Source organism: Nonomuraea sp. NPDC048826 (assembly GCF_043198225.1).
Classification (GTDB): Bacteria; Actinomycetota; Actinomycetes; order Streptosporangiales; family Streptosporangiaceae; genus Nonomuraea.
The window spans coordinates 1-112,834 of sequence record NZ_JBICUQ010000003.1 but is presented as its reverse complement, the minus strand read 5'-3'; the positions used below and the strand labels follow the sequence as shown (position 1 = coordinate 112,834).

General features: G+C 70.5%; 102 protein-coding genes, 2 rRNA genes and 1 pseudogene (1 of these 105 cut by a window edge). 45 read left to right on the top strand and 60 right to left on the bottom strand.

All coding sequences use genetic code 11. The features are described from left to right. The 5 genes in view from ACGFI7_RS11095 to ACGFI7_RS11075 are tightly spaced (at most 48 nt apart) and all read left to right on the top strand, a layout consistent with a single transcriptional unit that may run on beyond the window. A protein-coding gene (locus ACGFI7_RS11095) for a flavin reductase family protein (RefSeq protein ID WP_393403888.1) crosses the window boundary here: on the top strand, positions 1-81 show its 3' end. Its footprint begins 435 nt before the window's first position; the window shows 81 of its 516 coding nt (coding positions 436-516); the start codon falls outside the window, past its left edge; its stop codon occupies positions 79-81. Positions 82-102: 21 nt separating this feature from the next. Beyond that, complete coding sequence (locus tag ACGFI7_RS11090) at positions 103-537, top strand: PadR family transcriptional regulator (protein ID WP_393402172.1); 435 nt, start codon at positions 103-105, stop codon at positions 535-537. Continuing rightward, positions 534-1,487 (top strand): hypothetical protein, encoded by a 954-nt coding sequence (locus tag ACGFI7_RS11085; protein WP_393402170.1) that lies wholly within the window; start codon positions 534-536, stop codon positions 1,485-1,487. Before ACGFI7_RS11090 ends, ACGFI7_RS11085 begins: the two co-directional genes overlap by 4 nt. 33 nt (positions 1,488-1,520) lie before the next feature. Next, a complete protein-coding gene (locus ACGFI7_RS11080; RefSeq protein ID WP_393402168.1) occupies positions 1,521-2,816 on the top strand; it encodes a DUF2252 domain-containing protein in 1,296 nt (431 codons plus the stop codon). A 48-nt stretch (positions 2,817-2,864) separates the two neighbouring features. Next, positions 2,865-3,611 (top strand): SDR family oxidoreductase, encoded by a 747-nt coding sequence (locus ACGFI7_RS11075; protein ID WP_393402165.1) that lies wholly within the window; start codon positions 2,865-2,867, stop codon positions 3,609-3,611. On the opposite strand, the gene ACGFI7_RS11070 is transcribed toward ACGFI7_RS11075, so the two are convergent. From ACGFI7_RS11070 to ACGFI7_RS11060, 3 genes are read right to left on the bottom strand one after another with little or no spacing between them, the layout of a single operon-like run. After that, positions 3,608-4,423 (bottom strand): RimK family alpha-L-glutamate ligase, encoded by an 816-nt coding sequence (locus ACGFI7_RS11070; RefSeq protein ID WP_393402163.1) that lies wholly within the window; start codon positions 4,421-4,423, stop codon positions 3,608-3,610. The two genes, ACGFI7_RS11075 and ACGFI7_RS11070, sit on opposite strands and share 4 nt — an antisense overlap. A 50-nt stretch (positions 4,424-4,473) precedes the next feature. Continuing rightward, a complete protein-coding gene (locus ACGFI7_RS11065) occupies positions 4,474-4,725 on the bottom strand; it encodes a hypothetical protein (RefSeq protein WP_393402161.1) in 252 nt (83 codons plus the stop codon). A gap of 21 nt (positions 4,726-4,746) precedes the next feature. Next, on the bottom strand, positions 4,747-5,004 hold the full coding sequence (locus ACGFI7_RS11060; RefSeq protein ID WP_393402159.1) for a hypothetical protein: 258 nt from the start codon (positions 5,002-5,004) through the stop codon (positions 4,747-4,749). A 184-nt stretch (positions 5,005-5,188) separates the two neighbouring features. Here ACGFI7_RS11060 and ACGFI7_RS11055 point away from each other — a divergent pair, with 184 nt between their 5' ends. After that, positions 5,189-5,869 (top strand): NIPSNAP family protein, encoded by a 681-nt coding sequence (locus ACGFI7_RS11055; RefSeq protein WP_393402156.1) that lies wholly within the window; start codon positions 5,189-5,191, stop codon positions 5,867-5,869. A gap of 132 nt (positions 5,870-6,001) precedes the next feature. Here the strand turns inward: ACGFI7_RS11055 and ACGFI7_RS11050 are convergent, their stop codons facing one another. Continuing rightward, complete coding sequence (locus ACGFI7_RS11050; protein WP_393402153.1) at positions 6,002-7,711, bottom strand: glycoside hydrolase family 3 protein; 1,710 nt, start codon at positions 7,709-7,711, stop codon at positions 6,002-6,004. 26 nt (positions 7,712-7,737) lie between these two features. Beyond that, positions 7,738-9,102: an alkaline phosphatase D family protein gene (locus tag ACGFI7_RS11045; RefSeq protein ID WP_393402150.1), complete on the bottom strand. Its 1,365-nt coding sequence runs from the start codon at positions 9,100-9,102 to the stop codon at positions 7,738-7,740. Positions 9,103-9,186: 84 nt separating this feature from the next. Here ACGFI7_RS11045 and ACGFI7_RS11040 point away from each other — a divergent pair, with 84 nt between their 5' ends. Continuing rightward, positions 9,187-9,864, top strand: coding sequence for a TetR/AcrR family transcriptional regulator (locus ACGFI7_RS11040; protein WP_393402145.1), 678 nt, complete (start codon positions 9,187-9,189; stop codon positions 9,862-9,864). Then, the gene (locus tag ACGFI7_RS11035) at positions 9,861-10,535 is read left to right on the top strand and encodes a DNA alkylation repair protein (protein WP_393402143.1); all 675 of its coding nucleotides are present in this window, start codon (positions 9,861-9,863) and stop codon (positions 10,533-10,535) included. The genes ACGFI7_RS11040 and ACGFI7_RS11035 overlap by 4 nt, the downstream gene beginning before the upstream one ends. Positions 10,536-10,545: 10 nt before the next feature. On the opposite strand, the gene ACGFI7_RS11030 is transcribed toward ACGFI7_RS11035, so the two are convergent. Further along, a complete protein-coding gene (locus ACGFI7_RS11030; protein ID WP_393403886.1) occupies positions 10,546-11,388 on the bottom strand; it encodes a LysR family transcriptional regulator in 843 nt (280 codons plus the stop codon). An 81-nt stretch (positions 11,389-11,469) separates the two neighbouring features. Between ACGFI7_RS11030 and metE the strand changes: the two genes are divergently transcribed. Beyond that, a complete protein-coding gene (gene metE / locus ACGFI7_RS11025; RefSeq protein WP_393402140.1) occupies positions 11,470-13,647 on the top strand; it encodes a 5-methyltetrahydropteroyltriglutamate--homocysteine S-methyltransferase in 2,178 nt (725 codons plus the stop codon). Here metE and ACGFI7_RS11020 read toward each other — a convergent pair. The 6 genes from ACGFI7_RS11020 to ACGFI7_RS10995 are packed head-to-tail and all read right to left on the bottom strand — an operon-like array spanning position 13,637 to position 19,396. Continuing rightward, the gene (locus ACGFI7_RS11020; protein ID WP_393402137.1) at positions 13,637-14,482 is read right to left on the bottom strand and encodes a phosphotransferase family protein; all 846 of its coding nucleotides are present in this window, start codon (positions 14,480-14,482) and stop codon (positions 13,637-13,639) included. The genes metE and ACGFI7_RS11020 overlap by 11 nt on opposite strands. Positions 14,483-14,537: 55 nt before the next feature. Further along, on the bottom strand, positions 14,538-15,449 hold the full coding sequence (locus ACGFI7_RS11015; RefSeq protein WP_393402134.1) for a carbohydrate ABC transporter permease: 912 nt from the start codon (positions 15,447-15,449) through the stop codon (positions 14,538-14,540). 3 nt (positions 15,450-15,452) lie between these two features. Next, complete coding sequence (locus ACGFI7_RS11010) at positions 15,453-16,364, bottom strand: carbohydrate ABC transporter permease (RefSeq protein ID WP_393402131.1); 912 nt, start codon at positions 16,362-16,364, stop codon at positions 15,453-15,455. After that, positions 16,364-17,773: an N-acetylglucosamine/diacetylchitobiose ABC transporter substrate-binding protein gene (ngcE, locus tag ACGFI7_RS11005; RefSeq protein WP_393402129.1), complete on the bottom strand. Its 1,410-nt coding sequence runs from the start codon at positions 17,771-17,773 to the stop codon at positions 16,364-16,366. The genes ACGFI7_RS11010 and ngcE overlap by 1 nt, the downstream gene beginning before the upstream one ends. Positions 17,774-17,797: 24 nt before the next feature. Beyond that, on the bottom strand, positions 17,798-18,526 hold the full coding sequence (locus tag ACGFI7_RS11000) for a sugar isomerase domain-containing protein (RefSeq protein WP_393402126.1): 729 nt from the start codon (positions 18,524-18,526) through the stop codon (positions 17,798-17,800). Beyond that, the gene (locus tag ACGFI7_RS10995) at positions 18,527-19,396 is read right to left on the bottom strand and encodes a MurR/RpiR family transcriptional regulator (RefSeq protein ID WP_393402124.1); all 870 of its coding nucleotides are present in this window, start codon (positions 19,394-19,396) and stop codon (positions 18,527-18,529) included. It lies immediately after the preceding gene. Between the two features lie 79 nt (positions 19,397-19,475). Here ACGFI7_RS10995 and ACGFI7_RS10990 point away from each other — a divergent pair, with 79 nt between their 5' ends. Further along, entirely contained in the window at positions 19,476-20,429 is a 954-nt protein-coding gene (locus ACGFI7_RS10990; RefSeq protein WP_393402121.1) for an N-acetylglucosamine kinase, read from the top strand. Between the two features lie 20 nt (positions 20,430-20,449). Here ACGFI7_RS10990 and ACGFI7_RS10985 read toward each other — a convergent pair whose 3' ends face one another. After that, positions 20,450-20,890: a MarR family winged helix-turn-helix transcriptional regulator gene (locus ACGFI7_RS10985; RefSeq protein WP_393402119.1), complete on the bottom strand. Its 441-nt coding sequence runs from the start codon at positions 20,888-20,890 to the stop codon at positions 20,450-20,452. 100 nt (positions 20,891-20,990) lie between these two features. Here ACGFI7_RS10985 and ACGFI7_RS10980 point away from each other — a divergent pair, with 100 nt between their 5' ends. Continuing rightward, on the top strand, positions 20,991-21,626 hold the full coding sequence (locus ACGFI7_RS10980; protein WP_393402116.1) for an NAD(P)-dependent oxidoreductase: 636 nt from the start codon (positions 20,991-20,993) through the stop codon (positions 21,624-21,626). A 95-nt stretch (positions 21,627-21,721) separates the two neighbouring features. On the opposite strand, the gene ACGFI7_RS10975 is transcribed toward ACGFI7_RS10980, so the two are convergent. Continuing rightward, the gene (locus ACGFI7_RS10975; protein WP_393402114.1) at positions 21,722-22,573 is read right to left on the bottom strand and encodes a MurR/RpiR family transcriptional regulator; all 852 of its coding nucleotides are present in this window, start codon (positions 22,571-22,573) and stop codon (positions 21,722-21,724) included. Between the two features lie 135 nt (positions 22,574-22,708). Here ACGFI7_RS10975 and ACGFI7_RS10970 point away from each other — a divergent pair, with 135 nt between their 5' ends. Both ACGFI7_RS10970 and ACGFI7_RS10965 read left to right on the top strand, forming a co-directional pair. Next, entirely contained in the window at positions 22,709-22,852 is a 144-nt protein-coding gene (locus ACGFI7_RS10970; RefSeq protein ID WP_393402111.1) for a hypothetical protein, read from the top strand. Then, the gene (locus ACGFI7_RS10965; RefSeq protein WP_393402109.1) at positions 22,849-24,021 is read left to right on the top strand and encodes a methyltransferase domain-containing protein; all 1,173 of its coding nucleotides are present in this window, start codon (positions 22,849-22,851) and stop codon (positions 24,019-24,021) included. The genes ACGFI7_RS10970 and ACGFI7_RS10965 overlap by 4 nt, the downstream gene beginning before the upstream one ends. A gap of 82 nt (positions 24,022-24,103) precedes the next feature. Here the strand turns inward: ACGFI7_RS10965 and ACGFI7_RS10960 are convergent, their stop codons facing one another. The 5 genes and pseudogenes from ACGFI7_RS10960 to ACGFI7_RS10940 all read right to left on the bottom strand — a co-directional run bounded on the left by ACGFI7_RS10960 (position 24,104) and on the right by ACGFI7_RS10940 (position 29,190). Then, a complete protein-coding gene (locus ACGFI7_RS10960) occupies positions 24,104-25,012 on the bottom strand; it encodes a hypothetical protein (protein WP_393402107.1) in 909 nt (302 codons plus the stop codon). An 80-nt stretch (positions 25,013-25,092) separates the two neighbouring features. Then, positions 25,093-25,671 (bottom strand): hypothetical protein, encoded by a 579-nt coding sequence (locus ACGFI7_RS10955; protein ID WP_393402105.1) that lies wholly within the window; start codon positions 25,669-25,671, stop codon positions 25,093-25,095. A 287-nt stretch (positions 25,672-25,958) separates the two neighbouring features. Beyond that, on the bottom strand, positions 25,959-26,831 hold the full coding sequence (locus tag ACGFI7_RS10950) for a hypothetical protein (protein WP_393402103.1): 873 nt from the start codon (positions 26,829-26,831) through the stop codon (positions 25,959-25,961). 960 nt (positions 26,832-27,791) lie between these two features. After that, a pseudogene (locus tag ACGFI7_RS10945) lies at positions 27,792-27,953 on the bottom strand (IS701 family transposase); the annotation flags it as partial. 412 nt (positions 27,954-28,365) lie between these two features. Continuing rightward, on the bottom strand, positions 28,366-29,190 hold the full coding sequence (locus ACGFI7_RS10940; RefSeq protein WP_393402100.1) for a hypothetical protein: 825 nt from the start codon (positions 29,188-29,190) through the stop codon (positions 28,366-28,368). Positions 29,191-29,213: 23 nt separating this feature from the next. Here ACGFI7_RS10940 and ACGFI7_RS10935 point away from each other — a divergent pair, with 23 nt between their 5' ends. Continuing rightward, positions 29,214-29,888, top strand: a complete 675-nt coding sequence (locus tag ACGFI7_RS10935; protein WP_393402098.1) for a transposase — start codon at positions 29,214-29,216, stop codon at positions 29,886-29,888. 30 nt (positions 29,889-29,918) lie between these two features. On the opposite strand, the gene ACGFI7_RS10930 is transcribed toward ACGFI7_RS10935, so the two are convergent. The 5 genes from ACGFI7_RS10930 to ACGFI7_RS10910 all read right to left on the bottom strand — a co-directional run bounded on the left by ACGFI7_RS10930 (position 29,919) and on the right by ACGFI7_RS10910 (position 38,704). After that, positions 29,919-30,779: a hypothetical protein gene (locus tag ACGFI7_RS10930; RefSeq protein ID WP_393402095.1), complete on the bottom strand. Its 861-nt coding sequence runs from the start codon at positions 30,777-30,779 to the stop codon at positions 29,919-29,921. An 85-nt stretch (positions 30,780-30,864) separates the two neighbouring features. Beyond that, complete coding sequence (locus tag ACGFI7_RS10925) at positions 30,865-32,127, bottom strand: hypothetical protein (RefSeq protein ID WP_393402092.1); 1,263 nt, start codon at positions 32,125-32,127, stop codon at positions 30,865-30,867. After that, a complete protein-coding gene (locus ACGFI7_RS10920) occupies positions 32,124-35,540 on the bottom strand; it encodes a LamG-like jellyroll fold domain-containing protein (RefSeq protein WP_393402090.1) in 3,417 nt (1,138 codons plus the stop codon). Before ACGFI7_RS10920 ends, ACGFI7_RS10925 begins: the two co-directional genes overlap by 4 nt. A gap of 874 nt (positions 35,541-36,414) precedes the next feature. Continuing rightward, positions 36,415-38,013, bottom strand: a complete 1,599-nt coding sequence (locus ACGFI7_RS10915) for an AAA family ATPase (RefSeq protein WP_393402088.1) — start codon at positions 38,011-38,013, stop codon at positions 36,415-36,417. 214 nt (positions 38,014-38,227) lie between these two features. Then, positions 38,228-38,704 (bottom strand): MarR family winged helix-turn-helix transcriptional regulator, encoded by a 477-nt coding sequence (locus ACGFI7_RS10910; RefSeq protein ID WP_393402085.1) that lies wholly within the window; start codon positions 38,702-38,704, stop codon positions 38,228-38,230. Positions 38,705-38,795: 91 nt separating this feature from the next. Here ACGFI7_RS10910 and ACGFI7_RS10905 point away from each other — a divergent pair, with 91 nt between their 5' ends. After that, entirely contained in the window at positions 38,796-39,710 is a 915-nt protein-coding gene (locus ACGFI7_RS10905; protein WP_393402083.1) for an NAD-dependent epimerase/dehydratase family protein, read from the top strand. A 101-nt stretch (positions 39,711-39,811) separates the two neighbouring features. Here ACGFI7_RS10905 and ACGFI7_RS10900 read toward each other — a convergent pair whose 3' ends face one another. Next, entirely contained in the window at positions 39,812-40,153 is a 342-nt protein-coding gene (locus ACGFI7_RS10900; protein ID WP_393402080.1) for a hypothetical protein, read from the bottom strand. A gap of 142 nt (positions 40,154-40,295) precedes the next feature. On the opposite strand from ACGFI7_RS10900, the gene ACGFI7_RS10895 reads away from it, so the two are divergent. Continuing rightward, positions 40,296-41,144 (top strand): LysR family transcriptional regulator, encoded by an 849-nt coding sequence (locus ACGFI7_RS10895; RefSeq protein WP_393402077.1) that lies wholly within the window; start codon positions 40,296-40,298, stop codon positions 41,142-41,144. Between the two features lie 16 nt (positions 41,145-41,160). Then, a complete protein-coding gene (locus ACGFI7_RS10890) occupies positions 41,161-41,802 on the top strand; it encodes a MerR family transcriptional regulator (RefSeq protein WP_393402074.1) in 642 nt (213 codons plus the stop codon). On the opposite strand, the gene ACGFI7_RS10885 is transcribed toward ACGFI7_RS10890, so the two are convergent. Then, positions 41,790-42,572 (bottom strand): SDR family NAD(P)-dependent oxidoreductase, encoded by a 783-nt coding sequence (locus ACGFI7_RS10885; protein ID WP_393402071.1) that lies wholly within the window; start codon positions 42,570-42,572, stop codon positions 41,790-41,792. The genes ACGFI7_RS10890 and ACGFI7_RS10885 overlap by 13 nt on opposite strands. 101 nt (positions 42,573-42,673) lie before the next feature. On the opposite strand from ACGFI7_RS10885, the gene ACGFI7_RS10880 reads away from it, so the two are divergent. Further along, positions 42,674-43,153, top strand: coding sequence for a MarR family winged helix-turn-helix transcriptional regulator (locus tag ACGFI7_RS10880; RefSeq protein WP_393402068.1), 480 nt, complete (start codon positions 42,674-42,676; stop codon positions 43,151-43,153). A 36-nt stretch (positions 43,154-43,189) separates the two neighbouring features. Next, positions 43,190-44,062, top strand: coding sequence for an alpha/beta fold hydrolase (locus ACGFI7_RS10875; protein ID WP_393402065.1), 873 nt, complete (start codon positions 43,190-43,192; stop codon positions 44,060-44,062). On the opposite strand, the gene ACGFI7_RS10870 is transcribed toward ACGFI7_RS10875, so the two are convergent. Together ACGFI7_RS10870 and ACGFI7_RS10865 are read right to left on the bottom strand one after the other, a co-directional pair. Further along, positions 44,048-44,542, bottom strand: a complete 495-nt coding sequence (locus tag ACGFI7_RS10870) for an NUDIX hydrolase (protein ID WP_393402063.1) — start codon at positions 44,540-44,542, stop codon at positions 44,048-44,050. The two genes, ACGFI7_RS10875 and ACGFI7_RS10870, sit on opposite strands and share 15 nt — an antisense overlap. A 32-nt stretch (positions 44,543-44,574) precedes the next feature. Next, positions 44,575-45,249: a ThuA domain-containing protein gene (locus ACGFI7_RS10865; protein WP_393402060.1), complete on the bottom strand. Its 675-nt coding sequence runs from the start codon at positions 45,247-45,249 to the stop codon at positions 44,575-44,577. A 356-nt stretch (positions 45,250-45,605) separates the two neighbouring features. On the opposite strand from ACGFI7_RS10865, the gene sigJ reads away from it, so the two are divergent. The 4 genes from sigJ to ACGFI7_RS10845 are packed head-to-tail and all read left to right on the top strand — an operon-like array spanning position 45,606 to position 50,429. After that, positions 45,606-46,487 (top strand): RNA polymerase sigma factor SigJ, encoded by an 882-nt coding sequence (gene sigJ / locus ACGFI7_RS10860; protein ID WP_393402058.1) that lies wholly within the window; start codon positions 45,606-45,608, stop codon positions 46,485-46,487. A 27-nt stretch (positions 46,488-46,514) separates the two neighbouring features. Then, on the top strand, positions 46,515-47,276 hold the full coding sequence (locus tag ACGFI7_RS10855; RefSeq protein ID WP_393402055.1) for an SDR family NAD(P)-dependent oxidoreductase: 762 nt from the start codon (positions 46,515-46,517) through the stop codon (positions 47,274-47,276). 58 nt (positions 47,277-47,334) lie between these two features. Then, the gene (locus ACGFI7_RS10850; protein WP_393402052.1) at positions 47,335-48,984 is read left to right on the top strand and encodes an FAD-dependent oxidoreductase; all 1,650 of its coding nucleotides are present in this window, start codon (positions 47,335-47,337) and stop codon (positions 48,982-48,984) included. Then, a complete protein-coding gene (locus ACGFI7_RS10845) occupies positions 48,981-50,429 on the top strand; it encodes an ATP-binding protein (protein ID WP_393402049.1) in 1,449 nt (482 codons plus the stop codon). The genes ACGFI7_RS10850 and ACGFI7_RS10845 overlap by 4 nt, the downstream gene beginning before the upstream one ends. Here ACGFI7_RS10845 and ACGFI7_RS10840 read toward each other — a convergent pair. Further along, positions 50,401-51,627: an alpha/beta fold hydrolase gene (locus ACGFI7_RS10840; protein WP_393402047.1), complete on the bottom strand. Its 1,227-nt coding sequence runs from the start codon at positions 51,625-51,627 to the stop codon at positions 50,401-50,403. The two genes, ACGFI7_RS10845 and ACGFI7_RS10840, sit on opposite strands and share 29 nt — an antisense overlap. Before the next feature lie 57 nt (positions 51,628-51,684). Between ACGFI7_RS10840 and ACGFI7_RS10835 the strand changes: the two genes are divergently transcribed. Continuing rightward, positions 51,685-52,818 (top strand): M20 family metallopeptidase, encoded by a 1,134-nt coding sequence (locus ACGFI7_RS10835; RefSeq protein WP_393402045.1) that lies wholly within the window; start codon positions 51,685-51,687, stop codon positions 52,816-52,818. 40 nt (positions 52,819-52,858) lie between these two features. On the opposite strand, the gene ACGFI7_RS10830 is transcribed toward ACGFI7_RS10835, so the two are convergent. From ACGFI7_RS10830 to ACGFI7_RS10820, 3 genes are read right to left on the bottom strand one after another with little or no spacing between them, the layout of a single operon-like run. Next, positions 52,859-54,085 carry a cytochrome P450 gene (locus tag ACGFI7_RS10830; protein WP_393402043.1) on the bottom strand — a complete coding sequence of 409 codons (1,227 nt, stop codon included), beginning with the start codon at positions 54,083-54,085 and terminating at the stop codon, positions 52,859-52,861. A 3-nt stretch (positions 54,086-54,088) separates the two neighbouring features. Then, positions 54,089-55,168 carry an NAD(P)/FAD-dependent oxidoreductase gene (locus tag ACGFI7_RS10825; protein WP_393402041.1) on the bottom strand — a complete coding sequence of 360 codons (1,080 nt, stop codon included), beginning with the start codon at positions 55,166-55,168 and terminating at the stop codon, positions 54,089-54,091. Then, complete coding sequence (locus ACGFI7_RS10820) at positions 55,165-56,103, bottom strand: hypothetical protein (protein ID WP_393402039.1); 939 nt, start codon at positions 56,101-56,103, stop codon at positions 55,165-55,167. Before ACGFI7_RS10820 ends, ACGFI7_RS10825 begins: the two co-directional genes overlap by 4 nt. A gap of 22 nt (positions 56,104-56,125) precedes the next feature. Between ACGFI7_RS10820 and ACGFI7_RS10815 the strand changes: the two genes are divergently transcribed. Continuing rightward, positions 56,126-57,877 (top strand): protein kinase, encoded by a 1,752-nt coding sequence (locus ACGFI7_RS10815; protein ID WP_393402037.1) that lies wholly within the window; start codon positions 56,126-56,128, stop codon positions 57,875-57,877. Here ACGFI7_RS10815 and ACGFI7_RS10810 read toward each other — a convergent pair. Then, entirely contained in the window at positions 57,846-58,445 is a 600-nt protein-coding gene (locus ACGFI7_RS10810) for a PaaI family thioesterase (protein ID WP_393402034.1), read from the bottom strand. The genes ACGFI7_RS10815 and ACGFI7_RS10810 overlap by 32 nt on opposite strands. Positions 58,446-58,806: 361 nt before the next feature. Between ACGFI7_RS10810 and ACGFI7_RS10805 the strand changes: the two genes are divergently transcribed. Next, positions 58,807-60,633 carry a CHAP domain-containing protein gene (locus ACGFI7_RS10805; protein WP_393402032.1) on the top strand — a complete coding sequence of 609 codons (1,827 nt, stop codon included), beginning with the start codon at positions 58,807-58,809 and terminating at the stop codon, positions 60,631-60,633. Between the two features lie 9 nt (positions 60,634-60,642). On the opposite strand, the gene ACGFI7_RS10800 is transcribed toward ACGFI7_RS10805, so the two are convergent. Further along, positions 60,643-61,473 (bottom strand): aminoglycoside phosphotransferase family protein, encoded by an 831-nt coding sequence (locus ACGFI7_RS10800; protein WP_393402030.1) that lies wholly within the window; start codon positions 61,471-61,473, stop codon positions 60,643-60,645. 70 nt (positions 61,474-61,543) lie between these two features. Here ACGFI7_RS10800 and ACGFI7_RS10795 point away from each other — a divergent pair, with 70 nt between their 5' ends. From ACGFI7_RS10795 to ACGFI7_RS10785, 3 genes are all read left to right on the top strand, one after another. Further along, positions 61,544-62,041 carry a cupin domain-containing protein gene (locus ACGFI7_RS10795; protein WP_393402028.1) on the top strand — a complete coding sequence of 166 codons (498 nt, stop codon included), beginning with the start codon at positions 61,544-61,546 and terminating at the stop codon, positions 62,039-62,041. Then, a complete protein-coding gene (locus ACGFI7_RS10790; RefSeq protein ID WP_393402026.1) occupies positions 62,041-62,685 on the top strand; it encodes an ArsR/SmtB family transcription factor in 645 nt (214 codons plus the stop codon). Before ACGFI7_RS10795 ends, ACGFI7_RS10790 begins: the two co-directional genes overlap by 1 nt. 84 nt (positions 62,686-62,769) lie before the next feature. Continuing rightward, positions 62,770-63,207 (top strand): hypothetical protein, encoded by a 438-nt coding sequence (locus ACGFI7_RS10785; protein WP_393402024.1) that lies wholly within the window; start codon positions 62,770-62,772, stop codon positions 63,205-63,207. 4 nt (positions 63,208-63,211) lie between these two features. On the opposite strand, the gene gdhA is transcribed toward ACGFI7_RS10785, so the two are convergent. Together gdhA and ACGFI7_RS10775 are read right to left on the bottom strand one after the other, a co-directional pair. Then, positions 63,212-64,555, bottom strand: coding sequence for an NADP-specific glutamate dehydrogenase (gene gdhA, locus ACGFI7_RS10780; protein ID WP_393402022.1), 1,344 nt, complete (start codon positions 64,553-64,555; stop codon positions 63,212-63,214). Between the two features lie 116 nt (positions 64,556-64,671). Then, positions 64,672-66,879, bottom strand: a complete 2,208-nt coding sequence (locus ACGFI7_RS10775; RefSeq protein ID WP_393402019.1) for an MMPL family transporter — start codon at positions 66,877-66,879, stop codon at positions 64,672-64,674. Positions 66,880-66,979: 100 nt separating this feature from the next. Between ACGFI7_RS10775 and ACGFI7_RS10770 the strand changes: the two genes are divergently transcribed. Further along, on the top strand, positions 66,980-67,513 hold the full coding sequence (locus ACGFI7_RS10770) for a TetR/AcrR family transcriptional regulator (RefSeq protein ID WP_393402016.1): 534 nt from the start codon (positions 66,980-66,982) through the stop codon (positions 67,511-67,513). Positions 67,514-68,079: 566 nt separating this feature from the next. On the opposite strand, the gene ACGFI7_RS10765 is transcribed toward ACGFI7_RS10770, so the two are convergent. The 4 genes from ACGFI7_RS10765 to ACGFI7_RS10750 all read right to left on the bottom strand — a co-directional run bounded on the left by ACGFI7_RS10765 (position 68,080) and on the right by ACGFI7_RS10750 (position 73,939). Beyond that, a complete protein-coding gene (locus ACGFI7_RS10765) occupies positions 68,080-69,003 on the bottom strand; it encodes a hypothetical protein (protein ID WP_393402013.1) in 924 nt (307 codons plus the stop codon). Between the two features lie 42 nt (positions 69,004-69,045). Further along, entirely contained in the window at positions 69,046-71,691 is a 2,646-nt protein-coding gene (locus ACGFI7_RS10760; protein ID WP_393402011.1) for a serine/threonine protein kinase, read from the bottom strand. A gap of 106 nt (positions 71,692-71,797) precedes the next feature. Further along, entirely contained in the window at positions 71,798-73,354 is a 1,557-nt protein-coding gene (locus ACGFI7_RS10755) for a protein kinase (RefSeq protein ID WP_393402009.1), read from the bottom strand. A gap of 21 nt (positions 73,355-73,375) precedes the next feature. Beyond that, on the bottom strand, positions 73,376-73,939 hold the full coding sequence (locus tag ACGFI7_RS10750; RefSeq protein ID WP_393402007.1) for a TetR/AcrR family transcriptional regulator: 564 nt from the start codon (positions 73,937-73,939) through the stop codon (positions 73,376-73,378). A gap of 61 nt (positions 73,940-74,000) precedes the next feature. Between ACGFI7_RS10750 and ACGFI7_RS10745 the strand changes: the two genes are divergently transcribed. After that, entirely contained in the window at positions 74,001-74,528 is a 528-nt protein-coding gene (locus ACGFI7_RS10745) for a hypothetical protein (RefSeq protein ID WP_393402005.1), read from the top strand. On the opposite strand, the gene ACGFI7_RS10740 is transcribed toward ACGFI7_RS10745, so the two are convergent. Continuing rightward, on the bottom strand, positions 74,494-74,952 hold the full coding sequence (locus ACGFI7_RS10740; RefSeq protein WP_393402003.1) for a MarR family winged helix-turn-helix transcriptional regulator: 459 nt from the start codon (positions 74,950-74,952) through the stop codon (positions 74,494-74,496). The genes ACGFI7_RS10745 and ACGFI7_RS10740 overlap by 35 nt on opposite strands. A gap of 78 nt (positions 74,953-75,030) precedes the next feature. Between ACGFI7_RS10740 and ACGFI7_RS10735 the strand changes: the two genes are divergently transcribed. Together ACGFI7_RS10735 and ACGFI7_RS10730 are read left to right on the top strand one after the other, a co-directional pair. After that, positions 75,031-75,840, top strand: a complete 810-nt coding sequence (locus ACGFI7_RS10735; RefSeq protein ID WP_393402001.1) for a HipA family kinase — start codon at positions 75,031-75,033, stop codon at positions 75,838-75,840. Then, positions 75,837-76,214 carry a DUF3037 domain-containing protein gene (locus tag ACGFI7_RS10730; RefSeq protein ID WP_393401999.1) on the top strand — a complete coding sequence of 126 codons (378 nt, stop codon included), beginning with the start codon at positions 75,837-75,839 and terminating at the stop codon, positions 76,212-76,214. The genes ACGFI7_RS10735 and ACGFI7_RS10730 overlap by 4 nt, the downstream gene beginning before the upstream one ends. Before the next feature lie 7 nt (positions 76,215-76,221). Here the strand turns inward: ACGFI7_RS10730 and ACGFI7_RS10725 are convergent, their stop codons facing one another. From ACGFI7_RS10725 to ACGFI7_RS10715, 3 genes are all read right to left on the bottom strand, one after another. Then, positions 76,222-77,064: a GNAT family N-acetyltransferase gene (locus ACGFI7_RS10725; RefSeq protein WP_393403883.1), complete on the bottom strand. Its 843-nt coding sequence runs from the start codon at positions 77,062-77,064 to the stop codon at positions 76,222-76,224. 36 nt (positions 77,065-77,100) lie between these two features. Next, complete coding sequence (locus tag ACGFI7_RS10720; RefSeq protein ID WP_393401997.1) at positions 77,101-78,690, bottom strand: alpha/beta hydrolase; 1,590 nt, start codon at positions 78,688-78,690, stop codon at positions 77,101-77,103. Between the two features lie 108 nt (positions 78,691-78,798). Further along, entirely contained in the window at positions 78,799-79,416 is a 618-nt protein-coding gene (locus ACGFI7_RS10715) for a hemerythrin domain-containing protein (protein WP_393401995.1), read from the bottom strand. 105 nt (positions 79,417-79,521) lie between these two features. Here ACGFI7_RS10715 and ACGFI7_RS10710 point away from each other — a divergent pair, with 105 nt between their 5' ends. After that, complete coding sequence (locus tag ACGFI7_RS10710; protein WP_393401993.1) at positions 79,522-80,355, top strand: MarR family transcriptional regulator; 834 nt, start codon at positions 79,522-79,524, stop codon at positions 80,353-80,355. Positions 80,356-80,418: 63 nt separating this feature from the next. Here ACGFI7_RS10710 and ispG read toward each other — a convergent pair whose 3' ends face one another. Both ispG and dxr read right to left on the bottom strand, forming a co-directional pair. Then, positions 80,419-81,585 carry a flavodoxin-dependent (E)-4-hydroxy-3-methylbut-2-enyl-diphosphate synthase gene (gene ispG, locus ACGFI7_RS10705; protein ID WP_393401991.1) on the bottom strand — a complete coding sequence of 389 codons (1,167 nt, stop codon included), beginning with the start codon at positions 81,583-81,585 and terminating at the stop codon, positions 80,419-80,421. Positions 81,586-81,625: 40 nt separating this feature from the next. Further along, positions 81,626-82,816, bottom strand: coding sequence for a 1-deoxy-D-xylulose-5-phosphate reductoisomerase (dxr, locus tag ACGFI7_RS10700; protein ID WP_393401989.1), 1,191 nt, complete (start codon positions 82,814-82,816; stop codon positions 81,626-81,628). A 115-nt stretch (positions 82,817-82,931) separates the two neighbouring features. On the opposite strand from dxr, the gene ACGFI7_RS10695 reads away from it, so the two are divergent. Further along, positions 82,932-84,035, top strand: a complete 1,104-nt coding sequence (locus ACGFI7_RS10695; RefSeq protein WP_393401987.1) for a trypsin-like serine peptidase — start codon at positions 82,932-82,934, stop codon at positions 84,033-84,035. On the opposite strand, the gene ACGFI7_RS10690 is transcribed toward ACGFI7_RS10695, so the two are convergent. Both ACGFI7_RS10690 and ACGFI7_RS10685 read right to left on the bottom strand, forming a co-directional pair. Continuing rightward, positions 84,032-86,611 (bottom strand): NACHT domain-containing protein, encoded by a 2,580-nt coding sequence (locus ACGFI7_RS10690; protein WP_393401985.1) that lies wholly within the window; start codon positions 86,609-86,611, stop codon positions 84,032-84,034. The two genes, ACGFI7_RS10695 and ACGFI7_RS10690, sit on opposite strands and share 4 nt — an antisense overlap. 34 nt (positions 86,612-86,645) lie before the next feature. Further along, positions 86,646-88,073: an aldehyde dehydrogenase family protein gene (locus ACGFI7_RS10685; protein WP_393401982.1), complete on the bottom strand. Its 1,428-nt coding sequence runs from the start codon at positions 88,071-88,073 to the stop codon at positions 86,646-86,648. Between the two features lie 229 nt (positions 88,074-88,302). Here ACGFI7_RS10685 and ACGFI7_RS10680 point away from each other — a divergent pair, with 229 nt between their 5' ends. Continuing rightward, positions 88,303-88,929: a TetR/AcrR family transcriptional regulator gene (locus ACGFI7_RS10680; RefSeq protein ID WP_393401980.1), complete on the top strand. Its 627-nt coding sequence runs from the start codon at positions 88,303-88,305 to the stop codon at positions 88,927-88,929. On the opposite strand, the gene ACGFI7_RS10675 is transcribed toward ACGFI7_RS10680, so the two are convergent. Further along, complete coding sequence (locus ACGFI7_RS10675) at positions 88,905-90,401, bottom strand: PucR family transcriptional regulator (protein WP_393401978.1); 1,497 nt, start codon at positions 90,399-90,401, stop codon at positions 88,905-88,907. The two genes, ACGFI7_RS10680 and ACGFI7_RS10675, sit on opposite strands and share 25 nt — an antisense overlap. A gap of 92 nt (positions 90,402-90,493) precedes the next feature. On the opposite strand from ACGFI7_RS10675, the gene gabT reads away from it, so the two are divergent. After that, entirely contained in the window at positions 90,494-91,822 is a 1,329-nt protein-coding gene (gene gabT, locus ACGFI7_RS10670) for a 4-aminobutyrate--2-oxoglutarate transaminase (protein ID WP_393401975.1), read from the top strand. A 206-nt stretch (positions 91,823-92,028) separates the two neighbouring features. Next, positions 92,029-92,229, top strand: a complete 201-nt coding sequence (locus tag ACGFI7_RS10665) for a hypothetical protein (RefSeq protein WP_393401972.1) — start codon at positions 92,029-92,031, stop codon at positions 92,227-92,229. Positions 92,230-92,381: 152 nt separating this feature from the next. On the opposite strand, the gene ACGFI7_RS10660 is transcribed toward ACGFI7_RS10665, so the two are convergent. Genes ACGFI7_RS10660 through ACGFI7_RS10650 form a run of 3 tightly spaced genes read right to left on the bottom strand, consistent with a single transcriptional unit; the run spans position 92,382 to position 96,376 of the window. Continuing rightward, positions 92,382-93,536: an extracellular solute-binding protein gene (locus ACGFI7_RS10660; RefSeq protein WP_393401970.1), complete on the bottom strand. Its 1,155-nt coding sequence runs from the start codon at positions 93,534-93,536 to the stop codon at positions 92,382-92,384. 57 nt (positions 93,537-93,593) lie between these two features. Further along, positions 93,594-95,099: a CoA-acylating methylmalonate-semialdehyde dehydrogenase gene (locus ACGFI7_RS10655; protein WP_393401967.1), complete on the bottom strand. Its 1,506-nt coding sequence runs from the start codon at positions 95,097-95,099 to the stop codon at positions 93,594-93,596. Next, a complete protein-coding gene (locus ACGFI7_RS10650) occupies positions 95,096-96,376 on the bottom strand; it encodes an aspartate aminotransferase family protein (protein WP_393401965.1) in 1,281 nt (426 codons plus the stop codon). Before ACGFI7_RS10650 ends, ACGFI7_RS10655 begins: the two co-directional genes overlap by 4 nt. A 241-nt stretch (positions 96,377-96,617) precedes the next feature. Here ACGFI7_RS10650 and ACGFI7_RS10645 point away from each other — a divergent pair, with 241 nt between their 5' ends. Then, a complete protein-coding gene (locus tag ACGFI7_RS10645; protein ID WP_393401962.1) occupies positions 96,618-96,887 on the top strand; it encodes a WGxxGxxG family protein in 270 nt (89 codons plus the stop codon). Positions 96,888-97,100: 213 nt separating this feature from the next. Then, the gene (locus ACGFI7_RS10640) at positions 97,101-97,799 is read left to right on the top strand and encodes an alternative oxidase (protein ID WP_393401959.1); all 699 of its coding nucleotides are present in this window, start codon (positions 97,101-97,103) and stop codon (positions 97,797-97,799) included. Here the strand turns inward: ACGFI7_RS10640 and ACGFI7_RS10635 are convergent. Then, positions 97,796-99,247: an MFS transporter gene (locus ACGFI7_RS10635; protein ID WP_393401956.1), complete on the bottom strand. Its 1,452-nt coding sequence runs from the start codon at positions 99,245-99,247 to the stop codon at positions 97,796-97,798. The genes ACGFI7_RS10640 and ACGFI7_RS10635 overlap by 4 nt on opposite strands. Before the next feature lie 55 nt (positions 99,248-99,302). Here ACGFI7_RS10635 and ACGFI7_RS10630 point away from each other — a divergent pair, with 55 nt between their 5' ends. From ACGFI7_RS10630 to ACGFI7_RS10620, 3 genes are all read left to right on the top strand, one after another. Next, positions 99,303-100,007 (top strand): TetR/AcrR family transcriptional regulator, encoded by a 705-nt coding sequence (locus tag ACGFI7_RS10630; RefSeq protein ID WP_393401954.1) that lies wholly within the window; start codon positions 99,303-99,305, stop codon positions 100,005-100,007. Between the two features lie 13 nt (positions 100,008-100,020). After that, on the top strand, positions 100,021-101,640 hold the full coding sequence (locus ACGFI7_RS10625; RefSeq protein WP_393401952.1) for an AMP-binding protein: 1,620 nt from the start codon (positions 100,021-100,023) through the stop codon (positions 101,638-101,640). A gap of 65 nt (positions 101,641-101,705) precedes the next feature. After that, positions 101,706-103,325, top strand: a complete 1,620-nt coding sequence (locus ACGFI7_RS10620) for a PucR family transcriptional regulator (protein WP_393401950.1) — start codon at positions 101,706-101,708, stop codon at positions 103,323-103,325. A 126-nt stretch (positions 103,326-103,451) separates the two neighbouring features. Here ACGFI7_RS10620 and trpS read toward each other — a convergent pair whose 3' ends face one another. Further along, on the bottom strand, positions 103,452-104,414 hold the full coding sequence (gene trpS / locus ACGFI7_RS10615) for a tryptophan--tRNA ligase (RefSeq protein ID WP_393401947.1): 963 nt from the start codon (positions 104,412-104,414) through the stop codon (positions 103,452-103,454). Positions 104,415-104,690: 276 nt separating this feature from the next. Between trpS and ACGFI7_RS10610 the strand changes: the two genes are divergently transcribed. Then, positions 104,691-106,166, top strand: coding sequence for a phosphodiester glycosidase family protein (locus ACGFI7_RS10610; RefSeq protein ID WP_393401945.1), 1,476 nt, complete (start codon positions 104,691-104,693; stop codon positions 106,164-106,166). Here the strand turns inward: ACGFI7_RS10610 and ACGFI7_RS10605 are convergent. From ACGFI7_RS10605 to ACGFI7_RS10590, 4 genes are read right to left on the bottom strand one after another with little or no spacing between them, the layout of a single operon-like run. Continuing rightward, positions 106,163-107,644: an MFS transporter gene (locus ACGFI7_RS10605; protein ID WP_393403880.1), complete on the bottom strand. Its 1,482-nt coding sequence runs from the start codon at positions 107,642-107,644 to the stop codon at positions 106,163-106,165. The genes ACGFI7_RS10610 and ACGFI7_RS10605 overlap by 4 nt on opposite strands. Before the next feature lie 20 nt (positions 107,645-107,664). Beyond that, positions 107,665-108,813 carry a thiolase gene (locus ACGFI7_RS10600; protein ID WP_393403877.1) on the bottom strand — a complete coding sequence of 383 codons (1,149 nt, stop codon included), beginning with the start codon at positions 108,811-108,813 and terminating at the stop codon, positions 107,665-107,667. Positions 108,814-108,818: 5 nt separating this feature from the next. Beyond that, positions 108,819-109,229: a Zn-ribbon domain-containing OB-fold protein gene (locus ACGFI7_RS10595; RefSeq protein WP_393401942.1), complete on the bottom strand. Its 411-nt coding sequence runs from the start codon at positions 109,227-109,229 to the stop codon at positions 108,819-108,821. After that, entirely contained in the window at positions 109,226-110,077 is an 852-nt protein-coding gene (locus tag ACGFI7_RS10590) for a MaoC/PaaZ C-terminal domain-containing protein (protein ID WP_393401939.1), read from the bottom strand. Before ACGFI7_RS10590 ends, ACGFI7_RS10595 begins: the two co-directional genes overlap by 4 nt. Before the next feature lie 110 nt (positions 110,078-110,187). On the opposite strand from ACGFI7_RS10590, the gene ACGFI7_RS10585 reads away from it, so the two are divergent. Then, the gene (locus ACGFI7_RS10585) at positions 110,188-110,847 is read left to right on the top strand and encodes a TetR/AcrR family transcriptional regulator (RefSeq protein WP_393401936.1); all 660 of its coding nucleotides are present in this window, start codon (positions 110,188-110,190) and stop codon (positions 110,845-110,847) included. Positions 110,848-111,113: 266 nt separating this feature from the next. Here ACGFI7_RS10585 and rrf read toward each other — a convergent pair. Both rrf and ACGFI7_RS10575 read right to left on the bottom strand, forming a co-directional pair. Next, positions 111,114-111,230 (bottom strand): 5S ribosomal RNA (gene rrf / locus ACGFI7_RS10580). Between the two features lie 86 nt (positions 111,231-111,316). Further along, a 23S ribosomal RNA gene (locus ACGFI7_RS10575) occupies positions 111,317-112,834 on the bottom strand; the annotation flags it as partial.

Genomic DNA, 112,834 nt, shown 5'->3' with positions numbered 1-112,834 from the left:
CTGCAGCTCGACACCCACGCCGACGGCGGCCCGCTGGTGTTCTACAACCGCTCCTATGGTGGGTTCGACCCGATATCTTGACTCGCAAGATATAGTAGGAGCATGGCTATCACAGAGCCGATGTTCCTCGCGCTGACGGCGCTCGCGGGCGAGCCGCAGCACGGCTACGGCATCGTCCAGGAGGTCGAGCGCATCTCCGGCGGCCGCGTCCAGCTCAAGATCGGCAGTCTGTACGGGGTGCTCGACCGGCTGGCCGCGCAGGGCCTGGTCGCGCTCGACCGCGAAGAGGTCCGGCAGGGCCGGCTGCGGCGCTACTACCGGCTGACCGACGAGGGCGCCGCCGCCCTCCAGGAGGAGGCCGCCCGGCTGACCGCCAACGCCGAAGCGGCCACCGTACGACTGCGCGCCCGCCAGGCCGGCGCCCAACCCGGCCTGAGCGCCCGGTTCGGCGCGAGCGCCCGGCCGGAAGCCCAGGCGACCGGTGGCAGGCGCCTGGGCTTCCTCTTCCCTCGCGTTCGCACGGAAGGTGCAGGATGAAGGACGTGCTGCTGGAGCAGCGCTACCGCGCGGTGCTGCGGCTGCTGCCGGAGAGCTACCGGCGCGAGCGTGAGGACGAGATGGTCGCGGCGTTCCTGGAGGCCGCGGGCGACGCGCCCGACGCCGGCAACCCGCGCCCCGGCTGGGGAGAGGTGGGCAGCGTGCTCGCGCTGGCGGTGCGGCTGCGGCTCGGCGGCCAGGACGCGCCCGCGCGGGCGTTCGCCCGGGGCGCGGCGGTGCGGCTGATGGCCCTGCTCGGCCTGGCGTTCCTCGCCGCGGTCTCGGTGCTCACCCTGGTCTACCAGGCAGGCGTGCAGGACGCGCTGCTCACCGGGGCGCCGCGCTCGACCGGCCGGCTGTTCCTCCTGCTGGACGCGGCCGAGTCGGGCTGCTGGATCGTGGCGTTCACGGCGCTGGCCCGCGGGCACTCCCGGGCGGCCGGGCGGGCCGCGGTCCTCGCCCTGGTCCCGGTCGCCGGGGCCACCGCCGTCCGCCTCGTCGAGATCCCCGCGCCCTGGCCGCAGACGTTCATGTGGCTCACCCTGACGACGGTCCTGGTGGTCGCGCTGCTGCTGGGCCACCACCGCGACGCCCGCCCGGCGACGCTGTCGTGGCGCCGGACGGCGGCCCCGCTCGTGGCGGGCGGCGTCGTGGGGGCCGTCCTGCCCGCCGTCTCGTGGACGTGGCTGCTGATGTGGGCGGACCCGATCGGGCTGGGCGTGGCGGCGCTGACGGCGGGCGCGGTGATCTGCGTGGTCCGCGGGTCGTCCGCGCCGTGGCGGCTCGCCCTGGCCATGCTGGCGGCGCTGCTCCTGGCGGCGCGGCTCATGGACCTGGTCGACGCGTACGGACCGTTCCTGACCACGGGTCTGGCCCAGGCGGCTCTCCTGGCGGTCCTGGCGGTCGGGCTCGGCGTCACGGGAAGGCGGGCGCTCCCGGCGGCGGTCTAGCCGGAGGCCCTCGCAAGATCTACCGTCCGCAGTATGGGCACACGCTCCACCTTCCTGCTCGATGTCCTGATGACGGAGTTCGGCGAATCGATCCAGCGCGACCCGTCCGCGTTCCGGCGCAAGTTCCGGAAGATGGCGGCCTCACCGTTCGCGTTCTACCGGGGCAGCGCCTGCCTGTTCTACGCGGACCTCACCTCCGGGTACGCCGACGAGGCGTACCTCGACCGGGCGACCAGCCGCGTGTGGATCCACGGCGACCTGCACGCGGAGAACTTCGGCACCTACATGAACGCCTCCGGGGTCCTGGTGTTCAACGTCAACGACTTCGACGAGGCGTACGTCGGCCCGTACCTCTGGGACCTCAAGCGGTTCGCGGCCAGCGTGGCGCTCCTCGGGTACGCCAAGGCGCTGTCGGACGAGGCCATCAGCGCGCTGGTCGGCGACTTCGGCGGCGCGTACCTCACCGAGCTGACCGCGATCGCGCGGGGCGGCGACGACGCCATCGGCTCGCTGACCCTGGACACCACCTCGGGGGTGCTGCACCGGGTGCTGCAGACGGCCCGGCTGCGGACCCGGGTGGCGATGCTCGACGTGGAGACCGTGGTCGACGACTACGAGCGGCGGTTCGCGTTCATGGAAGGCCGCGAGCCGGTCGCCGACGGGACGCGGCAGGCGCTGCTGGCCGCGTTCGAGGACTACCTGTCCACGCTGCCCACGCCCTCGAACCCGGTGGAGCACGTGATCAAGGATGCGGCGCTGCGCAAGGGCGTGGGCATCGGCTCGGCCGGGCTGCCGTCGTACAACCTCCTGCTGGAAGGCCGTTCGCAGGCGCTGGAGAACGACGTCATCCTCTACATGAAGCAGGCCCAGGTGCCGGCGGTGGCCCGCCACATCACCGACGAGAAGGTGACCCGCTACTTCCGGCATCAGGGGCATCGGACGGCGGAGTCGCAGCGGGCGCTGCAGGCGTACGCCGACCCGTGGCTCGGCTACACCACCCTGGACGGCGTGGGCCAGCTCGTCGCCGAGGTGTCGCCGTACTCGGCCGATCTCGACTGGGACGACGTGAACGAGCCCGCGGACCTGCACGCGATCATGCTGGATCTGGGGCGGGCGGTGGCGCGCATGCACGCGGTGGCCGACGACGAGTCCAGCCATGATCTGGTCACCTTCTCCACGGAGGAGGCGATCGTGGGCGTGGTCGGGGGCGACCATCCGGGGTTCATCGGGGCCTTGGTGGACTTCGCGCATCGGTACGGGGCCCAGGCCCGAGGGGATCACCAGCGGTTCGTGGACCTGTTCCGCAACGGCCGGCTGCCGGGTGTCTGAGCGCGCCGGGGATGGCGACCAACCGGTCGGTATGGCATGCTCCGGTCCATGACTCTGTTCTCGGTGGAAGGCAAGACGGCCGTCGTCACCGGCGGCTCCCGGGGTATCGGACGCATGATCGCGGCCGGGTTCGTGACGGCGGGCGCGAAGGTGATCATCTCCGCCCGCAAGGCGGCCGAGGTGGAGAAGACCGCGGCCGAGCTGGGCTGCACCGCCGTCGTCGCCGACCTGTCCACGCCCGAGGGGGTGGACGCGCTGGTGTCGGCCGTCGACGGGCCGCTGCACGTGCTGGTCAACAACGCGGGCGCCACCTGGGGCGCGCCGCTGGAGGAATATCCCGAGTCCGCCTTCGACAAGCTCTGGAGCATCAACGTCAAGGGCGCCTTCACACTCGTCCAGCGCCTGCTGCCCCGGCTGCGCGAGGCGGCGGGCGAGGACGACCCGGCACGGGTGATCAACGTCGGCTCGGTCGACGGGATCAGGGTGCCGGTGATGGAGACGTACGCCTACTCCTCGACCAAGGCGGCCGTGCACATGCTGACCCGGCACCTGGCCAGGCAGCTCGCCCCCGAGCACATCACGGTGAACGCCATCGCGCCCGGCCCGTTCGACTCCAAGATGATGGCCTTCGCCCTGAACGATCCCTCGACCCGGGCCTCGATCGCCTCCAACGTGCCCCTCGGCCGCATCGGGCGCCCCGACGACATGGCGGGTGCGGCGATCTTCCTGGCCTCGCGCGCCGGCGCCTATCTCACCGGGACCGTCATCCCGGTGGACGGCGGCATCACGGCCTAAAGCAGCTCACGCAGCGCGGCGGCGAACCGGGCGGTGGATCCGGGGGCCTGGCGCAGGTAGAGGTACGGCTCGGTCAGCTCCAGCTCGATCAGGGCCGGTTCGCCGCCGGGGAGCCGGACCAGGTCGACTCTGGCATACAGAAGGGGCTGTGGGATGGCGGCGAGCACCTTCTCGGCGAGTTCGACCTGGTCCGGGGCCGGTGTGCGCGGCTGCGCCCGGACGTTGTCCACGCCCGTCATGCCGGAGGCCAGCATGGGCGAGCGCCGGACGGCGTGGCTGAGACGACGGTTGAAGTAGAGCAGTGAGGTCTCGCCTTCCGATTCGACCATGTCGAGGTAGGGCTGGACCATGGGCGTGCGGCCGGCGGCTTCCAGCGCCGCGGCGCGGGCCGCGGCCTCGGCTCGGTCGGCGGTCCTGGTCGTGTCGCGGGCGCCCGCCGAGATCGCGGGCTTGACGACGTACTCGGCGTGGTCAGGCAGGTCGCGGGAGGACCAGTGGGTGGGCACGATCGGCACGCCGAGGTCGCGCAGATAGGTCTTGTCGGTGTTGGACTCCAGGACGGCGGCCGGGTTGAGCAGGCGGGAGACCCGCTCCACGCGGTGCGCCCAGGCCACGAACTCGGCCCTGCGGTCGAGGTAGTCCCACGTCGATCGGACGACGACGGTGTCGTAGGCGCTCCAGTCGGTCTCCGGGTCGTCCCAGCGCTCGGCACGCCCTTCGATGCCGGCCTCGCGCCAGGCCGCCAGGACGGGCTCGCGCTCGTCGTCGTGGCCTTCGGGGTCGTCAGAGGTGACGTAAGCACACAGAACCATCCGGCGATGGTAGCGCCCGCGCCCCCGGGCAGCGCGGGCGCCTCCACCTGCTAGTCGACCTCGACGCCGACGCGGGCCCAGCTGCGGTTGGTGGCCGTGACCGCGTTGCCGTTGATGTTGTTGACGTTGGTCGCGGCCCAGCCGCCGCGGTTGCTGGTGCCGACGTTGCTGAAGTTGTTGCCGGTCTGGGACGACTCGCTGTTGCGGCTGGCGTTGTCGATCCAGGTGTCGGCGTGAGCGGGCGCGGCCAGGAGGGCGACGCCGGCGGCGGTGAAACCGATGAGAGCGAGCTTCTTGATCATGTCTGTCGGGGTCCTTTCGGATCAGAAGAAGATGTAGGTCACGGCGGTGCTGCCGTTGACCGCCGTGATGGCGTAGCCGTTGAGGTTGTTGACGTTGACGGACCGGCCCCGGCCCTCGTTGGCCGCGCCGACACGGGAGAACGTGTTGCCGGCCTGCGACGACGAGGTGTTGGTGCTCCAGTTGTCCGTCCAGCTGTCGGCGTGCGCCGGTGCGGCCAGCACCGTGACGCCGACAGCCGCCGCCACCACGAAGCCCGTGGCGCACAGCTTCTTGATCACTTCAGCTCCTTCGCCAGTGTGAGGGCGTGGCGAACGCCCTCCTTGACCTGCCTTGACCCGAGGGGGTCAAAGCCAAAACGATCGTATAACTCAGCGTAGTGAATCAACAGCTTTGAGTGATCAGAAGATTATTCTGCCCTGACGCTGCCATGAGATGTCAGCGACCTCCGCCTACCGTCCCCGGGTGATCTATGAACTGCGCCGGTACACGCTCCGCCCCGGCCGGAGGGACACCCTGATCGAGCTGTTCGAGCGGGAGTTCGTCGAGACGCAGGAGGCGGCGGGCATGCAGGTCGTCGGCCACTTCAGGAACCCCGACGACCCCGACCAGTACCCCTGGTTCCGGGCATTTCCCGGCATGGAGGCCCGTAAGGCGGCGCTGACCGCCTTCTACTCGGGGCCCGTCTGGAAGGCGAACCGCGACGCGGCCAACGCCACCATGATCGACTCCGACGACGTCCTCCTGCTCCGGCCCGTCTCGGCGCCCGACGGCCCCGGCTGGTCCTGGCCTGGCCCCCTCACCGCCACCGGCCCGCGCCCGCCGGTCGGCGCCACCGCTCTCCCGGACTCCCTGTACGTGGCCACGATCTGTCACGTCGAGGACGGGTTCGCGGCCCACTTCGCCTCACAGGTGGCGCCCGGCCTGGTCGAGGCGGGTGCGCCGCCGATCGCCTGTTTCGTGACCGAGCCCTCGGCCAACACCTACCCGGCGCTGCCCGTACGCGAAGGGGAGAACGTGTTCGTCTGGCTGACGCGATTCGACCGGGCGGAGGACGACCTCGCGCCGTCCGTCCCCGACACCCTGCTGACGGCGCCCCCGCAACGCCTGCGCCTGTCCCCCGCCGCGCGCTCCACCCTGAGGTGAGCCCAGAGCCTGTGAACGGTGGGGTGACCTCAGAGGCCGTAATACCTGGGTGGGCTCAGAGGCCGTAACCCCTGGGTGACCTCAGAGGCGGTAACCCTGGGCGAGTCCAGAGGCCGTGAGCCCTGGGCGGGCTCAGAGGCCGGCGATGACCTCCGCGGCGGCCTGGCCGCAGACGCGGGCCGCGCCGTGCGTGGCGATGTGGACGGCGCCCAGGTCCGCGCGGTGCGGCAGGCCCATCTCCACCACGACCGCGTCCGGGCGGGCGCTGAGCAGGTGACGCAGCGCCTCGGCCTGCCACGGGTGCCGGTGGGCGTCGCGGACGACGATCACCATCGGGCGGCCCGCGATCCCGGCGAGCAGGTCCTCGATCGCGGCGCCGGTCGCCTCTCCGGCGGCGAACCTGGTCGCGGTGGTGCCCGGCAGCAGGGCGGCGAGCGGCGCGGCCACCCCCCACGGGGTGGCCTTGTCGATGGCCAGGTGCGTCTCGGGGGCGAGCTCCACGACGTGCGGCGCGGCGGTCAGCGGCAGCGCCGACGGGCTGGCCCGGCGCGTGACACGCACCGCCCGCCGCGCCGCCACCAGCCCGATCTCCCCGCGACCCGCCACCCCGCCGACCGGACCACCCCGCGCGCCCGCCGCAACGCCGCCCGCCCCGCCCACCGCGCCACCTACCGAACCGCCCGCCGCGCCACCTACCGCGCCGCCCACCGCGCCGCCCACCGAACCGCCCACCGAACCGCCCACCGAACCGTCCACCGCGCCACCTACCGCGCCACCTACCGCGCCGCCCACCGCGCCAGCTGCCGAACCACCCACCGAACCGCCCGCGCCGCCGACCGCTGTGCTGCCCGAGGAGGTGGTCCAGAGGGCCAGCTCGCGGACCCTGCGGGCGGCGTCGGCCAGCCTTTCCTCGGGCAGCAGCCCTTCCATCACCGCCTCGGCGATGGCGTCGCGCATCCCGGCGGCGGTGGCCTCGTCGAAGCTCTCGCCGCCGACGCAGATGGCGTCCGCCCCGGCGGCGATGGCGCGCGCGGCGGCCCCGCCGATCCCGTACGGACCCGACACGGCGGTCATCTCGATCCCGTCGGTGACGATCACCCCGTCGAAGCCGAGCTCCTCGCGCAGCAGCCCGGTGAGGACCTTCGGGCTGAGCGTGGCGGGCAGGTGCGGGTCGTACGAGGGCACCAGCAGGTGGCCCGTCATCACGGCCCGTACGCCCTCGTCGATGGCCGCGCGGAACGGCCGCAGCGCCGGCTCGATGTCGCCGCCCGCGACGACCGGCACCCCGTGGTGGGAGTCGACCGAGGTGTCGCCGTGCCCGGGGAAGTGCTTGGCGCAGGCGGCGACGCCGGCCGACTGCAGGCCGCGGACGAACGCCCGGGTGTGCCGGGCGACCAGGTCGGGGTCGGCGCCGAAGGCCCGCAGCCCGATGACCGGGTTGTCAGGATTGGAGTTCACGTCGGCGGAGGGCGCGAAGTTGATGCCGATCCCGGCCGCGGCCAGGTCCAGTCCCAGGTCCCGGGCGAGATCCTCGGTCAGGGCGGGGTCGTCCACGACGCCGAGCGCGTACCCGCCGGGGCGGCTGCTCCCGTCGGCCACCTCCAGCCTGGTCACCTCGCCGGTCTCCTCGTCGATGCCGACCAGCGCGTGCGGGTTCTCGGCGCGCAGCGCCGCCGTGAGGCGGGCCACCTGCGCGGGATCGGCGATGTTGCGGGAGAACAGCACCACTCCGGCCAGCCCGTCGGCGAGCCTGCGGCGCAGCCATTCTGGCGGCTCGTGCCCCGCGAAACCCGGCAGGAGGACGGCGTCGGTCAGGCGGAGGAGATCGCGGCTCGGAGGCATGAACCGCAATCTAATAGGAAAGTTTCTTATTTGCTAGAGGCGTTCCCGAACGTCACTCCGTCCCCCGGGATGACGAACTCCGCCACCGGCACCCGCGGCGCGCCCCGCCTGTCCACGTAGTCCACTCCCCGGTACGCGACCCGCAGCTCGTCCGGGCTCGCCACGCACGACAGGTAGCCGCGCCGGCCGTCGAAGAACCGCAGGTGCGGGTTGGCCCCCAGCACCGCCTGGCTGTCGGTCACCGGCGGCCGGCTGCTGATCGACGAGCACACGAACTCCGCCCCGACCGTCGCGGACGCCGGATCGAGGAAGTCGGCCTTGAGGTCGCCCGCCCACGCGTTGTGCACGTCACCACTGAACACCACCAGCCCCGCCGGCCCCGCCGCGGCCACCACGCGGTCCCGCTCGACCTGGTGCCCGTCCCAGGAGTCGGTGCGCAGGTTCGGCGGCGGGCCGGGGACGAAGCGGCGGCCGAAGAACAGCGGCTGCATCAGGATCCGCCACCGCACCGGGGTGTCGCGCAGCCGCGTCATCAGCCAGCTCTCCTGTTCGGCGCCGAGCAACGTGGTGGCGGTGCGGTGCTGCCGCGCGTCCAGCACCATGAAGTCGGCCACCCTGCCCCAGGTGCGCCTGCGGTACATGCGTAAGCCGCCGCCCTCGGGCCGCACCCGGATCGGCAGGTGCTCGTAGTACGCCTGGTAGGCCGCCGCCCGGCGGCGCAGGAAGGCGGCCGAGCCGTCGCCGGCGCCCCGGTAGTTGTCGAGCACCTCGTGGTCGTCCCAGGTCGTCACCCACGGCGCCGCCGCGTGCGCGGCCCGCAGGTCGGGGTCGGTCTTGTAGCGGGCGTAGCGGTTGCGGTACGCGTGCAGGGTCGAGGCGGCGCCGGCCTGGTCGGTACGGCGCACGTACGAGCCGGCCTGGCGTGACTCGTAGATGTAGTCGCCCACCTGGAACACCACGTCCGGCCGCTCGTCGGCCAGGTGGCGGCAGGCCGTGTAGTACCCGTGCTCGTACCGCTGGCAGTTGGCCACCGCGAAACGCACCGCCCGGGTGGCCGTCTCCTCGTCGGCGGTCCTCGTACGGCCGACCGGGCTGAGATCCGTGCCCGAGCGGAAGCGGTAGAAGTAGTCGGCGCCGGGTCGCAGCCCGTCCACCCGCACGTGCACGCTGTGCGCCCAGGCGGGCAGGGCCTGGGCGGTGCCCTCGCGGACGATCCTGGTGAACGCCTCGTCCTCGGCGAGCTGCCAGCGCACCGGCATCGCCCTGGGCGGCATGCCGCCGGGTCGGGCGGGGTCGGGATGGAGGGGGTCGACGGCCAGCCTGGTCCAGAGGATCACGCCGTCAGGGAGCGGCTCCCCCGACGCGACGCCCATGGTGAACGGGTTTGCCATGTGTTCATCGTGAGGCAGAACCGCTGGATAATGGCGGAGTCGGCGGATCGAACCGTTCACCAAGCGCTTGGTCGAGGGCGCATAATGGTGACCGTGACAACGCGAAAGAACTCCGGCGGCACCACCACCCAGGCGAAACGCCCCGGCAACGCCTCACCGGGGGTGGCGTCCGAGCGCCGCGAACACCTCGTGAAACTCGCCGCGGAGCTCTTCGCGCGCAAGGGTTTCCAGGCCACGACAGTCCGGCAGATCGCCCAGGAGGCGGGCATCCTCTCGGGGAGCCTGTACCACCACTTCGACTCGAAGGAGGCGATCGTCGACGAGGTGCTCTCCACCTTCCTCGACGATGTCACCGCCCGCTACCGCGCCGCCGTCGCGGGCGGCTCCGACCCGCGCACGGTGCTGACGGAGATGGTCCGCATCGGGTTCGCCACGCTGGAGCCGCACCGCGCCGCGATCACCGTGATGCAGAACGACTGGAACTACCTGCGCCAGTTCGAGCGCTTCAACTACCTGGTCAAGGCCGAGGACGAGGTCGAGCAGATCTGGGTGTCGCAGATCAGGGCCGGCCAGGCGGCCGGGCAGCTCCGCGACGACGTCGACCCCAAGCTGACCTACCGGATGATCCGCGACACGATCTGGGTGGCGGTGCGCTGGTTCCGCCCCGACGGCAGGCTCGACACGGGCGAGCTGGCCGAGCACTTCGTCACCGTCCTGTTCGACGGCCTGGCCACCGGCGAACGGATGTCGCAGCGGGCATGAGCCTGACCGAAGAGGTGCGGCTGGCGCTGCGCAAGGCGGCCGAGCCCGAGAAGGCCGCCGTCATGCAGGCCTACATGAAGTCGTCGATGCCCTTCCTCGGCGTCCAGGCCGGGCCGCGGCGGGCGGCGCTCAGGCAGGTCTTCGCCGCCCGTCCCCTGGAGACCGCGCCCGAGTGGCGGCGGACCGTGCTGCGGCTGTGGCGCGAGGCCGAGTTCCGCGAGGAGCGCTACGCCGCGATCGAGTTGACCGGTTTCCGCCTCTACCGCGACTTCCAGACGCTCTACACGGTGCCGATGTACGAGGAGATGATCGTCACCGGCGCCTGGTGGGACCTGGTGGACGAGCTGGCCACGCACCGCGTCGGCGGGCTGCTGACCGCCTTCCCCGAGTCGATGCGGCCGCTCATGCTGGAGTGGGCGCACGCCGACGACCTGTGGAAACGGCGCACGGCGATCCTCTGCCAGAACCGTTTCAAGTCCCGCACGGACACGGCGCTGCTCTTCGCCTGCATCGAGCCGAGCCTCTCGGACAACGACTTCTTCGCGCGCAAGGCCATCGGGTGGGCGCTGCGCGAGTACGCCAAGACGAACCCGGACGAGGTGGTCCGTTACGTACGGGCGAAGGGCATCTCCGGCCTGAGCCGGCGGGAGGCCTTGAAGAACCTCACCTAGCCGAAGAAGATCACCTGGTCCACAGCGCGTCCTGCATCGCCTGCACCAGGGCCAGCAGGTCGTTCGTGACGCGCTCGCCGGACCAGGCCAGCGCGTAGGTGATCCGGAGTTCGGCGCCCTCCAGCGGCACGAACACGACGTCGTCCCTGCGCACGCTCCTGACCAGCAGGTGCGGGATCGGCAGCACCCCCGCGCCGGCGGCCACCAGGTCGAGGGCGGCGGCGAAGTCGTCGTCGGGCACCATCCGCGGATGTCCCGGCAGGCCCTCCCACCGCCGCCCGCCGGGCGTCAGCACCACGAGCCCGGCCAGCTCGCCCGGCCGCGCCCCGCCGGCGCGCGCGGCCAGGCGGTGGGCGGGCGGGACCGCGACATGGTCGACGGTCACGTGGAAGCGTGCGGCGGTGACGAACCGGGCCGGCGCCGGGGTGGCGAGGATGGCGGCCGACACCTCGCCCGCGTCCAGGGCGGCCGCGGCGGCGGCGCGGCCCGCCGGGCGGAGCTCGACCGACACCGAAGGGGTGCGGGCGGCCATCCGCCTGGCGATGCGGGCGGCCAGCGGACCGGCCAGCGGTGGATAAGCCAGATGAATGACCGGCCGGGCGAGCCGGGACGCCTCGGCGGCGAACGCGGCGGCCGACTCCAGCACCTGCTCCGCGTACGGCAGCAGCGCCGCCCCGGCCGCCGTCAGCCGCACCGTACGGGCGTCGCGGTCGAAGAGGCGGACACCGGTGGCGCGTTCGAGCCGGGCGACGGCCTGGCTGATGGCGGGCTGGGACATGCCCAGGTCGGCCGCGGCCCCGGAGAAGCTGAGCCGCGCCGCCACCCGGGCGAAGCACCGGATCTCCCTGGCCATAAGCGTCACGAATAGATGATGCAGCAGGCGGCCGAGGCCGTGCACGATGCCCGGACGTTCGCGATCAGTTGAGGAGTCTCGATGCCCGCTTTCCCGCAGTCCACCGTGCTCGGATATCCGAGGATCGGCCCCCGCAGGGAGTTGAAGCGCGCCCTGGAGTCCTACTGGGACGGCCGGTCCACCAGGGACGAACTGGAGGCGGCGGGCGCCGCGATCCGGGAGTCGACCTGGGGCACGCTGGCCGGGCTGGGCCTGGAGGGGCTGCCGTCGAACACGTTCTCCCTCTACGACCAGGTGCTGGACACGGCCGTGCTGCTGGGCGCGGTGCCGGAGCGCTACCGGCGGGCCGCGGACCCGTACTTCGCGATGGCGCGGGGCACCGAGGGGCTGGCCCCGCTGCGGATGACGAAGTGGTTCGACACGAACTACCACTACATCGTGCCCGAGATCGGCCCGGAGACGGTCTTCGCGCTGGACGCGGCCAAGCCGCTGGGCGAGCTGCGGGAGGCGCGGGCGCTGGGGTTCGAGACCAGGCCGGTGGTGATCGGGCCGGTGACGTTCCTGCTGCTGTCGGCCGATCCGGAGGCGGCGCTGGCGCGGCTGGACGACGTGCTGGCCTGCTACGAGGAGCTGCTCGGGACGCTCGCGGCCGAGGGCGTGGCGTGGGTGCAGCTCGACGAGCCGGCGCTGGTGGCGGACCGGACGCCGGAGGAGCTGGCGGCGGTGCGGACGGCCTACGACCGGCTGGGGCGGGCGACGGCCCGGCCGGGGCTGTTCGTGGCCTCGTACTTCGGGCATCTCGGCGAGGCGCTGCCGGTGCTGGCGGCGACGCCGGTGGAGGCCGTCGGGGTGGACCTGGTGCGCGGCGGCCTCGACGGGCTGGCGGCGCTGGCCGGCAAGACGGTGGTGGCGGGCGTGGTGTCGGGGCGGGACGTGTGGCGCACGCCCCCGGCGCGGGCGGCCCGCGCGCTGGCGGCGGTGCGCGCGTTCGCGGGCGAGGTCGCGGTGAGCACGTCGTGCTCGCTGCTGCACGTCCCCTACGACGTGGCGGCCGAGCCCGACCTGGACCCGGCGCTCCGGGGCCGCCTGGCCTTCGCCGAGCAGAAGGTGGCGGAGGTCGTGGCGCTCGCCCGTACGGCCCCGGCGGCGGATCCCGGCGAGAGCCCGTCGGCGGGCGCGGCGCGGGAGCCGGACACCGGCGCCGTCAGCGTGCGGAGCCCGTACGAGGTACGGGCGGCGGCGCAGGCCGAGCGCCTCAAGCTGCCGCTGCTGCCCGTCACCACCATCGGGTCGTTCCCGCAGACCGGCGAGCTGCGGGCGGCGCGAGCGGCCGTGACGGCGGGGGCACTCGGCGTCGAGGAGTACGAGCGCCGGGTGGCGGACGAGATCGAGCGGGTCGTCCGCCTGCAGGAGCGCCTCGGCCTGGACGTGCTGGTGCACGGCGAGCCCGAGCGCAACGACATGGTGCAGTACTTCGCCGGGCACCTCGACGGCTTCGCGGTGACCAGGAACGGCTGGGTCCAGTCGTACGGGTCGCGCTGCACCAGGCCGCCCATCCTGCACGGGGACGTGGCGCGGCCGGAGCCGATCACCGTGCGGTGGGCCGCGTACGCGCAAGCGCTCACGGACCGCCCGGTCAAGGGCATGCTGACCGGGCCGGTGACGATCGTGGCCTGGTCGTTCGTCCGGGACGACCTGCCGCTGCGCGAGGTGGTGCGCCAGGTGGCGGACGCGGTCCGGGAGGAGGTGCGCGACCTGGAGGCGGCCGGGGTGCCGATCATCCAGGTGGACGAGCCGGCGCTGCGCGAGCTGCTGCCGCTGCGCCGCGCGGACCAGGCCGGCTACCTGGAGTGGGCGGTGGCCGCGTACCGGAGGGCGACCTCGGGAGCGGGCGACCACACCCAGATCCACACGCACCTGTGCTATTCGGACGCCGACCAGATCCTGGCCGCGATCGACGGGCTGGACGCGGACGTGACCACGATCGAGTCGGCCCGGTCGGGGGCCCGGATCCTGGGCGCGGTCGGGTCGTTCGGGCGCGGGCTGGGGCCGGGCGTGTACGACATCCACTCGCCGCGCGTGCCGGACGCGGCCGAGGTGGAGGGCCTGCTGCGGCGGACGCTGGCGGCGTTGCCGGCCGAGCGCGTCTGGGTGAACCCGGACTGCGGGCTGAAGACCCGCACCTACGAGCAGGTGGAGACGGCGCTGGCGAACGTGGTGGCCGCCGCCGCCGGGCTGCGCGCCGGGCTCAGCCGGTGAAGGTCCACTCCAGGTGGGCCAGGGCGGCCTCGGCGTAGCGGGGCGGGCCGGTGCTCAGGCCGTAGGCGAGGTCCTCGATGAGGGCGCAGCGGGCGTAGAACAGCGCCCGCCGCCGGTCCTCGCCGTCGAAGGGCCCGTCGTACGAGGCGAGGATCAGGTCGAAGACCTCCGGCCCGAGGTCGCGGTAGAGCTTGGCGAAGTCGTGGGCCGGGTCGGTGACTGCGGCGTCGGTCCAGTCGATGACGCCGGTCAGCGTGCTCGTCTCGGGGTCGGCCAGGAGGTGCTCGGCGCCGAGGTCGTTGTGGCAGAAGCGGAGCGTCCGCGGCTCCGGCGGCGGCTCGGCCGCCAGGAACCGCTCGACCAGGGGCCGCTGCTCCGCCGGCACGTGACCTTCGACGTCGCGGTAGTCGAGCTGGGCGTCGTGCAGCAGGGTCGGCGCCGGATAGACGTCGGGCGGCGCCAGCTCGCGCACCCGCTCCGGCGGGACGGCGTGCAGCGCGCCCAGCAGCTTGCCGAGCGGCTCGGCCAGCCGCTTCGGGTCGGCCACGGGGTGCTGGTCGAGCGGCTGGCCGGGCAGCGCGTGGTAGGCGATGACGCCCGCCCGGTCGTCGGCGAACAGCACGTCGGGCACCCGCACCGCGACCAGGTCCTTGACCGTGGCCAGCAGCGCGACCTCGCGCCGGACGGCGGCCGGGTCGGAGACCCGGGCGCGGACGATGAGCTCCCCGTTGACCAGGTGGACGGTGTTGTCCACGCCATGACCCGCGGGGACGACGGTGCGCACCTCGTAGTCGGGGAGGTGGCGGGCCAGCAACGCGCGGATGTCGCCGATCACATCCTGAAGCGTAGGCCCACCGCCCCCTCCGCGCGAGGTGTTATGCGTGAGGCGCTTACTTGAGCGCCCCCGCCGTCAGCCCGGCCTGGATCTGACGCTGGAAGACCGTGTACACCACCAGCATCGGCAGGATGGCCAGGGTCAGCGCCGCGAACAGCGCCGCCCAGTCCTGGTCGTAGCCCGCCGCGGTGGAGATGTCGGCGATGCCCTGGGTCAGCACCCACTTGTCGCGCTCCTGCAGCAGCACCAGCGGGAGTTGGTACTGGTTCCACTGGCCGAGCACGTTGAAGATGGTGATGCTCACCAGCCCCGGCTTGGCCATCGGCAGCATGATCTGGAAGAACACCCGGGTGTGGGAGGCCCCGTCGACCCTGGCCGCCTCCGCGACCGCCGTGGGCAGCGTACGGAAGAACGCCGACAGGAAGAACACGGTGAAGGGCATCGAGTACGCGATGTACACGAGCACCAGCCCCGCGTGCGTGTTCAGCCCGATGAACGGCCCGACCAGCGGGACGTTCCCCATGTTCTGCACCACGAAGAAGAGCGGCGTCAGCGCCAGGTAGACCGGGAAGGCCAGGCCCGACACGAACAGCAGGTAGACGGCCCGGTTGCCGCGGAACGGGTAGCGGGCCAGCACGTAGGCGGCCATCGATCCGACCAGCATCGTGCCGAACGTGCTGAACGACACGACGAGGACGCTGTTGAGCATGTACTGCCCGATGTGCGCCTGTTCCCAGGCGCGGGCGAAGTTGTCCCAGTGCAGGGTGGCGGGGAGTGACCAGGCGTCGCCGAAGATCTCGTCCTCGCTCTTCACCGAGGCGAGGAACGTCCACAGGATCGGCACCACGGTCAGCACCGTCCACACCAGCAGGGCGACGTGGGTGAGGATCGCCAGCGGGCCGAGCTGCCTGCGGCGTTCGCTGCGGGCCAGCCGGCGCGAGTTCGCGACCGTCCACGAAGTCGTCATCTCTCAGTACTCGATTCGTTCACGACGGGACAGGCGCAGCGACAGGATCGCGAAGCCGATGGTGAAGAAGAACATCACGACGCCCAGCGCCGAGGCGTAGCCGAAGCGGAAGTACCCGAACGCGTTGCGGTAGATCTCGGTGGCCATCACGGTGGTGGAGAAGTCGGGACCGCCGTGCTGATCGGTCATGACCCACACGATCGCGAACACGTCCAGCGCCAGGATGCCGAGATAGACCCAGGCGACCTGCACGGTGTCCCAGAGCAGCGGCAGCGTGACGCGGAAGAACAGGCTGAACCGGCCGGCCCCGTCGATCTGCGCGGCCTCGAACATGTCGCGCGGGATCGACGCCAGCCCGGCCGAGAACAGCACCACGTAGAACCCGACCGCCTGCCACACCATGACGCCCAGCACCGACCAGAACGCGACGTCGGGGTCCGACAGGAAGCCGATCGGGCCCATCCCGAGCGCCATCAGCGGCGCGTTCAGCATGCCGCTGTCGTCGGGCCGGAACACCTGCTGGAACAGCACCGCGACCACCGTCACGGCGAGCACCTGCGGGAAGAAGAACACCACCCGGTAGAACTTCGACCCGGCCACGCCCGCCACGCCCTGCCCCTCGCGCCCCACGTTGATGAGGAACGCGAAGAACAGGGCGATGACGATCGTCAGCAGCGGCAGCAGCACGAGCAGCGCCGCGTTGTGGGTGACCGCCTTCCAGAAGATCCCGTCGGCGAACAACCGGATGAAGTTGTCGAAGCCGATGAAGTTGGGCGTGGCGGTCACCCCCCGCCAGTCGGTCATCGCGATGTAGAACGCCTGAAGGTAAGGCGAGATCACGTAGACCAGGTAGAGCGTGACGGGCGCCGCCAGGAAGGACAGGATGAACAGGCCCCGGCGGTACGTGTGGAACATCAGCGCTTGTACTTCTTGATCGAGGAGTCGGCCTTGATCTCGTCCGCCTTCTTCTGCAGCCGCTCGGTGAACTCCTTGGCGGTGACACCGCCGCTCATGAGCTGCCCGGTCGCGGCGATCGCCTCGTCGTGGAGCTGGGCGTACCACTGACGCCACCGGAAGTAGACGGTGTTGGAGCCGGCGGCGGCGAGCGCGTCCGTGGCACTCTTGGCCCCCGGCGTCAGGTCGCGGCCCTCGCCCGCGCCCTTGACCACCGACACGGTACGGACGAGCTCGCTGAAGTCGCCGGCCGCCTTCTTCGACAGCATCGCGCGCAGGTACTCCATGCCGCCCGGCGGGTTGGGGCTGCGCGACGGCACGATGAACGTCTCGCCCGGCCGGGTGTGCAGGGTGCCGTACGGCAGCTTGTCGGAGCCGGTGAAGTCGGGGATCGGGAACATGCCGTACTCGAAGTCGTCCGGCGTGGTGGTCTTCTGCTCGTTCTCCAGCCAGGAGCCCGACGGCAGCATGGCGACCTGGTACTTGTTCTGCGCGGTCTGGGTCTGCACGTGGTCGAGACCGGCGGTGCCCTCCATCAGATACTTGGCGCCGACCTCGGCCCACGCCTCGGCGGACTGCAGCACCGGCTCGGCGGTCCAGGCGCCGTCCTCCAGGTTGTCGAGGTTGACCAGCACCTCGCTGCCGCCGATCTTGCCGGCCATGGTGAGCAGCGGCTCGTACAGGTACTGCGGGTGCTTGCCCGCGTACGTGAACGGCGCCATCTTGCCCGACTTCTTGATCGTCTCGCACAGGGCCAGGAACGCGTCCCAGGTCTTCGGCACCTCCCAGCCGTTGTCGCGGAACGCCTTCTGCGAATACCAGATGCCGTGGATGTAGTTGACGTAGCCGAGGGTGAAGAACTTGCCGTCGTAGGTGCCGAAGTCGATGACGGCCGGGTCGAGGGTGTCCCTGACCTTGACGTTCGGGTCGTCCCAGCTCGGCGCGTCCAGCAGCGGGCCGAGGTCCTGGAGCTGGCCGTCCTGGGCGAGCGCGCCCATGTCCATGGCGTTGGCGCCGGAGTTGTCGATCACCTCGGGCGGGTTGCCGCCGGCGAAGCGCGGCTGCAGGACCTTGGTGATCTCCTTGGTGGCGTTGTTCTTGACCTCGATGTCGGGATATTTGGACTTGAACAGCGGCTGGTGGATATCCGTGGCGTACTGGGTGCCGAAGCCGCCGTCGAAGATCCACACCTCCAGCGGCTTCTTGGCGTCCACGCCGAACGGGTTGGCCGCGCTCGTGGCCGCCGGCGCGGCGGACGAGGTGGGGGCCTGGGCCTGCGGGGTGGCGCACGCGGCGAGCGTGCCGGCCATCGGGACGAGGGCGGCGGCGCGGAGGAGTCCGCGCCGGGTGATCTGGGGGGTGTTCTCCATGGTCCTACTCCTGACTTGTCGGGCTCAACGTCGAATGCGACCTGCGTACCGGCTCTCCAGGGCTCTGTTGTGCTCGTCGCCGCCGGCCACGTTGGCCGACAGGTAGATCGGCGGCGTCTCGCCGAGCGCCGTCAGACGCTCGACCGTCTCGGTGACCATCAGCTGCGCGAGCAGCGCCGAGGTGATGGTGGAGACGGCGCCGTAGCTGCCGCCGCCGGGCAGCTCCAGCACCGCGTCGCCGTACGGGGCGCCGTTGTCCAGCACCACGTCGGCCAGGTCGAGCAGCTTGCCGCCCGAGGGATGGCGGGAGGTCATCCGGCCGCTGTGCTTGACGGACGTGATCGCGACGAGCGGATGGCCGCGCTCCTTGACGAGCCCGGCCAGCTCGACCACCGCGCCGTTCACGCCGGAGCTGGAGATCAGCACGAACGCGTCACGCGGGTCCACCGGCGCCAGCGCGTAGATCCGGTGCGCGATCGCCGGATCCCGCTCCAGCTCCGGGGTCAGCACGCCCGGCGGCTCTCCCCCGTACAGGACCAGATCCCTGGGCGAGAGCCGGTTGCTCGGCACCAGCCCGCCCGCCCGGCCGGCGATCTCCATCGCGATGGCCTCGGAATGGCCGGAACCGAAAGCGTTTACCACACCGCCCGCGCGAAGCGCCGTCATCAAGATCTCGGCCGCCCGCCCGACCGGCTCCGCCTGGCTCTCCGCGACCTCACGGGCCAGTTCCAGCGCCACGGTTGCGTACGTCATTCAGCCTCTCTCCACCCGGTGACTCTCCACGGCCGCGATCGTCAGCTCGAACGCCTCGTTGGTGCGCTCGTACGTCCGCTGCGCGACCGCCACGTACACGGTGTCCAGCACGAACAGCTGGGAGTGGACGGCGGCCAGCCCGCCGAGCCGGAACGTGGTCTCCCTGCTGGCGGTGGTCAGCACCAGCTCGGCCAGGTCCGCCAGCGGCGAACGCGCGAACGAGGTCACCGCCACGGTCAGCGCCCCGTGACCGCCGGCCTCGGCCAGCGCCTCCATCACCTCGCGGGTGCGCCCCCGGTGGCTGATGCCGATGGCCACGTCGCCGGGGCGCAGCAGCGCCGCCTCCGACAGGGCGACGTGCGCGTCGTACGCGCTCCAGCACGGGATGCCGATCCGGCGCAGCCGGCCCTCCAGCATGGTCGCCACGTTGCCGCTGGTGGAGACGCCGACCAGGAGCACCCGGCGGGCGGCCACCACGGCGTCGGCGACCTTCGAGACCACCTCGGGATCGAGCTGGGCGGCCGTGTCCTGGATGAGCCGGGCGTCGGCGGCGGCGATCACCTCGATGGCCGCGTCGATCGGGTCGTCCGGGCCGATCTCGTGACCCACGCCCGCACCCCACCCGGCCTGCGCGGCCCGGCCGGTCTCGGTGGCCAGCGCCACCCGCAGCTCGGCGTAGCCGGAGAAGCCGAACGCCCGGCAGAACCTCGTCACGGTCGCGGGCGAGCTGCCGGACCGCTCGGCGAGCGCGATGATCGTCGACCGCGCGGCCTCGGCGGGGTCGTCGAGGATCACCTCGCCGACCCGGCGCAACGCCTCGGGCAGAGCGGGGAGCTCGGTCTCGATGCGGCCCAGGGCACCTGGAGTCACGAATATTCCTTCCGAACATTCGGTCTTTCGGCGAAAATTATTCTTGCTTACTGGTCACGTCAAGACCCACAATCTGATCGTGACACTTTCGCTCGTGGTCGGGGTCGACGCCGGTGCCACCTCCACCCGCGTGGCGGTCCACACGCTCGACGGCGTCCGGGTCGGGTACGCGCGAGCGGGCGCGGGCAACCCGACCGCGCACGGCCTGGACAAGGCGGTGGCCGCCATCACCGGCGCGCTGCGCGAGGCCCTGTCCGGCCACGACGGCTCCCGGGTGGTCGCCTCACGCGCCGGGGTCGCGGGACACGTCGAGCGCATGCTCCCCGAGCTGGACAAGTCCTGGGCCGACCTGGGCATCCCGTCGGGCCCGCGGATCACCGCCGACGTCGAGATCGCCTACGCCGCCGGCACCCCCTCGCCCGACGGCTCACTCCTGCTGTCGGGCACCGGCGCCGTCGCGGCCGCCATCAGGTCACACCGGATCGACCGGATCGCCGACGGGCTCGGCTGGCTGCTGGGCGATCTGGGCTCCGGCTTCTGGATCGGCCGCGCCGCCGCCCGGCACGCCGCCGCCGCCCTCGACGCGTCCTCCCCCGACATGGTTTTCCCCGACGAGCTGACTGCACTGGTGCTGCGGCACTTCCTCGGCGACACGCGCGGGGCCACCGCGCGTGACACCGCCGACCGGTTCGTCCGCCTCGCCCAGCGTGACCACATGCGGCTGGCCGAGCTCGCCTCCCCGGTGAACCGCGCCGCCGCCGACGGCGACCCCGCCGCCCTGGCCATCACCCGCCAGGCCGCCGACCACCTGGTCTCCACGGTCCGCCGGGTGCACGTCTCAGGGCCGGTGGTCCTCGCGGGCAGCGTCCTCACCAACGACGGCCCCGTACGCTCCCGCGTCCTGGACCTGCTGGCCGGCGAGCAGGTGCGCACGGCGGGCGACGCGGCGGGCGCGGCGGCCTGGCTGGCGGCCCACGACCACCTGCCGGAGGAGAGCGCGGCTTCGGTGCACGCCGCCTTCACCGGCCCGTGAACGCCGCACTCACCGGTCCGTCAGGAAGAGCCCAGCTGGTAGAAGTCACTCACCGCGTCCAGATACCGAGCAACAGTGTCCAGATCGTCCGGGCTGAACTGCGCGCTGAGGGCGTCGAACTCCTGATCCGTCTTGCCGTAGAGCACCCGTAGCGGGGCGATGCGTTCCGGCACCAACTCCAGGACGGTCTTGCGACGATCCGACGGGTCGGGAGCGCGACGCACGTAACCGGCGGCTTCGAGACGGTCGATCAGCTTGGTGACGGTGCTCGTGGGCATCCCGGTGGTGTCGCTGATCTGACGCGGCGTGCGCACGTCATCGCGCAGCACGAGAAGGTGCAAGGTCTGCAGGTCGGTGACGAGCAGACCGTGGGCACGCGCGACCCTCTCGTTGCCCAGCACCGCTGCGACAAGCTGCCGCTGCAAGGCCTGACGCACCCGAACGACCGGATCGCTCTCCACCGCGCGACCTCCATCCCTGATATCATCCCGATACGGGACTATCCCTTATCGGGAATGTGAGTTTAGCAGAGCTCGGTTCCCGACGAGCGAGGAGGCACACTTGAGGATCTTGGTCGCCGGAGCCACGGGCACCGTGGGACAGCACGTCGTCACCCAGGCACTCGCCCGCGCGCACGAGGTCACCGCCGTCGCTCGCCGACCAGAGGGACTGACCACCGCGCATCCTTCTCTCCAGATCGTGGCGGCAGACATCCTGGACGTCGAGGCGGTCGCCCCACTGCTGGCAGGAGTGGACGCGGTGATCAGCACGGTGGGAATCGGCACCTCGAAGCAGCCCACCACCTTGTACTCGCAAGGCACTCGCAACCTGGTCGACGGCATGAGCGCGCACGGAGTGCCGCGGATCGTGACCATCTCCTCAGAGGTCGCCGACCACTGGGCACACCAATCCCCGTTCAAGCTCTGGGTGCTCCTGCCGTTGTTACAGCGATTCCTCGGCGCCACGTACGACGACATGCGCCGCATGGACATCGTCCTCTGGGAGAGCGCCGCGCAGTGGACGACGGTACGGGCGCCGCGCATCCGCGACCGCGCAGGCACCGGCGGTTACCGCATCGGCACCGCCGCACCCCTGCGGCGAGGATTCAGCATCACCGCACCCGACATGGCCACCGCACTCCTGGACATCGCCGAACGAGACGACCTGGGCCGGCAGTTCGTCTTCGTCGCGAACTGACCGGTCGCCCGAAGCCGAGGCAGCGCGGCGGCGCGTGCCCGTGCCTGCTGACCGGCGAGCCGGCGCGGAGACGGAGCCACGCAGGGGGCCGGCCGTCAGTCCTTCGGGACGAGGAGGTGGCTCGCTACCGCCCTGGCGGTGACGTCGAAAGCGTGTCTCGTCCGCTCGTGCGTACGCTGGGCGACGGCGACGTAGAGCACGTCCAGCACGAGCAGCTGCGAGTGGATCGCCGCGAACCCGTCAGGCCTGAACGTCGTCTCCCGGCCGGACGTGGTCAGCACCAGGTCGGCCACCTCGGCGAGCGGTGAGCGAGGATTCGAGGTCACGGCCACCGTGGTCGCGCCGTGGCCACTCGCCTCCCCCAGCACCTGGACCGCCTCACGGGTCCTGCCGCCGTGGCAGACGCCCACGGCCACGTCCCCGTACCCGAGCAGCGCCGCGTCGACGAGCGCGCGGTACGCGTCGGACCTGCCCCAGGTGGGGACGCGGATGCGCTGCAGCCTGCGCTCCAGCTCACCGGCCGCGCCGCCCGCCGCCCCGAACAGCAGCACCCGCCCGGCCCGCGCGACGGCCTCGGCCGCCTTCTCCACCGCCGCCAGGTCGAGCTGGTCGGCGGTCTCCTGCAGGAGCCGGACGTCGTTGCCCGCCACCACGCCCAGCACCTTCTCCAGGCTGTCACCGGGCAGGATCTCCCGGCCGACGTCGGCCGGGAGATCGTCCTTGCCCGTCTCGGCGGCGAGGGCGATCCGCAGCTCGGCGTACCCGCCGAAGCCGAGAGCGCGGCAGAGGCGGGTGACGGTGGCGGTGGAGGTGCCGCTGCGCCCGGCGAGATCCACGATGGTCAGGCGGGCGGTCGCGGCGGGGTTCTCCAGGATGGCGTCGGCGACCCTGCGCAGCGCGTCGGGCAGCTCGTGGCGGGCGGTCCCGATCCGGCCGAGGAGTTTCACGCGGTGATAATGACGCTCACCGCCGGCGCGTGTGGGCCGGTGGAAAAAATAAATCTTGCCCAGATCACGTTTTCGCGCCTTGTCGTAACCTGACGCTCACTTGGAGTCACCAAGGCTGCGAGAGGAGACCACGCCATGGGCGGAAAGCACGCGGGCAAGCCGAAGAAGGACGAGCCGCTCACCGACACCGGCCAGCCGGGGAAGTCGACGGACGACACCTGGCCCGGCGGGAAGGGCAAGCACACCAAAAGCGGCGAGCAGGGCGGACAGAAGAAGTGATCAGCGCACGAGACCGCGCGGAGGCGCTCATCCAGGAGTTGTCCCCCCTCGACCGCCGGGTCGCCGACGCGATGCGGGCCGTGCCCCGGCACCTGTTCGTCCCGCCTGTCGCCCTGGCGAGCTTCGACGGCGAGGACGCCCGGGTCATCGACCGCGAGGCCGATCCCCGCGACTGGTGGGACGCGGTCTACTCCGACATCCCCATCATCACGCAGCTCGACGACGGGACCACCGACCTCAGGACCGCCTCAGGCACTTCCACGTCGTCATGCTCCGCACCCGGCATCGTCGCCCGTTTCCTGGAACTGCTCGACCCGGAGCCGGGCACCCGGGTGCTGGAGATCGGCACCGGCACCGGCTGGACCGCCGCCCTGCTCAGCCACCTGGTCGGCGCGGCGAACGTCACCTCGATCGAGGTGGACCCGGTCGTCGCCGAAAGGGCGGCCAAGAACCTGAGCGAGGCCGGGTTCCAGCCACATCTCATCGTCGGCGACGGGGCGCAGGGCTGCGCCTCGCGGGGGCCGTTCGATCGCGTGCACGTCACCTGCGGGATCCGTACGGTGCCGTACGCGTGGATCTCGCAGTCCAGACCCGGAGCCGTGCTGGTGGCCCCGTACTCTCCGGGCTTCCAGAGCGACTTCCAGCTCCGCCTCGTGGTCACCCCCACCGGCGTGGCACAGGGAAGGCTCCCCGGGCTCGCGTCGTACATGCTGATGCGTTCCCAGCGTGCCGTGCCGGGCCGGCAGCCCGACGAGACGGAGAACAAACACCACCTCACCACCCGCATCGACCCCCGCACCATCGCCTGCGCCCCGGCCGGCGCCGACCTTGCCATCGGTGCCATGACCGGACTCACCGCCCACGGCAGCGACGAACCCGACGAGGACGGGGAACGCCACCGCATCTGGGTCAGCGATCCGCACGACCCGGACTCCTGGGCGGTGGCGATCTGGCGCCCGGACTCGGAGGAGTACGAGGTGGTCCAGATCGGCGACCGGCCCGTGTGGGAGGAGGTCACGGACGCCTACTTCCGGTGGGTGGACTGGGGCGAGCCCGACTACGACCGGTTCGGCATGACGATCGAGCCGGACGGGCAGCGCATCTGGCTGGACCGGCCGGAGAACCCGCTGCCCGGTCCCTCGCCGACTGGCTGCTTGTCCGGCAACTGACATGACGCCCGGTCCGGAAAGCACCGTGAGCAGGACGGCTCCGGACCGGGCGACATGGCACATGCCTATGGGCGAAGACCGTCTAGGGCAGGGTGCCGGTCGGCCACAGAACCGGCTCGCACAGCATGCTGGAAGAGGACTCACAGTTGAGCCGGGCGTCGATGACGTGGACGGCGCGGACCCGTTCGTCGCGAAGGAGCCGGCGCAGCTCGCTCGGAGCAGTGTTGTCCTCGACGTACCCGACGATGCGGCCACGTGCGGCGGCCTCCTGCACGCTGGGCAGTTGAAGCCCCACAGCGGACAGGACGCTCTGGTCGGCCGAGCGGAGCAGGGACACCCACGCGCGGAACTCCTCGAAGAGGGACAGGTCGTCACAGTTGCGCGCCACCCGCCGTTCCTCGCACGCCGGAGTTCTGTCCCAGTACAGGGGGACGTCGCCGGCCAGCCCGGAAGAGATGAGGATGTTGTCCCCACGGACTCCGTGAGCGCTCTCGTACTGTTCGGAGGTCATCGGTGTGCGTAGTTCGACGACGGCCGTCACGGCGACCCCGTTGCCCAACTGGTCGAGCAGGCCGACGCTGTCGTCGGGCTGCTTCTCCGCGCCGAGGCCCTGGAGTACCCGGCGCATCCGGGTATCGGGGAACACCGGCTTGTTGATGTCGGACGTCCCGGCGGGAGAGATCAAGGTGCTGCCACGGATGTCGCGATAGATGTCGAACGATTGGACGGAATAAGGCTCCTCCCCAGCGCGGGCCCACTGCGGCTCCGCCGCCACCCGGACAAGATGCTCATCGGCAGGGCGCTCCGGCACGCCCAGAGCGACGAAACGGAACTCGGGATTCGCGGCGGAGATCCCGTTCCTGACGACGACATAGAAGTGCTCGCGCCCCTCGCCCGCATGGACGTCGGGTCCGTCGGACTCACAGCCGGTCAGGAATGCGAGCAGCACCGCGACAGCTGCGCACTTCCATAAACTGCCGGCGCCGATCATGATGTCTCCCTCGATGGAGGAGTGTGCGGCGAGACCCACCGCACACTCTGGCCACTGCTCCTGACTAGCAGAGCCGACGGTCAGTTCCGGCGAGCGCAATTGTAGCTGTCGTCGCTGGACATATTGGACACACCCCCTGATGGGTTCATCCAGTTGCATTTCGCGGACATGCGGACAGTTTCATGGCGTGGATGCTTGACTGTCTTCCCGTTTTCCTTGGTGGTCGTATACCACTTGAAATCCAGCTTCGCCGCTATCTCGTGCTGGTAGGCGTCGAGGAAGCAGCGGTTGAGCAAGTGCTCCGCACACTCAGCATCCACGTATTCATGGTTGATGGTCACCCCATCTTCCGTGTGCGGCCACTTCTCTTTCTCCGTCCTACAGCGAGTCTCTACCTTTCCTGAGATGCTGAGGCCCACTCCGCCTTCGGCACTGGGCACAGGTTTGATGCCGAAGGTCGCCTGACCGTTGAGCTCCCCGCTGTACTCGACGTTCCTGAAACAGGCCGTGGCTGTCAGCTGCAGTTCCGAGTTTTTGCGGATGCACGTCGCAAGAGCATTCTTGTCCTTGTTGTTGGGGTAGGACCACTTCGCGCCGCTCGTCGGATACAGCCGAGCGTAGTTTCTGAAGGGGGTGATTCGCCAGTGCTTGGACGTCACGAAGAGCTCGTAATCCCAGCAGGAGGCCGACTGCATGCATTACGGGGTGATCGTGCGGATCTGCCCGTCGCGGCGAGGCTGGCGCAAGGGCAGCGTGGAGAAGACCAATCATGTCGCGGCGCAACGCTGGTACCGCACCGTGGGCGAGGAACTGTCGCCCGGCGGGGCGCAGGGCACGCTGGATGAGTGGTGCCGGCGCAGGGGCGACATCCGGATCCGGAAAATCGATGGTGGCCGGGTGAGCGTGGCCGAACTGGCCCGCCGCGAGCCGCTGGGCGCACATGAAATCACTCGGCATAATCGAACGCAATGTCCGTCAGCCGGATCCATTGCACCTTCGGATTGTCCTGGAGCTCTCGGATATCCGCCGGCGCGGCCGTCACGACGAAACCGCTCACGAGAGGATCGGTTGAGCTGTCCTGGAGTGACGGCAGATCGATGTCGAAAGCTGCGAGCGCGTCAGCGTCTTCCTCTGTCAGCGAGGCGACCCATTTCTGGAACTGACGCGTACGCAGGTTTCCCGCATCGCCGCAGTCGAAGCCCATCACTCCACAGGCACCCCCAGCCCAGGTAAGTAGCTGTGCGCGATTGTCGTCGGATCTGAGGACGACCGCGCCGATCCGGCTGTCCCACATGCGCAGGTCACGGACGAGGTCTTCCTCGGCCTGCGGGGTTCTCAGTTTCACCACTGCGGTCACAGCGACAGGCTGATCCATACCCGCCAGGATCTTTCTGGCATATCCCGAGGTACGAGCAGTCGTGTCCGCAGCATCACTGAAGGAATCTATGGCGATGGTGGTAGGCGTCTCAGCCAGAGAAGGAGCCTGGACAGTCATGTCGGAGGAGAGGTTCACCTCGGTCGAAAACCTGTGCCACTGATGATTCAAGCTCCGCATATAGGCCGCACGGGCACTGAGCGGAATCGTGATCACACCACCCTGGGGATGTATGTCGAAGTTCCTGTCCTCCATGCCGAAATAGTCAACTGTGTAACCAGGGTTCGCCAGGGCGAACGCGTTCACCAGGACCCGCCGGGCCCGACCCGGGTCGACATATCCGTCCCACGGGCCGACCACCTGCGGGATCACCATGCCGCCTACGGCAACCACAAAAAACATAACCGCCGTAAATAGAATTCCATATTTCCGATTCTTAGACATCGACCAATCTCCATAGTTGACATAAGCAAGACAGCATAACAGATTGCTGCGCTATTGGCTTTGTCGGCGACGACGCTCGGCTGGGACTCTGCCCAGTTATTTTCCGCCCTCCCGATGCATTCTTCCCCCTGCACCTGGCCGTAAGTGAGCCCTACTTCAGCACCAGCCTCACCCGCGCCGACCGCCAGACCTGCGCTCACTTCGGTCGATCTGAGGTTGTGCTCGTAACACGCACCTGCTCGCATCTCCATGGCCTTGGTCTTCTTGTCGTCGATCTCGTATGCCTTCCTCAAGAACAAAGACCGACACAGGAGGCAGAACAGATAACCCCCAGAACACTATATGACCTGTGAGGATTATGTACATCTTCACCGTTAGACCGAGAAGAGCAACTCCAGCTTGTGCCCCCATAAAAATAACGGCTAACTTCCGAGCATTGTCTCTCGACTGCATACAGCATTCCCACCTTTCAAGCCAAGCCCGCCGGCGAGCCTCCAGAGGTTGCCGGCCCGCCCTCTGCCGAAGCTTCCCAATGCTCTGATGGTTTTGTCATCGGGGTCGCGCCCAATACGGGTCACACGGCCACGCTCATCCAGGATGATGAGACGACGAGAAGAAGACGCCTGCGGTGGCGGTGTGAATCGATAGGTGCCGTCAGGAAGTCGAGTGAGCGTTCCGGCACCCGGACTGGGATGCTGTTGCGGGCTTGTCACGGCCGCAGCCAGGCGAACCACGAATTCTAAATGCTCGAACGACACCGGTGGGGCAGAGGCCGCAGTGCTGCGCTCCGGCGGTGTGTTCGCATCGCACCCCGCGACACCGAACACGAGCAGCGCACTCAACAGGACGCGTAGCTTCGCAGGCATGGGAATCTCTCGTACTCCTGTCTCGGCAAAATGCAGGTCGCCCTGTCAAGCATGCCTGGCTGACTACGCCTGGCGCCGGCCTCGGCTATTCAGCCGCCAGTTGCCAGCCGTTCTTCCGCTCCACCGGCGCCAGCAGTCCCATCACATATGCCCGCGCTTGACGGCGAGGCTCCACTCTGCCGAACCGGCCTGCCACCCGCGCGAACAGCGCGTCCAGCCCGGACACCCATATCTGCAGATCATCAGCGGTCACCACAACCCGTACCCTACAAGCAAAAGCAACAAAGTCGGGTTGTAGTACTAAGAATCACATTTGCCTGGCCCTTCGATGCCAGCACGCCTCCTCTTCTCATGCCTAATAGCCAGCCGAACGACCCAGTACGAAATCCAGAACAGCACCACAAAGCACACTATTCCGAGTACGGCCAGCAGCACCAGCAGAGAAAAACCGACCTCCATCTGAAGACCCTCCTCCACACACAACAGCTATTCATAAGCTGGATCGATTGCTTGTATGCCAGCGACCTGGATAGCGCACTGGCAGGCGTAATCATCGCTATTCAATGCCTAGCACAAAAAAGCTTAGCGACCAACAGATCCGGAGGCACTCGAATATTTCCGAGCACCTCCGGACTTCCTATTGCAGCATGGTCGAGTTCCGGTGAGACCTATGCATCAGAAACCGCATGCGCAATCAACTGACCGCGCCTGGGCCGACACCCTATCCCCTCGTTCTTTTTATGCCAGATCCATCCGACCTCTACAACGAATCTACGTTCCGTGTGACATACGATCGAATGGTCAGCCATCACGGTGTACTTCACTCCCGAAAGTTTGAACTCGGCCTTCAAGACCCCGCGGAAGTGATGCCCGAAGCGAGTCAGTGCACAATAGCCGATGAGTGGGCTCGTACTACACTCGGCAGTAACCTCAGGTTCGCTACGAACTACGGTCGTCTTGGCGTTCTCGAGATTGTTCGTCAGCTTAGTCTCGTGACACTCACCCCCGACTGCGCGACTCACGGGGAGAGAAAAGCTGAAACTGTATTCGGGCGAATTGGGCGTGGGGTCGGGGTCGGGGTCCGGATCCGGTGTGGGCGTGGGTGTCGGATCGGGGTCAGGATCGGGATCAGGATCAGTCCCCGGGTCCTCGCCCTGGGGAGCGGTCACGCAGGCGGTCATCTGCCACTTGTAGGTGCTGCCCGGCTGTACCGTGTTGGCGGGAACCTGGAAGGAGGCCCGCTCGCCGCCGTTGACCGTACGGCTGCCCAGGGGCGCGGAGCCGACGGGAGCGCCGGTGTTGTCGTACAGGTAGTACTTGGCCGTGACCGGCCCGCCGGAGGGCCGGTTGACCATGCCCGAGAGGATCGGCTGGGTCGGGTCGGCCATGCCGGTCTCGGTGTCGGAGGGGAGCACCGGGGCGTCGGAGGTGATCCGGTACGCCGGGCTCTCGTTGCACGAGGGCGGCGTCACGCCGGCGCGGCAGGCCTTCAACCACGAACTTGAAGCTGGCCTGGTTGAACGCCCGCCCGAAGGCATGGCGAACGGCGCTCACCCACGTGGCGATCGACATGCGCCAGACCTTCCGCTGCGCCATCCGCGCCGCCCTGCCCCACACGATCATCGTGGTCGACCACTTCCACCTCGTGCAGCTGGCCAACGGCAAGCTCGCCGACCTGCGCCGCCCCCTGACCTGGAAGATGCGTGAGCACCGCGGCCGAACAGGAGATCCCGAATACGACCACCGGCGGCTGCTGCGTTCCAACCGCGAAGACCTCACCGACGAGCAGATCGCCATCCTGGAACGCGACCTGACCAGGATCGGAACCTACGGCCGACACCTCCTGGCCGGCTGGCACGCCAAGGAGAAACTGCGACACCTGCTCGCCCTGGCCCGCACCAACCCCGCCCGCTCGACAATCGCCCACCGCCTGCACGCCTTCTACATCTGGTGCGCCGACCATCCCTACCTGCCCGAACTCGTCACCCTCGCCGAGACCGTCGCCTCCTGGTGGAACGAGATCGAGGCGTTCCTGCTCACCGGGATCACCAACGCCAAGAGCGAGGGCACCAACCGAGTCATCAAGCTCGAAGCCCGCTGCGCATACGGCTTCCGCAACCCGGCCAACCAGCGCCTGCGGTCACGCTGCGCGACCACACGAGGGAGCCGAAACCGTGCCATTCCCGCTTAACTTCGAAGAGCCGCGATAGCCAGATCTCAATCAGACATCGAGCAGCACATCAGTAAGCCGCACCTCCTGAACGTTCTCATCTTTGACAATTTTTTGAAGTATCGAAGGATGCGCAGTAATGACGAACCCTTCGAGCAGGCCCGCCCGGGCGTGGGCGCGTAGCTCATCAAGGTTCAGCCCGAAAGCCTGAAGACCGGCTGCGTCGTCTTCCTGAAGCAGCGAGACCCACTTCTTGAATTGTTGGGTGAGCGACGAGCTCGCAGGTTGCTCACAGTCGGAGAAGCCTCTGGAATCGCAAGTGGCACGCGACCACGATATCAGCGCGCTCCCGTTCTCAGCTTGCATATCAAAAAGTATCGTGTCAACCCAGGCGAGCAGATCCGCCGAAATATCCTCCTCGGAAATCGGCGACTTTAATCTCACAACAGCGGTGGCGAGCATGGATTCGCTAATATCGCTTAAAGCCGTACTCGTCACATCTACATCTTCGCCACCATGACTCATGGCACTTATCGCGTGCGATGTCTTGGAACCCTTTAGTTGCGGAATTAGAATCTCACCCGCGCCGCCAAGAATCATAGAAAGATCTTTACTATGCGACTGTACGGTACCCCGAACATAGGGCGAGCGCGGACTCACGATCAGCGGAATCCTTCCACTGTCAGGCTCAATTTCGGGTTCCACATTAGGCGTCTGCCAGTGATCTACGTAATGGCCTGGATGTGAAACCGCAAACGCATTGACGAGGACCAGATGCACCCGATCAGCGTTGGCATAATTTTCCCATGGCCCCGTCCTCTGCGTGATGACGACGGCGACCATAGCAGGTACAAACACCGCTAATACGATGGGTGCGAGCCAATACATCCGGCGCTTATAGACAATATGCATAATAGAGTCCTCGCGATTTTAAGCGAAAAGGGACAGGGTGAGAAGAATGGCGATGCACGCTTCTCACCCTTCGGGTCCTCCGTATCTAGTTCAGCCCGCCATACAGCGGGTCGGGTCTACCAGCGCAGCCTACTGGCTCTAATACGATGACACTGAGGATCGTCTGAAACCGGCGGACATCGCAGCGGAACGAGTGCTGCGCCTTAACTGAGTACTTCCGGCTTATCTTCTTTCCGGTTTCAGCATCCGTGTCGGCATACGAGAACCCAGCTCGAAGGACGCCGGTCATGGAGTGCGTAAGTCGATCGATATTGCAGTGACCGAGATAGGGAGTCTTGCATTCAGCGACGATTTGCGGAGCGGAAGCCACATCATGCACGACCGAAGGATGATTCTTATCGACGTTCTTCTCCCCTCGCTTCGAACATTTATCCTCTTGGTCGTGAATAAGCGTAATATCATTGCTTATCGAACTCTCAGCGCCCCCTACGCTCACTCCGGTGGTAGCTTCAGCGTGCGCCAGGTTGTGGCGGAAGCAGGATGCGGCCGTGAGCTCCAACCTACCGTCCTTGCTTCTCAGCGCACTCAGGAACTTCTTGGCGAACTTCGTGTTCCAGTACTTCTTGTTCTGCGGATACGCGAACATATAGTTCTGGAATTTATCAAGCCCCCACCTCTGCATGGGCTCAAGGTCGCCATATTGCGTTGGCCGGCTCCATGTCGACCAGATCGAGGTAAGCAGCCACCAGTTTTTTCGCCCGAGCTTCTGATTCACTTCACAGTAAATACTCAGCCCGGCGGCGGAACAACTGCCTGGCCCACCGGATCCGCCGCTTCCCCCGCATGGCTGCGCGGATGCAATGCGCTGGGTAGGCTCCACGAACCCACCCTTGGCTCCCGCGCCACATGCATCACCATGATCCGTTGAATCCTCGTATGCGGGGTTCGGCGCCTGGATGATAGTCATATTGCCGCATCGATCGAATACATGCACGGAGATCGTGGACTCGTCCGGCTCCACCACGCCAGCCGGTGCCATGCTACGCGAGCGAGCCTTTCCCACCTCCGCAGATTCTAATTCTTGGAGTGTCCACGTCCGCCTGACCTTTGCCGTCACATGAACACGACCGCTGGAACCGGGGTGGACAGCCACCTCACTGAGGGTGACAACCGAGGCCGTGCGGACACGTCCGCTCAGCTCGAGATCCTCGCGCGACTCGATCAATTGCGCGTTCAGCAGGGACAGCTTGGCTGTACTAGGCGCATCGGAAGCCACACCTGGGACGTCCCATATGCTTTCTGCTCGTCCCTCTAGGACGACATCCTGTGATTCGTAATACTTCTTCACTCTGTCGATGTATACCTCGGCACCCGATCCTGACATCGACCTAGCCGAGTTATCAGCGGCTGCGGAACTGGCACCGAATTCCAGAACGCACGATGCAGTCGGATCCTGCGCAGGGGGGGAACCGGTTGCGGAGTAACGGTAGCAGCCTCCCAGTCACTAGTACCGTAGACCGTCTTGGAGCGGACCCGTATCGTATACGTTTCGCCATTGACCAGCCCTCCGACCGCTGCGAACGCCTCCTTTACTTCCATCGTCTTTGTTGCTACTCCGGCAGAGTCCACGATCTCCAAGTCGTAGCCATCCAGCATCGCGAAACTTCCATTACTTTCAGGAAGCCCCCAACTGACCACAGCGCTTCCGTCTCCCGGGGAGATTGAAAGATTGAGGACCTCGCTGGGAGGCCCGGCCATGAGATAAGTCAGTTCGACAGAAGGTTGTTCGCCCGCAGCTAGATCACCGAATAGCACGACCATATCGGAGTCGGACGTCAGCATCAGCCACTGGTATTCGCTTCCCGCGATATCCGCTTGCGGATCACTCAGGGGCAGAGAGTACGGAGTAACACTGTCGTCGATATCCGTCGCCAGATCCGGCCCTTGAGTTTCTCCGGTGACTGGACTCTTCAACGGTGTCACCATGATCGACGCATCCGAGGAGCATGTGCCGGCCGGGCATACAGGCGTTCCCAGTTTAAGAATGGCGTCCGACACAGTCGCTCCATCAGGAAGCTCGTCCAGCTTGAACCCCAGAGCTGTTGCCGTTTTATCTGCTGCCGTACCGCCCATCTGCATGACGGTTGAATCGGTCACCGTGCACGAATCACCGTTGCAAGCGGTCGGATCGGTCTTGACAGTCTTGATAACGAAGCTGTCTTTACCCAGCGTGAGCTGCCGGACATCTTCCTCTGGGTCTGTTGGCGGCGTGCCGGGCGTGGTGAAGTTGAGTGGCGCCGTCTTGGGCGTGCAGACCTCTCCGCCATCACCCGCCGTCGTCGCTGCGGTGCGCTTCATGACAGCCGCCGCGACAGTGCTCGTACCTCCAAGGGGGGTACTCATGTCGGCAGTGATTTCGGCGGCCGTCTGCGCACGGTTGTAGACGCGGACTTCGTCGATGACGCCGTCGAAGAGTTCGCCGTAGATGGTGTTGCCACCGATGTGGAAGTCGCCGCCGTCGTCCCGTAGGGCGCCGGACGCGGACTCCTCACCCACCTGGGCGCCGTTGAGGTAGAGGCGAGCCTTGCTGCCGTCGTAGGTGACGGCGAGGTGCCTCCAGGTGTTCACCGGAAGCGAGTCCGTGCCATCCACCCGGACCGGCTCGTTCTCCGTCGTCAGCCAGCCGGTAGGAGTGAAACCGCTGGAGGCGTACAGGGCGTAGGAGAGGTCGTCGAACGTGGCGAGGTCCTTGCCCATGACGGTGTACCAGTTGTCCACGCTCGACGGCTTCACCCAGGCCGAGAGCGTCAAACCGGTGTCCAGCCGAAGAGACGGGCTGTCCTCGACGGTGACCAGGCTGAAGATGCCGTCGAAGGACAGGGCCTTGCCGTATTTGCCGTTGACCCACGAGGTGTCGATGGCGATGCCGTCGTTGGTGCCTGTCGCGTCGTTGACGGTGGTGCCGCTGCCTTCGTTCATGCCGTAGGCGGCGACCAGGCCCGACGGTGTGGGTGTTGGAGTGGGCGTGGGATCGGGGTCCGGATCCGGTGTGGGCGTGGGTGTCGGGTCGGGGTCAGGGTCGGGATCAGTCCCCGGGTCCTCGCCCTGGGGAGCGGTCACACAGGCGGTCATCTGCCACTTGTAGGTGCTGCCCGGCTGTACCGTATTGGCCGGAACCTGGAAAGAGGCCCGCTCGCCGCCGTTGACCGTACGACTGCCCAGGGGCGCGGAGCCGACGGGAGCGCCGGTGTTGTCGTACAGGTAGTACTTGGCCGTGACCGGCCCGCCGGAGGGCCGGTTGACCATGCCCGAGAGGATCGGCTGGGTCGGGTCGGCCATGCCGGTGTCGGTGTCCGAGGGCAGCACCGGGGCGTCGGAGGTGATCCGGTACGCCGGGCTCTCGTTGCACGAGGGCGGCGTCACGCCGGCGCGGCAGGCCTTCACCACGAACTTGAAGCTGGCCGGGTTGTCCAGCGTGAAGACCTTGTCCAGCACCTGCCCCGACGGGATGTTGTTGTGGGAGGTGGTGCCGGGCACGCCGACCAAGGCACGCAGCTCGTTCGCGCTGAGCGCCCGCTGGTAGACGTGGATGTCGTCCACGGATCCCTTCAGGCTTCCGCCGAGGACGCGTGCACGGCCGATCTCGAAGGCGCCCCGGGCGTTCCAGCTCACGGTGTGGTCCCGCTCGCCGGCCAGCACGCCGTCCACATACAGGCAGATCTTGCCTGCGTCCTTGTCGTACTGGGCGGCCACGTGCGTCCACTCGCCGATCTTGGCCAGATGCTCCGACTGGATGACGGTCTCGTGAATGCTGTCCGGGATGTCCTGGTTGATCATGGACAGCGTCCAGCGCTGATCGTACTCCGGAGCCGTGGACGTCTGATAGGAAAGCGCGAACCCAGGCAAATTGGTGCCCATCTGGGACAGTACGGTCTGCTCTTGCGTGCTGTTGTCCAGGCGCACCCAGGCGCTCGCCGTGAAGCTCTGGTTGGTGTTGATGACCGGGCCGCTGGTCGCGGCGTGGCCTCCGGTGAAGTTCACCGCCTGCCCGAGCTGACCCGGGGTGCGGGTGTGCGCGCCGGTCAGGGTGGCGTTGCGGTTGTTGCCCGAAGAGTCGGTCACGGCCGTGCCGGAGGTCTCGTCCAGTTTCCAGTACGCGGCCTCACCCCCGGGCAGTTCGGCGGCCGGTGGGGCCATGGTGGAGTCGTTGACCGTCACCGTGTAGTTCAGCGGCGTCGCCTCGGGCACGCTGGACTTGTAGGTCACCTTGACGTTGGTGCTGCGGGCGATCGCGTCGTTGCCGTCCATCGAGTCGATGGACTCGGCGGTCACGGTGGGGATCGCCGGCGGCAGCACCCAGTCCACGCTCAGCTTCGGCAGCACGCCCTGATTGAACAACTGCGGCCAGAACAGGAAGTCCTCGCCGTAGTTGAGCGGGGTCGAGCTCTCCTGGGTGAGCTTGAGCAGCAGACCGTGGTTGGGCGTGCCCGTGGCCCACAGTCGCGTCATCGTGGTCAGGTTCCAGCTCCAGATCGCCCCGCTGGTGCCGGGCAGCACGCACGGGTCGATCGAGGCGCGGCCTTCCTCGGTGCTGGTGGGCTGGTTGCCCCAGTAGGTGTCGTCGGCCACCCAGGACTCGGTGATCCGCTGGGCGGCGATGCCCTGGAACTCGCTGCAGTTGAACACGTCCTCGCGCAGCTGCAGCTGCATGGTGGCGTTGGTCACCTGTTTCCCGGCGATCGGGGCGGTGTCGAACGCCATCAGGGTGCGGGTGGCCTGCTCGGTGCCGGAGTATCTCGACCTGCCCACCGCGCCCGGTGAGCGCTGACCGTCCGGCGCTCTTCAGGTTGAGCCCGCCCGCCTTGGTCACCGAGAGCTCAAGACCCTTGGCCTCGACCGGGATGCGAAACTCCACCGGGGCGGTGGGGCGCTCGCGCAGCACGATGTCGTGCCGGAACCCGGTCGCGAGCGCCGTCACGACCAGATCCCCCGCCGGGTCGGCGACGCCCGGGTAGGTCGCGACGTTGCCCTTGATCGTCGGCTTCGGCAGCGCCGTCGGCCAGGAAAGGCCGAACGAGCGACTCCGGTCGAGGACCATGGTCGCGAACGGGCCGGAACCGCCCGTCGACAGGCGCACTCTCGACTTGGCCAGCTTGGGCCGCAGCACGCCGTTCTGCTCGATCAGCGAGGGGTCGATCCATGCCCAGGAGCCGTCGCCCTGCCTGAGCTGGGTCGGGCCTGAGTAGGACTCGGTGGTGAGATGTCCGTCCGGGTACGCCCACGTACGGGAGGTCTCGGTGAAAGCGTCCTCTACGGCGACCGGCTTGTTCTGTTTGCGCGCTTCTTCCACTTGCCTAACTCGTCCACAAACAACCTCAATCAGAGTGAGTTTGGCTTGTCGGCCCTGATCATCAGCTTGTTGATCACTGTCAGCAATATGACATAGATCACAATAAAATGGCCATAAAATGTGTAACCTTCGCGGACTGAAACCCGAAACCTCACGGGAATATCTCACCTAGTGACTGGTAATTCGAATTTCCTATTATGGGCAGTGCTCACTCAAATAGCACAGTACGATCACAGTCTGTGGCGATAATTACGGAAAACGCATTGGCCATGTACGGAAACGGGATTATGCGCGCAGCACGGTGACCTGCCGGCCGGACGGCGTGACGGCCTGCTCGAACGCGCCGCGTTCCTTCCAGGGCGGGGCCTCGGGCCGCCGGTCGAAGATCACCAGGACGCCGGTGGTGAGGGTGAGCCGGTCCAGGTAGCCGTCGAGCTGGGCGAGCCCCTCGGCCAGCGGGTCGTCCTTGCCGGCCCGCCAGACCTTCAGCTCCATCGCCTCGCGCTGGATCAGGCGTTCGCCGTCGGGGCCGGTGTAGGGCCAGCGGACCAGCACGTCCAGGCGCTTGGTCCCGGCGGCGTACTCGCGGTCGAGCTGCCCGCCGCCGTTGACCAGCCGGTGCAGGAAGGCCATCAGGATGATCTGGCAGGCCGCCTCGTGGTAGTTCTCCTGGCGGATGAGGACCTCGCCGTGCTCGCGCCAGAACACCACGAACTCCCGGAGCAGCCGGGGCAGGTCGAACCGGCCGTCGGGAAGCACGAAGCTCCGCGGATCGGCCTTGACGAACCGCTCCGCTCGATCGCCCAGTACCCGCAGCAGGACCTCCCGGTAGATCGGGTTGGCGATCTCCAGGTCTCTGGTGCTCCGGATCAGGCCCAGGTCGTGCACGTAGGAGACGTCGTCGTCGAAGGCCACGTCCGTGCCCGGCCACGCTCCGGCCACGATCAGCTCGATCACCCGCTTGACCCGCGGCTCGTGCAACCGCGCCACCAGCGCGTCGAGGTGGATCTCCCGCGCCCGGATCAGCCGCTCCTTGGCCGTCTCCACCTGAGCGGCGGTGACGGCATCGGTCACCCCCATCTTGACGGTGATCTCGTGGGCCAAGGCGTTGACCAGCCACGGCTGGCCCTGGGTCAGCTCGAAGACCCGGTCGACCGCGTCCTTGGTGAACTCCTGCCCGGTCGCCTCGGTGTGCTGACCATACAGCTCGCCGATCTGATCGGCGGAGAAGTCACCCAGGCGCAGCGACTCGGCGACGATGTTGAACGGGCTCGCCGCGTTGAACCGGCCGGGGTCGCCGCCACAGGCGACCTTGTAGTCGCGCAGGTCACGCAGCCCGCACAGCACCACGGACGCCGGGAACGGGCGCCCTGTGGGCCGGGCGTTGTGGCCGTCGCGGAGCTGGCTGAGGATGCTGACCAGGCTGTTGCCCTGCAGGGCGTCGATCTCGTCGAGGAACAACACCACCCGGCGTGGGCTGCGGTGGCACCATTCGGTCAGCGCCGAATCGAACCGGGTGCCCGGCGGCGCCTGCGGCGGCGGGTCTGGCGGCAGCAGTTCCTCCGGCCAGCCCGACCAATCAGCGGCCTGACGGAGGGCCCTCAGCAAAATCTCCTCAGCAACCGCGTAGTCGTCACCGGCAGCCTTGGCTCGCTCGCAGGAGAACAGCAGAGCGGCAGTATCGCTCTCGGCCGTGATTTCGGCAGCCAGGGCTTCCAGCGCGGTCGTCTTGCCGGTCTGCCGGGGTGCGTGGACCACGAAGTAGCGGTCCATGTCGACCAGCGTCCGCGCCTCGGGAAGCCGCGGCGTGGGAGGCAGCATGTAGTGGCGCTGGGGATCACACGGCCCGGTGGTGTTGAAGTACTTGGCTCGGGGCGAACGCATGGTCACATGATGTCATTTTCACTTTGCGCTGAGTAAGGAATCATCGGTCATTCGCACGGCGAACAGGTCACGTCCACACACCATGCTGGAGGACGTCGCACCACCTGAGCCTGGACGGGGCGCTCTGGCAAGCCGGGCGGAGCAGGACGACCCGCGCGTGGAAGAGGGACAGATCCGGCTGCCGGCCATGATCAGGACCCGGCTACGTCACGCCTTACGAGCTTGGCGGGCCCGTGTCCCGGTGGAGGTACTCGACCAGGGCGGCCAGTTCTCGATCGCCGCTGATGTCGGCAAGAGTCTGGCGGAGGACGTTGACATAGGTTGTGCGTGCCGCGGTGACGACTTCGCGGCCGCGATCGGTGATCTGGGTGTAGACCCCGCGCCGGTCGGTCGGGCAGTGGAAACGTTCGGTCAGGCTCATCCGCTCAAGCCTGGCGACCAGGCGGCTGACCGAACTCTGCTGGAGCGGGATCGCGTCGGCCAGGACTTGCTGGCGCAGGTGACCGCCGTCGTCGGAGTAGGCCAGCGCCGCGAGGGCGGTGTACTCGGAGACGGACAGGCCGTGCTCGTTCTGCAGGGCACGGTCCAGTGCCTCCTGGACGGTGACTTCCAGCCGTCTCAACGCCTGCCAACGGCTTTCGAGGTCCGACGGCAGTTCGATGCGCGGGACGCGTCCGGTGACCTGCGGCATTGTTCATCCTCCCTGGAGGGATCAGTTTGACACGAATTCCATGCTTATGCAATCTATGCATAAGCATATGTTGTACGTACATGGAGGGCTCATGCGTGTCTTCGTCACCGGCGCCACCGGATACATCGGCGGCTCCGTCGCCGACCGGCTGCTGCGGACCGGCCACCAGGTCACCGGCCTGGCCCGCAGCCCCGAGAAGGCGCGGATGCTCGAACGCCTGGGCGTGACCCCGGTCCTGGGGACCCTGGAGGATCAGGGCCTTCTCGCCGAGCAGGCGCGGGCCGCCGACGCTGTCGTCAACGCCGCCGACAGCGACCACCGAGGTGCCGTGGAAGCGCTGGTGGAGGCGCTCGCGGGCTCGGGCAAGCCGCTGCTGCACACCAGCGGGTCGAGCATCGTGGGCACCGATTCCCGAGGAGAGCCGTCCGGCGAGATCTTCGGGGAGGAGATTTTCGATGCGGAGTCGTCGTGGCGGCCGGCCGATGACAAGGAAGCCCGGGTGGCGATCGACCGGTATGTTCTGGCCGCCTCCAGCCGAAAGATCCGGTCGGTGGTCTTGTGCAACACCCTGATCTACGGCCACGGTCGTGGGCTGAGCCGCGACAGCGTGCAGATCCCCGCCCTGGCCCGGCAGGCGCACAAGAGCGGGACCGTCCGCAGGATCGGGGCCGGCCGCAACATCTGGTCGAACGTCCACCTCGACGACGTGGCCGATCTCTATCTGCTCGCGCTCGACGCGGCCCCCGCCGGGTCGTTCTACTTCGTGGAGAACGGTGAGGCGTCGTTCGCCGACATCACCGCCGCCATCGCCGAGGCGCTGGGCCTGGGATCCGCCGAGGCCTGGAACATCAACGCCGCGATCCACGAGTGGGGCTACGAGGCCGCCGTCTTCGCACTCGGCTCCAACAGCCGGGTCCGAGGCGAGCGCGCCCGCGCCCAACTCGGCTGGCGACCTCGCCACACCTCTGTACTGGACTGGATCAAGAACGAGCTCACCAAGGACTGAGATCAGTCAGGTGCGCATGTGGTCTGCCCGCGATCGGCCCCGACGAGCAAGGGGCACGGCCCCCGGGGCACCCTGTTCGACTTTCCAGCCGACCCGGAGAGTCATTCGACCGAGCGTCGCCGGGTCACCATGACGGCCCAAGCGGCCCCCGGAGGCGCCTGCACCTGGATTTCATAAGTCTTCAGCCGCTTCGGCGGATAGTCGTCGACGAAATAAGCGGTGGAGCCGGCGGCACATGGGCGGACGAAGTTACAGACCTTGTCTCCCCTGAGGACCAGATCGCGCTCCGCCCCCACACAATCCACCGCGACTAGATAAGCGGCGCCGAGTCTCACGTGCGCCTTCCAGAAAGAACGCTCTCCTTTTCTGTCGACGTAGACAGCGCGATCTTGCCCTTGACCAGTTTCTTCAGTCGATGGCTTATCGACCAGCCCGCCGTCCACCCCCGCGGCGAACGCGATCGGCCGACGCTAGCGAAGGCAGACGATCTTGGGCAATGCTGGCACCATTCGGACTGCACTACTTCACGGGGCTTGTCCCGTTCTGTAAGACAGAGGTGCGATCATCCGACTGGCGAGGTGGCCGATGGACCTACGGCACATCAGGTACGCGATCACGATCGCCCGCGCCGGCAGCCTGCGCCGGGCCGCGGCCGTGCTGCACATCGCCCAGCCCACGCTGTCGGAGCAGCTGCGGGCGCTGGAGAAGGAGATCGGGGTGGAGTTGTTCACCCGGTCCTCCAGCGGGGTCCAGCTCACCGAGGCCGGGGAGGCCTTCCTGGCGCAGGCGACGGTGGCGGTGGAGGCGTTCGAGCGGGCGGTGACGGCCGCCCGCCGCACGGATCAGTGCACCCGGCTGGGGGTGGCGGACGGGCTGAGCGACGTGGTGGCGCGCCTGCTGTCACCGTTGCCGGACGCGCGGCTGCGGGTGGCGCCGATGGGGACGGCCGAGCAGATCGTCTCGTTGATGGACGGAACGCTCCAGGCCGGGCTCGGGTACGCGCCGGGTTCGCTGCCGCGTGGGGTGGCGCGGATGCTCGTGCATCGCTCCCCCGTACGGGCGCTGCTCCTTCGCGATCACCGGCTCGCCGGGCGGGAGCGGTTGCCGCTGGCGGAGCTGGCGGGGGAGCCGCTGGTGATGCCGGAGTCGGAGGCGGTGGCGGGGGCCCGGCGTTTCCTGGAGGCGTTCGTGCGGCACCGGCTGCATCCCCGGCTGGGCGCATCGGCGGCGACGCACGAGCTGGTGGTCGAGATGGTGGCCGACGGCGCCGGTTACACCCTGTGTGTGCGGGAAGGGACTCCGGTGCCGGAGTCACTGGCGTTCGTGCCTATCGTGGAAGACGTGCCGCCGATCGAGGTGGTCCTGTTGTGGAACCGGCAGGCCGACGTGCAGGATCTTCTCAGTGCGGCGCGCCATCTGGCACGGCATGGATAGTGCTACTATCCAATAGATGCGGATGTCCGAGCTGAGCGCCAGATCCGGCGTCGCCATTCCCACCATCAAGTACTACCTGCGCGAGGGCCTGCTCCACCAGGGCGAGCAGGTGGCCACCACCCGCGCCGAGTACGACAGCTCCCACCTGCGCAGACTCTCGCTGATCAGGGCCCTGGTGGAGGTGGGCAGGCTGCCGATCGCGGCCGTCAAGAAGGTGGTGGCCGCGATCGAGGACGAGTCGCTGCCCTTCCACCACATGCTGGGCACCGCCCACTACGCGCTGACCCCCCAGGTCGAGCCGGAGCAGACGCCCGAGTGGGACGCAGCCAAGGCCGAGGTGGACGCGCTCATCGCCGACCTCGGCTGGCAGGTGGACCCCACGGCCCCGTCCAGGAACGAGCTGACCCAGACCATCGCGAGGATGCGCCGGCTCGGCATGGGCGACGACATCCGCACGTACGCCGAGACGGCGGAGCGGTTGGTGCGGGAGGTGGAGCTGGACGCCATCCCGCTGAGCGACGATCGCGACGCCGCCGTCGAGGCGCTGGTGCTCGGCACGGTCCTGTACGGGCGAGCGCTGGAGGCGCTGCGCCGCCTCGCCCAGGAGTCGGAGTCGGCCCGCCGCTTCGCCTCGGGAGAGCCCGATCAGCCCAGGTGAGGCGCGCGGGCGGCCGAGGAGCCCTCGCGGACCAGTTCGCCCGTCAGATTGCCGTTGGCCGCCGAGCCGAGGAAGACCACCAGTCTGGCCACGTCCTCCGGATCCGACAGCCGCCGGGTCGGCACCCCGGCCGCCAGCTTGTCGATGATCGCCCGCGGGAACCCCGGAGCCCGCTCGGTGAGCGTGAACCCGGGCGCGACGACGTTGACCAGGATGCCGTCACGGCCGCCCTCCCAGGCCAGCGCGCGGGCCAAGCCGTGCAGCCCCGCCTTCGCGGCTCCGTACGGTCCGGGACCCGGCAGGCCGTCCTCGGCCACGCTGGAGGAGATCAGCACGACGCGGCCCCACCCGCGGGCACGCATGCCGGGCAGCACGGCACGGACGGTGGCGGCGGCGCCCACCAGGTTGGCGTCGACCATGGTCAGCCACGCCGACATCGGCACGTCCTCGAACCGGGTCGTAGGGTCGGGCGCGTCGGCGCCCCAGTGGACCGCGTTGGCCACCAGCACGTCGACCCGCCCCCAGCGGGCCAGCACGTCGTCCACCGCGCGCCGCGCCGAGGGCAGGTCCCGCAGGTCCATGGGGGTCAGGAACGGCTCACCGCCCGCCGCCGTGATCGCCGCCGCGACCTCGCGGGCCTTGTCCTCCCTCCGGTGGTACGTGATCGCGATCTTCGCTCCCTCCCCGGCGAACGCCACGGCGGTGGCGGCGCCGATGCCGCTCGACCCTCCGGTGACCATGACGACACGCTCTCGCAGGCCGGTGTCCATGCCCGGGCTCCTCTCGTCCAAGAAATAGTTGGCGAACGAGATAGATGTAACCACAAATCATCTGAGATTGAAATCGTTTGTGCGCTGATACGGTTTGCGCTATGAGTGGACAGATGGGCAGCCCGCTCCGGCGCGACCTGCATTGGCTGTCCGCCCGGCTCAAGGTCGGCCTGCAGCAGGTCGAGGACCAGATCGTCGCCCGCCACGGCATGAGCCTGTGGGGCTACTCGGTCCTGGTCGAGGTCGTGAGCGGCCCGTCACGCACCCAGCTGGCCCTGGCCGCCGCGGTGCCGGTCGACAAGACGAAGCTGGTGACGGTCCTGGACGAGCTGGAATCGTCCGGCCTGGTGCGCCGCCGGCCCGACCCGCGCGACCGGAGAGCGCGGCTGGTCGACCCGACCGACGCGGGTCGCGAAGCCTGCGAGGCTGCCGCCGCCGAGATCAGGGCGGTCGAGGACGAGCTGCTCGCCGACCTCGACGCCGGTGAGCGGGAGCGGTTCATCGACGCGCTCCAGCGGATCGTGCTGACCCGGCTGGAAGCCGTGTCCGGGCACGTGCCGGGCGGCCAGGGCTGCCCCTGACGCATCCCGGGCCCGCCGCCGGGTAGAGCGGGCCGGATGTTCGACGGATTCGCGGAGAGCCGCGTGCACACCGGTGAGGCCGAGCTGTACGTCAGGCACGGCGGCGACGGGCCGCCGCTGCTGCTCCTGCACGGTCATCCCAGGACGCACGCCACCTGGCACCGGGCCGCTCCCCTGCTCACCACCCACCACACCGTGGTCTGCCCCGATCTGCGGGGGTACGGGCGCTCCTCCAAACCGGAGACCACCCCGGACCACGAGCCGTACTCCAAACGCGCCATGGCCCGGGACCTGGTCGCCCTCATGCGGAAGCTGGGCCATGACCGGTTCGCCGTCGCCGGCCACGACCGGGGCGCCTACGTGGCGCACCGGCTGGCCGCCGACCACCCGGACGCCGTGACGCACCTCGTGGTCATGGACACGGTGCCCATCGGCGAGGCGCTGGCCCGCTGCGACGCGGTCTTCGCGGCCCGCTGGTGGCACTGGTTCTTCCTCGGCCAGATGGCCAAGCCCGCCGAACGGGTGATCAACGCCGACCCGGACGCGTGGTACGGAGGAGGCCCCGAGCAGATGGGCGAGGAGGCGTACGAGGACTACCGCCGCGCCATCCACGACCCCGCGACCGTGCACGCGATGTGCGAGGACTACCGGGCGGGGCTCGGCCCCGACCGCGCCGCCGACGACGCCGACCGGGCGGCGGGCCGCAGGATCGGCTGCCCGGTGCTGGTGCTCTGGGCGACCCGCGACGACATGGAGGAGTTGTACGGCGACCCGGTCGAAGTGTGGCGCTCATGGGCGGACGACGTGCGCGGCCACGCCGTCGAGAGCGGGCACCACCTGGCCGAGGACGCGCCCGCCGAGCTGGCGGCGAGCCTCACGACCTTCCTGAAGGAGTCAGCGGCGGGCTAAGGCGAGATAGCGGGCGAAGGCGTCTTGACCGTCGGGGGTGAACGGCCAGCGCCACACCGCCAGCCGCAGCTCGTCCTCGCTCATCCAGCCGTGCCAGGGCACCCGCTCCGGGTCGGGGCTCGGCTCCCCCGTCAGGACGGCCTCGTGCACGCCCAGCCAGTAGGACCCCGACACGCCCCGGCACAGGAACCGCAGCACCGGCCGGACCGGCACCCGCGCGCCCAGGCGCTCGGCCAGCCCGCGGGCCGCCGCCTGCTCGTAGGACTCGCCCGCGAGCACCACCCCGCCCACGGTCACGTCGTAGTAGCCGGGGAAGCGGGCGGCGCGGTCGGAACGGCGATGGACGAGGATCCGGCCCTCCTCGTCACGGCAGACGGAGGTGGCGACGCGGTGCAGCCGGCCCCGCCTGACCGCCTCGGCGCGGTCGGCCACGCCGAGCACATCGTCCTGGTCGTCGACGAGTTCCACGAGTTGGTCCACGGAGCCACGATCGCAGGCGGGTGTGACGTTTTTCAGTCCCTGACCGTGACCGGACGCTTCAGCAGCCACAACGCGGCGCGTTGCAGCAGCGTGCGGTGGATCTCGTTGTCGTAGGCGCGGGTGTCGTGACCGAGCGCGTCGTAGAAGACCCGGCCACGGCGTACGGGGCGGGCCCACATGAGCGGCTGACCGTTGGACGAGGCCAGCGGGCGCACGTCGGGGAGCAGGTCGAGGTCGCTGTAGACCTCGTCGACGACGTCGAAGTCGCGCAGCCCCTCCACGATCGGGTGGCCGCCGTGGACGCGCACGCCGGTCCAGCCGAGCGGCGGGTGGTGCGACTTCGGCCAGGACCAGCAGCCGCCCAGCACGCGGGGCCAGCCCTGCCAGTCGTCGAAGCAGATGGCCGCGGCGTGCATGCACAGCAGTCCGCCGCCCCGCTCCAGGTGGTCGAGCAGGGTCGTGCGGGCCTGGGCGGGGAGCGCGAAGCGCCACCGGTCGCGCAGGTCGGCGAACCGGTCGAGGCCCATCCGCCAGCGCAGCGCGTTGACGGTGATGAGCTGGACCTCCGGCGGCTCGCTCAGCGCGCCGGCGATGTCGTCGGTGACCTCCGATTCGACCCCCACCTCCGCCAGCACGTCGGCGAGCGCCGCCGACGTGGCGTCGAAGTCGTGGAACGGGCCTCCTGACAGGATCAGATTGCGTGCCACCAGCCAAGCTCATCACGCCTGCCCCGGCTTTTCCACCCGCACAAAAGCCACAACCAGCTCCAAAAGATCGAGTACGAAGAGTGGGGCGGACTCCCACAACCAGCTCCGACAGATTCCGTACGAAGACAGGGACGGGTCCCACAACCAGCTCCAACAGATCCCGTACGAAGACAGGGACGGGGTCCCACAAAACGACGAGAGGGGCGGGGTCCGCAGCGCCGCTCCCGCCGACGAGGGACGGCAGGGTCCCGGCTGCTTGGGCGGGTGGTGGATCGGGAAGGAGATGGGCGGGACTCGCGTTTCACCCCCCGCGGCCGCCGTGGCAGACGGACGGGCGGGCGAAGAGAGGGGCGGGGATGACCGGTACGCTGCGCGACATGACCGGGGTCGACGACTTCGAGGCGTACCGGCCGATGCTGCTCGGGCTGGCCTATCGCCTGCTGGGCAGCATGTGGGACGCCGAGGACGTGGTGCAGGACGCCTGGCTGCGCTGGTCGGCGACCGACCGGGAGGACGTCCGGGAGCCGCGGGCGTTCCTGATCACCGTGGTGTCGCGGCTGGCTCTCGACCAGTTGCGCTCCGCCCGGGTCAAGCGGGAGGCCTACGCCGGGCCGTGGCTGCCGGAGCCGGTCGAGGACGGCGACGCCGGGCCGCTGGACACGGCCGAGCTGCGTGACACGGTGTCGTTCGCGACCCTTCACATGATGGAGCGCCTGTCGCCGCCCGAGCGTGCGGTGTTCGTGCTGCGGGAGGCGTTCGAGCTGCCGTACGACCAGATCGCCGGGATCATCGGCGTGTCGGTCGCGAACGCGCGCCAGCTGCACCACCGCGCCTCGCGGAGGCTGGCCGAGGGGCGTGACCGGTTCCAGCCGTCGGCCCAGGAGCACGCCGAGCTGTTCAACCGGTTCCTGGCCGCGGCCGCCGACGGCGACCTGGACGGGCTCACCGAGCTGTTCCATGACGACGTGGTGTTCTACAGCGACGGCGGCGGCAAGGTCCGCGCGGCGCTGCGCCCCATCGTCGGCCGCGACAAGGTGCTGCGTTTCTTCACCGGGCTGTGGGAGCGCTACGAGTACGGGGGCGCGGCGATCGGCGCGGCCAACGGCCAGCCCGTGCTGTGGAGCCGGCTGGGCGAGCACCCGCAACTGCTCGCGCTGGACGTGCGCGACGGTCGCATCCACACGCTGTACGGGGTGCTGAACCCTGACAAGCTCACCCGGGTACGCGCGCCGTGGTGAGGGTCCGACCGGCTCTATAGTCCAGTCATGGATCTCGGTATCTCAGGCAAGGTCGCACTCGTCACAGGCGGCAGCGCGGGCATCGGGCTCGCCGCCGCGAAGAGCCTGGCGCGGGAAGGATGCGACGTGTGCGTCGCCGCCCGCAACCCCGAACGACTCGCCGACGCGGTGGTGGAGCTGCAGGAGTACGGCAAGGTGGTGCACGCCGTGCTCGCCGACGTCGAGGACCCGCAGGCGGCCGAGCGGGTGGTGCGCGAGACCCGCGACGTCCTCGGGCCGATCGACATCCTGGTGGCCAACGCGGGCGGGCCCCCGGCGGGCCGGTTCGTGGACGCGACGGCGGCCGACTGGGACGTCGCGGTGCAGCGCAACCTGCTTGGCAGCGTACGGCTGATGCGCGCGGTGCTGCCGGACATGCGCGCCCGCGGCTGGGGCCGGATCGTCACCGTGACGAGCAGGTCGGCCAGGGAGGCCATCGACGGGCTGGCCCTGTCGAACGCCACCCGCTCGGCCGTGGCCGGCATGGTGCGCACCCTCGCCCGCGAGGTGGGCGGTGAGGGCGTGCTGGTCAACAATGTGATGCCGGGGCCGATCGACACCGACCGGCTGCGTGACCTGTCCGGCGGCGAGGAGGGGCTGGCGGCGCGGGCCGCGGGCATTCCGGTGGGGCGCGTCGGGCGGGCCGAGGAGGTCGGCGACGTGGTGGCGTTCCTCGCCAGCGAGCGCGCCTCGTTCGTGAACGGGATTTCGCTTCTGGTGGACGGCGGCGAAAGCCGCGTCATCGCTTGACCGGGTCCGCGGGAAAGACGGCATCCTGCACTTAGGGGACGACGTGGAAGGCAGGGGCATGGACAAGCCGGTCATCGTGACGGTCGACGACGACCCGGGGGTGTCGAGGGCCGTCGCCCGCGACCTCCGGCGCCGCTACGGGCAGCACTACAGGATCGTCCGCGCCGAGGCGGCGGAGCAGGGGCTGGACGCGGTCCGGGAGATGCGGCTGCGGGGCGACGAGGTGTGCGCCATCCTCGCCGACTACCGGATGCCGCAGATGAACGGCGTGCAGTTCCTGGAGGCGGCGATGGACATGTATCCGTACGCGCGCCGGGTGCTGCTGACGGCCTACGCCGACACCGACGCCGCGATCCAGGCGATCAACGTGGTGGATCTGGATCACTATCTGCTCAAGCCGTGGGACCCTCCCGAGGAGAAGTTCTACCCGGTCATCGACGGCCAGCTCGACGCCTGGCAGCGCACCGACCGGGTGGAGGTGTCGGAGCTGCGGGTGGTGGGCGACCGCTGGTCGCAGCCGTCCTACAAGGTGCGCGACTTCCTGGCCCGCAACCACGTGCCTTACCAGTGGATGCTGGCCGAGGAACCGGAGGGCGCGCAGCTCGTCGCGGCCGCCGGGGAGGGCTGCCACCTGCCGCTGGTGGTCACCGCCGACGGGTCGATGCTGCAGGCGCCCGACCAGTCGACGCTGGCCTCGACGGTGGGCCTGTCGACCACGCCGGCCACCGACTTCTACGACCTGATCGTGGTGGGCGGCGGCCCGGCGGGGCTGGGCGCGGCCGTCTACGGCGCGTCGGAGGGCCTGCGCACGGTGCTGGTGGAGGCGCACGCCTCGGGCGGGCAGGCGGGCCAGAGCTCGCGCATCGAGAACTACCTGGGCTTCCCCGACGGGGTGTCCGGGCAGCAGCTCGCCGACCGGGCGCGGCGGCAGGCGCTGAAGTTCGGCGCCGAGCTGCTGAGCGCGCGCAAGGTGACCCACCTGGAGCCGCGCGGCCAGGCGCGGGTGGTCGGCTTCAAGGACGGCGGCGAGATCGCCGCGCACGCGGTCATCCTGGCCACCGGGGTCACCTACCGCCGCCTGGACGCGCCCGGCCTGGACGACCTCGTGGGCCGGGGCGTCTACTACGGGGCCGCGCTGACGGAGGCGCCGTCCTGCCGCGATCAGGACGTCTACATCGTGGGCGCGGCCAACTCGGCCGGTCAGGCGGCCGTCTACCTGGCGGGATTCGCCAAGACCGTGCACGTGTTGGTGAGGAGTGACGGTTTGGAGAAGTCCATGTCGCACTACCTCATCGAGCAGATCCACGCGATCCCGAACATCGAGGTCCACCTGGAGACCCGGGTCGCCGGCGGCAAGGGCGACGGCCACCTGCAGCATCTGACGCTGTCGACCAAGGGCGAGGAGCGGGTGGTCGACGCCCAGTGGCTGTTCGTGTTCATCGGCGCGGAGCCGTACACCACGTGGCTGGAGGACACGGTCGAGCGCGACGCGAAGGGGTTCGTGCTCACCGGCCCCGACCTGGTGCAGGGCGGGAAGCGGCCGCGCAACTGGACGCTGCGCCGCCAGCCCTACTACCTGGAGACGAACGTGCCGGGAGTGCTCGCGGCCGGTGACGTGCGCGCCGAGTCGATCAAGAGGGTGGCCTCCGCCGTCGGGGAGGGCGCGATGGCCGTCGCGCTCGTACACCGCTATTTGGAGAAGCAGTGAACGACACGAGCACCGTCGACATCGACGAACTGCGCAAGCTCTTCCTGTTCGAGCGGCTGACCGACGAGCAGCTCACCAAGCTGGCCACCAGCGGCCGGATGGCGACCTTCGGGCAGGACGAGGACGTCGTCCGCCAGGGCGAGCCCGCCGACTGCTTCGTGGTGCTGATGGAGGGCGAGGTGCAGATGATCTCCGAGACCGTCAGCGCCGGCACCGTCGCCATGCCGCGCACCTCGCAGCCCGGCGTGTACGGCGGCGCCACCTCGGCCTACATGGGCGCGCGGGCGCCGCAGACCTACCAGCACACGCTGCGGGCCACCGCCCCGTCGCGCATGTTCGTGCTTCCGGCCAGGAAGTTCGCCTACATCGTGGCCGAGTGGTTCCCGATGGCGATGCACCTGCTCGACGGGATGCAGTCGGGCGGGCGCCTGCAGCGGGAGATGATCGACAGGCGGCAGCGGCTGACCGCGCTCGGCACGATCACCGCCGGGCTCACCCACGAGCTGAACAACCCGGCGGCGGCCGCGGTGCGCGCGGTGGGCGAGCTGCGCTCGCTGGTCAGGTCGTCGCGGGTGGAGCTGGCCATGCTCGCCGAGAACGGCATCCCGCCCGAGCGGCTGCGCGCGCTGATCGACATGCAGGAGTCGTGCATGGAGGCGGTCGGCAAGCTGCCTCCGCGCACCCCGCTGGAGATCTCCGACGCCGAGGACGAGCTGGGCGACGCGCTGGACGCGCTCGGCGTCGAGGACGCCTGGGACCTCGCCCCCGCCCTGGTGAACGCCGGGTTCGGCAGCGAGCACCTGGACAAGGTGCGGCGCAAGGTGGGCGAGGAGCACGCCCCGGCGGCACTGCGCTGGCTGTCGGAGGCGGTGGAGATCTCGCAGATGCTCAACGAGGTCACCGAGGCCACCGAGCGGATCACCACGCTGATCCGCTCGGCCAAGGAGTACTCCCAGATGGACCGGGCCCCGTTCCAGGTGCTCGACCTGCACGACCTGCTCGACAGCACGATCGCCATCTTCCGCGGCAAGCTGCCGCCGGGCATCACCGTGGTCACCGACTACGACCGCACGCTGCCGCCGGTGCCCTGCTACGGCGGCGAGCTCAACCAGGTGTGGACCAACCTCATGCACAACGCCATCGACGCCATGGGCGAGGAGGGCACGCTGACCATCCGCACCGCCCACGACGAGGACGAGGCGATCGTGGAGATCGGCGACACCGGCCACGGCGTGCCGGAGGAGATCAAGGAGCGGATCTTCGAGCCGTTCTTCACCACCAAGTCCGTCGGCGAGGGCACCGGGCTAGGGCTCGACATCTCGTACCGGATCGTGGCCGGGCGGCACGGCGGCGAGATCAAGGTGCGCTCGGAGCCCGGGGAGACGTGGTTCGAGGTGCGGCTGCCGCTGCGCGAGGCTACCGAGGGTCGGTCACCATCCGCATGAGCCGGGGCACGATCTGGTCGGCGGCCACGCGGAAGCCGTCGTGCTCCCATTCGTTGGTCACCCACACGCGCAGGTTGCCGACCCGCGCCGCGGACTCCAGCGAGAGCCCGGCGTCGACGTACATGTCGTCGTGATAGACGACGGCGGCGACCGGCACGTCGTTGGCGGCCAGCCGGTCGGGGTCGTACAACGGCGGCCAGTCGTCCGCGGCGGCGAGCAGCTCGGCGGCGCCCTTGAACGGGCGCAGCGAGCGGATCGCGTCGAACATCCACGGATAGACCATCTCGCCGGTGAACATGCCGAACGTGCCGAAGTCGTCGGGGAACAGCCGTTCGGCCGACCACCGGGTGGCGGTGCCCTGCGAGTAGATGGGCTCGTGCAGCACGGCGTAGAGCGGGTTGCCGACGAACCCGGTCTCCGTCATGACCTCGTACAGGAACGGGTCGGCGAGCCGGTCGCCGTGCCAGGCCTCGGTGAGCTGCCAGTGGAGGCGTTCGGAGCCGTCGCCCATGCCGAGCTTCATGCCGAGCGTACGGAAGCGCTCGACGGTGAGGCGGTCGCCGTCGGGCAGCAGCACCTCCTCGCCGGCGAGATGCTCGGCGATGCGCCGGGCCGCGGTCTCGTCCTCCGGGTAGCGCAGGTAGTGGCGGCGGACCTTGGCGCGGACCCGCTCGTAGGTGCGGGCGTAGACGTCGTCGGCGGTGGCGTCGAGGCCCGGCAGGCCGCCGGTTATGTGGCAGGCCCGGAGTCCTTCGGGCGCCTGGGAGAGGTAGGCGAGGGTGACGAAGCCGCCGTAGCTCTGCCCCCACGTCTCCCACTTGTCGACGCCGAGCGCCTTCCTGATGTGCTCGCAGTCGGCGACGATCGCGTCGGCCCGGAAGTGGCGAAGGTAGGCGGCCAGTTCCTCGTCGGTGCCGACGGCCGAGACCGGGGTGCTGCGGCCGGTGCCGCGCTGGTCCAGCAGGAGCACCCGGTGGGTGCGCAGCAGGGGCCGCCAGTGGCCGGGTCCGGTGGGCCGGGGCGACTTGCCGCCGGGGCCGCCCTGCAGGAACAGCGCCCACGGCAGGTCTCCGGTCACGGCCGGGTCGCGGATCTCGCGGGCGAACACCTGGATCGTCCGCCCGCCGGGGTCGGCGTGGTCGAGAGGGACGGTGAACACGTGGTCGGCGACCGTGATGCCGGGCATGGTGACTTTCACGCTCAGCACCCTAAGGGCGCGACCCCCGGCGCCCGTACCTCCCCAGAAAGGAACCCCATGTCGATCGACGAGTGGTCCCGGCAGGCGCTGCCCGCCATGCTGGACGACATCAAGGCCCTGGTCGAACTGGAGACCCACAGCCACGACAAGCCGGCGCTGGCCCGCGGGCTGACCGCGCTGCGCGAGCTGACCGCCGAGCGGCTCGGCCCGCCCGCCGGCGAGACGCTGCACGCGGGCGGGCCGTACGGGGACGTGCTGGAGCTGCGGTACGCGGGCACCGCGCCGGGCGAGGTGCTGCTGCTGGGCCACTACGACACGGTGTGGCCGGCGGGCACGCTGGCCGACTGGCCGTTCGCGATCGAGGACGGCACGATGACCGGGCCCGGCGTGTTCGACATGAAGACGGGGCTGGTGCAGGCGATCTGGGCGGTGCGCGGGCTGCGCGGGCTCGGGCTGCCGCATCCGGGCGTGCGGTTCCTGTTCAACGGTGACGAGGAGATCGGCAGCCTGGCGTCGCGGCCGCACATCGAGGCGGTCAGCGAGGGTTGCCTGGCCACCTTGGTGTTCGAGGCGTCGCTGCGCGGCGCGCTGAAGACGTCGCGCAAGGGCGTGGGGCTGTTCGACGTGACGGTGACCGGCGTGGAGGCGCACGCCGGGCTGGACCCGGCGGCAGGCGCGAGCGCCGTCCACGCACTGGCCGGGATCGTCTCGCGGATCGTCGCGGCGGGCGCGCCGGAGCGGGGCACGACCGTGAACGTCGGCCTGATCAGCGGCGGCACCGGCCGCAACGTGGCCGCGGGCCTGGCGACGTGCGGCGTCGACGTGCGGGTGAGCGACTTCGCGGAGATGGCCAGGATCGACGAGGTGTTCGCCGGGCTGCGGGCCGACGACCCGCGCGTGACGGTGTCGGTGTCCGGCGGCTGGAACCGGCCGCCGATGACGCCGAACCCGGCGTCGCGGCGCCTGTTCAAGGAGGCCCAGGCGGTCGCCGCCGGGCAGGGCTGGACGCTGGAGGAGGCGGCGGTGGGCGGCGCCAGTGACGGCAACTTCGTCTCCGCGCTGGGCAGGCCGGTCCTCGACGGCATCGGCGCAGTCGGCGACGGCGCGCACGCCCGGCACGAGCACGTGCTGGTCGGCCACATCCCCGAGCGCACCGCGCTGACCGTCGGGCTGATCTCGGCGCTGGGGTGAGACGGGGCCGCCCGCCGGGACGCGGCGGGCGGCCCTCCCCTCAGTCGCGGCGCTCGCCGAGCAGCACCGGCAGGGTCCTGGTGCTGTTGCCCAGCACCGACCCGAGCGGCCGGGTGCCGGCGTCCGGCGCGGCGAGCCGCATGTCCGGGTAGGCCGCGAACAACCTGGCCAGCGCGATCTCGCCCTCCAGCCGGGCCAGCGGCGCCCCCAGGCAGAAGTGCCGGCCGTGCCCGAACGACAGGTGGCCCGGCTGCGCCGCCACCGCGTCGAACCGGCAGGCCCGCTCCCCGTAGCGCTCCGGGTCGCGGCCGGCCGAGGCGAAGCAGGCGACCACCGCCTCGCCCTTGCGCACCCGTACCCCGTCGATCTCCAGGTCGCGGACCGCGTACCGCATCGGGAAGTGGGCGATCGGCGAGTCCCAGCGCATGGTCTCCTCGACCACGGCGCTCCACGACAGCTCGCCCGAGAGCGCGAGGGCGAGCTGGCCCGGCTCGCGGAGCAGGGCGCGGGCGCCGTTGGTGAGCAGGTTGACGGTCGTGACGTGGCCGGCGATGAACACCAGCTCGACCGTGTCCAGCAGTTCCTTGCCCGTCAGGTCGCCCTCCTGGACCAGGGCGCTGATCAGGCCGGGCCCCGGCGTGCGGCGCAGGCCCTCGACGATCTCGGTGAGGAGCCCGTACAGGACCTTCCTGGCCTCGCTGACGTCCACCGGCGAGTCGCCGACGCCGGCGGCGACGTCGGTCAGCTCGTTCACCCGGGGCCGCATGGCGGGCGGGATGCCCATCAGCTCGGTGATGACGTCCCGCGGAATCGGGTAGGCGAAGTGCTCGCGCAGGTCCACCGGCCCAGGCGGCAGCGTGGCCAGGTGGTCCACCCGCTCGGCGGCGAGCATGGCCACCCACGGCCGCAGTTCCTCGACGCGGCGGGCGTTGAAGACGCGGGCCAGCGGGCCGCGCAGCCGCCGGTGCGCCTCGCCCTCGGCGTTCAGCATCGACGTGTCGAAGGTGATCCGGCGCACCGCGGTGCCGTCGCGGACGGTGGCCCGCCCGCTCGGGTCCCAGTGGCTGATGTCCCTGGACAGGTCCGGGTGGGCGAGCACGGCGGCCACGGTCGCGTGCCGGGTGGCGGCCCAGGCGCGCACGCCCTCCATCTCCACCCGGACCAGCGGCCCGAGCTCGCGCAGCTTCTCGCAGTCGGCGTGCACGTCCAGGGTGGCGGGGTCCAGGACGAACCGGACGTCCGTCTCGGCGGTCATCTCGGTGTCCACGGCTCAGCCCACCCGTTCCGGCGACGCGGCCAGCGTGGCCGCGTCCAGCCACGGCTGACGCCCCAGGTAGAGGTCGCGGACCAGCTCGCCGGCGGCGGGCGCGTTGCACAGGCCGTGTCCGGAGAACCCGGCCGCGTACAGGAACGCGGGCGGCCCCGGCCGGTGGCCGATGAAAGCGGTCTTGTCCGGGCTGGCGTCCCGCGCGCCGGTGACCGCCGTGTGCAGGCGGATCCCGCTCAGGCTCGGGTACGTGACCGCGAGCTGCTCGGCGACCCCGGCGCGCCAGGCGGCCCTGTCGTGGTCCGGGTAGCCCATGCCGATGAGCAGCCGGTCGCCGCGCAGCCGCACCAGCAGCCGGCTGGCGGCGTCCAGCGTGACCGGCAGCTCCGGCAGCGCCTCCAGCGGGTCGGTGACGAGCAGCTCCTGCACGACCGGCTCGGGCAGCGGCAGCTGCACCCCCGCCGACCTGGCCAGCGGCGCCGACCAGGCCCCGGCGGCGCACACCACGGCGTCGGCCGTGATCGCGCCGTGCGGCGTCTCGACCCGCCCGTCGTGGATCGCCAGCGCCGGGCATCCGGTGCGCAACCGCGCCCCGGCCCGCCTGGCGCCGTCCGCGTAGCCCTGCACGATGGCCGCGGTGTCCGACACGTACGCCTGCGGCGACCAGGCGGCGGCCAGCAGCGGCAGGTCGCCGCCGATCAGCGGGTTGAGCCGCCTGGCCCGGCGGGCGTCGATCAGCTCGATCTCCACCCCGGCGGCCCGCTGGGCGGGCAGGTCGGCCTCGAACTCCGCCACCTGGTCCGCCTCGGTGAACAGCACCAGGTAGCCGACCTGGCGCATCGGCAGGGCCGAGCCGGGCCGCCGGGCGAAGTCGTGGTAGGCGTCCAGGCTGCGCACGGCCAGCGCCGAGCTGACCGGGTCGCCGGCGAAGTAGGCGCGCAGCACGTCGGCCGTGGCCCGCGAGGCGCCGGAGCCGAGCGTGCCGCGCTCCAGCAGCACGGTGCCGACCCCGGCCTCGGCCAGGTGGTAGGCGATGGACAGGCCGATCACCCCGCCGCCGACGACCACGACCCGGCCGCTCATTCGAGCGCTCCCTTGCGGCGCAGCTGGTCGCCGAGCTGCCACGGGAAGAGCTGCAGGTTCCAGCCGCCCATGCAGTTGACGTACAGCGCCAGGTGCGCCATGAGCGCGGCGAAGTCGTCGCGGCTGCTGATCCGGTCCAGCCCGTCGAGCGCCCTCTCGGTGAACTCGTGGAGCTTGCCGAGCCCGCAGTAGCCGAGGAATTCGGCAGGTGTGGCGGCCAGCAGGCGCGCCATGTGGCGCAGCGACTCCAGCGGCATGTCCTCGTACGCGGCCCGCACCAGCCCGGCGAAACAGGCGTAGCCGAGCGGCCGGGTCTCCCCGTTGATGAACACCAGCGTGGTGAGCACGGTCTCGAAGCTGCCGGCGCCGGACGGGATGCGGCCCTCGTGCACGGCGGCCAGGTCCGCCGGCGGGCGCAGCCAGATGCGCTCGGTCTCGGCGTGCACCTCGCCGATCAGCGCGTCGATCTCCGGGTCGGCCACGCTCAGCCGCGGCAGGCTGTGGCCACCGGCCTCGCCCGCGCGGCGGACCTCGGCGATGATCGGCTTCTTGGTCCTGTAGAGCGACTCCCAGACCGCGTTCCCGCTCTCGACCAGGGTGTCCAGATGCTCCGGCAGCACCTGCCCGATGGGCGCGGCGGGCATCGGCTCGGTCAGCTCACCGTACTTGATGCCGAGGTGCTGCAGCCGGGAGGCGAACAGCGTGCCGTCGGGCGCCTCGCGACGGTCCACGGTGTGCGTGCCCCGCTTGTGCAGCAGGGCGTGGACCGGGGCGACGTGGTAGAGGTGATGGCCCGCCACCAGGGCATGCCCCTGCAGGCTTCGGTACGGGAGCGCGTCCCAGAGGCTCTGGGCCAGGGCGGCGTTCCGTTCGTCCAGTTCGGCGATCACGGCGGTGCCCAGTGCGGGCCAGCCGATTTCTACTCGTCTAGTCACAATTTGTGACACTATCAACACGATGGGTGATAGTGGTTGGCGGGGCCCTGCCGCGGCGGACGTGACAACCGCGACCTCCGGTGAGACGGTCGAATCCGGATCGGCCGTCGTCGTCGGGGGGTTCGGAGTGGTCCCTGGTTACCGTGACGTACGCCAGCTGGGAAGCGGGCGCACCGGCCGGGTCTTCCTGGCCACGTACCAGGAGACCGGCGCGTACGTCGCGATCAAGTACCTCAACGCGACCCTGCGCAGGGACGACGACTTCATGACCCGCTACCGGCAGGACGCCGTCGAGCTGGTGGAGATCGACCATCCGCACGTCGTCAGGGTGCACGAGTACGTCGAGACGCCCCGGCGGGCCGCGGTCGTGATGGAGCTGGTCGACGGGGTGTCGCTCCGCGAGATCCTGCGGGAGAACGTCCGGGTGAGCCCGGAGGCGGCGCTCGTGGCGGCCAGGAGCGCGCTAGAGGCGCTGGCGGCGGCGCACGAGCGCGGCGTGGCCCATCGCGACGTGCGGCCGGAGAACCTGCTGGTCCAGGCCGACGGCACGGCGAAGCTGACCGACTTCGGCATCGTGACGCACGTCGAGGAGCCGGACGTGCCCGCGGGCAGCCCGCCGTACATGGCCCCCGAGCTGTGGACGCGCGGCGACGCCGGCCCGCTGGCCGACCTGTACGCGGTGGCGTGCCTGCTGTTCGAGGCCGTCAGGGGGCGGGCGCCGTACCGCGGCGAGGACGTGCCGGTCCTGCGCGACCAGCACCTGGTGGAGCCGGTGCCGCTGGAGGTGGTGCCGGACGCGCTGCGCGGGCTGCTCCGGCGCGGGCTGGCCAAGGCCCCGGCTCTCCGGTACGCGTCCGCGCGTGAGTTCCTGGCCGAGCTGGAGCGCGACGCGGCGGCGGGCTACGGGCCGGAGTGGGAGCAGCGGGGCCGCCGCCATCTCGCCGAGCCGGCGACCGCGCTCGCGCTCCGCTTCCCGCTGGCCAGGACCGAGCGGGACCCCATCCCCAGGCCCGCCGCGACCGCCAGGCCGCTGCCCGCGGTGCCGCCGTACCTGTGGCTGGCGGTGGCGACCGTGGTGGCGGTGGCGATCTCGCTGCTGGCGTCCGGCGGGACGTTACCCCCGGGGCCGGCCACCGCGCTGATGCCCCCCGACACGCCGACCGCGGAGGAACCTGCGGACACCGCTCCGCCCGCCACCGAGGAACCGTCCACCGCCGGCCCCGAGCCGGACCGGAGCGCCTCCGCACCGCCCGGCGAAAGCCGCCGCCCCACCGCCTCACCGGAGTCGTCCCGGCGCCCCCGCCCCGATCCGACGGTCTCCGACCGTCCCACCGCCTCCAGGACGTCCGCGCCGCCCCGCGGGCCCGCCACCGTGACCGGGGTCGCCATCCTGTCCTGGAACGGCTCCACCGGCTCCGTCCGGGTCACCACCGGCGGCACCGGAGCCGTCCGGCTGCGGCTGTCGTACCTGCGGCGGGAGGACGGCGGCGTGTCGCGCGAGGTGGCCGCCGAGAGCCGCACCCTGTCCGGCCGCACCGCGTACACCAGCCAGGCCGTCCGCGACCTCGGCCAGGTGGCGTGCGGGCGGCGCGCCCATCTGACCCTGGTGGCGATGACGGAGCCCGCGGCGGCGAACGGGCCGCAGATCAGCGAGGCGACGGTCGACGGCCCCGCCTGCGCCTCCCCCTCCCAGCCCACCCCGGAGCAGACCCCTTCGCCCGACGGCCAGGCGGCCCTCGGGGTCAGTACTCCTTGGGGAACCAGTCCGGGGTGATGAACAGGCCCGCGGCCTCCACGGCGACGGTGCCGTCGGGGAGCGTGATGCGGCCTTCGGCCCAGGACTTGCGCCCTTCCGAACGGGTGTATTCGGCCGTGGCCACGACGGGGACGCCGAAGGGGACGGGAGCCCGATAGGTCATGGTGAGCGAGGCCGTCAGGCCGCCCCGCCCGCTGGTGCCGACGGCCTCGCCCAGCAGGTGGTCCAGCACCAGCGCGCTGACCCCGCCGTGCACGAACCCCGGCGGGCCCTCGTGCAGCGGACGGAAGACGTGCTCGGCGCGGACCCCGCCGCCGGGCGGGTACTCGATCGTCATCGGGGGCGCGAACGGGTTGGCCGCGCCGACGACGGCGTTGCCCAGGAACCACCGCGGGTCGCCGACCTGCGCGGGAGGCTGCCGGGTGGCGTCGAGGCGGGCGGTGAGCGCGCGCAGCTCCTCGGTGACGGCGGCCAGCTCGGCGTCGTCCGCCCCGCTCGCGAGCACGGAGTCCATCAGCTCGCGGGTCTGCGCGGCCAGGGCGAGCAGCGCCGCGTGGGTGGATGCGGACGTGGCCTCGAGCGTCATGCCGGAAATCTTACCGAATCTCATTCGGTATCCCGCGGAACGCTCCACGAGAGATCCGTCACCCTCCGCAAGGTCACGGTAGCGTAACGAAGTAGTCACGCCAAAGACCTAGATCTTTTTCGATTAAATCCTCTTTGGCACGTTCTTTACGGAAGACTGCTGACCTGCCGGTTCAAGGACGAGGATGACCTACGATCCTTTGACGCAGGCTTGACCTGGCGATTCGTCACGGTAACCTCCTGCATCACGGAAGACTACTGGTCTCCGGTTTCGCCACGAGTGTCCCGTTGTACCCCGGGCTGCTCTGACGACACCGGTCTCTCTTGGAAGGATTGGCCCCGAGACTTCCATGACCCCTGAGATGCGGAAGTTCATCGAGCTTCTCGAGAGCCAGCTCGGCTACTCGGAGAAGTCCGGTGCGTACACCAAGTTCGGTCACTGGTACGGCGAGAACATCGAGTTCGACGCCGACTACAGCTCCGCCCCCTGGTGCGACATGTTCCTGGGCTGGGCGGCGACCAAGCTCGGGTACGAGGAGTGGATGGGCCAGTTCGCCTGGACGGTCGCGCACGCCAAGTGGTTCAAGAAGCAGGACGCGTGGGGCACCAAGCCGGAGCCCGGCGCGTTCGTCTTCTTCGACTGGAGCGGCTCCGACAGCATCGGCCGCATCGACCACATCGGCGTGGTCACCAAGGTCGAGGGCGGCCGCATCCACACCATCGAGGGCAACATCGACGGCGGCGTGGCCAAGCGCAAGGAACGTGACACCAGCAAGGTCGTCGGCTACGGGTACCCGTGGAAGATCAAGGAGCGGCTGGACGCCGAGGCGGCCCAGAAGGCGGCCGACGAGGCCGCGGCCGTGCAGGCCAGGACCGGGGTTGGCACGGTCCCTCAGGGCGACGGGCTCGCCACCCTGGTCCCGCACGTCGAACTGGACGAGCAGCCGAAGGCCCCGCAGTCGAGCCGCCCCGGCAAGGACCAGCGGAAGAAGGACGAGACCCCGGCGAAGACCGAGAAGTCCGACACCGCGCAGAAGGCGGAGCAGGCCCCCGAGTCCGGCACCGCGGGCTCCGGCGAGTCGCCCGCCCCGAAGACCGGCAAGCACGCCAAGCCCACCACCGCCGACACCAGCGCCGTCACGACGGGCCCGCTGCCCGTCATCACGGACGTCGCCGCCACCGGCCCGTCCCTCACCGTGGACTCCCCCGCGCTGCTGACCTCCGCGCTGGTGGCCGCCCTCGCGGTGCTGGCGGTGGCCAAGGCCAAGACCCTGCGGCTGCGGCCGGCCATGGCCGGTGCGGCGGCCGCGCAGGACGACGCGCCGCGTTCCCACCGCCGTCGCAAGCCCCGCAAGCAGGCCCGCACCACGTCCACCCGGCCGCTGCAGCAGCCGATGGAGCTGGAGGCGCCCCGGGCGATGCCCGAAGGTCCTGAGCCGGTCACCGCTCTGCGGTCGCTGCGCCCGCACTTCCCGTTCGAGCCCGTCGTCATCCCGGAGGCGACCAGCCCGTTCGACGCCTTCTCCCGCCCGGTCCCGGCTCTCCCCGAACCGGAGCGGCCGGTCTCCCTCGTCTGGGAGGACGACGGCGACACCCGCAGGCTCCTCACCGACACGGGCCCGATCGAGATCCCCCGCGAGCCGGGGCTGTACGAACTGCCCAACCCGTACAGCGGGTTCCACCTGCTCGGCGGCGCGTCCGGGCCGTTCCCGATCCGTGAGGAGCCGGTCCTGCCGCGCGCTCCGCACGCGACCTCCGCCGGCACCCGCCCCGCCCGCAGGCACGACCACCCGGCCCCGCACGGCCACGCCGAGGAGCGCTTCCCCGCGGACGCGCCACTCCGCGGCCGCCGTCACCGCAAGAGCGTGGACGTCCAGCGCCTCGAACCCTTCACCCCGGACGCCCCCCTGCGCGGCCGCCGCCACCGCACGGCGCACGAAACCGGCCGCATCACCGCGCACGAGCCGACCGGCCGAGCCCACCCCCACGACCCTGTCCTGGTCGGCGCCGGCCACGACCCGGCCCTGGGCGGCGCCTCCCGCGAGCCGGCCCTGGTCGGCGCCGGCCACGACCCGGCCCTCGTCAGCGCCTCCCGCGAGCCTGTCCTGGTCGGCGCCTCCCGCGCCGCCGACCGCCCGTCCCCGCCCCGCGGCGACGTCGGAGGCCGCCGAGGCCGCCACCGCGCCTGACCCGCCCGCTCAGCCCTCCCCCTCCCGCAGCCACCCCTCCAGCGCCGCGGCCCCCGCCCCGGGGAACCGCAGCCCCTTGGCGAGCTGCCACACCACCGCCTGCAGCCCCCGAGCCCGCCGGAACACCTCCAGCCCCGGATCGCCCGGATCCGCCCCGTACGCGACCACAGCCGCCCGCCCGTCCACCCGGCCGGCGTCCCGCAGGACGGCCAGATCCCATCCGGCGGGCGCGAGCATGCACTCCTCGAAGTCGTTCCAGAGCAGCCCGCCCGCGGTGGCGAGCAGATTGCCCGCATGCGCGTCGCCGTGCACCACCCGCAGCCCCGCCCGCGGCAGGTCGCCGGCCAGCCGTGCGTGCGCCGCGCGCAACCGCCCCAGCGCTTCCCCCGGCACGACGCCCTCCAGCACGTTCAGCAGACGCGCCGTCTCGTCGAGCACAGGCCCGTAGACGGGCAGCTCCACCAGGTACCCCCCCAACGCCTCGTGCAGCCCCACCAGCGCACTCCCACCTCGCCCGGAGTCATCACGCGCTCCGGGTCGTGCGCCACGTACCCGAGAAAGGACACCGCCCGGCCCGCCGGCCACCTCTTCGCTGGGCGGCACGACGGGGAAGCCGCGGCCGGCCAGGAAGGACACGACGTCGAGTTCCCGCCGCAGCGCCTCCTCGGGCCGTGCCCGGCCCAGCCGCGTGACGGTGGGCACGCGCGCCACCACCGGGGCCGGCCGCAGGTGGACGAGGACGTTGTACGAGTCCCGCAGCACCACCGGCTCCGCCACCCGCAGTCCCCACTCCCGGGCCACGGCGACGGCGACTCGAACGGCGGTCGGGGTATCGATCATCGCTCCATACTTCCGCTCACCCGTACAAACCACTATTCTAAAGAACGTTGGAATTTGAGAGGAGACCCCCATGTCGTACCCCCAAGCGCGCTACCTGGGCGAGACCGGCGAGGCCACCGGCCGGATCCGGCCCGCGACGCAGGGCCCTGACCTGGTGATCGGCAAGGACCCCGGGACCCGGGTCCACTACCTCGGCACCGGCGAGTCCACCAACGGCGCGTTCGGCCTGTACCGGTGGGAGATGGGACCCCGGCCGGGCGGCGCTACTCCGCACTTCCACCGCACCATGACCGAGTCCTTCTACGTGCTGTCCGGGGCCGTGCGCCTCTACAACGGCAAGGAGTGGGTCCAGGGCACCACCGGCGACTTCCTGTTCGTCCCCGAGGGCGGCGTGCACGGGTTCAGGAACGAGTCGGGCGAACCCGCGTCCCTGCTGATCCTGTTCACCCCCGGCGCGCCCCGCGAGGGATACTTCGAGGCGCTGGCCGACATCGCCGCCAACGAGCGGGAGCTCAGCCCCGAGGAGTGGACCGAGCTCTACAGCCGCCACGACCAGTACATGGTGTGATGTTCCCGGAAGAGCCCGTCTACCAGCAGCTCGCCCGCATCGGCAAGGCGCTGGCCAGCCCGGTGCGGCTGCGCCTGCTCGACGTGCTGGACCAGAGCGAGCGCACGGTCGAGGAGCTGGCCCGGGAGGCGGGCATCCCGCTGAAGAACACCTCGGCCCAGCTCCAGCAGCTCCGCGCGGCCCAGCTGGTCACCGCCAGGAAGGAAGGCACCCGGGTCTACTACCGGCTGGCGGACGAACGGGTGTCGCGGTTCCTCGGCGCGTTCCAGGGGTTCGCCCAGGAGCGGCTGGCCGACCTGCGCGACGCCGTGACCGAGCTGCTCGGCTCGTACGAGACGGTGTCGGCGGACGAGCTGGCCGCCAGGCTGGCGGATCCGGGGACGCTCGTGCTCGACGTGCGCTCGCCCGACGCCTTCGCGGACGGCCACGTGCCGGGCGCGGTGTCGGTGCCGCTGCGCGAGCTGGAGGAACGCCTCGGCGAGCTGTCCGGCGGCAAGGAGATCATCGCCTACTGCGGAGGCCCCTACTGCGTGGTGTCGCCTCGGGCCGTGGAGCTGCTGCGCGAGCACGGGTTCCGGGCCCGGCCGCTGGAGGGCGGGCTGACCGCGTGGCGGCGCTCGGGACGTACGGTGCGAGGACTTTAGTCCCACCCGCTACCGCCCTTGTGCCCGGCCCATTCCCGACAGGCGGCGATACGGTGAGGGTCGGGCGATGGAGGTGGTGACGGAGTGACCTGGTGGGCCGTGGTGCGGTTCCTGCACGTGCTGTCGGCGGCGCTGTGGGTGGGCGGGCAGCTCACGGTCTCGCTCGTGGTGCTGCCGCTGGCCCGCCGCCTGCTGGACGAGGAGCGGCGCGCCCAGGTGATGAACGCGGTCGGCCGGCGGTTCGGCATGTTCACCGGCGCGGTGTTCCTGCCCCTGCAGATCGGCACCGGCGTGGCCATCGCCTGGCACAAGGGCGTCACCTGGGAGTCACTGACCGAGCCCGGCTACGGCCGCATCCTGGTCGCCAAGCTGGTGTTGTTCGCCGCGGTCATGGCGACGGCGGCGCTGCACGGCTGGGCCAGCAGCGCCGGGCGGCGCGGCTTCGCCCGTGCCATGGCGGTGGCCTCGCTGGTCGGATCCGTCGGCGTGATCCTCCTGGCCACCGCCCTGCCCGCGACCTGATGCCTCAGATCAGGCCCAGCGCCAGCATCGCGTCCGCCACCCGGCGGAACCCGTCGATGTTCGCGCCGGCCACGTAGTTGCCCGGCATCCCGTACTCGTCGGCCGTCTCCAGACAGCGGGCGTGGATGTCGCCCATGATCTCCTGCAGCCGGTGCTCGGTGGAGTCGAAGCTCCACGAGTCGCGGCTGGCGTTCTGCTGCATCTCCAGCGCGCTGGTGGCCACGCCGCCCGCGTTCGCCGCCTTGCCGGGGCCGAACGCGACGCCCGCCTCCAGGAACACCTTGATGCCTTCGGGCGTGGTCGGCATGTTCGCGCCCTCGCCCACCGCGACGCAGCCGTTCGCGACCATGGTGGCGGCGTCGCGGCCGGTGATCTCGTTCTGCGTCGCCGACGGCATCGCCACCTCGCACGGCACGTCCCAGACGCTGGCGCCCGGCACGAACGTCGCGTGCGGGCCGCGGCGCGCCGCGTACGCGTCCATCCGGCCGCGCTCCACCTGCTTGATCTGCTTGAGCAGGTCGAGGTCGATGCCCTTCTCGTCAACCACGTACCCGGAGGAGTCGGAGCAGGCCACCACCACGCCGCCGAGCTGCTCGACCTTCTCGATCGAGTAGACGGCCACGTTGCCCGACCCGGACACCACGACCCGCTTGCCGTCGAACGACGTGCCGCGCGCCTTGAGCATCTCGTCCACGAAGAACGCGCACCCGTAGCCGGTGGCCTCGGTCCGGACCCGCGCTCCCCCGTACGCGAGGCCCTTGCCCGTGATCACGCCGGACTCGTAGCGGTTGGTGATGCGCTTGTACTGGCCGAACAGGTAGCCGATCTCCCGGCCGCCGACGCCGATGTCGCCGGCGGGCACGTCGGTGTACTCGCCGATGTGCCGGTAGAGCTCGTTCATGAAGCTTTGGCAGAACCGCATCACCTCACGGTCCGAGCGCCCCTTGGGGTCGAAGTCGGAGCCGCCCTTGCCACCGCCGATGGGCAGGCCGGTGAGGCTGTTCTTGAAGATCTGCTCGAACCCGAGGAACTTCACGATGCCCAGGTAGACCGACGGATGGAAGCGCAGCCCACCCTTGTACGGGCCGAGCGCGCTGTTGAACTCGACCCGGAAGCCGCGGGCGATGTGCACCTCACCGCGGTCGTCCTCCCAGGGCACGCGGAAGATGATCTGCCGCTCGGGCTCGCAGATGCGCTCGATGATCTTCGACTCGGCATACTCGGGGTGTTTGCCGAGAACCGGGCCGATGCTCTCCAGCACCTCCCGCACCGCCTGGTGGAACTCGATCTCCCCAGGGTTGCGACGCAGGACGTTGTCATAGATCGACGACAGCTTCTCGTGCAACACGGATTCTCCAACTCGTTCGTCATACGCGTCCTCACCATACGAGGACGCTGACTGTGAGCTTCACCCACCCCCGCACCTGACCTGCGCCTACCCGGCTGACGCCGGAAGTATCCAGGTCAGGTGCCGGCGTGTGCCCGTGGCCGCTCCGCGGGGACGACCGGGGCGGGCTCCTCCTCGTGCCCCTCGACCGACAGGTTCGGCAGCAGCCGATCCAGCCAGCGCGGGCACCACCAGTTGGCCCGGCCCAGCAGCACCATGGTGGCGGGCACGAGGAACCCTCTGATCACGGTGGCGTCCACGGCGATCGCCACGGCCAGGCCGACGCCGAACGTCTTGACCATCGAGTCCGGGTACGCGATGAACGCGGTGAACACCGCCACCATGATCAGCGCGGCCGAGGTGATGACCCGGCCGGTCGACCCCAGCCCCTCCGCCACGGACCGCGCGTTGTCACCGTGCTTCAGGTACGCCTGCCGGACCGAGGTCAGCAGGAACACCTCGTAGTCCATCGACAGCCCGAACAGCACCGCGAACAGCATCAGCGGCACGTAGCTCTCGATCGGCACCGAGAAGAACAGCGTCTGCACGAACGAGGCGCTCGCGGGCGGATCCATGCCCACCAGCCCACTGCCGACGCCGAAGGAGAACACCGCCGCCAGCGCGCCGAACGCGGCGCCGAGCGAGATGAGGTTCATCAGCGCCGCCTTGACGGCCACCACCGGAGCCCGGAACGCCAGCAGCAACAGCAGGGCGCTGAGCAGCACGACGACGCCGATGACCAGCGGCGTGCGCTCGGTCAGCCGGTCGGCGGCGTCGGTCAGGGCCGCGACCTCCCCGCCGACGTGCACCTCCAGCCCGTCCCCGTCGAACGTCCTGATCTCGTGGACGAGGTCGGCGGCACGCGCGTCGCTGGGCGGGTAGTCGGTGATCACCTGGATCATGGCCGCCCGAGCGGAGTCGTTCAGGTTGGGCTCGCCGACGTGCGCGACGCCGTCGAGGTCCCCGATCCGGTCGGCCAGCCGGTCGGCGGCGGCCTCGGTGATCTCGCCGGACGAGGCCGCGACCACGGTCAGCGGCCCGGTGCTCCCGGGGCCGAACCCGACCGTCATCAGCTCGTACGCCCGCCGCGGCTCCGACCCCTTCGCCCCGTACCCGTCGTCGATCGGCCCGAGCTTGAGCGAGAGCGCGGGCGCGGCGAGCGCGGCCAGCACGACCACGCTGCCGATCAGCACGGTCCAGGGCCGGCCCGCCACCCAGGTGCCGAGCGCGCTCCACCCGGACGACTCCGGACGGCGGCCGAGGAACGGCACCTTCAGCGCGTTCACCCGATGCCCCAGCAGCCCCAGCTGCGCGGGGACGAGCGTGATCGAGGTGAGCACCGCCATCACGACGGAGATGCCGGTGATCCAGCCGAGCGTGGCCAGCAACGGGAACCCGGCGAACATGAGCGCGGTGAGCGCGATCACGACCGTGCCGCCCGCGAACACCACCGCACCGCCCGAACTGGACACCGCGCCGCGCACCGCCTGCTGGACGGGCATGCCGGAGGCGAGCAGCCGCCGGTAACGCGACAGCAGGAACAGCGCGTAGTCGATGCCCACGCCGAGACCGATCATCGTGGCCATGATCCCGGCCTGCTTCGGCACGTCCATGACATGCCCGAGCAGCCCGATCACACCCAGCCCCGTGGCCACGCTGACCAGCGCGGTGAAGATCGGGATCAGCGCGGCGGTGAGCGTGCCGAAAGCGAAGATCAACACGAGCAGCGCGCAGATCACGCCGATGATCTCACTCGGCCCCGTCTTGATCTCCTTGTCGGCCGGGGTCGAGCTGTCGTTCGCGACGACCTCCAGCCCCGCCGCCCGTGCGGGCTCCGCGGCCTTGGAGATCTTCTGCGTGTTCTCGGCGACCTTGCTGGTGTCATGCCCCTCGAGCCGCACCGTTATGAGGCCGATCTGCAGGTTGGAGGAGATGCCGCCCATGTGGAACGGCGAGTCCGCCTTCTTGACGTGCTCCTGCCTGCGGATGTTCGCCACCGCGTCGTCGACGGCCTGCTTGCGCGACTCCTCGATGAGCGGCCCGTCCGGGGAGTAGACGATGAGCTGCACGGTCCCGCCGGCCTCGAACCCCGGGCCGAAACCGTCACGCATCAGGTCATGGGCCCGCTGCGCGTCGGTGCCGGGGATCTTCACCTCGTTGCTGACCGGGCTGCCCAGCACCAGGCTGCCCCCCATCGCGGCGATGGCGAGCGTCACCCATAATGCCAGGACGAGCCGCCCGTGCCGGGCGCACCAGCCACCCAGCCGGCCCAGAAAGCGCGCCATCGCGAAGACCCCCAGATCGGAACGACCGTCCTGTACGGTCGTACAGACTTAGGATAAAACGGCATATGAGGAGTTCTAGCGCGAACCCGGAAATGAGACGATGACCACAGCCGACGACACCCGCAGCCGTATCCTGGCCGCCGCCCGCAAGCTGTTCGCCGAGCGCGGCTACGCCCATACGTCGCTGGCCGACATCGCCGCCGCCGTGGGTCTGACCAAGACCGCGATCGCCTACCACTTCCACCCCAAGGACAAGCTCGCCGCCGAACTCATCGCCCCCGCCGCCGAAGACCTCATCGCCCTCCTGGGCGCCGACTTCGCAGCCGACCGCCGCGCCTTCGTGACGTCCCTGGTCTATTTCATGGTGCGGCACCGCGCGGTCATGCGGCTGTTCATGGAGGACCTCGGCACCGCCGACGCCGCCCCACCCGGCTCGACGGGCGAAGCCGTACGCACCTTCCGCGACGAGATCTACCTCAGACTCGTCGGCCCAGAGCCGGACGAGGAGGCCACGGTACGCGGCTGGGCCTTGCTCGGCGCCCTGCAATCGGCCGTCGTCCACACCATGGACCTCCCCCAGGACCAGGTCCACGACGTCCTCCTACGCACAGCCCTCGCCATCGAACACCCCTGACCCGCGAGATCCCTGCCGCCTGCCCACCGGCCGAGAGCTCCTGCCTCACCCCACAGAGCACCTCGGGCCCCTGACCGCCACCCTCGCCACAGAGAACCTCACCCCCTCCCCGTCCCACAATCGCGGACAGCGATGGGGGCCTTCGAGGGGGTCAGTCGAAGAGCTCGTCCACCGTGGTCACAGTCATCGCCCGCACGAGCCACGTATCGAGCTGCGTCACCTTGGCACACTCCTCGATCCGCGCCCGCGCCGCATCAGAAACAGCCACACCCCTATGCTCGAGGACCAGCAGAATCGACCGGACCACGCCCCGAGCCTGCCTGCCCTCTTGTCGTCCTTCTTCCCGCAGTTGCTCGGCGAACTCGGACCGGTAGCGATAGGTCCCCCTGGACATCACTTTCCTCCAGAGCTGTCGGGCCCCAGTGTCTCAAAGGCCCACTTCGGTCAACTCAGCAAGTAAGCCGGCGTCGTCGGAAGACCTTCTCGGGCCCGTCCGCCACGCTCGTCGCAAAGAACCTCGCCCCACCGCGCCGCGATCGCGGACAACAACGGAGCCGTCGAGGGGTTCAGTCGAAGAGCTCGTCCGCCGTGGTCACAGTCATCGCCCGCATGAGCCACGTATCCAGCTGCGCCACCTCGGCACACCCCTCGATCCGCGCCCGCGCCGCATCAGAGACAGCCACACCCCTACGCTCGAGCAGCAGCAGAATCGACCGAGTCTCCCCCCGAACCTGCCCCTCTGCTCGGCCCTCTTCTCGGCCCTCTTCTCGGCCCTTTCGTCGTCCTTCTTCTCGTCCTTCGTCCCGCAGTAGCTCGGCGAACTCGGACTGGTAGCGATAGGTCCCGGTGGACATCATTTTCCTCCAGAGCTGTCGGGCCTCACCGTCTCCGAGGCCCACTTCGGTCAACTCGGCGAGAAAGCCGGCGCCGTCGATGTCGATGGTGGCCAGCGCTGCTGCGAGCGCTTCCAGTATGACATTCACGCTGCTTGAGAGCGCGTGCGTGAGCGCGGAGAGCACGGCCAGGATCACGTCCTGAGCCGCCGCGGCCGGGTCGGTGATCGCGGGGACGTTGTCGGGCCCCAGGGCGATCGGCCAGATGGTCAGGGTCGGCCTGCCCGGAAGGCCGGTCGACTGCGGAGATCGCGCCCAACGCGCGGTGGACGCCTCCTGACAGATGACGATGAGCACGACCTCAAGCTGGAACCTCGCGCGCAGATAACTGATGTAGTACGCCCACGAGGACGGCTTCTTGGGGTCACGCCTTCCCTGCGACTCGATGATGACCAGGTAGTCGCCGTGCTCGGACTTCGCGTTGAGCAGGGTGTCCACGCGTCGTTCTATCGGCAGGATCTCGGTGAGGTCGGTGTTGACGACCGAGGTCGAGCTCACTTCCGGGAAGGGGATGTCCAGCGCCTTGAGGGTGCGGGAGAAGAGGGAGGGCTCCTCCTGGAAGATGCGGTGGAGGGCCTCGTGCTGCGCCGATGGCATGTACGAAACGTTATCACGTAATTACGGAGCGCTTACCAAAGCTCAGGGTTCGGTCGAGGGGTCGGGGGTGACCGTCGGGGTGGGGGTGGGTTCGGTGGGGTCGGGGCCGTCCGGGGGTTTCGCGCCGACGGTGATCGTGACGCGGCTGCCGGGGACGGCGCAGGTGTCCGGCGGTGGAGTCTGGGCGAGGGCGACGTTCCACTGGGACTCGTCCTCGACCACCTGGGTCTGAACCACCGGGACGAGCCCGGCGGCACGCAAGGCGGCGAGCGCGCCGTCGCGCGATTGGCCCACCACGCCGGGCACGGGGGCGCCGTTGCGGGCCACCACCAGGGACACCGCGGTGCCGCCCGAGACGCGGGCGCCCGCCTTCGGGGCCGTGGAGAGCACCTGACCCTCGGGCTTCGCGGAACAGGTGGTGGAGACCTCGCCCACCTTCAGACCGGCACCGGTGACCGCCGACTCGGCCGCCTTGCGTCGCATCCCGGCGACCGCGGGGACTCGTACGCCCGCCGACACCTCCAGCGCCACGGCCGTACCCTTGGCGACGTGGACGCCGACGGCGGGACGGGAGGCGAGCACCTGGCCGATCTTCCGAGGGGAGTCGACCTTGGTGACGTCGCCGGCGGTGAGGCCGACCCGTTCGAGGGCTCTTACGGCGGCGGCGCGGGAGAGCCCGGTCAGAGTGGGAACGGCGATCTGGACCGGCTTCCGTACGGACGGCTCCTTCGACGCCGGAGCCCGCTCGTCCCGTACGCGCTGCCGAGTAGGCGGCCGGTCCTTGGCCGCCTGGCCGGAAGGCTCAGCGGTGGGCGAGGACGTCGGCGTGACGGCACGCACCTGTGCGCCGTCCTCCCTGAACAGCGGCACGAACAGGGTCACCAGCACGGCCCCCGTCACCAGCAGCGCCCCGCCCGCGGCCAGCCCCGCCCTGCCCAACGCCCGCCTGGAGTCACGTCGCCGCTCCGGCAACTCCGCGGCGTACGCACCGGGCGGCGTAATCCCCACCCGCTCGTACGAATCAGGTACGCGCGACACCGGTTTGTGCGGAGCGGGTATCCGCACCGCCCTCTCGGGAGGAGCGACCTCGCGCACCGCCCTCTCAGGAGCGACCTCATGCAGCGCCCTCTCAGAAGGAGCGACCTCGCGTGGCACCCGCTCGACGGGATACCCGGCGGGCGACCCCCGGTAGGCGGCTCCTCCGATTCTCGGCCTCGCCCCACCACCGGCCCCCGCCACCCCGAACGCCGACCCGCCGACGCCCCCTTCCTCCCTGGCCACCCCAACTGACCCGGCAGCGTCCGCGCCGTCGACGGCCGCCCCAGTCGCTCCGGCAGTCCCAGCATCACCGCCAACCCCGGCTACCCCGTGGGCCTCAGAGGTCCCACCCCTGACCACCTCGGCAGCCCTGGACACCTCAAGGGCCCCTGGGCCGCCGGAAGCTCCGGAGCCCTCGGCAGTGCCGTACGCCCTACCCCCCGGGGCAGCGCCGTCATCCGCGACCCCAAGAGCCCCGAACGCCGAGCTGACGTCTTCCCCTCGGCCTGCTCCCGCCGCTGTCCCGGTGCCCTCCTGACCCGCCCCCCAGCGCCGCCGCCGGTCTTCGCCCTCGCCCGTACCCGGCGCGGGCTTGCCGTCCGAAGCCTCAGGCCCTTCGGCCGCCGACCTGACCCCTGCTCTCCACGCAACCCCGGCGTCCGAGTGCACCTCCGACGGCGATTCCCGCCTCTCGGGCGCGGTACCCCAGCCCGCTCCCGGCGGCGGTGCTAGGTGGTAGGCGTCCGGGGTGCCGGTGTGCTCCGGTTCCGCGAGCGGGGTGGGGCCGGTGGGCGGGGGAACGGGGCGGAGGATGTGCGGCGGAGGTGAGCGCAGCACCTCCGCCGGCAACCCCTCCGACGTCCCCAGCAGTTCGAGCAGCAGGTCACGGCTGGTCGGCCGGTTCCTGGCCTCCTTGTCCAGGCACGCCTCCACGAGGCTCCTGAGCCGGCCGTCCAGGCTCCCGAGGTCGGGCGGCGCGGTGAGGATGCGGTGCAGCACCGGCGCCACCGAGTCCTGCCCGAACGGCGCGGTCCCGTTGGCCGCGAAGCACATCGTGGCGCCCCACGAGAACACGTCCGCCGCCCCGGTGACGGCGCTCGCGGTGATCTGCTCGGGAGCCATGTACGCGGGAGTGCCCACGCTCCGGTTGGTCAGCGTGGCCGCCGCGTCGAGCGCCCGGGCCAGGCCGAAGTCGATGACGCGGGGGCCGTCGGGCCCGAGGAGCACGTTCTGCGGCTTGAAGTCGCGGTGCACGATGCCCGCGCGGTGGATGGCGGCGATGGCCGTGGCGGTGCCGACGGCCAGCCGTTCCAGGACGCCGCCGCGCCGCGGGCCGGTGAGCATGACTTCGCGGGCCAGGGAGGGCCCGTCGACGTACTCGCTGACGATGTACGGTCTGCCCTCGTCGAACCCGGCGTCCACCACCTGCGCGGTGCAGAACCTGGCCACGTGCTTGGCCAGCTCCACCTCACGCAGGAACGCCCCACGTCCGTCGCCCACCGGACCGTGGAGCAGTTTGACCGCGTAGCTCTCTCCGGCCAGGGCGCCGAGGTACACCACACCCTGCCCGCCCTCGCCCAGACGACCGGACAGCTCGTAGGGCCCGAGCGTCCGTGGATCCCCCGTCCTGAGCGGCTGCGCCGTTGGCACGGGCGCCTCCCCTCGCCGCCACCCCTCGTACCCTTCCACTGAAGCAGCCGGTGCCGGAGAGTCAACGGCGGCCGGGCCATCGCCGCCTGACCGTGACCGTCCGGGTTCAGGACGAGCGCGCGACCGTGCCCGAATACGTCACTTCCCGCTCACCCTGGCGTGTGACCGTGATGGCCATCTGGTCAGTGTCGCCGATGGGCCGTATGCGGAGCGTTCCCGGATGGCATTCGGCGCCGGCGACGTGGAGCAGTTCGTACGCGAGGTCGTCCGTCGTGGGCCGGAGCACGCCGGAGCAGTGGAGGTCGGCGCCCCAGCGCATGCTCGATCCGGTGCCTTCTTCGAGCCGGATGTCGACCGGGAACACGCGTCCGGCGCCGGGATGCGTGGCCGAGCCCGTCCAGTGGCCGGTCATCCCGTCGGCGGCCGGCCAGAGCGCGAACGCCCCCGCCGCGAGCGCCACCCCCAGGGCGGCGGCGAACGGCCACACCGGTAATCGCCGCTTCTCGGGGGCAGGCGGCGGTACGGATGATCCGGAGGTGTGGACGAGCCGGGCGAGGGCCTGGCTCCCGGTCACCTCGGACCGTGACATCACCGGCATCCGCCACGCGACGGTGTCGGAGTGGACGCTCTCGGCCGACGGGGCAGTGACCTCCACCCCACCCGACATCCCCACAGACCCGGCAGAAGCCACCGCCCCGGAGCCGGAAGCCGCCAGACCAGAAGCGGGAGCCGACGAGCCGGAGACAGGAGCCGACGGGCCCGAAGCAGAAGCCACCGGCCCGGAAGCGGGAAGCGGCAGGCCGGAGACAGGAGCCGGCGGGCCGAGTGCGGCCATGGCGCCCGAGGTGAGGACGTCGCCGGTGGCGGCCTGCCCGAGCAGCCGCCGCAGCACCTCCTCCGCGTCCGGCCGGTCGGCCGGGTCCGGCGCGAGGCAGGCGTCGACGATGCTCCTGAGCTGCCCGGACAGCGTGCCCAGGTCGGGCTTCCCGTACAGGATGCGCGCGAGCACCTCCTGGTGGGTCGCCCCGGTGAAGGCGTGGCGGCCGGTGGCCGTGTAGGCGACGGTCAGCGCCCACGCGTACAGGTCGGCGGGCGGCCCGGCCGGTTCGCCCTTGATGCGTTCGGGGGCGAGGTAGGCGGGCGTGCCGATGGGGATCTTGCCGGTGGTGGCGGTGCCGTCGATGAGCCGGGAGATGCCGAAGTCGATGACGCGCGGCCCGTCGAGGCTAAGCAGCACGTTCCCCGGCTTGAAGTCACGGTGGACGACTCCGGCCCGGTGGATGGCGCCCAGGGCGGTGGCGGTGCCGATGGCCAGCCTGTGGAGCGAGCCGCCGGTGCGCGGCCCCTGGTCGGTGATGTGCTCGCGGAGCGAGACGCCGTCGACGTACTCGCTCACCAGGTAGGGCCGGTCGCCTTCGAGGTCGGCGTCGAGCAGCTGGGCCGTGCAGAACGGCGCGACCCTGCGCACGGCCTCGATCTCGGCCAGGAACCGGCGGCGCACCACCGGGTCGGCCGACAGGCTGGCGTGCAGCAGCTTGATCGCGACCTGCGCGCCCTGGTCGGTGTGGCCGAGGTAGACCACGCCCTGCCCGCCGTGGCCGAGCCGCGCCGAGAGCCGGTAGCCGCCCAGACTGCGCGGGTCATCGGCTCTGAGCTCGGACATAAGGCGTCATTATGACAGGGATCATGTAAGGCCGTCGTAGGCGCCGGAGGTCAGGCCGAGCTCCGCCATCGCCACGTCGGCCAGGTCGTCCGGCATGTCGGGGATGATCCCGATCCGTACCAGAGCGGCGACGCCGAGGTAGCCGCCGTAGGCGGCGAGCACCCGGCGGCGGGCCTCCTGCGGGGGCAGCCCGAACTCGCGCAGCATGCCTTCCATGTAGGCCAGGCGCCGCTCGCTCACCCGCCGCGCCACCTCGCCGACCAGCGGGTCGTCGGCCTCGCTGATCAGCCGGAACGCGATCGCGGCGTCCCGGCCCTGACCGAACGCCCGCTCCAGCAGCGTGCGCATCCGCTCCAGCGGGTCGGGCACGTCCTCAAGCAGGGCGATGACCTGCTCGGTCTGCGTCTCCCAGCGCCGCAGCGCGGCCTCCAGCAGCGCCCGCCGGTTGGCGAAGTGCCAGTAGAAGCTGCCCTTGGACACCCCCAGCCGGGCGGCCACCGGCTCCACCGCGACGGCGGCGACGCCGCCGTCGGCCAGCGCCGCCAGCGCCGCCTCCGCCCAATCGTCCGCGCTCAGTCGACCCACGCTGTCCAGCTTTCCATACGGTGCCGTATAGTGGACCATACGCAACCGTATGGAGCCTCCGATGATCAACGGTGCCGAACGTCTCATCCCCCGGCCTGACGTGTCCGAGCGGCACGCGATCCTGATCGACGCCTCCAGGGAGCGCGTGTGGGACGCGCTCGTCGGACTGAGCGCGGACGACGTGCCCCTGGCCAAGCCGCTCGTCGCCGCCCGCGCCCTGGTCTCCCGCCTGGTCCACGGGCGCACGCCGCAGGGCGGGACCCCCTTCACCCCGCTGGTCGTCGACCCGGGCCGCGAGCTGGTGCTCGGCCTGATCGGCCAGTGGTGGCGGCTGGGCAGGTCGGAGGACGTCCCGGTCGGCTCGCTCGCGGAGTTCGAGGCGTTCGACCGGCCCGGGTTCGCCAAGGGCGCGTTCGCCTTCTTCCTGGAGGAGGAAGGCGGTCGCATCCGGCTGACGACGGAGACCCGGGTGGCGGCCACGAGCCCGGACGCGCTGCGCGCCTTCCGCCCCTACTGGATGGTCATCCGGCCGGGCAGCGGCCTCATCCGCCGCTTCATCCTCTCGGCGGTGCGCTCGCGGGCTCTTTGAGGTTGTCGAGCACCCGCCGGAGCAGGCCGGCCATCTGGGCCATCTCCTCCTCCGAGAATCCGACGAACACCCGGCGGCTGACCTCACCGAAGATCGGCGCCAGCTTCGGCACCAGCGCCAGCCCCTCGGGCGTGAGCTCGACGAGGACGGAACGGCGGTCACCGGGATGCGGCACCCGCCGCGCCAGCCCCTTGCCCTCCAGCCGGTCCAGCAGCCGGGTCATGCCCGCGGTGTCGGTGCCCAGCCGCCCCTTGAGGTCACTCGGCGTGGCGGTCCCGGTGGCGGCGCCCAGCAGCAGGGCCGTCTGCTGGACGGTCAGACCGTACGGGGCGAGCAGGCGTTCGGTCTCGGTGTTCAGCTCCCGCCCGACCAGGGCCAGCAGGGAGCCGCCGCCCAGTACGAGGGAGATCGAGGCTTCAGTCATACCCCGATCATAGCTGTTACGACACCTACTGTCGCGACAACTACATAGCCAACGCCCGGGACGCGGTAGGTTTTGCTGGTGCTGGAACAGGTTGTGGCGACGCGTTATGTGACGCCGCTGCGGGAGGGCGGGTCGCTGCCCGGCGTGGTCGAGGGCGACGACCTCGGCACGTACGTGGTCAAGTTCCGCGAAGCGGGCCAGGGCCGCCGGGTCCTGGTCGCGGAGATCATCTCCGGCGAGCTGGCCCGCCGCCTGGGGTTCCGCACGCCCGAGCTGAAGATCATCGATCTCGACCCGCAGCTCGGCGCCCGCGAGCCCGACGAGGAAGTGCAAGACCTGCTGAAGGCCAGCGCGGGCCGCAACCTCGCGGTCGACTTCCTGCCCGGCGCGCTCGGCTTCGAGCCGCTCGCCTGGACCCCCGACCCGGCGTTCGCCGCCCGGCTGGTCTGGTTCGACGGCCTGATCCACAACCTCGACCGCACCTGGCGCAACCCCAACCTGCTGCTCTGGCACGGCGACAGCTGGCTCATCGACCACGGCGCGGCGCTCTGGTTCCACCACAACTGGAAGACGGCCGACCCGCAGCGCCCGTTCGACGCGGGCGACCACGTGCTGGCCCCGTTCGCCGAGGGCGTCGACGAGGCGGCCGCCGAGCTGACCGCGATGATCACACCCGAGCTGCTGGCCGAGGTGACGGCGCTGGTGCCCGACGAGTGGCTCGACGGCGAGCCCGGCTTCGCCTCACCCGCCGCCGTGCGCGAGGCGTACGTCGATCATCTGTCACGGCGGGCGCACGGCCCCGGCGGGTGGCTGACGAAGACGGCGCCGCGGGCGCAGCGGTCCGGGCCCGGGTCGGTCGGCGAGTTCTGGCGAGGTGGGCGCGGGTGAGCAGGGACGTCTACGAGTACGCCACGATCAGGGTGGTGCCGCGGGTGGAGCGCGGCGAGCTGATCAACGCGGGCGTGCTGCTCTACTGCCAGCCGCGCGGCTACCTGTGCGCGCGGGTCGAGCTGGACGCGTCCCGGCTGCGCGCTCTCGACCCCGCGGCCGACGTCGAGCGGGTCGAGGAGGCGCTCAGCGCCTACGAGCTGGCCTGCGGCGACGAGGCGGGGCCGCTGTCGGCCGAGTCGCTGGGCGGCAGGTTCCGCTGGCTGACCGCGCCCCGCAGCACGATCGTGCAGACCGGCCCGGTGCACGCCGGCCTCACCGCCGACCCCCAGGCCGAGCTGACCCGGCTCTTCGAGAAGCTCGTACGGGTCTGAAAAGCGATCAGAAGAGCACGGACATGAACGTGTCGACCTCGTGGAATCCCACCCTGCGGTAGACCGCCCTGGCCGAATGGTTGAAGTCGTTCACGTACAGCGTCACCAGCGGCGCGAAGCAGTCGAGCGCGGCCTCCACGACGGCGGCCATGCCCGCCACGGCGTGCCCGTGGCCGCGCAGCTCGGGGTGGACCCAGACGCCCTGGATCTGGCAGGCCTGCGGGGTGACCGCGCCGATCTCGGCCTTGAACACCACCCGGCCGCCCTCGATCCGCGCGTACGAGCGGCCGATGCGGATCAGCTCCGACACCCGCGTGCGGTAGAGGGCGCCGCCGTCGCCGAGATTGGGCGAGACGCCGACCTCCTCGGTGAACATCGCCACGCAGGCCGGCAGCAGGATGTCGAACTCCTCCGGCCGCACCCGCCGCACCAGTGGGTCGGCGGGCACCGGCGGCCGGCCGGTGGTCGCCATGACCGGTTGCGCCCAGCGGATCGCGCGGGCCCGGCCCCAGTGCGGCTCCAGCCGCTCCCACAGCTGCCCCACCGCGTCGGCGGGGCCGACGATCGAGGAGCAGCGGCGGCCCTGCCTGCGCGCGCGGTCGGCGAAGGCGTGCACGGCCTCGGGGCCCGCGTTGATGGGTACCAGGTTGGCCCCGGCGTAGCACAGTGAGACGAGCGCGCCGCGCGGCCCGAACCCCCACATCTGACCGCCGAGCCGGGCCGGGTTGAGCCCCACGCTCCGCACCCGGGACGCGACGAAGACGTTCGCGACCGGGTCGGTGTCGAGCAGAGCGAGCACCTCGTCCCGGTCGCTGTCGTCGAGGACGCGCGACGCCGATGTCCGCAGCATCACATGGTCAGACTACGCGAACGACCACGGAATAGCTCATCTGGCCAGCACGTCGGTGAGCCTTTCGTGACCTGACGCCGCGCGGGACCGCATCCCGGCCTTCGGACGGGGCTCCTGCTTGGCCGCGCAGCGCGCTCCCTGGGCCGGCAGGGTGCCGTCCTGGAGGTAGGCGACCAGGTGGCGGTCCACGCAGCGGTTGCCGGCGAGCGAGATGCCGTGCTCGCCGCCCTCCTCGACGAGCATGCGGGCGGTCGGGAACCTGCCGCGCATCTTGGCCGCTCCCGCGAACGGGGTGGCGGCGTCGCCGCGCGACTGGACCATGAGGATCGGCGGGAGCCGCCACGAGCCGCGCACCTTGACCGGCTGCCCGCCGGGCACCGGCCAGAACGCGCACGGCGCGTTGAACCAGGCGTTCGGCCAGGTGAGGAACGGCGCCTCACGGTGCAGCCTGGTCATGTCGCGCCGCCAGACGTTCCAGTCGCGCGGCCAGGCCGAGTCGCGGCACTGGATGGCGAGGTAGACGGCGTAGCCGTTCTCGTCCTCGGCGTCGTTCTTGCCGTGCTTCTCCCAGGCGGCCACGAGCGGCTTCGCGTCGCCCTTGCGTACGTACGCGGACCAGGCGGTGGCCAGCTCGGGCCAGACCTTGTCGCTGTAACCGGCGACGTTGAAGGTGTCGTCCAGCTCGCTCGGGCCGACCACGCCGCCCGCCGGGCGCTCCGCCAGCCGGGAGCGCATCGCGTACCACGCGAACCTGGTCTGCCTGGCGGACTGGCCGAGCCGGTAGACCCGGTTGTGCCGGGCCACCCAGGCCATGAGCGAGCGGTGCCGCTCCTCGAAGGCGCGGTTCTGGGCCAGGTTGGAGCGGTACCAGTCGCCGTCGGGGGTCACCGCGCTGTCCATCACCAGGCGCTTGACCCGGTGCGGGAAGAGGGTGGCGTAGACGGCGCCGATGTAGGTGCCGTACGAGTAGCCGAGGTAGCTGATGCGCCGCTCGCCGAGGGCGGCGCGGATCCGGTCGAGGTCCCTGGCGACGTTCTCGGTGTTCATGTGCGGCAGCAGCCACGAGTAGCGGTTGCCGCACCGGCTGGCGTAGTCGGCGGCCCGGCTGAGCAGCACGTTCTCGTCGGCGCGGGTGCCCGGCACCGCGTCGGCGCGCGGCGGCCGGTAGTAGGCCTCGGGGTCGACGCAGTGCATGGCCGGCTGGCTGGCGCCCACCCCGCGCGGGTCGAAGCCGATGACGTCGTAGCGTTCCCGCAGCTCGCGTGGGAGCAGCGCGGCCACGTACACGGCCAGGTCGCGGCCGGACGCGCCGGGGCCGCCCGGGTTGACCAGCAGCACGCCCAGATGGTTGCCGTCACGGGGCACCTTGGCCTTGACCCGGTTGACGGACAGCTTGATGGCGTGCCCCCACGGCTCCCGGTAGTCGAGCGGCACCCGTACGGTGCCGCACTCGACGCCGAGGCCCGCCGCCACGGTGGCCAGTTTGTCGTCGGCCTTCACCGGGCAGGCGCCCCACGCGACCTGCGCGGGCACGGCTCCCGGTTTCGCCTCGGCGTCCACGCTCATCGGCGCCACGCACACGCCCAGCACGGCCATGCCGCCGACCAGTCCCACGAACCGCTTCACCCGGCTCCTCCCCTATCCCTCGGAGAGGAAATACTCCCGTACGTAGCGGCCCGGTGACGGACGGTATGGAGAATTGCTTGCCATCCCGTGATGCCGCCCTGGCTCTTCTCAGTAGAGAACCAGACGGTCGTAGGCGGGGCGCCACTCGTCGCGGTACGCCTCCCGGATTGCGGGGGGCAGGCCGTCGAGGACGGCGGCCACGACCCGGGGCTCCTTGCCGTCCCACAGCCAGGGCAGGTAGGTCGTGAGGTCGTCGCCGATGCGGTCGCGATGGGTCTGGCCGAAGTGGCTCCACTGCTCGGGGCCGAGGGTAGCGTCGATGAGCGCGAGCCCTTCGGTCTCCTCGTGCTTCAGGTGCCCAGCCAGGCCGGTGGCCAGGGCGTCGACCAGGCCGGCGAGCCGTTCGGCGCCGTGGTCGCGGTCGGTGAGCGCGGCGTCCACGGCCTCCAGCAGCGGGTCGATGGCGGCGTGCTCGTCCTCCATGGCGTCGAGCAGGGCCAGGCCGTCAGGGGTCACGGCGCCGCGCATGGCGGGCCAGAGCGCGTCGTCCTCGGACGTGTGGTGGACCCGCAGGAACTTCTTGAACAGCTCCCATCCGGCGGCGGCCGCCAGGATCCGCCGCGGGTCGTCGCCCGTCCTGGCCGCCACCCGGGTGATGCGCTCCAGCTCGCGCCGGAGCGCGTCGTGCAGCGCGAACATCATCGACATGTCCAGCCGATAGGTCATTTTCTCCTCCTCGGTATGTCAACTACTATAACCATCAACTTGCCAACTATTTAAGCGCTTAACCATCATTGCTCTCGGTAAGCTGCGTTGCCGGAGGTGCGCCACATGCAGGACAGGACGCTCGCGGGAGCGCTGCGCAGGTCGCTCGGCGCGCTGCTGCGCCGGACCTACGCCCACTTCACCGCCGAGGCGCTGGGCGACGACCCGCGCTCGCGCGACTTCGTCGTCCTCGACACCCTCGCCGACCAGGACGCCGACTCCCAGCACGAGCTGGCCGAGCGGCTCGGCATCAACCGGACGATCATGGTGCGGCTGATCGACCGGCTCCAGGAAGCCGGGTACGTCACCCGTACCCGCAATCCCGCCAACCGGCGCTCCTACGTGCTGTCGATCACCGACGAGGGGCGCAAGGCGCGCGACGGCATGCGGGAGGCGGTCGCCGAGCGGGACGCACGGATCACCGCGTCACTGACCGAGACCGAACGGCAGCGGCTCAACGAGCTGCTCAGCCTGCTGCTCCCCGACCCCGAGCCGCTCGGGACCACCGCCTACCTGGTCGCGCAGGCTCACTACCGGCTGCGCCGCATGGGCGACGCCCGGCTGGCCGGCACCGGTCTGCGCACCCGCCACTTCGGCAGCATGGCCGCCCTGGAGGCGCTGGCCCCCTGCTCCCAGCAGCGGCTGGCCCAGGGCATGCAGGTGACCGAGCCGGCGGCCGCGCAGATCGTCGACGAGCTGGTCCGCCTCGGCCTGGTCGCCCGCGGCCAGGACCCCGCCGACCGCCGGCGCTACGCGCTGGAGCTGACGCCGCGCGGCCGGGAATGCCTCGCCGTCGTCCGTGACGCCGCCGAGGGTCTCCAGGCGGAGGTCCTGTCGCTCCTGGGGGACGAGGGCGAGCGCGAGCTCCGTGCCCTCCTCACCGAACTCCTCGCCGCCTGACCACGGAAAACAGCGAACCCGTACGAGCGGATCGCTCGTACGGGTTCGGGGTCAGTACGGAGGTCAGCGCACGACGACCTCGGGGCCGGTGGCGTCGTCATCGAGGTCGACCGCCACGCCCATCTCCTCGGCCAGGCGCAGCGCCTCGTCGATGAGGGTCTCGACGATCTGCGACTCCGGCACCGTCTTGATGACCTCGCCCTTGACGAAGATCTGGCCCTTGCCGTTGCCCGAGGCCACGCCCAGGTCGGCCTCCCTGGCCTCGCCGGGCCCGTTGACGACGCAGCCCATCACGGCCACCCGCAGCGGCACCTTCATCCCTTCGAGCCCGGCCTGAACCTGCTCGGCCAACGTGTAGACGTCGACCTGGGCCCGCCCGCACGACGGGCAGGACACGATCTCCAGCCCCCGCTCGCGCAGCCCGAGCGACTCCAGGATGGCGGTGCCGACCTTGACCTCCTCCACCGGAGGCGCCGACAACGAAACCCGGATGGTGTCGCCGATCCCCTCGGCCAGCAGCGCGCCGAACGCCACCGCCGACTTGACCGTGCCCTGGAAAGCCGGGCCCGCCTCGGTGACGCCGAGGTGGAGCGGGTAGTCGCAGCGGGCCGCCAGCAGCCGGTAGGCGTTGATCATGACGACCGGGTCGTTGTGCTTGACCGAGATCTTGATGTCGCGGAACCCGTGCTCCTCGAAGAGCGAGCACTCCCACAGCGCGGACTCGACCAGCGCCTCGGGCGTGGCCTTGCCGTACTTCTGCAGCAGCCGGGGATCGAGCGAGCCGGCGTTGACCCCGATGCGGATCGGGACGCCGTGGTCGGCGGCCGCCTTGGCGATCTCGCCCACCTTGTCGTCGAACTTCTTGATGTTGCCCGGGTTGACCCGCACCGCCGCGCAACCCGCCTCGATGGCGGCGAAGACGTACTTCGGCTGGAAGTGGATGTCGGCGATGACCGGGATCTGCGACTTCTTCGCGATGATCGGCAGGGCCTCGGCGTCGTCCTGGGACGGCACGGCCACCCGGACGATCTGGCAGCCGGAGGCGGTGAGCTCGGCGATCTGCTGGAGGGTGGCGTTGACGTCGGCGGTGACCGTGGTGGTCATCGACTGCACGGAGACGGGGGCGTCGCCGCCCACGGGGACGTCGCCGACCATGATCTGACGGGAGTGTCGGCGTTCGGCGAGCGGCTTGGGGCGGACCGACGGGATGCCGAGTGCTACAGGAGACATTTCAACCCTTGATTGTCGACGACGCTTCCAGTCTATGGAGCTAACGGGAGTGCCCGGCTGTGAGCTCGGCCGCACGGGCGCGGGCCCAGGCGTCGGCGGCGAGCACCTCCTCGACGGAGCTCGCCGGGGTGACCTGGTGTTCTTCGACGACCTCGGCGACCGTGTCGACGATGCCGAGGAACGGCAGCCCGCCCTTGACGAACGCCTCCACGCACACCTCGTTGGCCGCGTTGTAGACGGCGGGGGCGGTGCCGCCGGCCGAGCCGACGTGTCTGGCCAGCGCGACCGCGGGGAAGGCGGCGTCGTCGAGCGGCTCGAAGGTCCAGGTGTGGGCCCTGGTCCAGTCGACGGGCGCGGTGGCGGCGGGGACCCGCCCGGGATGGCCGAGGGCCAGCGCGATGGGCAGCCGCATGTCGGGCGGGCTCGCCTGGGCGATCGTCGAGCCGTCGACGTACTCGACCATCGAGTGGATGACCGACTGGGGGTGGACCACGACCTCGATCCGGTCGAAGCCGATGTCGAACAGCAGGTGGGCCTCGATCACCTCCAGGCCCTTGTTGACCAGGGTGGCCGAGTTGATGGTGATGACCGGGCCCATGGACCAGGTCGGATGGGCCAGCGCCATCTCCGGTGTCACGTCGGTCATCTCGGCGCGGGTGCGGCCGCGGAACGGGCCGCCGCTCGCCGTGACGACCAGCCGCTTGACCGCCTCGGGGTCGTGCCCGCGCGGCCCCGAGGCCCACAGGCACTGCTGCAGCGCCGAGTGCTCGGAGTCGACGGGCACCAGCTGCCCCGGCCCGGCCAGCCGCTTGACCAGCGGCCCGCCGACGATCAGCGACTCCTTGTTGGCCAGCGCGAGCGTGTGGCCCGCCTCCAGGGCGACCAGCGTGGAGGTCAGGCCGAGCGCGCCGGTGATGCCGTTGAGCACGGTGTCGCACGGCCTCCCGGCCACCTCGGCCACCCCTTCGGCGCCGGCCAGCACCTCGGGGCTCGCGCCGTGCGCCGCCAGCGCCTCGCGCAGCGCGGGCACGGCGGCGGGGTCGGCGACGGCGACCGCCTCGGCCCGGAACGCGGCCGCCTGGCGGGCCAGCAGGTCGGCCCTGGCGCCCCCGGCGGCGAGCCCGGCGACCCGGAACCGATCCGGGTTGGCGGCGATCACGTCGAGGGCCTGGGTGCCGATCGAGCCGGTGGACCCGAGCACGGTCACGGAGCGGAGGGTCTGTGCGCGCACCCGTCCATTCTCTCCCCCCACCGGACCTGCCCGCGCACGGAACCGGCGACGCGCCCTCAGGAAATTAACGGAAAGTAGCCGCAAGGACACATCTGGTAGTGCACACTCATGGGGCATGACCCTGAGCACCCCCTTGCTCGCGGCCGCGCCCCTCGTCGCGGGCCTGCTGGGCCCCGCCCTTCTCGGCGCGGCCCCTGAGCAGCACGCGAGCGCGGCCCTCACTCCGCGGACCGCGGCCGCCACCCATCTGCCGCAGGCCCCCGCCGTGGGCGAGGTCGTCGAGCACGTGGCGGCCCGCGAGCCGGCCGACCACCTGCGCGTGCTCTCCTACTGGACGCCCGACCGCATGGCCAAGGCCCTGCCCATCGACCTGCCCGGCCTGGTCAGCAAGCAGGGCGGGCTGCTGGGCGGCCTCACCGGAGGCACCGGCCTCGGCCTGTCCCCCGCCGTCACCGGCGGCAAGGTCGCCGTGGTCCCGCCCCGGCGCGGCGCCAGGGCCGGGGCACGTCACCAGTCCGCCCGCCCGCTCGCCACCACCTCCGGTTCCCGCTGGGCGGTGGGCGGCGCCGTGGCCAGGACCACCGGCCGGGTCTTCCTCACCATGAACGGCGTCGACTTCGTCTGCTCGGCCAGCACCGTGCGCGGCCGCAGCCGCGACCTCGTGATCACCGCCGGCCACTGCGTCAAGGACGGCGCCGGCGCCTGGGCCAAGAACTGGACGTTCGTCCCGGCCTACGGCAACGGCGGCGACAAGCCGTACGGGCAGTGGACCGCGCGCCGGATGTTCGTGGCCGGGCCCTGGTCGCAGTCTTCCGACGACAGCTACGACGTGGGCATGGTGGCGCTGGCCCCGTCGCGCGGCCGGCACGTCGCCGACGTGGTGGGCGCCCAGGACATCGCCTTCAACAGCCCGCGGGGCGGACACGCGGTCGGCTTCGGCTATCCGGCGGACCCGCCCTACAACGGCAAACATCTGGTCTACTGCGCGGGCCGGCTGCGCGACGACCCCTACGGCGACACGCACGACCAGGGCCTCGGCTGCGACATGACGGCGGGCTCCAGCGGCGGCCCGTGGCTGTCGCGCTTCGACACGGCCACCGGCAGGGGCACGATCACCTCGCTGAGCAGCTTCAAGTACAGCGACGACCAGCGCACCATGTACGGCCCGATCCTGGGCGAGGCGGTCAGGAAGCTCTACCTGACGGCCGAGCGCGCCTAGGGCCGGTGCGGCCGGCGCACGTCGTCCACGTACAGGGCGAGCAGGGCGCCCTCGTCCGCCAGCGCGGAGAAGGTGATCTGTCGGCGGAGCTGGGCGATCGACAGCAGTTTGTCCACCCCGGCCCAGGACCAGCTGAACGCGCCGGGTTCCCAGAGCGTCTCGGGTGACAGCTTCAGATGCAGGTCCCGTACGTCGTGCTGGGACCAGACGGGGCGCACCGCGACCAGCTCGACCAGACTCTGCCACTCGGCCAGCGCGCACTGCGACCGCCAGAGCAGCGCGTAGCTGCGCCACTCGGTGACCACGTCCTCGTGTCCCGGCATGAACTCGCTCGCCCGCAGCTCGGGCGAGCAGGCCAGGGCGAGCACCATGAGGTTGGCCGAGTAGTAGGCGTAGCGCCGCTGCGGCCCGGCGATCCACGGCCGGTAGGCGGCGATGGAGGAGTCGTCGCGGGCGTCGAGCTCTCTGAACAGGCGGAGCAGCACCCCGCGCCAGCGGTCGGCGTCCCTGGCCAGCTCGCGCAGGAACGAGACGACGGGCAGCCGCGAGGAGATCGCCGCCCATGACAGCAGCGTGCGGAGCAGGCCGTCGTGCACGCCGGTGAGCGCCAGGCTGGACTCCTGTGCCACCAGCTCGCGCATGAGCGCGGCGAGCAGCCTGGCGATGAGGAACTCGCCGAAGGTGGCGTGCAGGAACTCGTAGGTGTGCAGCACCTCGTCGTCGCGGACCGCCCTGGCCCGGTGCACGAAGAACGACCGGGCCAGCGCCTCGTGCGCGCCGCCGCGCGGCCCGGCCAGGCCGGGGGTCCTGCGCTGCTCGGGCAGCAGCACCTCCAGGTCGGCGTCGACCTCCTCGGTGGTGGCCCACTGACGGCCCCGGTTGACCATGGACGCGGCGGCGAAGGACAGCCGCAGCAGCTCCCGTTCCACGAGGCGGGGCACCTGCTCGGCGGGGTGGCGTTTCTCCAGGGCGCGGGCGGCGAAGGCGGTCATCAGCCGCTCGTACAGCTCGGCGTGGCCGAGCGGTCCGGGTTCGCGGCGCAGCGCATTGCCGTCGGCGTCGTAGCAGGCGAGCATGAGCAGCAGCAGCGGCTGCCCGACGAGCCGGGGGTGCGACAGCACCACGTCGATGGTGAGCGGCTCCAGCCCGGCGGCGCGGAAGTAGTCGGCGTTGACCGCGTTCCACACCTCCAGCCAGGCACGCACGGCGGTGGTGTCGAACGGTTCCAGCCGCGCCACGACCGTGCCCTCGGGCAGGCCGGCCCGGTTGGCGACGGCGGTACGGGAGGTGACGACGACGGCGACGGCGCGGCCGGCGTCGGCCTCGCGGTGCTGGAACCTGGCGACCTTCATCAGGTAGTCCGACTGGCGCACGCCGGTGGCCTGGAGCAGCTCGTCGAAGCCGTCCAGGATGATCACCGGCAGCGTGCCGCCCGCTGCTCTGGCGAGCGCGGGCCACTCCAGGCGCTCGCCGCTCAGGTGGTAGACGGCCTGCTCGATCTGTTCCTGGATGCCCGCGGTCGCCGACACCTCGCGCAGCGGCACCCGGATCGGCAGGAAGGACGCGTCGCGCAGGCGGGCGGCGAGCACCTTGGTCAGCACCGACTTGCCGGAGCCCGGCCGACCGAGCACGATGAGCGGCACCTCGCCGGCCATCGGCGCGGTGAGGAACCCGGCGAGGAACCCGGGCAGGTCGGAGCGGAGCTCGTGGCCCTCCCACCACGTCTCGACGCTCGGGTCGTCGCCGGGCGCGATCTCGGCCGTCCTGAACCTCGGGGGCACGTACGCCTGGGCGAGCGTCGGCAGCCGCATCCCGATGGGCACGTCGCCTGTCTCGGCGATCGGCCGCACGAGCGCGGCCTGGTGCAGCCGGTCGAGGGCGGCGAGCCGGTCGGGCAGCGTCTCGCCGGAGGCGACCAGCGAGACGAGCCGTTCCAGTTCGGCCATCCCGGCCAGGACGGGCCGGTGTTCGGCCATCCCGGCCCAGAACGCCAGCTCCGGCACGTCGTGCGCGAGCGCGCGGTAGCGGTCGGTGTAGCGGAGCACCGCCGCCTCGGCCAGCTCGTCGCCGAGTGCGGCGGCGATCCACTGCCGGGCGTGCTCGTCCTGCTCATCCCACGACTCACGGTCCCTGATCATGGTGAGCAGCTCGCGGCCGAGCTCCAGGTAGGAGCCGCGCACCGCGGCCACGGCCTGCTTGAACGGCCGGTGCGGCACCGGGCGCAGCGGCGCGGCCAGCTCCCAGTGGTGCCCGCCGTCCTCCCCGTACAGGTCCTCCCAGGCGAAGGGCAGGTCGAGCGTGCCGAGGGCTTCCAGGTACGCGGTCACGACCAGCACGGCGTGGGCCGCTTCGAACCGTTCGGTGCGGGTGCGCCAGGAGCTGCCCGGCCGCCAGTCGCGCCATCGGCCGAGCAGGTCGGCGCCCAGTTCGACCAGGTCGGTCCGGGATTCCAGCACGGCGGGGATGGGCAGCAGCGGCGCGGCCGCCGTGTCCGTGAGCGCGGCCGGCACCCGGACGGCCGGGTCCGTACCGGCCAGCAGCCGCACCGCGTCGACGTAACGGTACTTATCGCCCATACGGGTTCATCGCCCCGAGCGGCGCACCCGTTTCTCAGAGATCGAGCCCCGTGAGCACCATGACCTTCTCGTACGTGAGATCCTCCATGGCCGAGCGCAGGCCCTCACGCCCGATGCCGGAGTCCTTGACCCCGCCGTACGGCATCTGGTCGGCCCGGTAGGACGGCACGTCACCGATGATCACCCCGCCGACCTCCAGCTCCCGGTTGGCCCGGAACGCCGTGTCCAGCGACCGGGTGAACACCCCGGCCTGCAGCCCGTACGCGGAGTCGTTGACCATGGCGAACGCCTCGTCGGCCGAGGCGGCCGGCTGCAGCACCATGACCGGGCCGAACACCTCCTCCCGGGACACCTTGGCGTCGGCGGGGACGTCGGCGAGCACCGTGGGCGCGAACGTGGCGCCGGTGCGGGTGCCGCCCGCCAGCACGCGTGCTCCGGCGTCGACGGCCTCGCGCACCCACTCCTCGACCCGCTCCGCGGCGGCCTCCGAGACCAGCGGCCCGACCTGCGTCTTCTCGTCGGCAGGGTCGCCCACGACGAGCCCGGCGACGGCGGGGAGCAGGCGCGCCACGAAGTCGTCGTACACCGGCCGCTCGACGATGACCCGCTGCACGGCGATGCAGCTCTGGCCGGCCTGGTAGTTGGAGAAGAGCGCGATGCGCTGGGCCGCCCAGTCGAGGTCGGCGTCGGAAAGCACGACCGCGGCGGCGTTGCCGCCCAGCTCCAGCGTGACGTGCTTGCGCGGCACCTGGTCGGCGATGGCGTAGCCGACGGGGGCCGAGCCGGTGAACGACACGACCGGCAGCCTCGGGTCCTGCACCAAGGCGGAGGCCCGCTCGTTGGCGACCGGCAGCACCGAGAACATGCCCGCGGGCAGGTCGGTCTCGGCCAGGATCTCGCCCAGCACCAGGGACGACAGCGGCGTGGCCGGGGCCGGCTTGACCACCACGGGGGCGCCGACGGCGATGGCCGGGGCGACCTTGTGCGCCACCAGGTTGAGCGGGAAGTTGAACGGTGTGATCGCCAGCACCGGGCCGTACGGGACGCGGGAGACGTAGGCCAGCCGGCCGGCGGCGGCGGGCTCGGTGTCGAGCCGCTGCACCTCGCCCGACCAGCGGCGGGCCTCCTCGGCGGCGAAGCGGAAGGTGGAGATGGCCCGGCCGACCTCGCCGCGCGCCCAGAAAATCGGCTTGCCGTTCTCGGCCGTGATCAGGTGGGCGAGCTCGTCGGACCTCTCGGCCAGCCGCCGGGAGACGTGGGCCAGCGCCTCGGCGCGCCGGTGGATCGGCAGCGCGGCGGCCTCGCGCGCGACCGCGTGGGCGGCGGCGACGGCCTCCTCCACCTGGGCGTCGGTCGGCATGGAGACCCGGCCGACCTCGCGACCGTCGTCGGGATTGGTCACGGTGAGCTCGGCGTCCCCGGTGGCGGGGCGGCCTGCGAGCCAGAAGGTACGCACGTCCATGCCTCCGACGTTATGCCAAGGGCCGCGGCGGGGATTTACACCAGGGTGCACAAGACCCCCGGAGGGCTCTGCCGTCATGTACAACCTGGCGGTATACCCGCCATGTAACAGAAGTAGGCCCAATTCGGGATGTTTAGCATGCGAAGCGGTTTGAACGATCTCCGCCATGGCTAAGTCATCGATGCGGGTCTCCCAGAGCGGCGGGCCCCCGGCAGAAAGGCGTGGGCCCATGACCTCCTCGGCGCCGCTTGGGCTTCAGGGCGCCTACTTGCAGGGCGAGCGGGCCGGCCATGACGAGCTCCGTTCCCGCCTGCTCGACGTCGCGGTCAACCTCCTGGTGACCGACGGGCCCGAAAGCCTGACCATCCGCCGGATCGCCACCGAGGCCGCCTGCACCACCACCGTCATCTACACGATGTTCGGCAACCGGGAAGGCCTCGCCGAGGCCCTCTACCTGGAGGGCTTCGAGCGCTTCCGCCACCTGCTGGAGCGCGTGCCGCAGCGCAGGGACCCGCTGGAGCACCTCGGCGGGCTCGTCCTCGCCTACCGCCAGGCGTGCCTGGCCGAGCCCGGCTACTACAGCCTCATGTTCGAGCGGGCGATCCCCGGCTTCGAGCCGAGCGAGCGGGCCCGCACCCTCGCCAGGGCGGCGCTCAACATCTTCGACCGGGTGATCTCCGAGTGCATCTCCGCCGGCTATCTCAACCCCACCCAGCCGCGCAAGATCGCCGACGCGCTGTGGGCGGCGGCGCAGGGCGCGATCAGCCTCGAACAGGCCGGTCACCTGCGCGACGGGGCCACCTACGACGCCGTCACCCAGGCCACGATCAGCTACTTCTCGGCTGACAAGGACTGACCGGCCGCCTCCAGCGCGAACCAGAGCTCGGCCCGCACCCCGGGATCGTCCAGGTCACGGCCGAGCAGCTCCGCGACCCGCCGCATCCGGTAGCGCAGGGTGTGCCGGTGCACCCCCAGCCGCTGCGCGGCCGCGTCCCAGTGGCCGTTGCTCTCCAGGTAGGCGCGGAGCGAGCCGACCAGGTCGGCCCGCGACCCGTACGCGGCCAGCGGCGCCAGCTTCGCGGTGGCGAACGCCCGCGCCGCCTCGGGCTCCACCAGCGCCACCAGCCCCTGCCCGGCCAGTTCGTCGAACCGCAGCACCCGTCCCCCGCCGCGCTCGCGGGCCAGCCGCGCCTGCTCCACCCCCGCCCGCAGGCCCCGGTACGAGCACGGCCCGCCGATCCCGGCGCCCCCGGTCACCGCGCCGGCGACCTCCGCCATCCGGCTCTCCTCCACGATCACCACCACGGCCCCGGACCGTTCCCGCGCGGGAGGGTCGGCGGCCACGGGACCCGGAGGGAGGCGGGCGGTGAAGGCCAGCGACTCCAGGGCCTCCAGGGACTCCTCGCCGGCCACCAGGACGATGACGGGCTCGTCGGGAAGGCCGGGCCCGAGGGGGCCGAGCACCGTGCGGGCCTCGGCCAGGGCCGAGGGCCGCTCGGACAGCAGCAGCCGCAGCACCGCGTCGCGCACCCGCCGAGAGCCTTCGAGCTGGGCGCTCCCCTGCTCCAGGGCGAGCGTGAGCAGCGACCCCGCGGCGTTGACGACGGTGTGGGAGACGGGGGTGAAGGCCCGCGCGGTCCCGACGGCGAAGAAACCCCGGGGCCGCGGCCCGCCGCCCACCGGCTGCACCACGACGTTCTCGCCCGGCTCGGCCAGGGCCAGCGTCGCGGGGGCCCGTTCCGCCTCGGTCCCCCGGCCGCGCAGCCGCTTGATCGCCGCCGCCACCATCCCCGTCCTGGCGCCCCGGGTCGCGTGCAGCAGGTCGCCCGCGTCGTCGAACAGCGCCGCCCACCCGTCCAGCTCCCGCGCCAGCCGGTCGATGACGGCGTGCGTGCCGTCGGGGTGCAGGGCCGCGCGGGTCAGCCCGGCCTGGGCGGCGAAGGCGCGGGTGACCTCCTCGTACTGCTCGGCCGCCAGCAGGTCGCTGACCGCCTTGGTGACGGAGATGAACGGCGTCTCCCTGGGCACCTCCAGCAGCGGCAGCCCGGCCGCGCCCGCCGCCGCCACCAGGGCGGGCGGCACCTCCTCGTGGGTGAGCCCGACCGCCACGCCCAGCCCGGCGACGCCGCGCGCCATCAGCCGCCCGACGTAGCCGTCGAAGTCGCTGGTCAGCCGCATGCCGGTGGTGAGCACCAGCTCGCCGCCCTCCAGGAACGGCGTCGGGTCCTCCAGCTCGCTGACGGCCACCCAGCGCACGTCGCGGTCGAGCGATCCGGCGAGCGGGCGGAGCCCGGTCCGTCGTGCCACGACCTGCAGCGATGGCGCCATCCGAGTTTTGTCCATTCCGGCGAAGCGAAGCACCCTCAGTGTGACATATCGACGTATCGGGAAGGGTGGACGCCCGCCGTACCGTCGGAGGCATGAGCATTCCCCAGGAGCGGCGCGTCGTCACCGCGATCCCCGGCCCGAAATCGCAGGAGCTGCTGGCCCGCAAGCAGGCCGCCGTCCCGACCGGCATCGGCACGACCCTGCCGGTCTTCGTCACGCGCGCCGGCGGCGGCGTGGTGCAGGACGCCGACGGGAACTCGCTGATCGACTTCGGCTCCGGCATCGCCGTGACCAACGTCGGCAACGCCGCGCCGAAGGTGGTGGAGCGGGTCAGCAAGCAGGTCGCCGACTTCACCCACACCTGTTTCATGGTCACCCCGTACGAGTCGTACGTGACCGTCTGCGAGAAGCTGAACGAGATCACGCCGGGTGACCACGACAAGCGCACGTTCCTGGTGAACAGCGGCGCCGAGGCGGTGGAGAACGCGGTCAAGGTCGCCCGGCACGCCACCGGCCGCCAGGCGGTCGTCGTGTTCGACCACGGCTACCACGGCCGCACGCTGCTCACGATGACGCTCACGGCCAAGAACATGCCGTACAAGCACCGGTTCGGCCCGTTCGCGCCGGAGGTGTACCGGGTGCCGCTGGCCTACCCGTTCCGCTGGCCGACGGGGCCGGAGAACTGCGCCGAGGAGGCGGCGGCCCAGGCCATCGACATGATCAACAAGCAGGTCGGCGCGGAGAACGTGGCGGCCGTGGTGATCGAGCCGATCGCCGGCGAGGGCGGCTTCATCGAGCCGGCCAAGGGGTTCCTGCCGCGGATCGCGGAGTTCTGCCGGGAGAACGGCATCGTGTTCGTGGCCGACGAGGTGCAGACCGGGTTCGCCCGCACGGGCAACCTGTTCGCCTGCGAGGACGAGGGCATTGTGCCCGACATCATCGCCACCGCCAAGGGCATCGCGGGCGGCCTGCCGCTGGCCGCGGTGACGGGCCGGGCCGAGCTGATGGAGAAGGTGCACGCCGGCGGCCTGGGCGGCACCTACGGCGGCAACCCGCTGGCGTGCGAGGCCGCGCTGGCGGTGCTGGAGACGATCGCCGAGGAGGACCTGGTCGCCAAGGCGCGCAGGATCGGCGAGATCATGCTGCCCCGCCTGCACGCCATGAAGGAGCGGTTCGACGTGATCGGCGACGTGCGGGGGCGCGGCGCCATGATCGCGATCGAGCTCGTGGTGCCGGGCACCAAGGACCCGAACCCCGCCGCGGTCCAGGAGATCGTCAAGCGTTGCCACGCCGAGGGCCTGCTGGTGCTGACCGCGGGGACGTACGGCAACGTGCTGCGGTTCCTGCCGCCGCTGGTGATCCCCGAGCACCTGCTGGAGGAGGGCCTGGGCATCCTCGAAAAGGCTGTCGCCGCCCTCTGATATAACCACGAATCGGGCATCCGGCTTGTCGCTGGATGCCCGATTTTGTGGTGTAAGGCGCGCGTCTCGGGTAGAGAATTCACCCTCACTTGACGTGCTACTTGACGATCACGGATCCCCACAGGGTTATAACGGATCCGACACGAGGACGGGCGACCGCTGCGGGGAGCGTGATGAACTGGGGTCCCACCAGAACGGCACCGGACATGCTGACGTTCGACCCTGAGGGCATGACCAGCGCCCAGCGCGACGGCGAAGCCTGTGTGGTCTGCTACAAGAGGTGGCCGCGCCCGCGGGCGCGCGTCGGCCGCTTCCCCGACGACACCGCCGCGATGGCGTGCGCCGACTGCGCCGAGGCCATGGTGCCCGCGCCGCTGGCCACCGTGGTGGCCTTTCCCATCCGCTGACGCCCGCGCACCCCCGGACAGCGAGACGCCCCGGGACGGGGGGAAGGCCCGGGGCGTCTCAGCAGGTCGCACCCAGCGGGGGATGGGCGCGCCCGCGGCACACGGTCGCACGGAGCGCACAGGACGGCACAGAGCCGCGCAGTGCGGCCCCGCTACTCGACGAGCTCGCGCCACCGCTGCGACCAGGCGGCGTAGTCGGTGCATTCCCCCTTCGGCGGACGGCAGTCTCCGGGTGGCCGCGTGGCGAACACCACGCGATCCAAGCGGTTGGTCCTGGTCGCACCGTACGCCTCGCAGACGCTTCTGGCGCGGCCTTTGCATGCCTTGGTATTGGCGGGCGCCAGGCCGTTCCAGGCGGCGGCGTCGCGTTGGGTGCCGGTCTCGGTCATCCGGTTGAGCCAGCGGTAGGCGCAGTCGGTGGCGGTGACGCCGGCGCCCAGCATCCAGGAGTCGGCCCAGCCGGTGACCTTGCGCGCCGAGACCGCCTTGACCGGCTGGCGCGCCTTCACCAGCAGCTCGCGCAGGTGAGGGGTGGCCTGGCCGTAGTCGACCGAGCCGGTCGCGAAGCCCTTGATCAGGTCGAGCTGGTTGGTCCAGAAGGTGCGGCCGGACGTGCCCTCCAGGCGCTCGGCCACCTCGTCCAGGCTCTTGGCGTCGAGCTCGAACGGGTGGCTCACGCCGCCCGCCAGCGCGGCGTCGGCGAGCGTGAGCGGGCTGTCGCGCAGCATGACCCGGCCGGAGCCGAACACGTCGGCCAGGTCGCCGCCCTTGACCCGGCTCGTGTCGTACAGGAACTCGTGGTAGCCCCACAGGAACGGCACCCCGTAGACGGTGTCGCCGTCGGCGACCAGGTCGCGCAGCCGCTCGGGGATGTCGTCGTAGCCCTCGACCCGGTCGGCGTCGACGGGCTGGACCTTGCCCGCCTCGATCAGCTCGGCGGCCACCACCGGCCCCGCGGAGACGAGGTCGTAGGCCCTGGTGCGCAGCCGGGCGGACATCTCCTCAGGCGTCTGCACGGTGTCGATGCGGGCCAGCCGGCAGCCGGTGTCCTTCTCGAAGGTGCCGGTCCAGTTGGCCTGCGGGCTGATGCCGCCGTACTCGGCGTAGCCGCGGTAGGCCAGGATCTGCAGCGTGCCGTCGCTCTGCGTGGGGCTCGCGGTCGGCGAGGGGCTCGGCGCGCGGCTGGCCGAGGGACTCGGCGTGGCCGTCGGGCCGGAGCCGGGACTGGGGTCGGCCGGCTCGGCCGCTCCCGTGCAGCCCAGCGCGGTCAGGGCGAGGGCCAGCGCGGGCAGACGGCTGCGGATCACGCCTCGGAGCTTACCGGGGGCGGGCGGTGATCGCCGCCGCCCGCCGCCGGTCAGCGCCTACTTGTTGGTGGGGAACCCGAGGTTCACCCCGCCGTGCGACGGGTCCAGCCACCGCGAGGTGACGACCTTGCCGCGGGTGTAGAAGTGCACGCCCTCGGTGCCGTGCACGTGCGTGTCACCGAAGAGCGAGGCCTTCCAGCCGCCGAAGCTGTAGAACGCCATCGGCACCGGGATCGGCACGTTGATGCCGATCATGCCGACCTCCACCTCGTTCTGGAAGCGCCGGGCGGCGCCGCCGTCGTTGGTGAAGAGGGCCGTGCCGTTGCCGTACTCGCCGCCGTTGATGATCTCCAGGCCTTCCTCGTACGAGGAGACGCGGACGATCGACAGGACGGGGCCGAAGATCTCCTCGGTGTGCACCCGCGTGCCGGCGCGGACGTGGTCGATCACCGTCGGGCCGAGCCAGAAGCCGGGCGCCTCGGCCGCCTTGGCGCCGCCCTTGACCGGCGTCTCGCGGCCGTCCACGACCACCTTGGCGCCCTCCTCGACGGCCAGGTCGAGGTAGGAGGCGACCTTGTCGCGGTGCGGACCGGTCACCAGCGGGCCCATCTCCGAGGCGGGGTCGTCGCCGGGGCCCACGGTGAGCCGCTCCACCCGCTCGACGATCTTCTGCACGAGCTCGTCGCCGACCGGGTCGACGGCCAGCACGACCGAGATGGCCATGCAGCGCTCGCCGGCCGAGCCGAAGCCCGCCGAGACGGCCGAGTCGGCCACCAGGTCGAGGTCGGCGTCGGGGAGCACGAGCATGTGGTTCTTGGCGCCGCCGAGCGCCTGCACCCGCTTGCCGTGCGCGGTCCCGGTCTCGTAGACGTACCTGGCGATCGGGGTGGAGCCGACGAAGGAGACGCCGCGCACGTCGGGGTGCTCCAGCAGGCGGTCCACGGCGACCTTGTCGCCCTGCACCACGTTGAACACGCCGTCGGGCAGTCCGGCCTCCTGCCAGAGCCGCGCCATGAGCAGCGACGCCGACGGGTCCTTCTCCGAAGGCTTGAGGATGAACGCGTTGCCGCACGCGATAGCGATCGGGTACATCCACATCGGCACCATGGCCGGGAAGTTGAACGGCGTGATGCCGGCCACGACGCCGAGCGGCTGGCGGATCGAGTAGGAGTCGACCCGGGTCGAGACGCCCTCGGAGAAGCCGCCCTTGAGCAGGTGCGGGATGCCGCAGGCGAACTCCACGACCTCCAGGCCGCGGGCCACCTCGCCGAGCGCGTCGCCGTGCACCTTGCCGTGCTCGGCGGAGATCAGCGCCGCCAGCTCGTCGCGGTGGGCGTACATCAGCTCGCGGAACTTGAACAGCACCTGCGCCCGCTTGACCAGGGAGGTGTCGCGCCAGCCGGGGAAGGCCGCCGCCGCGGCGGCCACGGCGGCGTCCACGTCCGCGACGGAGGCCAGCGCGACGGTGCCGCTGACCTCGCCGGTGGCGGGGTTGAAGATCTCCGACGTGCGGGGGTCGCCGTCGACGAGAGCTCCGTCGATCCAGTGCTTGACTGACTTCACTGCTGCGCTGCCTCTGCGTTGATGACTTCGAGTGCGTTGACGATGATGCCGAGCCCCTCGGCGGCCTCGTCGACCGAGAGGGTGAGCGGCGGGGCCATGCGGATCGCGGTGCCGCGCAGGCCGCCCTTGCCGGCGAGCAGACCGGCCTTCTTGGTCTCCTCCATGAACCGCGCCGCCTGCGCCGGGGTGTCGAGCTCGACGGCGAACATCAGGCCCTTGCCGCGCACGTCCTTGACGATCGGCAGCCGCTGGGCGGCCTCCCGCAGGCCGTCGATGATGATCTTGCCGGTGCGCGCGGCGTTGGCCTGCAGGTCGTGGTCGAGCACGTAGTCCAGGGTGGCGTTGGCGGCGGCCATGGAGACCGGGTTGCCGCCGAACGTGGCCACGCCGGCCGCGTGCAGCGCGTCGAGCAGCTCGCCGCGTGCGACGACGCCGCCGACGGCGAAGCCGTTGCCCAGGCCCTTGGCGAACGTCATCATGTCGGGGGTCACGCCGTGGTTCTGGATGCCGAAGAACGCGCTGCCGGTGCGGCCCCACCCGGTCTGCACCTCGTCGGAGATGAACAGGATGCCCTGCTCGTCCAGCACCTCCTTGTAGGCGGCGAACAGCCCGTCGGGCGGCATGGTGAAGCCGCCCACGCCCTGGATCGGCTCGGCGATCAGGGCGGCCACGTCGTTGGAGACGGCGGTCGACAGCACGTGCCGCAGGTCGTCCACGCAGGCCGCGATGTAGTCGGCGTCGGACATGCCCCTGAACTGGGCGAGCTGCCGGTCGGCGCCGTGCAGGAAGTGCACGTTGAGCGGGGACAGGGAGTTGTTCTTCCAGCTCCGGTTGGAGGTGACGCTGATGGCGCCGAAGCTGCGGCCGTGGTAGCTCTGCCGCATGGCCAGCACCTGGTCGGTCTTGCGCGCGTACGTGGCCAGCAGCAGCGCGGTCTCGTTGGCCTCGGTGCCGGAGTTGGTGAAGAAGACCTTGGCGTCCGGGATGCCGGAGAGCCGGGCGATCTTCTCGGCCAGCTCGATCTGGCCGCGCAGCAGGTAGACCGTGCTGGTGTGGACGACGCCGGTGGCGATCTGGCGTTCAACGGCCTCGCGCACCTCGGGGACGTCGTACCCGATCATGTTGGTCAGGATGCCGGCGAAGAAGTCGAGATAACTCTTGCCGTCGGCGTCGACGACGCGGTTGCCCTTGCCGCTGACGATCTCGATGGGGTCGTTGTAGTAGAGGCCGACCCAGTTGGGGATGACGGCCTTGTGGCGCGCGAGAAGCTCGGACATGTCTTGAGTATCGCCGTTGTCACGCGATGCCCGAAACCGCAAGGTGTCGCCGTACTTCTCCATCCTCTTACAAGGTGTCGGCCCACAGGCGAAGATGTTTCAGCCCTCACTGCGATGGTATGGCTACGTCTAGCAGGGAATATGGCGATCCGCCCCACCAGGGGGAAGCCTTCCGGACAAGGCCGGGAGACGCGACAGGCAGTCTCCGTAGGTAGGCAGACTGCCGGATCGGGGGAACCCAATGCGCAAGACGCTCACGGGCCTGGGGCTGGCCTTCTTTCTGACGCTCGCCCCGGCCGCGGCGGCCACCGCGGACACATCCGCGGCTCCCGTCGCGCAGAGTCAGGTCAACCCGACGCCGCAGCCGCAGCAGAACGAGGGCGGCGGCAACGCGGGCCTCTGGGGCCTGCTCGGCCTGCTGGGCCTGCTGGGCCTGGCCGGCATGCGTAAGCAGAAGCAGCACCATGTCGGCACCGCCGAGCACATGACCAACCGCCCGCCGCGTCCGTAAGCTCAGGCGCACTCACGGAACCCCGCGCCGGCCGGCCCGGCGCGGGGTTCCACCCGTCCCTTAGGGGATGCCCCGTCCGCCTCGCGACGTACGGCACGGCAGGCCGGTACGCCGTCCGGGGCACCCCAGATCACCACCGGCGGCCGACGACCGCCGCGGGTCCGGTCGGCCACGATCGGGTCATCGCTCGACGACCCGAGGAGACCACCCGCCATGACGCTCACCCTGGACCACCGTCCCGAGGCGCCCGCAGGCCCGCCCAAGCTCCGCCATGACGAACTGCTCCGCGCCCAGCGGGACACCCTCGCCACCCCGCGGATGCGCTACAGCCTCCTGGCGAGGATGCTGTTCAAGCCTGTGGACCTGCTGTACGGCCGGGCCGGCTCCTACACGAAGTTCGCCATGCTGGAGATCATCGCCAGGGTGCCGTACCAGGCGTGGGAGCGGATGGGCTACTGGCTCGTCCACCGCCACGCCCGGCAGTCGGCGCTGGCCCGCCGGGTCTTCGAGCGGATCGTGGAGGCCCGCTCCGACCAGGACAACGAACAGTGGCACCTGTTGATCATGCAGGACCTGGTGCAGCGGTCCGGGCACCGGCAGACCTGGCTGCTGCACAAGGCGGCGCCATGGGCGATCGCGTTCTTCTACTACCACGTCTCCTGGCTGCTGTTCCTGGTCAGGCCGGACTGGAGCTACCGGCTCAACGCCGAGTTCGAGGACCACGCCGAGCACGAGTACATGGCGTTCGTGGCGGCCGACCCCGACCTGGAGTTCATGCCCGACCCCGGCGCCTACGCCGCCGAGTACGGCCGGTACCGCTCGGTGGCCGACCTGCTGCGGCAGATCGGCCACGACGAGCGGGTGCACAAGCTCGACAGCCTGGAGAAAATGCGCGAGCCGCGGGTGCGTTAGACGGTGACCGGCTCCGGGGCCGCGGCGGGCGCCTGGGGGCGCAGCAGCGCGGCGGCGACCACCGCCGCCGCGACGCAGAACGCGGCGCCCACCCACGACCCGACGTGCATGGCCGCGGTGAAGGCCGCGCCCGCCTGGTCGGCCAGCGCGGGCACCTGGATGGCCACCCCGACCGACTCTCTGGCCGCCTCCGGCGCCGAGGCGGGCATCTGCCCGGTGTAGACCCCGGCCAGCACGCTGCCCAGCACGGCGATGCTCAGCGCCAGCCCGACTTGCTGCACGGTGTCGTTCATCGCCGAGCCGACGCCGGCCCGCTCGATCGGGATGGCGTTCATCAGCGAGGTGTACGCCGACGGCCCGGCCAGCCCGCCGCCCACGCCCATTACCAGCAGCGCGACGAGCACGGGCGGGTAGCCGGTGGTGGTCGCCATGATGGCGAAGCCGCCGGCCATGACCAGGAGGCCGCCGCTCACCAGGACCCGGTTCCCGAGCTTCTTGCCGAGCGCGGCGCCCAGCCCGTTGAAGACGGCCGCCGCCACCGCGTACGGCAGCATGGCCAGCCCGGCGACGACCTCCTCGTACCCGAGCACGAACTGCAGGTACTGGGTGAGCATGAACATCACGGCCCCGGCCCCGAAGGACATCAGCAGGATCGACATCGAGGCCCCGGTGAAGTTCCGGTCGCCGAAGAGGAACAACGGCAGCATCGGCTCCTCCCGCCGCCGCTCCCACAGCACGAAGGCGATCAGCGCGACGACCGAGAGCCCGATGATCGCCCAGTTGAGCTCACGCTCGATGATGACGTAGACGGCGGCCGTCAGCCCGACGGTGGACAGCACCACGCCGACCGGGTCGAGCCTGCGGCGCGGACCCCGCGTCTCCGGCATCAGGACCAGCGCGGCCACGATGGCCAGCGCGGCGATCGGGATGTTCATCAGGAAGACCGAGCCCCACCAGTAGCTCTGCAGCAGGAACCCGCCGAGCGTGGGACCGATGACCACGCTGACCATGGCCACCGCGCCCCAGACGGCCATGGCGGTGCGGCGCTCCTCGGCGTCGAAGACGGTCATCAAGATGGAGAGCGTCGACGGCATCAGGATGGCCCCGCCGACGCCCATGAGCGCGCGGGCGGCGATGAGCTGCCACGGCTCGGCCGCGAAGACGGCCATCAGCGACGCCCCGCCGAACAGCGCCAGGCCGATGATCAGGAACCGGCGGCGGCCGAACCGGTCGGACAGGCTGCCCGCCGTCAGCAGCAGCCCGGCGAAGGCCAGCACGTAGACGTCCAGGATCCACTGGACGTCGGAGGGAGCGGCCCCGAGCTCCTCGATCAGCGAGGGGATGGCCAGGTTGAGGATGGTGCTGTCGACCGCCAGCACCATCAGCGAGAGGGACAAGACGGCGAGCACCCACCAGCGCCGGGGGTCTCGTACAGTGTTCGATGTCACTCGCACACTGTACGAGCATCCTCGTACAGTGTGCGAGGGGTTTTAAGCTAGAGGGATGAGCGGCAAGCAGTTCTCCTCCGTGTGGATGCGCGACCCCCGGCCGGCCAAGAGTCCGGGCCGCAGCCGCGAGGAGATCGTGCGCGCCGCGATGGAGCTGCTCGACGCCGAAGGGCTCGACGGGCTGAGCATGCGCAAGCTCGGCGCGAAGCTCGCCGCGGGCGCGACGAGCGTCTACTGGTACGTCGCCAACAAGCACGAGCTGCTGGAGCTGGTCTACGACGAGGTCTGGGGCGAGATGACGGTGCCGTCGCCGGAGGAGGTGACCTGGTGGCGGCAGACGGCCGGCGCCTTCGCCCACAGCATGCGCCAGGCGATCCTGAGCCATCCCTGGTCCGCCGGGCTGATCGGGCGGCTGCCTGCACTCGGGCCCAACGCCCTGGAGGTCACCAGCCGGCTCACCCGGGCCTTCAAGAACGCCGGGTTCCGCGGGCTGGAGATCGACTACGCGGTGTCCACGCTCACCGCCTACGTCTTCGGCACCACGATCCCCCAGGTGGTCTACAACGAGGTGATGGCCGAGAACCCCCTCGACGAGGAGAGCATGCGCGCCGTGGTCGAGCGGGCCGCCGCCGCCCACCCCGACCTGCTGGAGCGGATACGCGAGACCGGACCGGCCGATCTGGTCGAGACGCGCGAGATGATGTTCACCTACGGACTCGCGGCGGTGCTCGATGGCCTTGAGGCGAGGCTGGTGACGTAGCAGGATCCGGAGCATGAGCGATTTCCGAGCCGCGCGCGACTTCCTGCTCCAGGCCGACCACGCCACCGCCCGCCGGGACTTCCGGTGGCCCGAGCTGGGCGCGTTCAACTGGGCGCTCGACTGGTTCGACGGCGTGCTGGCGGCCGAGACCCCCGACCGGATCGCGCTCAAGATCACCGGCCGGGTCTCCTACACCTTCGCCGAGCTGTCCGCGCGCTCCAGCCGGGTGGCCAACTGGCTGCACGAGCAGGGCGTGCGGCGCGGCGACCGGATCCTCCTCATGCTCGGCAACCAGCCCGAGCTGTGGGAGTCGCTGCTGGCGGCGATGAAGCTGGGCGCGGTCGTCATCCCGGCCACCACGCTGCTGACCCGCAAGGACGTGGCCGAGCGGATCGAGCGCGGCGGGGTGTCCCACGTGATCGCCAACGCCGAGGACGCCGGCAAGTTCGGCGGCGGCCCGTACACCCGGATCGCGATCGGCGACGCGTACGGCTGGCTGCCCTACCACGAGTCGTCCCAGGCGCCCGAGGCGTTCACGCCCGACGGGCCCACGCACGCCGGCGACACGCTGCTGCTCTACTTCACCTCCGGCACGACCTCGCAGCCCAAGCTGGTCGAGCACACCCACGCCTCCTATCCGGCCGGCCACCTGTCGACCATGTACTGGATCGGCATCCGGCCCGGCGACGTGCACCTGAACGTGTCCTCACCCGGCTGGGCCAAGCACGCCTGGAGCAACGTGTTCGCGCCGTGGAACGCGGGCGCGACCGTGCTGATCCACGACTACCAGCGCTTCTCCGCGCCCGACCTGCTGCGGGTGCTGCGCGACGAGAACGTCGACACCTTCTGCGCGCCGCCCACCGTCTGGCGGATGCTCATCCAGGAGGACCTCTCGGCCTGGCGGGTGCCGCTGCGCACCGCCGTGGCCGCCGGCGAGCCGCTCAACCCGGAGATCATCGACCAGGTGGCCAAGGCGTGGGGCATCACGATCCGCGACGGCTACGGGCAGACGGAGACGACGGCCCAGATCGGCAACGTGCCGGGCGAGCCGGTCAAGCCGGGCTCGATGGGGCGGCCGCTGCCGGGCTACGAGATCGCGCTGCTCGATCCGGAGACCGGGGAGCCGGGGGACGACGGGGAGATCTGCATTCCGCTGGAGAACCGCCCCCTAGGCCTCATGTCCGGATATGTCGCCGGATCTGGTGAAGCGATGCGCGACGGGTACTACCACACGGGCGACATGGCCTCCCGCGACGCCGACGGCTACATCACCTACGTCGGCAGGACCGACGACGTGTTCAAGGCCTCCGACTACCGCATCTCGCCGTTCGAGCTGGAGAGCGTGCTGCTGGAGCATCCGGCCGTGGCGGAGGCGGCCGTGGTGCCCGCCCCCGACCCGGTGCGGCTGGCCGTGCCCAAGGCCTACGTGACGCTCGCGCCCGGCGCCGAGCCCGACGAGGCGACCGCCCGGTCCATCTTCGAGCACTCACGCCGCGAGCTGGCCCCGTTCAAGCGGGTGCGCAGGCTGGAGTTCGCCGAGCTGCCCAAGACGATCTCGGGCAAGATCCGCCGCGTGGAGCTGCGCGAGCAGAGCCCCGCGCGGGAGTTCCGCGAGGAGGATCTGAGCTCTTGACTCCTGGCAGTCTGTCAATCGGAACCCGAACCTGACTTACAGCCTGGTGGGATAGGCTCGGCGTCGTGCTGCCCACCATCGCCGACATCCTCGATCTGGAGACGGTTCGTCGCGGCAGCCCGCGCGTCGTGGCGGGCGCCGACCGGCTCGACACCAAGGTGCGCTGGGTGCACGTCGGCGAGATCGCCGACATCGCCCAGCTGCTGCGCGGCGGCGAGCTGGTCCTCACCACCGGCGTGGCGCTCCCCGGCGACCCCGGCGAGCTCGCCGAGTACATCGCCGGGCTGTCCTCGGTCGGCGCCTCCGGCCTGATCGTCGAGCTGGGCCGCAGGTTCGTCCGCGAGCTGCCCGCCGCCGTGATCAAGTCAGCCGAGGAGCACGGCCTGCCGGTCATCGTGCTCACCCGCGAGACCCCCTTCGTGCAGATCACCGAGGCCGTGCACGCCCGCATCATCGACATCCAGCTGGAGGAGCTGCGCGCCTCCGAGCAGCTGCACGAGGTGTTCACCGAGCTGTCGGTCGAGGGCGCCTCCCCCGCCGAGGTGCTGGCCCAGGTGGCCAGGCTGTCGGGCCGCCCGGTCCTGCTGGAGAACCTCGCCCACCAGGTCCTGGCCTGCGAGTCGGCCGGGCGTGACGCCGGGTCGCTGCTGGCCGGCTGGGAGAGCAGGTCGCGGGCCGTCGCCCCCGCCGAGCGCACCGCGTACGACTCCGCGTCCGGCTGGCTGGTCACCACCGTCGGCGCGCGCGGGCAAGACTGGGGGCGGCTCATCCTGCTGTGCGACCGCAAGCCGTCGCCGCGCGACCTGGTGCTGGCCGAGCGCGCCGCCACCACGCTCGCCCTGGGCCGCCTCCTGGAGCGCCACCAGGAGTCGCTGGAGCGCCAGGCGCACGGCACGATCATCACCGGCATCCTCACCCACGCCTACTCCGACCCCGAGGAGGCCGCGGCCCGCGCCCGCGCGGTCGGCGTGCCGCTCACCGGACGCAAGCTGGTCAGCGTGGTCCTCCGGCCGATCGACCCGGCCGACCAGGCGCTCGACAGCCAGGCCGAGCTGGGCGAGCTGGCCGAGTCGGCCGCCGCCGCCTGCCGCGACGCCCGGCTGCCCGCCCTGGTGGGCGCGCTCGACCAGGACCGGGTGGGCGTCCTGCTGCCGCTGCCGCCGCGCGCGCAGGCCGAGCCCGCGCTGCTGGCGCTCTCCGAGCGCCTGCGCGAGCTGTGGAAGCACGGGGCCGCGTTCGTGCTCGCCGCCGGCTCGGTGGTCGAGTCCATCCGCGACGTACGGCGGAGCTTCCTTGAGGCGGAGCAGGTGGCCGACGTGGCGGTCCGCCAGCCCGACGGCCGCCCCTTCTACCGGCTGCCCGACCTGCGCCTGCGCGGCCTGCTCCACCTCCTGCGCGACGACGCCAGACTGCAGACGTTCGCCGAGCGCGAGCTGGGCGCGCTGCTCGCGCACGACGCCCAGCGGGGCGGCGACCTGGCCCGCATCCTGCGCATCTACCTCGACGCGGGCCGCAACAAGGCGGTGGCCGCGCAGAAGGCCCACCTGTCGAGACCCGCGTTCTACGACCGGCTGCGCCGCCTGGAGCGCATCCTCGACACCGACCTCGACGACGTCGAGTCCTGCCTGTCGCTGCACGTCGCGCTCCTGGCGCTGGAGTCGTTCCGCCGCGAGCACCCGCGCTAGCCGGCGCCGGCCCGCGCCGGCCCGCGCCGGCCCGCGCCGGCCCGCGCCGGTCCGCGCCGGAAGCCACTGAGAGCCGCTGGAAGCCGCCGGAAGCAGCTGGATGCCGCCGGAAGCCGCTAGAAGCCGCTAGAAGCCCATCGCGTCGCGCACCTCGGCCAGTGTGGTCACCGCCCGCTCGCGGGCCCGCCCGTTGCCTTCCGCCAGGATCTCCCGCACCTCGGCCTCGTCATGCTCCTTCCTGCGCTTCCTGATCGGCCGCAGGAAGTCGTTGACCGCGTCCGTGGTGATCCGCTTCAGCGCGGCCGCTCCCCCGTACCCGATCTCGTCGGCCAGCTCCGCCGGCGGCCGGCCGAGACAGAGGGACGCGATCATCAGCAGGTTGGCCACCTGGGGGCGGTTCTCCTCGTCGAAGGTGATCAGCCGCTCGGAGTCGGTGCGCGCCTTGCGGATGAGCGCGGCCGTCTCGTCCTCGGTCGCCGACAGCATGATCCCGTTGCCCCGGCTCTTGCTCATCTTGCCGCCGTCGAGCCCCTGGAGCAGCGGCCGGTCGCCGAGCATGGCCTCGGGGACAGGGAAGACGCGGCCGTAGCGCTCGTTGAAGCGCCGAGCGATGGTCCGGGTCACCTCCAGGTGCGGCAGCTGGTCCTTGCCCACCGGCACCAGCGTGCCCTTGCAGAACAGGATGTCGGCCGCCTGGTGCACCGGATAGGTGAACATCAGCCCGCTGACCGCCTTCTGGCTGCTGTGCGCGATCTCGTCCTTGACGGTGGGGTTGCGGCTCAGCTCCGACACCGTCACCAGGCTCAGGAACGGCAGCATCAGCTGGTTGAGCTCGGGCACAGCGCTGTGCTGGAAGATGGTCACCTTGGCCGGGTCGATCCCCACCGCGAGATAGTCGAGCAGCAGTTCGGTGATGTTGCGCTGGATCTCGCCCGGCAGGTCCCGGTCGGTGATCACCTGATAGTCGGCGATCAGCACGAAGATCGGATACCGGTCCTGCAGCCGGACCCGGTTGGCCAGGGAGCCGAAGTAATGGCCGAGATGGAGCGGCCCGGTGGGGCGGTCTCCGGTGAGCACGGTGTGGTCCATGGTCCCTCCTCAGGGAATCGGTCAACGCCGTCCGGAGGGATCCCGCGCCCGGGCCGCCCTGAGGACGGCCCTTGCGCATGCGGAAGTCAGTGGCCGTCTCGCGGCCACCACCACATGCTGATGCGCTTCACACACCCAGTGTAGGTCAAGGCCGGCATCGCCGGCTTGAGCGCCGGTCAATCTCGGAATCTCTGCGACCGTTTGGTGCATTCGCCTGATCTGACCTTCTTGATCGGTCAGGATGGGTCGGTCCCGTTCCACCCTCATGGAGTTCGCATGTCTCGACGCACTCTCGTCGCCGGCCTGGCCATGGCCACGACGATCACGGGCCTCTCCGTGCCCGGCGCCGCAGCCGAGCAGGCGGCGGTGAAGTTCCCCTCATCCAGGTTCCCGCTCGGGGCCCGCTCCGCCCCGGCCAAGACCATGACGAGCGTGGCCCCGGGCATCGACTTATACGATGTGCAGGCCGGCTCGTCCACCGACGGCTACACGGTGACCGTGCTCATGCCCAACGGCCGCGACGCCGGCAGCCGCGAGGCCGCCGAGACCACGCTGGCCGCGGTCGAGGCGACCGGCGAGGTCGCCAGCATGCAGCGCCTGGTGCGCCCGCAGGTCGCCGACGCCCCCGAGCAGGAGCTGTTCATGATCCGGGTCGGCCTGTGGTCGTTCGAGCAGCGGGCCAAGGCCGACAAGATGGCCAAGCAGCTCAAGGAGGCCGGGCTGAAGGTCAAGGTCGACTACCTCGGCGACGACGGGCTCAAGACCACCGGCCCGTGGCACGCCCAGGTGCTCATGGTCGACGCCCGCACCTTCCGCGGCTCGTACGCGGCCTCGCTCGGCACCAGCGTGGCCAAGCGGGAGACGGTCTCGTCGATGGCGAAGCGGGGCGGCGCGGTGGCGGCCGTCAACGGCGGCTTCTTCAACATCCACACCGCCAAGCAGCTGCGCGGCGAGCCGGTGGGCGCCTCGGTGGTCGCGGGCCGGCTGCTCAGCGAGGCGGTCCCCGGCCGCGCCGCGGTCGTGCTGCGGGGCCGTACCGCCCGCATCACCGAACTGAAGACCACGATCACGGCCGTCTCCCAGGACGGCGCCAAGCGCGTGATCGCCGGCGTCAACCGCGCGCCGGTGGCCGGCGAGCTCATCCTCTACACCGAGGAGTACGGCGCCAAGACCCCCGCCGTCGAGGGCACCGACGTGGTGATCGACGCCAACGGCCGGGTCGAGGCGGTCCGCGTGCCCGGCGCCGCCGTGCCGAAGGGCAAGCGCGTGCTGCACGGGTCGGGCGAGGCCGCCATGTGGATCAACGAGCACCTCTGGGAAGGCTGGACCGTCAAGGTCGACACCAAGGTCCGCGACCTGCGCAAGGGCCGCACTCTCAAGCTCACCCCCGACCTGCACGTCGTGTCGGGAGGCGTGGGCCTGGTCCGCAACGGGCGCACCAAGATCACCGCCAAGCGCGACGGCCACGACTCGCTCAACATGATCCTGCGCCGCCACCCGCGCACCCTCGTCGGCACCACCCGCAACGGCAGCCTGATCGTCGCCACCATCGACGGCCGCAAGCCCGGCGTCACCGTGGGGGCGAACTTCATCGAGGCGGCCCAGTTCATGCGCTGGCTCGGCGCCACCCAGGCGATCAACCTGGACGGCGGCGGGTCGACCGCGATGGTGGTCAAGAACAAGGTCGTCAACCAGCCGTCCGACGGCCGCGAACGCGCGGTGGGCGACGCCCTGCTCGTGCTCCCCGGCTAGACCGGCGCGACGTCGTCGCCCAGCGGATCCCCGGCGCCGCGGACCGGACCCAGCCGGCCCTCGGGGATCTGCGGGCCGGCGCCAGGACGGGCCGACCGGCGCCGGGGCAGGAAGGCGGAGAGGACCATCCCGGACGCCGCCGCGACCGCCGAGATGATCAGCGCGATCCGCAGCCCGTCCACCGACGGCAGTGTGACGGCCCCCATCCGGACCGTCTGCGCGGCCAGCACGGCGCTGATCACCGCGCTGGCCGTGGACGTGCCGATGGAGCGCATGAGCGAGTTGAACCCGTTGGCCGCCGCCGTCTCCGAGGTCGGGACCGCGCCCATGATCGAGGCCGGCATGGCGGCGTAGCCGAGACCGGCCCCGGCCGAGACGATGGTGGCGGCCAGCACGACGTGCCACACCTCCCCCATGAGCAGCAGCGCCGAGAGGTAGCCCGCGACGGCGAGCAGGGCGCCGAGGATGAGCGTGACCCTGGGCCCGTAGGCGCCGGTGACGCGGGCCGACACCGGCGAGAGCACGATCATCATGCCGCCGCCGACCGCCATGCACAGCCCGGCGTCGAACAGGGTGAGCCCGAGCCCGTAACCGGAGGCGGGCGGCGACTGGAGCACCTGGGGGAAGACCAGCTGGGTGCCGAACATGGCGAATCCGAAGGCGATGGACGCCAGGTTCGTGAGCAGCACCTCGCGCCGGGTCGTGGTCCGCAGGTCGACCAGCGGATTGGCGACCCGCAGCTCGGCCCATCCCCAGACCGGCAGGATCACCGCGGCCGCGGCGAACAACCCCAGGGTCAGCGGGCTCGTCCAGCCCCAGCTGCCGCCCTTGGTGATGGGCAGCAGCAGGCACACCAGCCCGGCCGTCAGCCCGGCCACGCCGATGAAGTCGAAGCGCCCCCCGGCCCGCAGCGGCGAGTCCGGCACGAGCGTGAGGGTCATGACCAGCCCGGCCACCCCCATGCCCGCCGAGACCAGGAAGAGCATGTGCCAGTTGGTGTACTGGGCGACGACGGCGCCCAGCGGCAGCCCGACCGCGCCGCCGGCGCCCATGGTGGCGCTCATCAGCGCCATGGCCGATCCCAGCCGGGCCGCCGGCAGCAGGTCGCGCATGATGCTGATGCCGAGCGGGATCACCCCGACCGCGCAGCCCTGGAGCGTGCGGCCGAGCACCACGAGAGGCAGCGCGTCGAAGAAGACGCAGATCACCGAACCGGCGATCATCAAGCCGAGGCTGATCACCATCATCCGGCGCTTGCCGTACATGTCACCCAGCCGCCCGCTCACCGGGGTGAACACCGCCGACGCCAGCAACGTGGAGGTGATCACCCAGGAGGCGTCCTCCGCCGTGGCCGACAGCAGCCGCGGCAACTCGGGGATGACGGGCACCACCAGGGTGAACATCATCGACACGACCAGGCCGCTGAAGGCCAGGGCGGCGGTGACGACGCCGCTCGACTTGCCGGAGGGGAGAGGCATCGCCACCGGACTCCGTTCGATCAAGGTTTGCGGTTGGACAGGACAAGACTGCCGGACGCCGCGAAGAAGATCCCCACCCCCTGCACGAAACTGACCTCGACGTCCGGCACCTGCGCGGCGGCCTCGCCCCGCAACTGCCTGACAGCCTCCTGGATGGCGAACATCCCGTACATGCCGGTATGCGTGTACGAGAGCCCGCCGCCGTTGGTGTTCATCGGGAGGGTGCCGCCGGGCCCGGTGTGCCCGTCCGCGATGAAGGCCCCCGACTCGCCCCGGCCGACGAAGCCCAGGTCCTCCAGCCCGTAGAGCGGCAGATGGGCGAACGCGTCGTAGACCATCAGATGGTCGATGTCGGCGTGCGCGAGCCCGGCCGTGCGGAACGCCTCGGCGCTGGAGCGGCGGAACGCCCCGAACGAGCCGAGGTCGTCCATCTGCGACACCATCGCCGCCTCCGTGGCCTCGCCGGACCCGAGCAGGTAGACCGCCCGGCTCCCCCGAGGCAGGTCGGCGGCGCGCTCCGCGCTGGTCAGCACCAGGGCGCCGCCCCCGTCGGTGACGACGCAGCACATGTCCCTGGTGAACGGGTAGGCGATCTCCGGGCCCTGGAGCACCTCGTCGACCGTGACGATGTCCCGCCGCAGGGCTCGCGGGTTCTTGCTCGCCCACTCCCGCTGGGCGACGACGACCCGGGCCAGGTCCTCCCGGCCCATGCCGCGGTCGTGCAGGAAACGCAGGGCGGGGACGGTGAAGGTGGCGTAGGGGGTGATGGCCCCGTACGGCGCCTCGAACTGTCCCGCGGGGGTCGCGTTCGCCCCGCCCCACCGCCGCGCGCCCACCCGGGACCGGCCGGACTCGCCGTGGGTGATGAGCACGACGTCGGCCGCGCCGGCGGCGATGGCCGCCGCCGCGTGCCGGACGTGCAGCAGGAAGCTGCAGCCGCCGACCATGGTGCCGTCCGCCCAGCGCGGGTTGATGCCCAGGTGGTGCGCCACGTCCAGGGCCAACGGGCCGGCGGTCGCCACGCCGTCGACGTCCGCCGGGGTGAGCCCGGCGTCGCGCAGCGCGTTCAGCGCCGCCTCGGCGTGCAGCTGGAGCATCGAGGTGTTCGGCAGGGTGCCGACCTCGTCGGTCTCCGCCGCGCCGACGATGGCGATCCCGCCGCCGTGCATGCCGGTCACGCGTGCCCCTCCTCAGGCTGGAAGACCGGCAGCACGGTGCCGCCGCGCTCCTCGAACGCCACCCGGAGCCGCAGGTCCAGCGGCAGGTTCTCCGGCGTGGGCTCGACGCCGACCACGTTGGTCATCATCCGCGGCCCCTCGTCGAGCTCCACCAGGGCGATCACCGGCGAGACGCCCTCGAAGCCCGGCATGGGCCGCCTGTTGATCACGTACGAGACGAGCCGCGCCCGCCCGGACACCACCACCCAGCCGACATCGGACGAGGCGCAGTACCGGCAGAAGGGCCGGGGGTAGAAGTAGTGCCTGCCGCACGAGCCGCACCGCTGGATGCGCAGCACGCCCTCCTTGGCGGCCTCCCAGTACGGGGCCGTCTCGGGAGTCGGCAGGGGCATGAAGTCCTCGATCACGCCGTCCTCCGGGTGAAGGTGCCGCGGTCGAGCACGACCTTGCCGGCCACCATGGTCTGGAAGAACCAGGTGCCGCCGTCGTCCCACAGCGCCACTGTCAGCTCCTGCCCGGGGAACACCGGGGAGGCGAAGCGGGCCGACATGGTGCCGAACAGCTCCGGGTCCGAACCGCACGCGGTGTGCAGCAGCGCCCGGCCGGTGAACCCGAACGTGCACAGGCCATGCAGGATCGGACGGTCGAACCCGGCCTTCCCGGCGAGCCAGGGGTCGGAGTGCAGCGGGTTGCGGTCGCCGCTCAGCCGGTAGAGCAATGCCTGGTCGGGCCGGGTGCGGTAGGTCACCACGTGGTCCGGGTCCCGCTCCGGCCGCGCCCAGGCCGCCGAGGAGCCCCGGTCACCGCCGAACCCGCCCTCGCCCCGGATGAACGTGCCGCTGCTGGACTCGGCGAGCACCTTCCCCGTCTTCGCGTCCATGACCGTCGACTCCAGCACGGCGATGGCGTTCGGCCCCTTGTCGTAGAAGGCGGCCACGCGGCTCCTGGTCACGGTGGACCCCTCGGCGGGCAGCGCCCCGTGCAACGTCACCGACTGCTCGGCGTGCAGCACCTGGGCGATGTCGAAGTCACCGAGCGGGGGCATCGACCCTCCGGCGCCGCCGAGCATCACCGCGAAGGTGGGCAGCACCTGCTGGGTGACCCCGTGGGAGTTCTCCGTGGTGAACGGCAGCTCGGTCAGCGGATCCTCGGCCCCCGCCCCCACCCCGAGCGCGTACAGGATGGCGTCGGCCGAAGTCCACCGCCGGCCCTCGCCTTCCCATTCCTTGCCCACCAGGTCCACGTTCAGCGCCAATGGAACACCCCTTCCGAAAGGTCCTCACAGCACCATAAAGCGGACGAACTTCGTCTGTAAATACCGCTCCTTCTCCGGTGCGCCACCCGGGACCTGGCAGACTTGTCGGCATGAAGCCCGCTTCGGTCACGGCGCGACCAGGACGACCGCCGGACCCCGACATCGAGCCCCGGGTGCTCGACGCGACGCTGGAGATCTACGCGGAGGTCGGCTGGGCCGGCTTCACCATGGACGCCGTCGCACGGCGGGCCCGCGTGGGCAAAGCCGCCCTCTACCGGCGCTGGGAGAGCAAGGAGAAGCTCATCGTCGAGGCCCTGGCCTCGCTCACCACCCCTGTCATGACCGAGACCACCGGCTCCCTGCGCGAGGACCTGCTGGCCATGTGCGTCCGCACCCTCCGGGCGCAGCAGAGCCGCGACGGCCTGGTCGGCCTCCGGGCCCAGATCGAGGCCAAGTTCTACCCCGAGCTGTTCGGCCAGGCCATGGAAGACCTGGGCAAGCAGTGGCGGACGACCTACCGGCGGTTCGTGCTGCTCGCCGTCGACCGGGGCGAGATCCCCCGGGGCACCTCACCCGCCCTGGTGCTCGACGCGGTCAACGGGATCATCGTCAACCACGTGCTCTCCACGCCGATCGACAGGATGCCCGCTCTCCTGGACGACGCCCCCCGTTATGCCGAGCGGGTCGTCGACTTCGTGCTCTCCTCCATCGGCTACCGGCCCGTCGAGGACGCTGGAACCACCGTTGACACCGGTGGAACCCCGACTTAGCTTCCGCGTTGCGGACACGCTTCGTCCATGAAGAGTCCCGGCCCACCGCAAGCTACGTGACGAGCACCCCGGGAACGACTGACCGTACGAGCCCCCGCCGGCCCGAGTCCTCGCGTACGAACGAAAAGGCCTCGACGTCACGTCCAGCCTTGAACAGGCAAGACCTCCGAAGCCCCGAAACAGCAACAGGCCCCGACTCAGCCATCGAGGCCCTGAAAATAGAAAAAGCCCCGACCGTCAAGTCGAGGCTCTTTCCTATAAAGATTGTCCGGCGGTGACCTACTCTCCCACACCCTCCCGAGTGCAGTACCATCGGCGCAGAGAAGCTTAACTTCCGGGTTCGGAATGTAACCGGGTGTTTCCTTCCCGCCATAACCGCCGTAACCCTCCGAAACACACAAACCACAGAGAGGTTTGCTGTCTCAGAATTGCCTAGTGGACGCGAGCAAAAACTTCGAAAGTATGCTTTGTGGTCAAGTCCTCGGCCTATTAGTACCGGTCAGCTCCACACGTTACCGCGCTTCCACCTCCGGCCTATCAACCCGGTCGTCTACCGGGAGCCTTACCCACTCACGTGGTGGGAGACCTCATCTCAAGGCAAGCTTCCCGCTTAGATGCTTTCAGCGGTTATCCCTCCCGAACGTAGCCAACCAGCCATGCACCTGGCGATACAACTGGCACACCAGAGGTTCGTCCGTCCCGGTCCTCTCGTACTAGGGACAGCCCCTTTCAAGTCTCCTGCGCGCGCAGCGGATAGGGACCGAACTGTCTCGCGACGTTCTAAACCCAGCTCGCGTACCGCTTTAATGGGCGAACAGCCCAACCCTTGGGACCTACTCCAGCCCCAGGATGCGACGAGCCGACATCGAGGTGCCAAACCATCCCGTCGATATGGACTCTTGGGGAAGATCAGCCTGTTATCCCCGGGGTACCTTTTAGCCGTTGAGCGACACCGCTTCCACACGCCGATGCCGGATCACTAGTCCCAGCTTTCGCTCCTGCTCGACCCGTCAGTCTCACAGTCAAGCTCCCTTGTGCACTTACACTCAACACCTGATTGCCAACCAGGCTGAGGGAACCTTTGGGCGCCTCCGTTACCCTTTAGGAGGCAACCGCCCCAGTTAAACTACCCACCAGACACTGTCCCCGATCCGGATCACGGACCAGAGTTAGACATTCAAAACGACCAGAGTGGTATTTCACCAATGACTCCACCCGAACTAGCGTCCGAGCTTCCCAGTCTCCCACCTATCCTACACAAGACGCTCCAAACACCAATGTCAAGCTGTAGTGAAGGTCCCGGGGTCTTTCCGTCCTGCTGCGCGAAACGAGCATCTTTACTCGTAGTGCAATTTCGCCGGGTCTGCGGTTGAGACAGCGGGGAAGTCGTTACGCCATTCGTGCAGGTCGGAACTTACCCGACAAGGAATTTCGCTACCTTAGGATGGTTATAGTTACCACCGCCGTTTACCGGCGCTTAAGTTCTCACCTTCGCCCAGCAAGCTGGACTAAGCGGTCCCCTTAACGTTCCGGCACCGGGCAGGCGTCAGTCCGTATACATCGTCTTACGACTTCGCACGGACCTGTGTTTTTAGTAAACAGTCGCTTCCCCCTGGCCACTGCGACCCCCACCAGCTCCCACCGCAAGGGCGTTCACCAGCAGAGGTCCCCCTTCTCCCGAAGTTACGGGGGCAATTTGCCGAGTTCCTTAACCACAGTTCACCCGATCGCCTTGGTATTCTCTACCTGACCACCTGAGTCGGTTTAGGGTACGGGCCGCCACAACACTCACTAGAGGCTTTTCTCGGCAGCATAGGATCATCCACTTCGCCACAATCGGCTCGGCATCACATCTCAAGGTATACGCGAGGCGGATTTGCCTACCTCACCCTCTACATGCTTACCCCAGGACAACCATCGCCTGGGCTGGACTACCTTCCTGCGTCACCCCATCGCTTACCTACTACCCGATCGGACCGAGCGTTCA

What these genes read in the sequence shown, in the direction of transcription:
- ACGFI7_RS11090 (WP_393402172.1), top strand. Translation starts at nt 103, where the DNA reads ATGGCTATCACAGAGCCGATGTTCCTCGCGCTGACGGCGCTCGCGGGC.
- ACGFI7_RS11085 (WP_393402170.1), top strand. Translation starts at nt 534, where the DNA reads ATGAAGGACGTGCTGCTGGAGCAGCGCTACCGCGCGGTGCTGCGGCTG.
- ACGFI7_RS11080 (WP_393402168.1), top strand. Translation starts at nt 1,521, where the DNA reads ATGGGCACACGCTCCACCTTCCTGCTCGATGTCCTGATGACGGAGTTC.
- ACGFI7_RS11075 (WP_393402165.1), top strand. Translation starts at nt 2,865, where the DNA reads ATGACTCTGTTCTCGGTGGAAGGCAAGACGGCCGTCGTCACCGGCGGC.
- ACGFI7_RS11070 (WP_393402163.1), bottom strand. Translation starts at nt 4,423, where the DNA reads ATGGTTCTGTGTGCTTACGTCACCTCTGACGACCCCGAAGGCCACGAC.
- ACGFI7_RS11065 (WP_393402161.1), bottom strand. Translation starts at nt 4,725, where the DNA reads ATGATCAAGAAGCTCGCTCTCATCGGTTTCACCGCCGCCGGCGTCGCC.
- ACGFI7_RS11050 (WP_393402153.1), bottom strand. Translation starts at nt 7,711, where the DNA reads ATGCCTCCGAGCCGCGATCTCCTCCGCCTGACCGACGCCGTCCTCCTG.
- ACGFI7_RS11045 (WP_393402150.1), bottom strand. Translation starts at nt 9,102, where the DNA reads ATGGCAAACCCGTTCACCATGGGCGTCGCGTCGGGGGAGCCGCTCCCT.
- ACGFI7_RS11040 (WP_393402145.1), top strand. Translation starts at nt 9,187, where the DNA reads ATGGTGACCGTGACAACGCGAAAGAACTCCGGCGGCACCACCACCCAG.
- ACGFI7_RS11035 (WP_393402143.1), top strand. Translation starts at nt 9,861, where the DNA reads ATGAGCCTGACCGAAGAGGTGCGGCTGGCGCTGCGCAAGGCGGCCGAG.
- ACGFI7_RS11030 (WP_393403886.1), bottom strand. Translation starts at nt 11,388, where the DNA reads ATGGCCAGGGAGATCCGGTGCTTCGCCCGGGTGGCGGCGCGGCTCAGC.
- metE (WP_393402140.1), top strand. Translation starts at nt 11,470, where the DNA reads ATGCCCGCTTTCCCGCAGTCCACCGTGCTCGGATATCCGAGGATCGGC.
- ACGFI7_RS11015 (WP_393402134.1), bottom strand. Translation starts at nt 15,449, where the DNA reads ATGACGACTTCGTGGACGGTCGCGAACTCGCGCCGGCTGGCCCGCAGC.
- ACGFI7_RS11010 (WP_393402131.1), bottom strand. Translation starts at nt 16,364, where the DNA reads ATGTTCCACACGTACCGCCGGGGCCTGTTCATCCTGTCCTTCCTGGCG.
- ngcE (WP_393402129.1), bottom strand. Translation starts at nt 17,773, where the DNA reads ATGGAGAACACCCCCCAGATCACCCGGCGCGGACTCCTCCGCGCCGCC.
- ACGFI7_RS11000 (WP_393402126.1), bottom strand. Translation starts at nt 18,526, where the DNA reads ATGACGTACGCAACCGTGGCGCTGGAACTGGCCCGTGAGGTCGCGGAG.
- ACGFI7_RS10970 (WP_393402111.1), top strand. Translation starts at nt 22,709, where the DNA reads ATGGGCGGAAAGCACGCGGGCAAGCCGAAGAAGGACGAGCCGCTCACC.
- ACGFI7_RS10960 (WP_393402107.1), bottom strand. Translation starts at nt 25,012, where the DNA reads ATGATCGGCGCCGGCAGTTTATGGAAGTGCGCAGCTGTCGCGGTGCTG.
- ACGFI7_RS10950 (WP_393402103.1), bottom strand. Translation starts at nt 26,831, where the DNA reads ATGTCTAAGAATCGGAAATATGGAATTCTATTTACGGCGGTTATGTTT.
- ACGFI7_RS10930 (WP_393402095.1), bottom strand. Translation starts at nt 30,779, where the DNA reads ATGCATATTGTCTATAAGCGCCGGATGTATTGGCTCGCACCCATCGTA.
- ACGFI7_RS10920 (WP_393402090.1), bottom strand. Translation starts at nt 35,540, where the DNA reads ATGGCGTTCGACACCGCCCCGATCGCCGGGAAACAGGTGACCAACGCC.
- ACGFI7_RS10915 (WP_393402088.1), bottom strand. Translation starts at nt 38,013, where the DNA reads ATGCGTTCGCCCCGAGCCAAGTACTTCAACACCACCGGGCCGTGTGAT.
- ACGFI7_RS10910 (WP_393402085.1), bottom strand. Translation starts at nt 38,704, where the DNA reads ATGCCGCAGGTCACCGGACGCGTCCCGCGCATCGAACTGCCGTCGGAC.
- ACGFI7_RS10905 (WP_393402083.1), top strand. Translation starts at nt 38,796, where the DNA reads ATGCGTGTCTTCGTCACCGGCGCCACCGGATACATCGGCGGCTCCGTC.
- ACGFI7_RS10895 (WP_393402077.1), top strand. Translation starts at nt 40,296, where the DNA reads ATGGACCTACGGCACATCAGGTACGCGATCACGATCGCCCGCGCCGGC.
- ACGFI7_RS10890 (WP_393402074.1), top strand. Translation starts at nt 41,161, where the DNA reads ATGCGGATGTCCGAGCTGAGCGCCAGATCCGGCGTCGCCATTCCCACC.
- ACGFI7_RS10885 (WP_393402071.1), bottom strand. Translation starts at nt 42,572, where the DNA reads ATGGACACCGGCCTGCGAGAGCGTGTCGTCATGGTCACCGGAGGGTCG.
- ACGFI7_RS10880 (WP_393402068.1), top strand. Translation starts at nt 42,674, where the DNA reads ATGAGTGGACAGATGGGCAGCCCGCTCCGGCGCGACCTGCATTGGCTG.
- ACGFI7_RS10875 (WP_393402065.1), top strand. Translation starts at nt 43,190, where the DNA reads ATGTTCGACGGATTCGCGGAGAGCCGCGTGCACACCGGTGAGGCCGAG.
- sigJ (WP_393402058.1), top strand. Translation starts at nt 45,606, where the DNA reads ATGACCGGTACGCTGCGCGACATGACCGGGGTCGACGACTTCGAGGCG.
- ACGFI7_RS10855 (WP_393402055.1), top strand. Translation starts at nt 46,515, where the DNA reads ATGGATCTCGGTATCTCAGGCAAGGTCGCACTCGTCACAGGCGGCAGC.
- ACGFI7_RS10850 (WP_393402052.1), top strand. Translation starts at nt 47,335, where the DNA reads ATGGACAAGCCGGTCATCGTGACGGTCGACGACGACCCGGGGGTGTCG.
- ACGFI7_RS10835 (WP_393402045.1), top strand. Translation starts at nt 51,685, where the DNA reads ATGTCGATCGACGAGTGGTCCCGGCAGGCGCTGCCCGCCATGCTGGAC.
- ACGFI7_RS10825 (WP_393402041.1), bottom strand. Translation starts at nt 55,168, where the DNA reads ATGAGCGGCCGGGTCGTGGTCGTCGGCGGCGGGGTGATCGGCCTGTCC.
- ACGFI7_RS10815 (WP_393402037.1), top strand. Translation starts at nt 56,126, where the DNA reads ATGGGTGATAGTGGTTGGCGGGGCCCTGCCGCGGCGGACGTGACAACC.
- ACGFI7_RS10810 (WP_393402034.1), bottom strand. Translation starts at nt 58,445, where the DNA reads ATGACGCTCGAGGCCACGTCCGCATCCACCCACGCGGCGCTGCTCGCC.
- ACGFI7_RS10805 (WP_393402032.1), top strand. Translation starts at nt 58,807, where the DNA reads ATGCGGAAGTTCATCGAGCTTCTCGAGAGCCAGCTCGGCTACTCGGAG.
- ACGFI7_RS10800 (WP_393402030.1), bottom strand. Translation starts at nt 61,473, where the DNA reads ATGATCGATACCCCGACCGCCGTTCGAGTCGCCGTCGCCGTGGCCCGG.
- ACGFI7_RS10795 (WP_393402028.1), top strand. Translation starts at nt 61,544, where the DNA reads ATGTCGTACCCCCAAGCGCGCTACCTGGGCGAGACCGGCGAGGCCACC.
- ACGFI7_RS10790 (WP_393402026.1), top strand. Translation starts at nt 62,041, where the DNA reads ATGTTCCCGGAAGAGCCCGTCTACCAGCAGCTCGCCCGCATCGGCAAG.
- ACGFI7_RS10775 (WP_393402019.1), bottom strand. Translation starts at nt 66,879, where the DNA reads ATGGCGCGCTTTCTGGGCCGGCTGGGTGGCTGGTGCGCCCGGCACGGG.
- ACGFI7_RS10770 (WP_393402016.1), top strand. Translation starts at nt 66,980, where the DNA reads ATGACCACAGCCGACGACACCCGCAGCCGTATCCTGGCCGCCGCCCGC.
- ACGFI7_RS10765 (WP_393402013.1), bottom strand. Translation starts at nt 69,003, where the DNA reads ATGCCATCGGCGCAGCACGAGGCCCTCCACCGCATCTTCCAGGAGGAG.
- ACGFI7_RS10755 (WP_393402009.1), bottom strand. Translation starts at nt 73,354, where the DNA reads ATGTCCGAGCTCAGAGCCGATGACCCGCGCAGTCTGGGCGGCTACCGG.
- ACGFI7_RS10745 (WP_393402005.1), top strand. Translation starts at nt 74,001, where the DNA reads ATGATCAACGGTGCCGAACGTCTCATCCCCCGGCCTGACGTGTCCGAG.
- ACGFI7_RS10740 (WP_393402003.1), bottom strand. Translation starts at nt 74,952, where the DNA reads ATGACTGAAGCCTCGATCTCCCTCGTACTGGGCGGCGGCTCCCTGCTG.
- ACGFI7_RS10725 (WP_393403883.1), bottom strand. Translation starts at nt 77,064, where the DNA reads ATGCTGCGGACATCGGCGTCGCGCGTCCTCGACGACAGCGACCGGGAC.
- ACGFI7_RS10715 (WP_393401995.1), bottom strand. Translation starts at nt 79,416, where the DNA reads ATGACCTATCGGCTGGACATGTCGATGATGTTCGCGCTGCACGACGCG.
- ACGFI7_RS10710 (WP_393401993.1), top strand. Translation starts at nt 79,522, where the DNA reads ATGCAGGACAGGACGCTCGCGGGAGCGCTGCGCAGGTCGCTCGGCGCG.
- ispG (WP_393401991.1), bottom strand. Translation starts at nt 81,585, where the DNA reads ATGTCTCCTGTAGCACTCGGCATCCCGTCGGTCCGCCCCAAGCCGCTC.
- ACGFI7_RS10695 (WP_393401987.1), top strand. Translation starts at nt 82,932, where the DNA reads ATGACCCTGAGCACCCCCTTGCTCGCGGCCGCGCCCCTCGTCGCGGGC.
- ACGFI7_RS10690 (WP_393401985.1), bottom strand. Translation starts at nt 86,611, where the DNA reads ATGGGCGATAAGTACCGTTACGTCGACGCGGTGCGGCTGCTGGCCGGT.
- ACGFI7_RS10685 (WP_393401982.1), bottom strand. Translation starts at nt 88,073, where the DNA reads ATGGACGTGCGTACCTTCTGGCTCGCAGGCCGCCCCGCCACCGGGGAC.
- ACGFI7_RS10680 (WP_393401980.1), top strand. Translation starts at nt 88,303, where the DNA reads ATGACCTCCTCGGCGCCGCTTGGGCTTCAGGGCGCCTACTTGCAGGGC.
- ACGFI7_RS10675 (WP_393401978.1), bottom strand. Translation starts at nt 90,401, where the DNA reads ATGGCGCCATCGCTGCAGGTCGTGGCACGACGGACCGGGCTCCGCCCG.
- gabT (WP_393401975.1), top strand. Translation starts at nt 90,494, where the DNA reads ATGAGCATTCCCCAGGAGCGGCGCGTCGTCACCGCGATCCCCGGCCCG.
- ACGFI7_RS10665 (WP_393401972.1), top strand. Translation starts at nt 92,029, where the DNA reads ATGCTGACGTTCGACCCTGAGGGCATGACCAGCGCCCAGCGCGACGGC.
- ACGFI7_RS10650 (WP_393401965.1), bottom strand. Translation starts at nt 96,376, where the DNA reads ATGTCCGAGCTTCTCGCGCGCCACAAGGCCGTCATCCCCAACTGGGTC.
- ACGFI7_RS10645 (WP_393401962.1), top strand. Translation starts at nt 96,618, where the DNA reads ATGCGCAAGACGCTCACGGGCCTGGGGCTGGCCTTCTTTCTGACGCTC.
- ACGFI7_RS10640 (WP_393401959.1), top strand. Translation starts at nt 97,101, where the DNA reads ATGACGCTCACCCTGGACCACCGTCCCGAGGCGCCCGCAGGCCCGCCC.
- ACGFI7_RS10630 (WP_393401954.1), top strand. Translation starts at nt 99,303, where the DNA reads ATGAGCGGCAAGCAGTTCTCCTCCGTGTGGATGCGCGACCCCCGGCCG.
- ACGFI7_RS10625 (WP_393401952.1), top strand. Translation starts at nt 100,021, where the DNA reads ATGAGCGATTTCCGAGCCGCGCGCGACTTCCTGCTCCAGGCCGACCAC.
- trpS (WP_393401947.1), bottom strand. Translation starts at nt 104,414, where the DNA reads ATGGACCACACCGTGCTCACCGGAGACCGCCCCACCGGGCCGCTCCAT.
- ACGFI7_RS10610 (WP_393401945.1), top strand. Translation starts at nt 104,691, where the DNA reads ATGTCTCGACGCACTCTCGTCGCCGGCCTGGCCATGGCCACGACGATC.
- ACGFI7_RS10605 (WP_393403880.1), bottom strand. Translation starts at nt 107,644, where the DNA reads ATGCCTCTCCCCTCCGGCAAGTCGAGCGGCGTCGTCACCGCCGCCCTG.
- ACGFI7_RS10600 (WP_393403877.1), bottom strand. Translation starts at nt 108,813, where the DNA reads ATGCACGGCGGCGGGATCGCCATCGTCGGCGCGGCGGAGACCGACGAG.
- ACGFI7_RS10585 (WP_393401936.1), top strand. Translation starts at nt 110,188, where the DNA reads ATGAAGCCCGCTTCGGTCACGGCGCGACCAGGACGACCGCCGGACCCC.